The 115,343-nt window shown below is 55.0% G+C and carries 92 protein-coding genes and 1 riboswitch (2 of these 93 cut by a window edge); of the genes, 45 read left to right on the forward strand and 47 right to left on the reverse strand.

Annotated elements, in window-relative coordinates:
• Nucleotides 1–2,168: the 5' portion of a Fe(2+) transporter permease subunit FeoB gene (gene feoB, locus K0I31_RS13130; RefSeq protein WP_220078670.1), read on the reverse strand. 127 nt of this gene lie to the left of the window's left edge; 2,168 of the gene's 2,295 nt are visible here — the first part of the coding sequence; its start codon is at nt 2,166–2,168; its stop codon lies beyond the left edge, outside the window.
• Nucleotides 2,161–2,400, reverse strand: coding sequence for a FeoA family protein (locus K0I31_RS13135; RefSeq protein WP_011866315.1), 240 nt, complete (start codon nt 2,398–2,400; stop codon nt 2,161–2,163). Before K0I31_RS13135 ends, feoB begins: the two co-directional genes overlap by 8 nt.
• A 393-nt stretch (nt 2,401–2,793) precedes the next feature.
• Here K0I31_RS13135 and K0I31_RS13140 point away from each other — a divergent pair, with 393 nt between their 5' ends.
• From K0I31_RS13140 to K0I31_RS13185, 10 genes are all read left to right on the forward strand, one after another.
• Entirely contained in the window at nt 2,794–3,762 is a 969-nt protein-coding gene (locus tag K0I31_RS13140) for a DmsE family decaheme c-type cytochrome (RefSeq protein WP_220071829.1), read from the forward strand.
• Nucleotides 3,763–3,777: 15 nt separating this feature from the next.
• Complete coding sequence (locus K0I31_RS13145; RefSeq protein ID WP_220078671.1) at nt 3,778–5,889, forward strand: MtrB/PioB family decaheme-associated outer membrane protein; 2,112 nt, start codon at nt 3,778–3,780, stop codon at nt 5,887–5,889.
• Between the two features lie 37 nt (nt 5,890–5,926).
• Complete coding sequence (locus K0I31_RS13150; RefSeq protein ID WP_220078672.1) at nt 5,927–7,837, forward strand: OmcA/MtrC family decaheme c-type cytochrome; 1,911 nt, start codon at nt 5,927–5,929, stop codon at nt 7,835–7,837.
• Between the two features lie 75 nt (nt 7,838–7,912).
• Nucleotides 7,913–10,060 (forward strand): OmcA/MtrC family decaheme c-type cytochrome, encoded by a 2,148-nt coding sequence (locus K0I31_RS13155; protein WP_220080848.1) that lies wholly within the window; start codon nt 7,913–7,915, stop codon nt 10,058–10,060.
• Between the two features lie 539 nt (nt 10,061–10,599).
• On the forward strand, nt 10,600–12,873 hold the full coding sequence (locus K0I31_RS13160; protein ID WP_220078673.1) for a multiheme c-type cytochrome: 2,274 nt from the start codon (nt 10,600–10,602) through the stop codon (nt 12,871–12,873).
• A gap of 486 nt (nt 12,874–13,359) precedes the next feature.
• Entirely contained in the window at nt 13,360–15,537 is a 2,178-nt protein-coding gene (locus tag K0I31_RS13165; RefSeq protein WP_220078674.1) for an OmcA/MtrC family decaheme c-type cytochrome, read from the forward strand.
• Nucleotides 15,538–15,909: 372 nt separating this feature from the next.
• The gene (locus K0I31_RS13170) at nt 15,910–17,880 is read left to right on the forward strand and encodes an OmcA/MtrC family decaheme c-type cytochrome (protein ID WP_220078675.1); all 1,971 of its coding nucleotides are present in this window, start codon (nt 15,910–15,912) and stop codon (nt 17,878–17,880) included.
• Between the two features lie 81 nt (nt 17,881–17,961).
• Nucleotides 17,962–18,951, forward strand: a complete 990-nt coding sequence (locus tag K0I31_RS13175; protein ID WP_220078676.1) for a DmsE family decaheme c-type cytochrome — start codon at nt 17,962–17,964, stop codon at nt 18,949–18,951.
• 12 nt (nt 18,952–18,963) lie between these two features.
• Nucleotides 18,964–21,063, forward strand: a complete 2,100-nt coding sequence (locus tag K0I31_RS13180; RefSeq protein WP_220078677.1) for an MtrB/PioB family decaheme-associated outer membrane protein — start codon at nt 18,964–18,966, stop codon at nt 21,061–21,063.
• Between the two features lie 156 nt (nt 21,064–21,219).
• Entirely contained in the window at nt 21,220–22,383 is a 1,164-nt protein-coding gene (locus tag K0I31_RS13185) for a sugar diacid recognition domain-containing protein (protein ID WP_011866325.1), read from the forward strand.
• A 22-nt stretch (nt 22,384–22,405) separates the two neighbouring features.
• Here K0I31_RS13185 and K0I31_RS13190 read toward each other — a convergent pair whose 3' ends face one another.
• Both K0I31_RS13190 and K0I31_RS13195 read right to left on the reverse strand, forming a co-directional pair.
• A complete protein-coding gene (locus K0I31_RS13190) occupies nt 22,406–24,085 on the reverse strand; it encodes a pseudouridine synthase (protein ID WP_220080849.1) in 1,680 nt (559 codons plus the stop codon).
• Between the two features lie 285 nt (nt 24,086–24,370).
• Entirely contained in the window at nt 24,371–25,342 is a 972-nt protein-coding gene (locus tag K0I31_RS13195) for a TDT family transporter (RefSeq protein ID WP_220078678.1), read from the reverse strand.
• 110 nt (nt 25,343–25,452) lie between these two features.
• Between K0I31_RS13195 and K0I31_RS13200 the strand changes: the two genes are divergently transcribed.
• From K0I31_RS13200 to panP, 5 genes are all read left to right on the forward strand, one after another.
• On the forward strand, nt 25,453–26,355 hold the full coding sequence (locus K0I31_RS13200; RefSeq protein WP_220078679.1) for a LysR family transcriptional regulator: 903 nt from the start codon (nt 25,453–25,455) through the stop codon (nt 26,353–26,355).
• An 897-nt stretch (nt 26,356–27,252) separates the two neighbouring features.
• A complete protein-coding gene (locus K0I31_RS13205) occupies nt 27,253–28,056 on the forward strand; it encodes a gamma-glutamyl-gamma-aminobutyrate hydrolase family protein (RefSeq protein WP_220078680.1) in 804 nt (267 codons plus the stop codon).
• Nucleotides 28,057–28,318: 262 nt separating this feature from the next.
• Nucleotides 28,319–29,677: a GntP family permease gene (locus K0I31_RS13210; protein WP_220078681.1), complete on the forward strand. Its 1,359-nt coding sequence runs from the start codon at nt 28,319–28,321 to the stop codon at nt 29,675–29,677.
• Between the two features lie 97 nt (nt 29,678–29,774).
• Complete coding sequence (locus K0I31_RS13215; protein WP_220078682.1) at nt 29,775–30,920, forward strand: glycerate kinase; 1,146 nt, start codon at nt 29,775–29,777, stop codon at nt 30,918–30,920.
• A 225-nt stretch (nt 30,921–31,145) separates the two neighbouring features.
• The gene (gene panP / locus K0I31_RS13220) at nt 31,146–32,786 is read left to right on the forward strand and encodes a pyridoxal-dependent aspartate 1-decarboxylase PanP (RefSeq protein WP_220042874.1); all 1,641 of its coding nucleotides are present in this window, start codon (nt 31,146–31,148) and stop codon (nt 32,784–32,786) included.
• Nucleotides 32,787–32,904: 118 nt separating this feature from the next.
• Here panP and K0I31_RS13225 read toward each other — a convergent pair whose 3' ends face one another.
• The gene (locus K0I31_RS13225) at nt 32,905–33,291 is read right to left on the reverse strand and encodes a thiol-disulfide oxidoreductase DCC family protein (protein ID WP_220078683.1); all 387 of its coding nucleotides are present in this window, start codon (nt 33,289–33,291) and stop codon (nt 32,905–32,907) included.
• A gap of 385 nt (nt 33,292–33,676) precedes the next feature.
• On the opposite strand from K0I31_RS13225, the gene K0I31_RS13230 reads away from it, so the two are divergent.
• The 4 genes from K0I31_RS13230 (at nt 33,677) to K0I31_RS13245 (ending at nt 36,229) form a co-directional block, all read left to right on the forward strand.
• Nucleotides 33,677–34,618 carry a helix-turn-helix transcriptional regulator gene (locus tag K0I31_RS13230; RefSeq protein WP_258406496.1) on the forward strand — a complete coding sequence of 314 codons (942 nt, stop codon included), beginning with the start codon at nt 33,677–33,679 and terminating at the stop codon, nt 34,616–34,618.
• Nucleotides 34,619–34,916: 298 nt separating this feature from the next.
• Nucleotides 34,917–35,603 carry an AzlC family ABC transporter permease gene (locus tag K0I31_RS13235; protein ID WP_220080851.1) on the forward strand — a complete coding sequence of 229 codons (687 nt, stop codon included), beginning with the start codon at nt 34,917–34,919 and terminating at the stop codon, nt 35,601–35,603.
• A complete protein-coding gene (locus K0I31_RS13240; protein ID WP_220078684.1) occupies nt 35,603–35,905 on the forward strand; it encodes an AzlD domain-containing protein in 303 nt (100 codons plus the stop codon). Before K0I31_RS13235 ends, K0I31_RS13240 begins: the two co-directional genes overlap by 1 nt.
• A gap of 12 nt (nt 35,906–35,917) precedes the next feature.
• Nucleotides 35,918–36,229 (forward strand): NIPSNAP family protein, encoded by a 312-nt coding sequence (locus K0I31_RS13245; protein WP_220071844.1) that lies wholly within the window; start codon nt 35,918–35,920, stop codon nt 36,227–36,229.
• A 24-nt stretch (nt 36,230–36,253) separates the two neighbouring features.
• Here K0I31_RS13245 and K0I31_RS13250 read toward each other — a convergent pair whose 3' ends face one another.
• The 6 genes from K0I31_RS13250 to K0I31_RS13275 form a co-directional block, all read right to left on the reverse strand.
• Nucleotides 36,254–36,940 (reverse strand): helix-turn-helix transcriptional regulator, encoded by a 687-nt coding sequence (locus K0I31_RS13250; RefSeq protein ID WP_220078685.1) that lies wholly within the window; start codon nt 36,938–36,940, stop codon nt 36,254–36,256.
• A 100-nt stretch (nt 36,941–37,040) separates the two neighbouring features.
• Nucleotides 37,041–37,499, reverse strand: a complete 459-nt coding sequence (locus tag K0I31_RS13255) for a GyrI-like domain-containing protein (RefSeq protein WP_220078686.1) — start codon at nt 37,497–37,499, stop codon at nt 37,041–37,043.
• Nucleotides 37,500–37,628: 129 nt separating this feature from the next.
• Nucleotides 37,629–38,063: a VOC family protein gene (locus K0I31_RS13260; RefSeq protein ID WP_220078687.1), complete on the reverse strand. Its 435-nt coding sequence runs from the start codon at nt 38,061–38,063 to the stop codon at nt 37,629–37,631.
• A 287-nt stretch (nt 38,064–38,350) separates the two neighbouring features.
• Nucleotides 38,351–40,105 carry a phospho-sugar mutase gene (locus K0I31_RS13265; RefSeq protein WP_220078688.1) on the reverse strand — a complete coding sequence of 585 codons (1,755 nt, stop codon included), beginning with the start codon at nt 40,103–40,105 and terminating at the stop codon, nt 38,351–38,353.
• Between the two features lie 233 nt (nt 40,106–40,338).
• Nucleotides 40,339–41,244 (reverse strand): GGDEF domain-containing protein, encoded by a 906-nt coding sequence (locus K0I31_RS13270; protein ID WP_220042881.1) that lies wholly within the window; start codon nt 41,242–41,244, stop codon nt 40,339–40,341.
• Nucleotides 41,245–41,331: 87 nt separating this feature from the next.
• Nucleotides 41,332–42,123, reverse strand: a complete 792-nt coding sequence (locus tag K0I31_RS13275) for a substrate-binding periplasmic protein (protein ID WP_258406497.1) — start codon at nt 42,121–42,123, stop codon at nt 41,332–41,334.
• 378 nt (nt 42,124–42,501) lie between these two features.
• Here K0I31_RS13275 and K0I31_RS13280 point away from each other — a divergent pair, with 378 nt between their 5' ends.
• Nucleotides 42,502–43,365, forward strand: a complete 864-nt coding sequence (locus tag K0I31_RS13280) for an RluA family pseudouridine synthase (RefSeq protein WP_220078690.1) — start codon at nt 42,502–42,504, stop codon at nt 43,363–43,365.
• A 24-nt stretch (nt 43,366–43,389) separates the two neighbouring features.
• Here K0I31_RS13280 and K0I31_RS13285 read toward each other — a convergent pair whose 3' ends face one another.
• The 5 genes from K0I31_RS13285 to K0I31_RS13305 form a co-directional block, all read right to left on the reverse strand.
• A complete protein-coding gene (locus K0I31_RS13285; RefSeq protein ID WP_220078691.1) occupies nt 43,390–45,375 on the reverse strand; it encodes a monovalent cation:proton antiporter-2 (CPA2) family protein in 1,986 nt (661 codons plus the stop codon).
• Nucleotides 45,376–45,380: 5 nt separating this feature from the next.
• A complete protein-coding gene (locus tag K0I31_RS13290) occupies nt 45,381–45,998 on the reverse strand; it encodes an NAD(P)H-dependent oxidoreductase (protein ID WP_220078692.1) in 618 nt (205 codons plus the stop codon).
• A 200-nt stretch (nt 45,999–46,198) separates the two neighbouring features.
• Nucleotides 46,199–46,744 (reverse strand): GNAT family N-acetyltransferase, encoded by a 546-nt coding sequence (locus K0I31_RS13295; protein ID WP_220078693.1) that lies wholly within the window; start codon nt 46,742–46,744, stop codon nt 46,199–46,201.
• Complete coding sequence (metA, locus tag K0I31_RS13300; RefSeq protein ID WP_220078694.1) at nt 46,737–47,702, reverse strand: homoserine O-acetyltransferase MetA; 966 nt, start codon at nt 47,700–47,702, stop codon at nt 46,737–46,739. The genes K0I31_RS13295 and metA overlap by 8 nt, the downstream gene beginning before the upstream one ends.
• Nucleotides 47,703–47,775: 73 nt before the next feature.
• Nucleotides 47,776–48,177 (reverse strand): YbaY family lipoprotein, encoded by a 402-nt coding sequence (locus tag K0I31_RS13305; protein WP_220078695.1) that lies wholly within the window; start codon nt 48,175–48,177, stop codon nt 47,776–47,778.
• A gap of 118 nt (nt 48,178–48,295) precedes the next feature.
• Here K0I31_RS13305 and K0I31_RS13310 point away from each other — a divergent pair, with 118 nt between their 5' ends.
• A complete protein-coding gene (locus K0I31_RS13310) occupies nt 48,296–49,066 on the forward strand; it encodes an SDR family NAD(P)-dependent oxidoreductase (protein WP_220078696.1) in 771 nt (256 codons plus the stop codon).
• Between the two features lie 83 nt (nt 49,067–49,149).
• On the opposite strand, the gene ompW is transcribed toward K0I31_RS13310, so the two are convergent.
• From ompW to K0I31_RS13335, 5 genes are all read right to left on the reverse strand, one after another.
• Nucleotides 49,150–49,791 (reverse strand): outer membrane protein OmpW, encoded by a 642-nt coding sequence (gene ompW / locus K0I31_RS13315; protein ID WP_011866351.1) that lies wholly within the window; start codon nt 49,789–49,791, stop codon nt 49,150–49,152.
• A gap of 761 nt (nt 49,792–50,552) precedes the next feature.
• Nucleotides 50,553–50,762, reverse strand: coding sequence for a hypothetical protein (locus K0I31_RS13320; RefSeq protein WP_220078697.1), 210 nt, complete (start codon nt 50,760–50,762; stop codon nt 50,553–50,555).
• Nucleotides 50,763–51,052: 290 nt separating this feature from the next.
• Complete coding sequence (locus K0I31_RS13325) at nt 51,053–51,445, reverse strand: YbaY family lipoprotein (RefSeq protein ID WP_011866352.1); 393 nt, start codon at nt 51,443–51,445, stop codon at nt 51,053–51,055.
• A 28-nt stretch (nt 51,446–51,473) separates the two neighbouring features.
• Nucleotides 51,474–52,337, reverse strand: a complete 864-nt coding sequence (tesB, locus tag K0I31_RS13330) for an acyl-CoA thioesterase II (RefSeq protein ID WP_011866353.1) — start codon at nt 52,335–52,337, stop codon at nt 51,474–51,476.
• A 412-nt stretch (nt 52,338–52,749) separates the two neighbouring features.
• Complete coding sequence (locus K0I31_RS13335) at nt 52,750–53,667, reverse strand: SDR family NAD(P)-dependent oxidoreductase (protein WP_220080852.1); 918 nt, start codon at nt 53,665–53,667, stop codon at nt 52,750–52,752.
• Between the two features lie 407 nt (nt 53,668–54,074).
• Between K0I31_RS13335 and K0I31_RS13340 the strand changes: the two genes are divergently transcribed.
• Nucleotides 54,075–54,947 (forward strand): 1,4-dihydroxy-2-naphthoate polyprenyltransferase, encoded by an 873-nt coding sequence (locus tag K0I31_RS13340; RefSeq protein ID WP_220078698.1) that lies wholly within the window; start codon nt 54,075–54,077, stop codon nt 54,945–54,947.
• Between the two features lie 73 nt (nt 54,948–55,020).
• Here K0I31_RS13340 and K0I31_RS13345 read toward each other — a convergent pair whose 3' ends face one another.
• On the reverse strand, nt 55,021–55,557 hold the full coding sequence (locus tag K0I31_RS13345) for an aldolase/citrate lyase/malate synthase family protein (RefSeq protein ID WP_220071857.1): 537 nt from the start codon (nt 55,555–55,557) through the stop codon (nt 55,021–55,023).
• A gap of 181 nt (nt 55,558–55,738) precedes the next feature.
• On the opposite strand from K0I31_RS13345, the gene K0I31_RS13350 reads away from it, so the two are divergent.
• On the forward strand, nt 55,739–57,271 hold the full coding sequence (locus K0I31_RS13350; RefSeq protein ID WP_220078699.1) for a DUF3612 domain-containing protein: 1,533 nt from the start codon (nt 55,739–55,741) through the stop codon (nt 57,269–57,271).
• A 78-nt stretch (nt 57,272–57,349) separates the two neighbouring features.
• On the opposite strand, the gene gnd is transcribed toward K0I31_RS13350, so the two are convergent.
• Nucleotides 57,350–58,891, reverse strand: coding sequence for an NADP-dependent phosphogluconate dehydrogenase (gene gnd / locus K0I31_RS13355; protein ID WP_220078700.1), 1,542 nt, complete (start codon nt 58,889–58,891; stop codon nt 57,350–57,352).
• Nucleotides 58,892–59,156: 265 nt separating this feature from the next.
• The gene (locus tag K0I31_RS13360) at nt 59,157–59,627 is read right to left on the reverse strand and encodes a MarR family winged helix-turn-helix transcriptional regulator (protein WP_220078701.1); all 471 of its coding nucleotides are present in this window, start codon (nt 59,625–59,627) and stop codon (nt 59,157–59,159) included.
• A 294-nt stretch (nt 59,628–59,921) separates the two neighbouring features.
• Here K0I31_RS13360 and K0I31_RS13365 point away from each other — a divergent pair, with 294 nt between their 5' ends.
• Both K0I31_RS13365 and K0I31_RS13370 read left to right on the forward strand, forming a co-directional pair.
• The gene (locus K0I31_RS13365; protein WP_220078702.1) at nt 59,922–60,917 is read left to right on the forward strand and encodes an NADP-dependent oxidoreductase; all 996 of its coding nucleotides are present in this window, start codon (nt 59,922–59,924) and stop codon (nt 60,915–60,917) included.
• A 199-nt stretch (nt 60,918–61,116) separates the two neighbouring features.
• Nucleotides 61,117–61,929, forward strand: a complete 813-nt coding sequence (locus K0I31_RS13370; protein WP_220078703.1) for a MipA/OmpV family protein — start codon at nt 61,117–61,119, stop codon at nt 61,927–61,929.
• 221 nt (nt 61,930–62,150) lie between these two features.
• On the opposite strand, the gene K0I31_RS13375 is transcribed toward K0I31_RS13370, so the two are convergent.
• The 4 genes from K0I31_RS13375 to K0I31_RS13390 form a co-directional block, all read right to left on the reverse strand.
• Nucleotides 62,151–62,342 carry a DUF3185 family protein gene (locus tag K0I31_RS13375; protein ID WP_033537618.1) on the reverse strand — a complete coding sequence of 64 codons (192 nt, stop codon included), beginning with the start codon at nt 62,340–62,342 and terminating at the stop codon, nt 62,151–62,153.
• 226 nt (nt 62,343–62,568) lie between these two features.
• Nucleotides 62,569–63,042, reverse strand: a complete 474-nt coding sequence (locus K0I31_RS13380) for a cytoplasmic protein (RefSeq protein ID WP_220078704.1) — start codon at nt 63,040–63,042, stop codon at nt 62,569–62,571.
• A gap of 36 nt (nt 63,043–63,078) precedes the next feature.
• Complete coding sequence (locus K0I31_RS13385; protein ID WP_220078705.1) at nt 63,079–64,062, reverse strand: toxin-antitoxin system YwqK family antitoxin; 984 nt, start codon at nt 64,060–64,062, stop codon at nt 63,079–63,081.
• A gap of 362 nt (nt 64,063–64,424) precedes the next feature.
• On the reverse strand, nt 64,425–66,329 hold the full coding sequence (locus K0I31_RS13390) for a propionyl-CoA synthetase (RefSeq protein ID WP_220080853.1): 1,905 nt from the start codon (nt 66,327–66,329) through the stop codon (nt 64,425–64,427).
• 554 nt (nt 66,330–66,883) lie between these two features.
• Between K0I31_RS13390 and K0I31_RS13395 the strand changes: the two genes are divergently transcribed.
• From K0I31_RS13395 to K0I31_RS13430, 8 genes are all read left to right on the forward strand, one after another.
• Nucleotides 66,884–67,285: a MerR family transcriptional regulator gene (locus K0I31_RS13395; RefSeq protein WP_011866366.1), complete on the forward strand. Its 402-nt coding sequence runs from the start codon at nt 66,884–66,886 to the stop codon at nt 67,283–67,285.
• 111 nt (nt 67,286–67,396) lie between these two features.
• Entirely contained in the window at nt 67,397–68,566 is a 1,170-nt protein-coding gene (locus tag K0I31_RS13400; RefSeq protein ID WP_011866367.1) for an isovaleryl-CoA dehydrogenase, read from the forward strand.
• A gap of 89 nt (nt 68,567–68,655) precedes the next feature.
• The gene (locus K0I31_RS13405; RefSeq protein ID WP_220071864.1) at nt 68,656–70,263 is read left to right on the forward strand and encodes a carboxyl transferase domain-containing protein; all 1,608 of its coding nucleotides are present in this window, start codon (nt 68,656–68,658) and stop codon (nt 70,261–70,263) included.
• A gap of 48 nt (nt 70,264–70,311) precedes the next feature.
• A complete protein-coding gene (locus K0I31_RS13410) occupies nt 70,312–71,112 on the forward strand; it encodes an enoyl-CoA hydratase-related protein (protein ID WP_220078706.1) in 801 nt (266 codons plus the stop codon).
• Between the two features lie 57 nt (nt 71,113–71,169).
• Nucleotides 71,170–73,203 (forward strand): acetyl/propionyl/methylcrotonyl-CoA carboxylase subunit alpha, encoded by a 2,034-nt coding sequence (locus tag K0I31_RS13415; RefSeq protein WP_220078707.1) that lies wholly within the window; start codon nt 71,170–71,172, stop codon nt 73,201–73,203.
• 2 nt (nt 73,204–73,205) lie between these two features.
• Nucleotides 73,206–74,111 (forward strand): hydroxymethylglutaryl-CoA lyase, encoded by a 906-nt coding sequence (locus K0I31_RS13420; RefSeq protein ID WP_220078708.1) that lies wholly within the window; start codon nt 73,206–73,208, stop codon nt 74,109–74,111.
• Nucleotides 74,112–74,157: 46 nt separating this feature from the next.
• Nucleotides 74,158–74,859 carry a CoA transferase subunit A gene (locus K0I31_RS13425; protein ID WP_144200389.1) on the forward strand — a complete coding sequence of 234 codons (702 nt, stop codon included), beginning with the start codon at nt 74,158–74,160 and terminating at the stop codon, nt 74,857–74,859.
• A 12-nt stretch (nt 74,860–74,871) separates the two neighbouring features.
• Nucleotides 74,872–75,528: a 3-oxoacid CoA-transferase subunit B gene (locus K0I31_RS13430; protein ID WP_011866373.1), complete on the forward strand. Its 657-nt coding sequence runs from the start codon at nt 74,872–74,874 to the stop codon at nt 75,526–75,528.
• A gap of 108 nt (nt 75,529–75,636) precedes the next feature.
• On the opposite strand, the gene K0I31_RS13435 is transcribed toward K0I31_RS13430, so the two are convergent.
• A complete protein-coding gene (locus K0I31_RS13435; protein ID WP_220078709.1) occupies nt 75,637–77,211 on the reverse strand; it encodes a methyl-accepting chemotaxis protein in 1,575 nt (524 codons plus the stop codon).
• A 387-nt stretch (nt 77,212–77,598) separates the two neighbouring features.
• On the opposite strand from K0I31_RS13435, the gene K0I31_RS13440 reads away from it, so the two are divergent.
• Nucleotides 77,599–78,402, forward strand: coding sequence for a transporter substrate-binding domain-containing protein (locus K0I31_RS13440; protein ID WP_220078710.1), 804 nt, complete (start codon nt 77,599–77,601; stop codon nt 78,400–78,402).
• Nucleotides 78,403–78,583: 181 nt separating this feature from the next.
• Here K0I31_RS13440 and K0I31_RS13445 read toward each other — a convergent pair whose 3' ends face one another.
• Entirely contained in the window at nt 78,584–79,162 is a 579-nt protein-coding gene (locus tag K0I31_RS13445; protein ID WP_144200381.1) for a thymidine kinase, read from the reverse strand.
• A 900-nt stretch (nt 79,163–80,062) separates the two neighbouring features.
• Between K0I31_RS13445 and K0I31_RS13450 the strand changes: the two genes are divergently transcribed.
• A complete protein-coding gene (locus K0I31_RS13450) occupies nt 80,063–82,093 on the forward strand; it encodes a multiheme c-type cytochrome (protein WP_220080854.1) in 2,031 nt (676 codons plus the stop codon).
• A 185-nt stretch (nt 82,094–82,278) separates the two neighbouring features.
• Nucleotides 82,279–84,423, forward strand: coding sequence for a M3 family metallopeptidase (locus K0I31_RS13455; RefSeq protein WP_220078711.1), 2,145 nt, complete (start codon nt 82,279–82,281; stop codon nt 84,421–84,423).
• Between the two features lie 105 nt (nt 84,424–84,528).
• Here the strand turns inward: K0I31_RS13455 and K0I31_RS13460 are convergent, their stop codons facing one another.
• The 3 genes from K0I31_RS13460 to K0I31_RS13470 all read right to left on the reverse strand — a co-directional run bounded on the left by K0I31_RS13460 (nt 84,529) and on the right by K0I31_RS13470 (nt 88,211).
• Nucleotides 84,529–86,094, reverse strand: coding sequence for a Na+/H+ antiporter NhaC family protein (locus K0I31_RS13460; protein ID WP_220078712.1), 1,566 nt, complete (start codon nt 86,092–86,094; stop codon nt 84,529–84,531).
• Nucleotides 86,095–86,172: 78 nt separating this feature from the next.
• Nucleotides 86,173–86,389, reverse strand: a riboswitch (Lysine riboswitch).
• Between the two features lie 148 nt (nt 86,390–86,537).
• The gene (locus tag K0I31_RS13465) at nt 86,538–87,461 is read right to left on the reverse strand and encodes an electron transfer flavoprotein subunit alpha/FixB family protein (protein ID WP_220078713.1); all 924 of its coding nucleotides are present in this window, start codon (nt 87,459–87,461) and stop codon (nt 86,538–86,540) included.
• Nucleotides 87,462–88,211, reverse strand: a complete 750-nt coding sequence (locus K0I31_RS13470; RefSeq protein ID WP_011866381.1) for an electron transfer flavoprotein subunit beta/FixA family protein — start codon at nt 88,209–88,211, stop codon at nt 87,462–87,464.
• A gap of 312 nt (nt 88,212–88,523) precedes the next feature.
• Between K0I31_RS13470 and K0I31_RS13475 the strand changes: the two genes are divergently transcribed.
• The 6 genes from K0I31_RS13475 to K0I31_RS13500 all read left to right on the forward strand — a co-directional run bounded on the left by K0I31_RS13475 (nt 88,524) and on the right by K0I31_RS13500 (nt 95,537).
• Entirely contained in the window at nt 88,524–88,916 is a 393-nt protein-coding gene (locus K0I31_RS13475; protein WP_011866382.1) for an H-NS histone family protein, read from the forward strand.
• Nucleotides 88,917–89,268: 352 nt separating this feature from the next.
• Complete coding sequence (locus tag K0I31_RS13480) at nt 89,269–92,364, forward strand: amidohydrolase family protein (RefSeq protein ID WP_220078714.1); 3,096 nt, start codon at nt 89,269–89,271, stop codon at nt 92,362–92,364.
• Nucleotides 92,364–93,632 carry an amidohydrolase family protein gene (locus tag K0I31_RS13485; protein ID WP_220078715.1) on the forward strand — a complete coding sequence of 423 codons (1,269 nt, stop codon included), beginning with the start codon at nt 92,364–92,366 and terminating at the stop codon, nt 93,630–93,632. Before K0I31_RS13480 ends, K0I31_RS13485 begins: the two co-directional genes overlap by 1 nt.
• A 77-nt stretch (nt 93,633–93,709) precedes the next feature.
• Complete coding sequence (gene rcsF, locus K0I31_RS13490) at nt 93,710–94,126, forward strand: Rcs stress response system protein RcsF (protein ID WP_220078716.1); 417 nt, start codon at nt 93,710–93,712, stop codon at nt 94,124–94,126.
• A gap of 41 nt (nt 94,127–94,167) precedes the next feature.
• Entirely contained in the window at nt 94,168–94,905 is a 738-nt protein-coding gene (tsaA, locus tag K0I31_RS13495) for a tRNA (N6-threonylcarbamoyladenosine(37)-N6)-methyltransferase TrmO (RefSeq protein WP_220078717.1), read from the forward strand.
• Between the two features lie 2 nt (nt 94,906–94,907).
• Nucleotides 94,908–95,537 carry an acyltransferase gene (locus K0I31_RS13500; protein ID WP_220078718.1) on the forward strand — a complete coding sequence of 210 codons (630 nt, stop codon included), beginning with the start codon at nt 94,908–94,910 and terminating at the stop codon, nt 95,535–95,537.
• 9 nt (nt 95,538–95,546) lie between these two features.
• On the opposite strand, the gene K0I31_RS13505 is transcribed toward K0I31_RS13500, so the two are convergent.
• Nucleotides 95,547–95,780: a hypothetical protein gene (locus tag K0I31_RS13505; RefSeq protein ID WP_220078719.1), complete on the reverse strand. Its 234-nt coding sequence runs from the start codon at nt 95,778–95,780 to the stop codon at nt 95,547–95,549.
• Between the two features lie 466 nt (nt 95,781–96,246).
• On the opposite strand from K0I31_RS13505, the gene K0I31_RS13510 reads away from it, so the two are divergent.
• Both K0I31_RS13510 and K0I31_RS13515 read left to right on the forward strand, forming a co-directional pair.
• Nucleotides 96,247–97,800, forward strand: coding sequence for a M28 family metallopeptidase (locus tag K0I31_RS13510; RefSeq protein WP_258406651.1), 1,554 nt, complete (start codon nt 96,247–96,249; stop codon nt 97,798–97,800).
• Nucleotides 97,801–98,014: 214 nt separating this feature from the next.
• Nucleotides 98,015–99,739, forward strand: coding sequence for an AMP-binding protein (locus tag K0I31_RS13515; RefSeq protein ID WP_011866390.1), 1,725 nt, complete (start codon nt 98,015–98,017; stop codon nt 99,737–99,739).
• 121 nt (nt 99,740–99,860) lie between these two features.
• Here K0I31_RS13515 and K0I31_RS13520 read toward each other — a convergent pair whose 3' ends face one another.
• Together K0I31_RS13520 and K0I31_RS13525 are read right to left on the reverse strand one after the other, a co-directional pair.
• Entirely contained in the window at nt 99,861–100,133 is a 273-nt protein-coding gene (locus K0I31_RS13520) for a hypothetical protein (RefSeq protein ID WP_220078721.1), read from the reverse strand.
• A gap of 158 nt (nt 100,134–100,291) precedes the next feature.
• Nucleotides 100,292–100,597, reverse strand: coding sequence for a hypothetical protein (locus tag K0I31_RS13525; protein WP_220042920.1), 306 nt, complete (start codon nt 100,595–100,597; stop codon nt 100,292–100,294).
• Nucleotides 100,598–101,125: 528 nt separating this feature from the next.
• On the opposite strand from K0I31_RS13525, the gene K0I31_RS13530 reads away from it, so the two are divergent.
• A complete protein-coding gene (locus tag K0I31_RS13530; RefSeq protein ID WP_220078722.1) occupies nt 101,126–102,835 on the forward strand; it encodes a proline--tRNA ligase in 1,710 nt (569 codons plus the stop codon).
• Nucleotides 102,836–102,938: 103 nt separating this feature from the next.
• Here the strand turns inward: K0I31_RS13530 and K0I31_RS13535 are convergent, their stop codons facing one another.
• From K0I31_RS13535 to K0I31_RS13585, 11 genes are all read right to left on the reverse strand, one after another.
• Entirely contained in the window at nt 102,939–103,640 is a 702-nt protein-coding gene (locus K0I31_RS13535) for a hypothetical protein (protein ID WP_258406498.1), read from the reverse strand.
• Nucleotides 103,641–103,764: 124 nt separating this feature from the next.
• A complete protein-coding gene (locus tag K0I31_RS13540; RefSeq protein ID WP_220078724.1) occupies nt 103,765–104,763 on the reverse strand; it encodes a hypothetical protein in 999 nt (332 codons plus the stop codon).
• 81 nt (nt 104,764–104,844) lie between these two features.
• Nucleotides 104,845–105,258, reverse strand: a complete 414-nt coding sequence (locus K0I31_RS13545) for a hypothetical protein (RefSeq protein WP_220078725.1) — start codon at nt 105,256–105,258, stop codon at nt 104,845–104,847.
• Nucleotides 105,259–105,465: 207 nt separating this feature from the next.
• Nucleotides 105,466–106,467, reverse strand: coding sequence for a hypothetical protein (locus tag K0I31_RS13550; protein ID WP_220078726.1), 1,002 nt, complete (start codon nt 106,465–106,467; stop codon nt 105,466–105,468).
• Between the two features lie 720 nt (nt 106,468–107,187).
• Nucleotides 107,188–108,414 (reverse strand): phenylacetate--CoA ligase family protein, encoded by a 1,227-nt coding sequence (locus tag K0I31_RS13555; RefSeq protein ID WP_220078727.1) that lies wholly within the window; start codon nt 108,412–108,414, stop codon nt 107,188–107,190.
• Nucleotides 108,415–108,423: 9 nt separating this feature from the next.
• Complete coding sequence (locus tag K0I31_RS13560) at nt 108,424–109,242, reverse strand: ABC transporter ATP-binding protein (protein ID WP_011866403.1); 819 nt, start codon at nt 109,240–109,242, stop codon at nt 108,424–108,426.
• Nucleotides 109,243–109,305: 63 nt separating this feature from the next.
• A complete protein-coding gene (locus K0I31_RS13565; protein ID WP_011866404.1) occupies nt 109,306–110,550 on the reverse strand; it encodes an ABC transporter substrate-binding protein in 1,245 nt (414 codons plus the stop codon).
• Between the two features lie 123 nt (nt 110,551–110,673).
• Nucleotides 110,674–111,747, reverse strand: a complete 1,074-nt coding sequence (locus K0I31_RS13570) for a branched-chain amino acid ABC transporter permease (RefSeq protein ID WP_011866405.1) — start codon at nt 111,745–111,747, stop codon at nt 110,674–110,676.
• Nucleotides 111,748–111,807: 60 nt separating this feature from the next.
• On the reverse strand, nt 111,808–112,701 hold the full coding sequence (locus tag K0I31_RS13575; RefSeq protein WP_011866406.1) for a branched-chain amino acid ABC transporter permease: 894 nt from the start codon (nt 112,699–112,701) through the stop codon (nt 111,808–111,810).
• The gene (locus K0I31_RS13580) at nt 112,698–114,665 is read right to left on the reverse strand and encodes a long-chain fatty acid--CoA ligase (protein ID WP_220078728.1); all 1,968 of its coding nucleotides are present in this window, start codon (nt 114,663–114,665) and stop codon (nt 112,698–112,700) included. Before K0I31_RS13580 ends, K0I31_RS13575 begins: the two co-directional genes overlap by 4 nt.
• A protein-coding gene (locus K0I31_RS13585; protein ID WP_011866408.1) for an ABC transporter ATP-binding protein crosses the window boundary here: on the reverse strand, nt 114,665–115,343 show its 3' portion. Its footprint extends 119 nt past the window's final position; only the last 679 of its 798 coding nucleotides appear in the window; its start codon lies beyond the right edge, outside the window; its stop codon occupies nt 114,665–114,667. Before K0I31_RS13585 ends, K0I31_RS13580 begins: the two co-directional genes overlap by 1 nt.

A 115,343-nucleotide genomic window follows, 5' to 3' on the forward strand; every position in this document is an offset into this window, starting at 1 on the left:
TGCGCCGCAAAGGTCATCGCCTGATAGAAGACGGTCGCTGTGCCATAGGCCAGGCCCAGGGTCCAGGTTGCCGCAAAGGTTGCCCAACGTGAGCCAAACTCACCCACTAGAGCGCCCATAGCCGCCACACACGGGGTGTAGAGTAGGATAAACAGCAGGTAGGCAAAGGCTGCCGTCACACCGCTGAAACCGCTCTGCAGCGCACTGAAAGTCGAGGTATCTACATCCAGTTCACTCGAGGCCGTCTCAATGGTCTGAATGTCACCAACCGAGATAGATAGCGGATCTTCAGGTGCGATGCCAAACAGGTTTTCAGGAATGGTTGCCAAGGCTTCGCTGAAGCTCTCAGACAGTGGCGCCAAGGTTTCATCTTCACCGCTCGCGGTCGAGTAGAGGCTGTTCAGTGTGCCCACCACGGCTTCTTTGGCGAAAATACCTGTGATGATACCCACGGTTGCTGGCCAGTTATCCTGCTCTATGCCCATTGGCGAGAAGAGCGGGGTAACCTTCTGGCTCGCCACACTCAACACAGACTCAGAGCTGTCCTCGTGGCCGAAGCTGCCGTCGACACCTATGGCGTTGATGAAGTTAAGCAGGGTCACCACGATAACGATTGTCTTACCTGCGCCCAGAATAAAGCTCTTGGTACGCTTACCGGTTCTGGCCATCACCGCCTTAAGCTTCGGCTTCTCGTAGTTAGGCAGTTCCATCACCACGGCGCTGCTGCTGCCGGGAAGCAAGGTTGAACGTAGCAACAAGCCCGTGCCTACCGCGGCTAACACGCCTATGATATAGAGCAGGAATACCAGGTTCTGACCCGACTCGGGGAAGAAGGCCGCCGCAAACAGGGCATAAACCGGCAGACGCGCACCACAAGACATGAAGGGGGCCATCATACCTGTCACGATACGCTCACGCTCGCTGCCTAAGGTACGGGTCGCCATGATGGCAGGTACCGAGCAGCCAAAACCGACGATCATAGGCACAAACGCCTTACCCGGCAGACCGATGCGACGCATCAGGCCATCGACCACGAAGGCTGCGCGCGCCATGTAACCCGAGCCTTCCAGCACAGACAGTGCCAGGAATAGCGCGGCGATAACGGGAATAAAGGTGGCTACGGTTTGGATACCCTGGCCCATACCGCCGGCAACTATGGTCACCAACCAGGCTGGGGCACCGATATTGGTCATCAGGGCGCCGAGATGATCGACAAACAGAGCGCCGGCCGTGATGTCGAAGAAGTCGATAAAGGCGCTACCGACATTGATACTGAACATAAACATCAGGTACATCACAAACAGGAATACCGGGACACCTGCGATGGGATGTAACACTAGCTTATCGAGACGGTCGCTCAGGGTAAGCTGATCGCTGTCTTTCACCGATTGGTTAAAGACCTGCTGCACGAAATCGAAACGTGTGGTGGCCACCATGATCTCGATATCCTTGCCCTGGGCCGCTAAGCGCTCGGAGCATTGGGAAACCTCAGACAGCATCTGACCATTCTTACACTGGCCACAGCCAAGACCGTTACCCATCATCGCCAGGGCGCGGCCACGACTCAGCTGGCTATCACGCTCAAACAGCGCCTCGATACCCGCCTCGATCTCAACATCGTAGTCCAGCACCAGAGGTGCCTCGGACACCTTACCATCTAACAGGTCGACCACCTGGGCCTGTACCTGCTTGATATCATTCATATCGCGAGAGCAGACGGCGATCACTGGGCAGCCTAACTGCTGACTCATCTTGTCGACATCGACCTCTATCCCATGGGCCTTGGCCGCGTCAATCTTGTTGATCACTACCACCATAGGAATGCCAAGCTCGCGTAGCTGCACCGTCAGATACAGGTGACGCTCGATGTTAGTGGCATCGACCAGGTTGATGATACCATCCATCTGCGCCTCGGCCAGGTATTGCTGGGCAATCTGCTCGTCGAGAGAGCAATCGCAGCTGCTACCGGCTGGCAGTAAGTCGTATATACCAGGCAGATCCGTCAGCAGCACCTGGGTATCGTTCAGGGTAAAGGCCCCTGTCTTCTTCTCTACCGTTACCCCAGACCAGTTACCCACCTGCTGGTTAGCACCGGTTAGCGCATTAAAGAGTGTTGACTTGCCCGCGTTAGGGTTACCAACGGTCACACAATGAAATTGTTTAGCCATGAGCCAGCTCCACCTCAATTACTTCAGCCAGGTCCTTACGCATGCATAACTTACTGCCACGAATGGCCAACTCTAATCCCGAGCCCAATGGGGCGCGTCGTAATAGGGTCAGAGAGGTGTTGGGGGTGATCCCCATGGATAAAAGCTTGCGTTTCACCACCGCAGGCAGGCTAATCTGGCCAACCTCGGAGATCACTGCACTATCGCCAGGCTTTAATTCGCTTAATTTCATATTGCAACTCTACCTTTTCAGGTCTCGATAAATCTGAACTACACCAGATTCTAACGGAGCAAGGCTTCCAATAACTTTATCTAGATCAATATTTATGATTGGAAACGATAATAATTTTCAATTGTATTTTATATTATGTGACAGATATCTCAATCAGTAAACGAGATTATCAAATGAGAACCATTTTCATTAGCGAGCAATTCTACGTCCCAACCTACGGGTGCCACGTGATCTAGATCACATAAAGTGCTAATTCGCTCAAATACTTCATTTTTACCCATTATTTATCGCCACAAAATTTACACATTCGTCACAAATCTTGCCTATTATTTAGCTTTGGTAAATTAGTAATTCATAAAGATAACAACTAAACGCCACACTGTGCTTGGATGGATGATGATGAAAAAGGAATCGACTTGGCTGCGTGCCCTTAGGCTAACGGCCCTACTCGCGCTATACCCTCTCTTTAGTTTGCTCGCTCAGGCAACCCCCTGGGACGAGATGCCCGCCGAGGAGGTGGAGAAGATCCTCGATAGCAAATTCGCCGAAGGTCAATACTCCCCAAAAGGCGCCGATAGCTGCCTCATGTGCCATCGCAAGAACCAAACCGTCATGGCGCTATTTGACGGCGTGCATGGCAATCCCCAGGTAAAAGGCTCCCCCATGGCCGACCTGCAGTGCGAAGCCTGCCACGGCCCCATGGGCAAACATAATCGTGGCGGCAAGGAGCCTATGATCACCTTCGGCGCCAACTCACCCGTGCCAGCAGAGAAACAAAACAGCGTCTGCATGAGCTGCCATAACGACGACCAGCGCATGGGCTGGAGCGGCAATCATCACGACAATGCCGATGTCGCCTGTAGCGATTGTCACCAGGTACACACGGGTCACGACCCCATTAGCGATAAGAGCCAGGAGGTCGCCGTCTGCACCACATGTCATACCCAACAAAAGGCCGACCTGCACAAGCGCAGCAGCCACCCCCTCAAGTGGCAACAGATGGTCTGTAGCGACTGTCACAATCCCCACGGCGGTCTGGGCGAGGCCAGCCTAAAACAGATGAGCATCAACGACAACTGCTACGCCTGCCACGCCGAGAAACGTGGGCCTAAGCTGTGGGAACATGCGCCGGTCACCGATAACTGCGCCAACTGTCATAATCCCCACGGCACGGTCAACGAGGCCATGTTGATCGCCAAGCCCCCTCAGCTTTGCCAGCAGTGCCACGCCAGCGACGGTCACGCCGCCAATCCGGTATTTGCCAACAGCCCTAATGCCTTCAACGGCGGCCAAAGCTGCCTCAACTGCCACAACCAGGTGCATGGCTCTAACCATCCATCGGGCAAACTACTGCAACGTTAATGAGGGAGCATAGCGATGAACAGACTTAAAGGGACTCACACACGCGCTTGGTCACTTAGCCTGCTGACCCTCTCTATTCTCAGCAGCCTGGCATCGGCTCAGGGGTACGATCTCGCCTCCGCCAATCGCAGCTCGGTGAAGATGGATGCCTGGAAATGCCAGCGCTGTGAAGTCAAAAATGCGACTACAGGTGAGATAGGCGTCGGTGTCGCCTATAACGACGGCGGCGATAGCCGTTTCGGCAACACCACGGGCACAGACACAGATGGTGCCGTGGCGAGCCTGGAGGCAGACCTGACCCACAAGAAGGCCTCTGGCTACCAGACCCAATTTAAGGCAGACCGCCTAGGCTACGACGCCGGCTCGGCCAGCCTAACCACGGGGCGCAAGGGCCAGTACGAGATAGCCGCCAGTTATCGAGGCTTTGCCCGCTTCGACAACAACGCGGCGCTAACCCCCTATCGACTAACGGCCGCTAGTTGGCAGCTCCCCAGCCAATGGCAGAGCGCCGCCACAACCGATCAGATGAGCAGCCTAAACGATAGCCTGATGGCGAGTGAGCTTAAGATCACCCGTGACCGCTACCGTCTCGACGCCGCCTATACCGGCAGCTTCTACGAGGCTAGCCTTGGCTACCAACATGAGCAGCGTCAGGGCAATCGCCGTGCCAGCGCCAACCTGCTCACCAACAGCACCATGCTGGCCGAGCCCGTCGACGACAAGAACGATCGCATCGAAGGCAAACTCTACTTTCGCGGCGATCAGTGGCTGACCGGCATAGATGCCGAGCTCAGTCATTACAAAAACGATATCAATGCCCTGCACTGGCAATCGGCCTTCAGCCCCACCTTCGGCGCCGCCTATTATGGCCAGAGCGCAGTGGCGCCCGATAACAAGGCTTATCGGGTCGCGGCCCACAGTCAGTTCTCCGCCCCGGGGCAGCAGGTGCTGATGCATCTGGGCTTTAGCCGCATGACCCAAGATCAGCCCTATCTGCCGGCCACCATTAATGGCCCCTCGCCCATGCTGCCGGCAAGTAATCTCGACGGCCAGGTGGATCTGCTGGAGATGAAGCTTAAGTATCTCGGGCGTCTCACCCCAGAGCTCAGCCTCAGGGCCGGCTACGACTATCGCGATCGCGACAACAAGTCTGAGATCTTGAGTTACCCGCAGATCATTACCGACAGCTACTACAGCGGCGATAAGCTTAATCAGGCCTATGACCGAACCCGTCAACAGGCGAATCTGGGAGCCAAGTACCGCTTTACCCGCAGCCTCTATCTGGATCTGCAATACCAGTATGAGCACAACAACTACAACGCCCTCGACCGCGACAGCCTGCAGACATCAGATGTTACCGCCAAGCTCCACTATCGGCTCTCCTCCCAATGGCAGGCCTGGCTCAAGGCCGAGTTTGAGGATCGCGGCGGCAGCGAATATCTGGGCTCGAGCGTCAGCAATCGCCCCAACAACCCGCTGTTAAGGCGCAGCTATCTCGCCGATCGTGAGCGCCAGCGTTATGGCCTCTACACCAGCTATAACGGCGAGGCACTCAGCGCCACGCTCAACCTGCACCTGATGCAGGATGACTACACAGACACCCAGATAGGCCTGACCCAGGTCGATAGCCAAGGCTATGATCTCTCCGCCAACTATGCCCTGAGTGAGCAGATTAACCTCAGCGCCTTCGTCAATCAGGACTGGCGCGACAGCGATCAGGCGGGCAGCAACAACTTCAGTAGTGCCAACTGGTTTGCCACCACCAAGGATAAGGCGACCCTTATCGGTGCCGGGTTCGATTACGACGCCCTGATGGAGAACCGTCTGCGACTAGGCCTCAACTACAGCTATAGCGACGGCCAGAGCGACACAGAGGTCATCCAGGGGCTGCACAGCCCATACGGCAGCTATTACGCCACCCGGCACAATCTCAACGCCTTCGCCGACTTTAATCTCAGCGAGAGCCTGGGACTGCGGCTGGATTGGGTCTTCGAGCAGTACCAAGACGCCGACTGGGCCAACGACAAGCTGATGCCAGACAGCATCCCCAACGTCTTGACCTTCGGTGACCTCAGCCATGATTACAACGCCCACTACTTTGGAGTGACCCTGAGTTACCAGCTGTAACTCAGGCGCCCCCTATGCCAAGGAAGCGATGATGAAGATGAACAAAACTTTCCATTATGCCGCCCTGTTTGGGCTAGTTTCGCTACTCTCCGCCTGTGGCGGCGATGATGGTAAACCCGGTAATCCTGGCGAGCCCGGCGGCCCACCAGCCATGGTGATCGACACCTTAGTGGTCAGCTTCGATCCCGTGCAGATGCAATCAGGTGTTGCCACGGTAAACTACCGCGTCACCAATCAGGATGACGAACCTGTAGTGGGGATCCCAAGCGCCACCTTTATTGCCGCTCAGCTGCTGCCCCAGGGCTATACCAATGCGGGCAATGCCTCCCAGTGGCAATACTTCACCTCGGAGAGCTGTAACGACAGCTGCCCTGGGGAGTATGTGGATCATAAGAATGGCCGCTACAGCTACACCTTTAGCGCCGCCTTCGACGGCTTAAACGATGTCGGCTATCAGGTTGGCGCCACCCAGCGCATAGTGGTTAAGCTAGGGGGCGACAGCCTGGCCGACGGCACCAGCCTGCCCATCACCAACCAGCACTTCGACTGGCAGGGCGACAAAGACGGCACCAGCAGCGATCCGCTATACACCCGCAACCTGATCAAGATAGAAACCTGCAACAGCTGTCATAACGATCTGGCCTTTCACCGCGGCAACTATAACCAGATTGAGACCTGTGTGACCTGTCACAACGCCGATCGCGTCAGCAATCCAGATAACATCTTCCCGCAGATGATCCACGGCAAACATCTGACCGGCTTCCCCGGCTCGCTGGCAAACTGCCAGACCTGCCACGCCGAGGACGAGACATTGAGCGAGCAGATGAATTGGGCGCGGGTACCCACCATGGAGGCCTGCGGCGCCTGCCATACCTATATCGACTTCAAGAAGGGGGAAGGCCATCCGGCGCAGCTCAACAACGCCAACTGCGTCGCCTGTCACAACCCAGATTGGACCGCCAGCGTCCACAACGACGGTGGCAACGCCCAGGCATTGGCACAATTTAAGCCTGTGATCACCAAAGCGATGCGCAGTGGCGATACCCTCTCATTCACCCTGACACTGGAAAACCCCGCGACGGATCAGCCCTACACGGCCAGCGCCGACCAACTGGATTTCGTCTCCGACCTTCGCGTATACGCCAACTGGGGCACCAGCTTCGACTATGCCACCCGCTCGGCGCGCTCCATACGTGTGCATGAGACCGCGCCTATCTCCGGCAGCAACGGCAGCTTCGACTATCAGATAGCCGGGCTGACGGTCCCCGCAGGTAGCGAGATGGATAAAGGCACGCTAGCGATTCAAGGCAGAGTCTGCGCCGCCAACGGCGTGCTGGGCGCCTGTAGTGATGAGGCCAACAGCGAAGTGGTGATCAAATCCAGCCATCGCTTCTTCGCCACCGATGCCTTGAGCGATAGCGGCCGCCGCGTGGTGGTCAACAACGACACCTGCGGTAGCTGCCACGGGGATCAACAGCTGAACTTCCACGGTTCGCGCAACGATCTTGAGGGTCAGTGTCAGCTATGTCACAACCCCAACATGCAAGCCGAGGCTGCGGACAATCCGTCCCTCACCACAGCGGACTTCAAGCATCTCATCCACGGCATTCATAGCGGCCAGCGCGCCGGTTTCGAAGGGATCAACTACCCGGGCAACATAGGTAACTGCGCCCAGTGCCACGCCGACAGAGATGGCGTGCTCTCGGTCGCCCTGCCGCTGGATGCCGGTGTGAAACCGCTGGCCATAGACGATGGCAGCTACACCAGCCCGACGGCCGCCATCTGTAGCGACTGCCACAGCAGCGAGACCAACAAGAACCATATGATCCAGCAAGGCGCAGTATTCAGCGGCACCCTGTCCGATGCCACCGCAGGCACCGAGAGCTGCAGCACTTGTCACCGACAAGGCGCCGATGCCGATGTGCTGACCGTGCATCCCATCAAATAAACCGGACAAGGCGCCAGGCCACTGGCGCCGATTCGACAACGCATTGAGAGATTGACTGAAATGGAAGGCACTATGATGGATATGAAGAAGAAGGTGAATCAATGGAGCCTCATCGCCCTGAGTTGCAGCGCGCTGCTACTGGGCTGTGGTAGCGACGGCAAGGATGGTAAAGACGGCCCCGACGGTGTCATAGGCGTCAGCATCACAGATACCCCAAGCGTGATGGCCCAGTTTACCCAGGCATCGGTAGAAGATGGTCAGGTCAGCGTGACCTTTAAGCTTGAGAATGCCAACGGCGTGGCCGTTCTCGGCCTGACCAAAGACTATGACCTCAGATTCGGTATCGCCCAGCTGGCCCAGGTCACAGAGACGATTGACGGCCAAAGCTTCGATCGCGGCTACCAGTGGCAGGCCTACATCAATAGCCTCAGACAGCCGGGTTCATTGCCAGATGACACCTCTGGCCTTAACCCCTCGCCTCAATATCAAGCCAATGTCGAGGCCGCCAGTGCCTGCGAAGACTGCCTGACGGATAATCTCGATGGCAGCTACACCTATAAGTTTCAGCAAAACATCGCCAATGTCACCGAGCCTTTAGCCATCACCTACAATGGCGATAACACCCACAGGGTCACCCTGGAGCTGAAGCTGCCCCAGGCGACCGCCAACGCCCACCATGACTGGCAGCCCTCTTCGGGGTCGACCGACGGAATTCAAACCCGCAATGTTGTGAGTAAGGAGACCTGTCTTAACTGTCACCAGGAGGAGAGCCTAGCACTGCACGGTGGCCGCCGCATCAGCCTCGAAAACTGCGCCAGCTGTCATACCGCAACCTCAGGCGATCCCGAGAGCGGCAACAGCATCGAATTTACCTACCTGATCCATGCCATCCACAAGGGTCAGGACAGGGTCACCAGCACGCCAGAAGGGATTGTACCCGCCCCCTATAAGATAGTGGGCTTTGGCGGCAGCCTGCACGACTATGGCAAGGTGATGTTCCCGCAGAAACCGGCGGCTAACTGCGCCGCCTGTCACAAAGAGGGGGACGGCGCCCCAAGCGACGCCGCCCTGTTTAAGGCAGATAACTCCAGCGTTGCCTGTATCAGCTGTCACACCGAGAAACCATCGCAGAATCACTCTAGCACCAACTGCGTCGCCTGCCACAACGCCACGGATACCTATCCGGGCACAGGCAACGCCGAGAAGCGCCATGGCGATGTGCTAAAGGCCTACTCGCAGGCCCAAGCCATGGGCGTCAGCTTCAGCAACATAGGCCTGGATGGCGACGGCAAGCTGAAATTTGATCTCCAAGTAACCGACTCTGCCGGTAATCCGGTAGCCAGCGAATTTATCGAGCTTGGCACCCGCGTCGTGGTAGCCTGGGATGTGGACAAAGACTACCCGGCCTACACGGATGCCTCCTACAGCAATCGTCGCTTCAGGCTGTCCCAAGGCACCTATGACGATGCCAGCAAGACCTTCACCATAGTGGCCAGCAGCTTCGACATGCCAATGGATGCCACAGGTAAGACCTTCGAGCTCTGGTCTGCCATAGAGGTGTGCTTCAACCACGGCGGCTATGGCGTTACCGATGTGGTTATGACCGCCTGTAGCGATGATACCCGCTCGGTGGCCGTTAAAGAGGCGCCCTATCGCTTCGTCTGGTCCGGTACAGGCGTTGCCGAAGATGGCCAGGTGGCCATGCGCCGCGCCATCGTCGATACCAGCAAGTGTCAGACCTGCCACAACCAAGAGAATCACCATTACAACAATGGTTATAACTGTCAGACCTGTCATACCTCAGACAAGACCACCAGCGGTGATGACAGTTATCCGGGCGGACGTCGCCCCACCAGCTTCGCCTTTAAGGCCCACGAGGCAGAGGGTCACTACCTCAAGTATGCCGGCGTGCAGTCGGGTACTGTGCTCAAGACAGACTGCCTCACCTGTCATACCGATGATGGCATCACACTTGGCCGCGCCAGCGATCGCGTCTGGCGCTATGGCGATACCACCACAGGCGTCGATATCTGGGTCTCATCCGATGCCGGCGCCTGCCTGAGTTGCCACCAGAAATACCTTAAGGATTCTGGTGCGGCCCATATCCAGGCCAACGGCGGTATCTTAGACGGTATGGACGCAGACGATGTGCGCGCCCGGGCGGCAGAGACCTGCGCCACCTGCCATACGCCGGCTCAGCTGTTAGGCATTCACCAGGAGTAGCATCGCACTATAAAAGATGGTGAGCGAAACACTGGATAAAAGGAGGCTGCGGCCTCCTTTTTTATCGCCCTACACCGATGCATGCCATCAATGCATGACGCCATAAACCGCGCCGCTCAGCCGCACATCTCACAAATTAATAACATCAAGCCCACAAATGCGGGAGTTTCATCGGCAAAATGGATCGGTTTCCCAGCGCCTATGCTTGCGTTAGATCAAAACTGCGCTGAAAAAATCCCCTGCCGCTTAAGCTTTATTTAAGAAAAGGCTTATTTTTAGGCCACCCAAGAGAATACGCCCTCAAACAAAACTTATAACCACTTGTAAAATAATAGATTTAACAAGTTTATCAATTTCCACCAAGCTTAATGGATCCGCTTCACGTTTGCGCCAAGTGGGCCGTTGCACCTACCCCCTTTTAAGTAATATGGCCCCTAAGGTGCCGCCAAGTTGTTGAGGCAATAGCAATAACTCAGGCCACCTTGTTCATACCAAAAAAGAAAAAATTGAGATCACTCTCATTCTCATGCAGGGGAAAAATGATGAAACGGTATTCAATCAGTACCGCAGTCAAAGCAGCATTCGGTGTCGGAGCCTTGTCTCTGGCGCTGGTCGGCTGTGGCGGCAGCGATGGTAAAGATGGTGAAGATGGCAAGCCTGGTGAAATCGCGGTCGATATCAACAGCGCGACTGCGGTCCAAACCAAGATAGAAAGCGCCAGCTATGACGCGGCGGCCAAGACCCTAAGCTTCGAATTTAGCCTGACCAATCCTAATGGCGTCGCCGTCACAGGATTAGAGGCGCTCACCGACCCACTACGCATCGCCTTCGGTCGCATGGGCACCCGCAGCGAGGCCTTCACACCCTACAGCCTGGAAGATGGCACCCAGGTCACCGGCCGCGCCGATGGCGACGAGGAGATCTGGCTCTCTTACCGCAACGCCAGCAAGAACGGCGTACCTATGACGGGCACCAACAACTGGCGTCCAACTCGTGACTGCCCTGAAGGACTTAGCTGCCTGAGCTACCTAGGCGAAGGCCGTTATCGGGTTACGGCGCCAGAGATCATAGACACCAATGGCCTGGACTACGACTATGATGCCAACCAGATCAACGGTATCTACCTGATCACCTATGGCGTGGGCCAAAACAAGCTGAAGAATGTCGAAGCCTACTACTGGGATCCTTTAACCGAGCAGTCGGTCTCTTCGCCTAAGAAAGTGCTGGAGATGGATACCTGTACCAGCTGTCACGTAGGTCAGGATCATATCCGCCACGGCAACTATGGTAATACCGCCGACGGCTGTGGTTTCTGCCACACAGACTACACCCAATACAGCGGCTCAGGTATCGATGGTGAAGGCAACACAGTCGAATTTAACTTTGATGGCTCCATCAAGGGACTGGTTCACGCCGTGCACACAGGCATCACAGAGGGAGATCGCCGCGAGCTGGCCAAGTTCAACTCGGTTATCGCCAATGCCAACAACCCAGCCTTTGCCTATGAATTTGATGGTGCGGCGCTCGATAGTGAAGGCAATCCTAAGGCCGAGCTTAACTTCCCGGCCTCGACAGCCAACTGTCAAAGCTGTCACGTAAGCTACACCACCACTGAAGAGACGCTGCCCGAAGGCCTGACCGCTCACGCCCTCGCTTGGTTTGGCGATAAAGATGTGACCAGCTGTCAGAGCTGTCATGGCGAATACCACAAGGGCAGCAGCCTGGTGGCGCCGGGTGAAGATGGCGCAACAATGGTAGGTTGTGTCACCTGTCACAGCAGCCAAGATGGCAATACCCGCGGCGGCGCCTTCCGTCACTTTGCCGGTCACGAGCAGGCCAGCAGCCAGGCGGCCTCACAGGCCGGTATCTTAGTCGGTGCTAGCTACAGCCAGATCGCCTGGGATGAAACCAGCGCGACCTTAAGCTTTACCCTTAACCTGAATAAGGGTGAAGAGGCGGTTACCAGCCTACATGTACCGCGCGTTACCGTGTACGTTAATGCCGTCGATGCGGTTAAACCTGACGCCTACCTGGCGGCGCGTACCAGTGGTAGTGCAACCGCGAATCCTGATGGCAGCTATACGGTGACCGTCGATGCGTCTAAGCCTAACTATGGCCTACCTTCACTGGCCGAGGTTATTGCCAATGGGGCCGATCTGGCGATCACCTCAAGCTTTAGCACCTGCTTTAAGAACAAGTCTTCAACCTTGGTTGAACTTGACGGCGAAGGCAACTGCGTCGGCGTATTAAGTGCCAACGCGGCGAAGACTGAGTTTGTTAAGCTTGACGGAACGCCTGGTGCGGTGCGTGCCAGCGCCGTGGACTATGACAACTGCGCAAGCTGTCACAACAACGACATGGTGGCCCGTAAGGGTGCAGCGCACTACCGCAACGCCGACGTACACACCTGTGCCCAGTGTCACGAAGCCGGTGACTACAACAGCCTAGTGGTGCGCGTTCACGGCACCTTCGGTAAGGCCCATGGCCGAGCCGATGTGCATCAACTGGTCAGCAGCGCCAACTGCTCAGCCTGTCACAGCGATCTCAACTTCGGTCTAGAGAATGCACGTTCAACCCCGATGCGCTGGAACAAGGGCGATGCCAGCTACTCCAGCCCACAGGCCGGTGTGTGCGCCTCTTGTCACGTCTCATCGAGCTATGAGATCGGCGGTGGTAAAGATGCGGCCAAGTCTCACATCGAGAGTATGGGCGGCGTCGTTGCCGGCAGCTATGAAGCGGCCATGCTAAACAGCGAGTCATGCCTCACCTGCCACAGCGCAGAGAAGGTCGCCGAGCTGCACAAGCAAAACTAAAACAGACGCCACTGTTTTAAAGACCCATTCAAAATAGCCCAAGAGTGTCAGGCCATGCCTGGCACTCTTTTTTATCGCCGCTTTCTGTTCCACTTTCTCTCCCATCTGCCGCAAGACCACGGGTGCGCATGGAGCAAACTCAGAGAAACACAGGCTCTACATACCCCCAAAGGCGCCACATTTTCGGCTACAGCAAATTAACAGGATGTGATTTAACTGGCTGACTTTCTTGACTGAAAATAAAAATTTCACCAAAAATGCATTTTTTTACCTACCTCTAAAGAAATAGTCAGATCTCAATCACATAAGCAGACTGAAACACCTGCTAAAAAGTTGCCATTTCGATAGCCTTAGAGGTGGAAATTAATTCCACACACTAAGCGGGTGTTTTCAGTAGACAAAACAAATACTGTTCTCAATTTCAGTGCTTGTTTTTATTGAAGAACAATCAATTAGTGATGATTAAAACTATTGCAGGGAATAATCATGATGAAAAAGTTCAATGTTAATGCAGCGACAAAAGCTGTATTAGGTGCCGGACTTCTCTCTCTCGCCTTATCCGGTTGCGGCAGCGACGGTAAAGATGGCGAAGATGGTAAGGACGGCGTCATTGGTGTCAATATCGACACTACACCTACCCTTCAGGCAACCTTTACCAACGCGACAATCGACGCAGGTAAAGTCACGGTCGACTTCAAGCTTCAAGATGCAAATGGCGTTGCCGTACTTGGGCTCACCAAAGACCACGACCTGAGATTTGGTGTCGCGCAGCTGACCCATGTGGTTGAAACCAAAGCCGATGGCGAAACCGCCGATCGCGGCTTCCAATGGCAGGCCTACATCAACAGCGAGAAGGCGCCTAACCCAGACTGGGTACCAGAGGGCGATACCGACATCAATCCGTCTAACCAGTTCCAAGCCAACGTAGAGCAGGCCGCCAAGTGCGACGACTGCCTAGTCGACAACGAAGACGGTAGCTACACCTATACCTTCCAGACCAACATCGCCAACGTCACCTCACCTGTCACTGTGACCTATGACGCCGATGCGACTCAGCGTATTACGCTCGAGCTGGAACAACCTAGCGTTACGGCTAACGCCAACTATGATTTCCAACCTTCTAGTGGTGCGACCGAAGGTATTCAAACCCGCAACGTGGTTTCTATCGAGACCTGTTACACCTGTCACCAGCCAGAGAGTCTGGCGCTGCACGGTGGCCGTCGTATTAACATCGAAAACTGTGCCTCTTGCCACACCGCCACCTCAGGCGATCCAGAAACCGGCAACAGCGTCGACTTCACTTACATGATCCACGCCATTCACCGTGGTGAAGAACGTCACACCTATGATGCCGACGGCAACCAGGTGCCAGCACCTTACAAGGTGATCGGCTATGGCGGCGGCGTACATGACTACGGCAAGGTGATGTTCCCACAAAAACCAGCGGCCGATTGTAGCGCCTGTCACGTCGAGGGCAGCAATGCACCGGCAAATGCCGACCTTTACAAGGCAGACCTGAGCAACACAGCCTGTATCGCCTGTCACAGCGAGAAACCATCTTCTCACCACAGCAGCACAGACTGTATGGCCTGTCACAACAGCACCGAACCATACGGCGGCACAGGTAGCGCCTTCAAGCGTCATGGCGACGTATTGAAAGCGTACCAAGATGCCGAGGCGATGAGCGTTAAGTTCAGCAACATAGGTGTTGATGCTAATGGTAAGTTCGTCTTCGACGTACAGGTACTGGGTGCCGATGGCGCCGCCCTGGATGGCGAGCTATTAGATCCAAAATCACGTGTGGTTGTGGCCTGGGATATCGACAAAGACTTCCCTGCCTACAGCGATGCCTCTTATAGCAATCGTCGTATCGCCCTAGAAGAAGGGGTTTACAACGCCGAGACTAAGACTTACACCCTAACCGGTACTAAGTTTGATCTACCTGCCGATGCCAACGGCAAGACCTTCGAGCTCTGGTCAGCGCTGAAAGTCTGCTTCAACAACGGTGGCTATGGCGTTGCCGAGATTAAGCCTACCGCCTGTGCGACCGAAGGCGTACGTAAGGTAGAAGCTAAACAAGAAGCGATGCACTTCGTCTGGAAAGATGGCGCCATCGACGACAGCGCAACACCTGCTGAGCGTCGTGACATCATTGACCCTAGCAAGTGTCAGGGCTGCCACAACCAGGAAAACCATCACTACAACAATGGTTACAACTGTCAGACTTGCCACACTTCTGACAAGACCACTAAGGCTAACGCCAGCGAGCAGTATCCAAATGCGAAGAAACCAACCAGCTACGCCTACAAGGCACACGAAGCTGAGGGTCACTTCCTCAAGTATGCTGGCGTAGGTTCTAGCACTGTTGTGAAAACCGACTGTATGACCTGTCACACAGACGGCGGTATCGAACTGGGCCGCGCTCCTGAGCGTACATGGCGCTATGGCAACCTGCTAACAGGTGAAGACATCTGGGTATCTTCCGATGCAGGTGCTTGTATGAGCTGTCACCAGAAATACCTGAGCGATGCAGCCAAGTCTCACATCGAGACCAACGGCGGTATCTTAGACGGTGTTGATGCCGATGACGTACGTACTCGCGCAGCAGAAACCTGTAAGACCTGTCACACTCCTGAAAAGGTGATGGAACTGCACGGTCACTAGTAGGTTTGACCCACTAACTCTCAAGGTTAGTGGGTCGACATCTACCTCGAAGGGAGGCACTCGCCTCCCTTTGTTTTTACTGTAGAACAGTGAACGCTAAAATAAGAACAAAAATCGCAAAACTGTTTCATTTTGCAACATTTTTTCTCCCAATCCGCCCCATTCTTCGCCCGCCGAGCTACCCCTTTAGAAATAGAAAGATCTCGGTCACACATTAGACTCAGTCAGGCAGATTTTAGCCGCTTGTTACGTTAGCATTTCCTTGGGGATTTCTATTTCCAGCATTGACTTAGGTCGCACAACTTATAACTGAGAACTGGCGCAATCAATGGCCATGCACTTAAGACGATGCCAAACCTATGCAGGGAAAAAATGATGAACGTACAAAATAATAAATTTAAGCTGCTACTCGCAGCAGGTGCCGTCTCCATGGCTCTTACCGGTTGTGGTGGCAGCGACGGTAGTGATGGTAATCCGGGCAACCCAGGCGGCCCAGCAGCCGATGCCATTGAAGTACTTCACCTTGATGTCACCAAGGTTGAATACGACAACGGCACACCCACAATCACAGTCTTTGCGACCAACCAGGAAGATCTTCCTGTTATCGGTCTGAAAGATCTTGAAGTGAAAAAAGTGGTTCAGCTACTGCCACAAGGCGCGACCGGTGCAGGTAATGCCGCCGAATGGCAATATATCGGCTCACAAAAAGCCTTCACCGACCACAAGAATGGTAACTACAGCTTCACCATCGACGTGGAAGGCTACAACCCAGAGCTGACCCAAAGATACAATATCGTCGCCAAGGCCTCGACACTGCTCGACGGCGTCACCTTGGTGCCGCAAACCGAGATCGCCGAAGACTTCTCTGGCGAAGGTTATGAGCCACTCTACACCAAGAATGTGGTCTCAACCGCCAGCTGTAACAGCTGTCACGCCGAAGGACAGAAGATCTACCACAGCTACACCAGCGTAGAGACCTGTGTCTCTTGTCACACCCAAGAGATGGCTGATGAGAAAGGTAAGCCACAAGTTGCCTTTAACCATCTGATCCACAACGTCCACAACGACGCTAAGATGTATGGCCGCAACATGGACCAGAGCGCCGAAACTGCGCACCACATTGTCCAGGACAACTGCCAAGCCTGTCACGTTCAATCTGACGAGCTCACAGAGTGGGGCAACTGGTCACGTATTCCAACCATGGAAACCTGTACTAGCTGTCACGTCAACATCGACTTTAAGGCGGGTAAAGGCCACTCTCAGCAAAATGACAACAGCAACTGTGTTGCCTGTCATAACGCGAGCTGGACTGCCGAGCTGCACACCCAAGCAGGCAACGACAAGAAAGCCCTTATCGACCAATACGGCCTGAATGTTGAGTCAACCATCAACACCGAAGGCACTGCTGCCACTATCAGTGTTCAAGTAGTCGATGCCAGCGGCGCCGCCGTTGATATCAACACCATTCTGCCTATGGTACAGCGCTTTGAGATCGTGACTAACGTAGGTCCTAACAATGTGACCCTAGGTTATGGCGGTAAAGACTCTATCAACGCCGTGAAGAATGGCGTGGTCGATGCCAAGGCGCTAGTCGAAGATGGCAAACTGGTTTACACCACTAGCAAAGATCTTAAGCTAGGTGCCAACGGTATCGACAGCGAGACCGCCTTTACCTTCGTTGGCTGGGCGATGTGCTCAGACAAGGGTGAGTTCGTGACCTGTGACGATCCTGCCTTCGACGGTAGCGACACCGACAAGTACACCGGCATGAAAGCCGACCAGGCCTTCGCCGCACTAGCAGACAAGGCGCCAAGCATGCGTCACGTCGATTCAGTGAACTTCACCGCCTGTGCCTCTTGTCACACCACAGAGTTTGAAGTGCACAAGGGTAGCCACCATGCAGGTTTCGTCCTGTCTGAGCAGCTCTCTCACGCGAAAGACGCCAACGACATGCCTATCATAGGTGTCGATGCCTGTGTGGCCTGTCACACACCTGACGGCACATACGCTGGCGGCGCGAACAAGGGTGCCCTGGAGATGAAGCTGCACGTGGTACACGGCGAGCAAGGCATCATCAAAGATTGTGCCCAGTGTCACAACGACTTCAACCTGGACGCCTTCAAGGCTAAAGGTGCCCTGGCAACTGCTGCTGGCCAATACAGCACGCCTATCGCCGCGACTTGTACTTCTTGTCACACCAGCGATAGCGTCAAGGCCCACGCCGAAAGCCAAGGTGCCATCATCAATGGTGCTAAAGATGTCGCTAACGATGCGGCGCAGCTAGAAACCTGTTTCTTCTGCCACGCACCTGTTATCGAAGATCACACAGCGGTGAAGATGTAATTTGCGCATCTCAAATTGAAAACCGGGGGAGTCACCTCCCCCACTTTTCACGACTCATTTGTGCAAATTAGGATGCCTATTATGAAAATCACAAATCAATTCAAAAGCCTGTTTCCGGCGGTGATGGCGGCAGCGCTACTTACCCTTGGCATAAGCCAGGGCGCGGTAGCGTCCAAGTGGGATGCCAAGATGACCCCGGACGAGGTGGAAGCCACCCTGGACAAGAAGTTCGCCGAAGGCCAGTACTCGCCTAAGGGCGCCGACTCTTGTCTCATGTGTCACGGCAAGTCTGAAAAGGTCATGGACCTGTTCAAGGGCGTACACGGCGCTGCCGACTCGAGCAAGAGCCCGATGGCCGGCCTGCAATGTGAAGCCTGCCACGGCCCTATGGGTAAGCATAACCGCGGCGGTAACGAGCCGATGATCGCCTTCGGTCCCGACTCTACCCTATCTGCCGAGAAGCAAAACAGTGTCTGTATGAGCTGTCACAAAGATGACAAGCGCATGGCCTGGAACGGCGGTCACCATGACAACGCCGATGTTGCCTGTGCCTCTTGTCACTCGGTGCACACAGATAAAGATCCTGTGCTCTCTAAGAACACAGAGATGGAAGTCTGTACCAGCTGTCACACCAAGCAAAAAGCCGACATGAACAAGCGCTCTTCTCACCCGATGAAGTGGGCGCAGATGGTCTGTAGCGATTGCCACAATCCACACGGTACCCTGTCGGACTCGGACCTGGTCAAGCCCAGCGTTAACGAAACCTGCTATTCGTGCCACGCAGAAAAACGCGGCCCAAAGCTATGGGAACATGCGCCCGTAACTGAAAACTGCGTTACCTGTCACAACCCGCACGGCAGTGTTAACGAGGGCATGTTGAAGACCCGCGCCCCGCAACTTTGCCAGCAGTGCCACGCTAGCGATGGCCATGCCAGCAATGCTTACATGGGCAACACTGACCAAGGTTCTACCGTGGGTGGCAATGCCTTTACCGGTGGTCGCAGCTGTCTGAACTGTCACAACCAGATCCATGGTTCTAACCATCCATCTGGCAAACTGTTCCAGCGCTAAGGAGACGAGAAGATGAAATTCAAACTCAATGTAGTCACCCTCGCCCTTATCGCTAATGCCGGTATCGCCATTCCCGGCATGGCGCTGGCCGACGGCTATGGCATTCAAAACGCCAACACAGAAAAGGTGAAGTTCGATAACTGGGACTGTAAGCGCTGTAAGATTGAGACAGGCGTCACTGGCACTATCGGTGCCGGCGTCGGTTACAACGACAGCGACGACATCCGCTCGGCCAACGCCTTTGCCGCCGAAAATGAATTTGTCGGCAAGGTCGACGCCGATGTGAGCTACATCAGCGAATCTGGCTACCGTGCCAGCATAGAGGCGCAAAACCTCGGCATGGAAAACGGCCGCCTGGATCTCGAGTCTGGCAAGGTAGGTCAGCACAAGCTAAGCCTCAACTACCGTCAGATAGCCACCTACAAGACTGATAAGGCAATGAGCCCTTATCAAGGCGTAGGCGGCGACCACCTGACCCTGCCAGACAACTGGCAGACGGCGGGTTCGAGCCAGGATATGAGCGAGCTATACAGCAGCCTCAACCCACTGGAGCTGTCACTCAAGCGCAAGCGCGCCGGCATCGGCTTCGAGTATCAGGGTGAAGAGCTGTGGAGCACCTACGTCAACTACCAGCGTGAAGACAAGACCGGCCTCAAGCAGGCATCGGGCAGCTTCTTCAATCAGTCTATGATGCTGGCAGAGCCTGTGGACTACACCACAGACACAGTTGAGGCGGGTATCAAGCTTAAAGGCGACAACTGGTTTACCGCCCTGGCCTACTCAGGCTCGAGCTTTAAGAACCAATACAGCCAGCTCACCTTCGACAACGCCTTTAATCCGACCTTCGGCGCCCAGACTCAGGGCACCATGGCCTTAGACCCAGACAACGAGGCGCACACAGTCTCGCTAATGGGCCAATACACGGCGGGCAGCACCATCATGAGCGGCCGCGTGCATTACGGTCAGATGAGCCAGGATCAGGCGCTGGTTACCTCAGGTTATGGTTACCAGACACCTGTGGATGCGCTGGATGCCAAGGTCGACATGAAGGGCGCTAACCTCAAGGTGGTGTCTCGCATCAACCGCACGGTTCGTGTTAACGCCAGCTATGACTATAGCGACCGCGATAACAAGACCAATGTGGAAGAGTGGACCCAGATCAGCATCAACTCCACCACAGGCAAGGTGGCTTACAACACTCCTTATGACTTCACGACACAAAGGGCTAAGTTGGGCGCCGATTTCCGTCTAAGCCGTGGCATGAAGCTGGAAGCGGGTTATGATTTCCGCCGTGACGAGCGTAGCTACCAGGACCGCGAAACCACAGATGAGAACACGCTATGGACCAAGTTCCACCTCAGCGCGTTCGACAACTGGGATATGTGGATCAAGGGCAGCTATGGCGAGCGTGATGGCTCTGAATATCAGGCCTCTGAGTGGACCTCGAGCGAGTCTAACAGCCTGCTGCGCAAGTACAATCTAGCGGATCGTCAGCGCACCATGGTTGAAGCCCGCATCAGCCACACGCCAATCGATGCCCTGACCATAGACTTCGGTGGCCGTTATGCCCTGGACGACTACAACGACACCCAAATCGGTCTGACCGAGTCGAAAGATGTCAGCTACGACATCAACGCCAGCTACCTGATCAACGACGACATGATGGTGAATGCCTTCTACAATCGTCAAAACATAGACTCAGAGCAGGCAGGCAGCAGCAACTACAGCACGCCTAACTGGTTTGGTCTGGTGGAAGATCAGGTCGATGTGATCGGCGCCGGGTTCAGCTACAACAATCTGTTAGAGAAGAAACTACGCCTGGGCGTGGACTACACCTACTCAGATTCGAGCAGCAACACCCAGGTGAAACAGGGTCTCAGCGGCGACTATGGTGATTACTCTGCCAAGGTCCATAACGTCAATGTCTACGGTCAATACCAGGCCACAGACAATATGGCACTGCGTCTTGACTACAAGATGGAGAAGTACAAGGACAATGACCCAGGTAACAGCATAGCGCCAGACGGGATCTGGAACGTTGTCGGCTTTGGTTACAACAGCCATGACTACAACGCTCACCTGATCATGCTGAGCATGAGCTACAAGCTGTAATTACCGTGCATTTATAGCTAGCTAAAAACCCGCGCCCGTCGCGGGTTTTTTATGCTCCATCGTTGATTGCCATCTCGCAAAAACAGCCTCCCAGGCTTTTTCCCGTCAGGCTTTTACCGTAAGCTCAACACACCACCTCCAAGATGACGCAGCGCCTTGTACTTTCTCGATAATCAACTCGCCCAGCAGATAGTGGATCGCACCATGGCGATCATAGGACACAACATCAATGTGATGAACAGCCAAGGGGTGATCCTAGGCTCGGGCGAGCCCCACCGCATCGGCTCCACCCACGAGGGTGCCCTGCTGGCCATCAGTCAGAACCGCACCGTCGAGCTAAACAGCGCCAGTGCCGCCAGCCTGCAGGGGGTCAAGCCCGGCATCAACCTGCCGCTGCACTATCAGGGGGAGATCATCGGCGTCATCGGCATCACGGGAGAACCCGAACACCTCAAGGCATTCGGTGAGCTATTGAAGATGACCGCCGAGATGATCGTCGAGCAGGCCAACTCGCTCGATGTGGCCCAGTGGCGCGCCCGTCAGCAGGAGGAGTTTATTCTGCAGCTGATAAAACCCGAGGGGCGGGACCTCAATCACCTGAAGATCTGGGCCCAGCGTCTGGATATCGATCTCGAGATGCCAAGGGTCGCAGCCGTGCTGCGTATCAGCGACGACGCCGGCGACGAGCTGGCCAACTCCCAGCTCAAGACGGTGCTGCACCTGTTAGAGACGCCGTCCCGCGGCAACCTGATCGCCATGACCTCTATGACTGAGCTGGTGATCCTCAAACCCGCCTTCCTCGACGGCAAGGCCTGGAGCGCCGAGGCCGAGAGCCTGCGTATCGACCGTCTGCTCAAGCGTCTGCCCAGCGAGCTAAACGCCAGATTGAAGATTTCCCTGGGCCACTACTTTCCCGCCACCATGGATATCAACCGCTCCTATCAGACGGCGCTGGAAACCCTTAATTTTGGCCAGCAGCTACACCCAGAACAGAGTAAGTACCTGTATGAAGATCATGCCCTGCTGGTGATGCTCTCTGGGCTTAAACATGACTGGCGCGGCGAGCAGCTGCTGAGGCCGTTTCAGCGCCTCATCGACAGGGACAAAAACGCTCTGCTGCGCAAGACACTGGCCAGCTATCTGGGCCATTTCGGCGACCAGCAGGCCTGCGCCAAGGCGCTGTTTATCCACCGCAACACCCTGAGGTATCGCCTGGATAAAATAGCCCAGATCACTAAGGTGGATATTCAAAAACTCGACGGCCTGCTACAGCTCTACCTGGGTCAGGTGTTACTAAGCCGCGGTCAGGACCAAGGTTAAGTGATGACAGTGGCAAACAGGCCTAGAAATCTGGATCACAGCTTAAGCTGATTCGCTCGCCGCTGATGGGATGGTTAAAGGCCAGATACTGGGCGTGCAGATGCAGGCGGTTGGCCTTAGCCCCGTAGAGATCATCGCCTATGATGGGCATGCCCAGGCCATCCTGGTGTGCACAGTGCACCCTGAGCTGATGGGTACGTCCCGTCTTAGGAAACAGTGACAGCAAGGTCGTCCCCTCGGCTCTGGATTTTACCTGCCAATAGGTATGGGCATGTTTTCCGTGCTCGAAACACACCAGCTGACGCGGCCTGTCGTCGAGATCTACCCGCAGCGGCAGCTTGATCTCGCCCTCTTCCCCCTGCACCTCACCCGCTACCCTGGCAAGATAACGCTTCTCCACTGTGCGGCCGATAAACTGCTGCACCAATGCGGTATTGGCCTCGCTGCTCAGGGCGATCACCATAAGCCCTGAGGTGGACATATCGAGGCGGTGAACAATCAGCGGACCTGTCGCCTTGGGAAAGGCCTGACGCATGCGGCTATAGACGCTGTCGGTTACGTGCTTGCCCGGCACAGAGAGAAACTCCGCCGGCTTATGGACCACGGCGATCGCCTCATCCTGATAGATAATGGAGAGATCTTTGCCCTCGGCGGGATTGTTCAGCAGTGGGTTGTCATCCAGCACTATGCCGCTCAGCATATGGGCCAAAATCGGCTCACACTTGCCATGACAGGCGCCATAGAACTGCTTGTGCTGCTTCACCTCCGACTTGGGCGATGCCCCCCACCAGAACTCCGCCATGGCGATGGGCTTGAGGCCGTTGGCGAAGGCAAACTGCAGCAGCTTAGGCGCGGCGCATTCTCCCGCACCCGCAGGAGGTAATCCTTTTGGCGACAGGCTAAATAGGGTGTTAAGATCTTTGACCTCCCCCGCCTGATTCAAGAAGCGATACTGGGCGAACAGCTTGCGCTGCAGCGCATTGGACTGACTAGCCCGCTGCTGCTTAAGCGCCTCAATCTCATCTTGCAGTGCGCTAAGGCGATGCTCGCGCTCGGCGATCTGGCTATCCCACTGCTCATTTAACTGTCTGAGTCTGTGCTTCTCGGCCACGCTCTCGCGGCCAAGTTGTTGCTGCAACGCCTCGAATGCCTGGGCATCTAGCCGCTCACCGGCCACACGTCTGGCCTTCCGCGCCTTACGGTTCTCGATGATTTCCGCCCGCAGCTCGGCCACCGCTGCGGCTTTACCAGCGTTTAATGTGTTTAGCTCATCACTAAGCGATGCAAGTTCTGGCGCCTGCTGCAGCGATTCAAGCTCAGCAGTTAACTGATTGATGGCCAGCTGCTCGCCATGAAAGAAGCTGTCCTGAGTCAGCATGTCAAATACCGGCGGCACGAAGCCCGGCAGCAGATTCTGCTCGGCTAACTTGCCGGAAAACGCCTTGAGATAGCCAAGCTCGCCATCAACCTTTTGCACCACCAGCACGCCAAACATCTTACCTATGGCCCCTTCGCGCTGCCCCGTTAGGCCGAAGTTATGTTGCCAGCTCTGTTGCTGCTCTAAATGCGCTTGCAGCTCGCTGGCCGCTAGCTCACACAGCCTGTGGGGCTCATAATAGAAGGGAAAGGTAAACCGCTCAGGCAGCGCTATGCCCTCAATTGAGGCACTAAAGGGGGTAAAACATTGCTGGGCACAGTACATGGCGTCTGACATCTTGAGTAAATAGGCGATAAGTGGGCCCATTTGGCATTAGGGCCCTTACTGAAAGCGGGGATTTTACGCGCTCACGCCGGTGAAGTCATGGGACTGACGTAATAATTTGCGCCATGAGGAGAAAGGCAGCCAGGTTTGTATTCTTGCTATACAGGTTAACGAAAGGCAATTGAGAGCTGAAACCAAGGCATCCTTGCCAATAATGCATATCGCCATTGCCCTATAGACAGGACGCGATACTAGGCTATTCGTAAAACTTGGCTGTCCGTGACACTAAACCGTCCGTGACACTAGGCGCGGCTGTATCAGGAGGCTGTTGATGTAACGCAGCGCAACATAGACCACCACAATTGTCGCCACCACCAACTCCAGCGCCGCGAGGTCTCGCACCTGCTGCACATACTCGGCTTCTATCCCCTCTACTACCATCCAGTTGGCCATCTTAAACAGCGCCGTGCTGCCTATCACCATGGGGAAGGTAAACGCCGCATAGCCGGGGCTAAAGGGCAGCCTGAGGAGCTTATAAAAAGCCAAGTAGATGATGGCCGTCATCAACACGGCGATACCAAATAACAGGGCGATGATCACCGGCGATGGCGTCGCTGTCACCGTTAGATAGCCTGCCAGAGACAGGCTGGCCGGCGCCGCCAGAATCGCCAATGTAGGCTTGGCCGCATCGGGCACCTCATGGGTGAACATGAGGCGATAGATCATCATGGGCAGCATCACGGCATAGGCCAACATGCCGAAGACCAGAGTGCCCTGGGCAATAGTCGCAAGCACAGGATTGCCGGAGAAGGACACATCCGCAACCACTATGCCCACAGGAGGCACAAACCAGCTGGGCACCATGTGGTGCAGCTCAAAATCCTTCGCCCTGTGATAGATAAAGCTCACCAGGAAGACGATATGCAGCACTACAGCCGCCAGCCACAGGGCATCGCCAACGCCTGGATAGAATTGCCCCAATGAGTTAGACACGACCATAGTCGCCATCGCGAAGGTAGGCACCACGCTGCCGACGACCGGGTGGGCGAGATCTTGCCTTAGAAGATGGTTATGAAAGAAAAATTTAACGCTCAAGACGACTAACAACACACTAGCGATCGCGGCGCCGGCCCACTGGCCATAGCCATTAAGCTCAGTGAAGTTTTCCCAACACCAACCTAAGCTTGCAATACCTAGCGCCAAGCCCGCCATAGGTGTAGGAACGCCCATTACTGCCTTTTTCGTTTTATGAATCATCACAATCTCAATCAAGTTTCTTGCTGTGAAGCGATAATACGCTTGCCTTTCGTTTCGTTATATCTAATTATTTATAACCAACGTTCAGAATTACTAAACACACATCATCTATGGCCAGCCACATCTCGCTCAAGCAACTCAAGGTCTTTAGCACCCTCACCCAACACAAGACCCTAACGGCCGCGGCCGACAGCCTGTTTCTCTCCAAGGCGGCGGTGAGTATGGCGCTGTCGGAGCTGGAAAAGCAGATCGGCCACCACCTGTTTGACCGAGTGAACAACCGTCTCATCCTCAATCAGGAGGGACACAAGTTGCAGCCTCTGGCCGATGAGCTCCTACACAGAGCCGACGATATCGAGCAGCTGTTTAACGATGAACAGTCACTCTCGGGTCAGCTGCGTATCGGTGCCAGCGATACCCTAGGCAATCAGGTGGCCCCCTATCTGCTGAGTGACTTTCGCCGCCATACCCAGCACGAGTTGCAGAGCCTGTTTATCTCTAACTCGACGCAGATCTGCGACATGCTGATCGCCTACGAGCTGGATATTGCGCTGATCGAGGGTAAGATCCAGCACCCAGAACTCGATGCAACCCCCTTCAGCTCAGATGAGATGTGCGTGATCTGCCCGCCAGATCATCCCCTGCAAGCAGATGCCGACATCCCCTTGCATCATCTCGAGGCCAGTCACTGGATCCTGCGAGAGGCTGGCTCAGGCTCCCGGGAATTTTTCCTGCGGGTCGTCGCCCCGAGGCTAGAGCAATGGCATGAAGCCTTTCAGCTCAACAACACTGAGGCCCTGATCAACTCGGTCTCGGCCGGCCTTGGCCTCGCCTGCCTGTCACGCCTGTCCGCCGAACCGGCGATCCGCGATGGACGAGTAAAGGTGCTCAGCCTGCCGCTAAACATGAAGCGCCGCTTCTGGTTACTGGTCCACAAGGAGAAGTATCTCAGCCCACTGCTGAAAACCTTTATCGCCTTCTGTCATGACTGGGAGCGGGAACATCAGCTATAGGGTAATATTTAACGCCAATCTTAAGGGGTATTTCGCGAGCTTGTTTTGATCTAAATCGGTTTGTTGTCAGGCTATGATCAGCCGACTGGGGATTATGATGGTGGCGTCTACCAGAGTTATTTGTTGTAGTTTCTAACGACATGGTTCTTTGAAAGGTCCTTGAAGGCCGCTACCTTCATGGCAAACTAACGCCTGTCCGGCGGGTATTTTTTTCCATTTGTTGCATCTACTATAAATCTTCTTTGAAAAGTATTTGAAGGTCTCACCTTAATAGCCACCTAACGCCTGTCCGGCGGGGATCGTGCAAACACTATTTTGGCACGCTGTGGATATATCCCTATACGCTCCACGGCGACGTCCTGTCGCCGAGGGCCAAAATCGTGCTTACACAATAGCTCCAACGCCTCTTCGATTTAACGAAATTTATTGTGACTAGAGATTAAGTCTTGAGGTATGAGCAAAGATCCAACCCTACTCACGATTTAGGAAACAAAGCCCGTCGCTATACCAATCTTTAAGTACAGTCAGAGCAGGAGTAATGAACATGTCTATCAAGGTCGTTGGTATTGATCTTAAATCCCCCTCCAAAGAACAATCCAGGTAGACGCAAACATTTAAAATTCCCCGAAGCAAGCAAACAAGATCAACTCAAACAAACACGACCAGAGAATGAAATCAGGGATTTCGCCTCTCCTCCTACCAGCACCAAAATGTAATTAATTACACCCACCACGTTTGACATAATGAACACTAATGGGCAGACTGGTGGTCAACAAATGTGCTTATTCACATTTTGCTATCCTTAAGAAAGGCGATAGCTAAGGCCTGTAGCGGCCTCACCAGGCTACACAGACGTCACGGATCGGGTGACATACAAATCGACCAAACGGGTGATCTATGCCAATAACACAGACTACAAGTGCTAAGAAATCCAAACCAATCATCTTGATGACCATGGGTCAGCAAGACAGGAACCAGCATCCCTACCAGGTGATGACCCACAAATATATGCAGCCGATTGTGGAGATCGCCGGGGCCATCCCGCTGCTGATGCCCACCTGTTTCGGCACAGAGGATGTAGACCGCTACCTGGATATGGTCGATGGCGTCTATCTTTCGGGCGCGGGCTCCAATATCGACCCCAGCCTCTATGGTCAGGAAAACCTCACCCCGGAAAAAAGCCAAGATGTAAATCGCGACACCGTCGATCTGGCCATCATAGCCGGCGCCCTCAAGCGCAAGTTGCCTATCTTAGGGATCTGCCGCGGCATGCAGGAGCTCAATATCGCACTGGGTGGCACCCTGTATCAGAAGGTCTATAGTGAGCCAGGTTTCGATGATCACCGTGAAGATCCACAGACCCCAAACCATGTGCAATATGGCCCAAGACACGCCATCAAGATGGTGCCCGGCAGTTGGCTGGCCAAGCTGATTGGCGATAAGACCATGGTCAACTCTCTCCACGGCCAGGGGATCTGTACCCTGGGTAAGGGGCTAGAGGCCTTGGCCTATGGCGAAGATGGCCTGATCGAGGCGATCCACGGCCCGGAATATGGTCAGTTTATCCTAGGCGTCCAGTGGCACCCCGAGTGGCAGGCCAATGACAATCCGGATTCAATCAAGCTGTTCCAGGCCTTCGGCAGCGCCTGTCGCGGCGAGGCCAGCTGGCAATCGGCCAACGACGCTAAATTAACCGCCTAATCGAACACGCCCTGTCGGTCATTTTGTGATCTAGACCGACTTTATTCCTCTCCCCCAACCGATATTTGGGCAAAAGCACAAATATCGGTTGCACATAAGTTAAATATTAGGAAGCTGGCACGAAGCCAGATTGTCCGATTCTCCGGATAATAGTGCCAGCCTGAAAACCCTTTGCTCCCGCGCTTGGAGCGAGTTAACGGGTCATCGCTAGATCAAACCAACAACTATAGCCAACAAATATAACCCAATACAGGGACACCCTATGAGCCTAGTACTGATCTTGATCGCCGTGATAGCCTTCATCGTTATCGCGACATCCAAATTTAAGCTTCACCCCTTCCTAACCCTCATTCTCGCCTCTTTCATCGCCGCCTTTGCCTACGGGCTACCCAGCGCCGATGTGGCAAAAACCATCACCTCCGGCTTCGGCGGTATCCTGGGCTATATCGGCCTGGTTATCGTGCTGGGTACTATCATAGGTACCATATTGGAGAAGAGCGGTGCGGCCATCACCATGGCCGACGTGGTGATTAAGGTACTCGGAAAACGCTTCCCGACCCTGACAATGTCGATCATAGGTTACCTGGTCTCCATCCCGGTATTTTGTGACTCGGGCTTCGTGATCCTCAACTCGCTCAAGCAGTCGATGGCCAACCGCATGAAGGTATCAAGCGTCTCCATGAGCGTCGCCCTGGCTACCGGCCTGTACGCTACCCACACCTTCGTGCCGCCAACGCCCGGCCCGATTGCCGCCGCCGGTAACCTGGGGCTGGAGTCAAACCTGGGTCTGGTCATAGGCGTGGGCATCTTCGTCGCCGCCGTCGCCGCCCTGGCAGGCATGTTATGGGCCAACCGCTTCGCTCATGTCGAGCCCGACGGTGAAGGCGCCGAGGAGCTAAAGAGCAATGTGGAAGATTTCGAGCAGCTCAAGGCCGCCTACGGCGAGCTACCTAGTCCGGTCAAGGCGTTTGCCCCTATCTTCGTGCCAATCTTGCTGATCTGCCTGGGCTCAATTGCCAAGTTCCCCTCACAACCACTGGGTGATGGCGCCCTGTTCGATACCCTGGCCTTCCTGGGTCAACCGGTAAACGCCCTGATGATAGGCCTGTTCCTATCACTGAGCCTGCTCAAGAGTCAGGATAAGATCAAAGAGTTTAGCGATCGCATCAGCCACGGCTTAGTGGTGGCAGCTCCTATCCTGTTGATCACGGGGGCGGGCGGAGCCTTCGGCGCCGTGCTCAAGGCCACCGAGATAGGTAACTTCCTCGGCAGCTCACTCTCCGCCCTAGGCATAGGCATCTTCATGCCGTTTATCGTCGCCGCGGCGCTGAAATCGGCCCAAGGCTCATCGACCGTAGCCCTGGTGGCCACCTCGGCCCTGGTAGCCCCTATGCTTGGCGATATCGGCCTTGCCAGCGACATGGGCCGGGTGCTGACAGTAATGGCCATAGGTGCTGGCGCCATGACAGTCTCCCACGCCAACGACAGCTTCTTCTGGGTGGTGACTCAGTTTAGCCGCATGAGCGTGAAGCAGGCCTACAAGGCGCAAACCATGGCGACCCTTATCCAGGGTGTCACCGCCATGATCCTTGTCTACCTGCTGAGTCTCGTCCTACTCTAAGCTAAGCAAGCCGGCGCCATTGGCCTAGGCCTGGGCGCCGGACAACCCAACTCGTTTATTTCAGAAATGTCCTTCTCTCTTCACACAGGAAGCCTGCATGAAAATAGTCATCGCGCCCGATTCATATAAAGAAAGTTTGAGCGCCATGGAAGTCGCCACCGAGATAGCCCGGGGGTTTTGTGAGGTGCTTCCCGACGCCGAATATATCAAATTGCCGGTCGCCGACGGCGGCGAAGGCACGGTGCAATCTATGGTGGATGCCACCGGCGGCAAATTAGTCGAACTTAAAGTCACCGGCCCCCTGGGCAGTCAGGTGGATGCCCACTATGGCTTGCTCGGCCAGGAGGCGCCCGGGCAGCGCACCGCGGTGATCGAGATGGCCTCGGCCTCTGGGCTGCACCATGTGCCGACCCTCTTGCGCGACCCTTTAGTCACCACCAGCTATGGCACAGGCGAGCTTATCTGTCATGCCCTCAACAGTGGCGTGACCCATCTGATCCTCGGCCTTGGTGGCAGCGCCACCAACGACGGCGGCGCCGGCATGCTACAAGCCCTGGGCGCGCACCTGCTGGACAATGACGGCAAGCCCCTAAGGCCCGGCGGCGCGGCGCTTGAGCACCTCGCCAGTGTCGATATCGGCGAGCTGCATCCACGGCTTGCCCAGGTAGCAATTGAGGTCGCCTGCGACGTAGATAATCCACTGTGCGGCGACAAGGGCGCCTCGGCCATCTTCGGGCCGCAAAAAGGCGCCGATGAGATCATGGTCGCCAGATTAGACAAGGCCCTTAGCCACTTCGCCGATATCACCCATGCGGCTGGCCTCAAGGAGTGCCGCGACATGCCGGGGGCGGGCGCCGCGGGCGGTATGGGCTTTGCCATGCTCGCTTATCTAGGCGCCAAGTTAAGACCCGGCATAGATATCGTCATGGAAACGGTCAGGCTGAGCGAACATCTCAAGGGCGCGGATCTTGTCATCACGGGCGAAGGCCGCCTCGACAGCCAGACCCTGCATGGTAAGACCCCCATGGGCGTCACCCGCGAGGCCAATAAACAGGGGATCCCGGTTATCGCCATCGCCGGCTGCGTCAGCGAGGATGCCAATGTGCTGCTGGACCACGGTATAGACGCCCTGTTTTCCGTGACCCCAAGGGCCTTACCGCTGGAAGAGGTGCTGGCCGGCGCCCGTCATAACCTCTATAGCTGCGCAGTCAATATCGCCCGCCTCTATCGTCTGGGGCGTTAGCCGCCACTCTGATTTAACCTAAATGCCCTGGCGCCACCTTGGCTCAGGGCTTTTTACTATCAGTACGTATAATAAGCTCAAGAACGGTCTCTAATAAGCTGTCGCCCGCCAGCCATTTCACTTTTCCCCTTGATGCGGTATAAAGCTTACAGTAAAGTTAGCTCCCTTTTTCGATCGCCTGTTTTTTCTATTTCAAAACAGACACAAGTTAAGCGACGCGCCTCGATGACATCAAAACAGACACGACAAGCGACCGCCTCTGAAGAGGCCTTGATGCGTATTTTCACTCTGCCCGAGGCACCGAATTCGACCCTGGGTAAGATAGAGAAAAACCTGTCGGAAAACCTGATGGGCTTCCTCAAAGAGAGTATCGTCGCGGTCGAGAAGCCGCTGACCGAAATAGAAAAAGATTTCCAGGCCTACCAGATCCCCACAGCCCCCAGCTTCGTCTCCGACTATGCCGAGCAGATGATGCAGACCCTGATCGCCCACAGCGTGCACACCTCGGCTCCTAGCTTCATAGGTCATATGACCTCAGCCCTGCCCTACTTCGTGCTGCCGCTGTCGAAGATGATGGTGGGACTCAACCAGAACCTGGTGAAGATAGAGACCTCCAAGGCCTTCACGCCGCTGGAGCGCCAGGTACTGGGGATGATGCACCACATGGTCTATGGCCAGACAGAAGAGTTCTACCAGAGCTGGATGCACAGCGCCAGTCACTCATTAGGCGCCTTCTGCTCCGGCGGCACGGTCGCCAATATCACGGCGCTGTGGATCGCCCGTAACCGTCTGTTAAAGCCGGACGGCGACTTCAAGGGCGTGGCCCAATCTGGCCTGATGCGAGCACTGCGCCACTACGGCTATGACGATCTGGCCATTCTGGTATCAACTCGAGGTCACTACTCTCTCGGCAAGGCCGCGGATCTGTTAGGCATAGGCCGCGACAACATCATCAGCGTGCCCTGCGCCAGCGACAACAAGGTAGATGTGGCCAAGATGCGCGAGGCGGCCGAGCAGTTAGCCGAGCAGAACATCAAGGTGATGGCGATTGTCGGCGTGGCCGGCACCACGGAGACAGGTAATATCGACCCGCTCGATGAACTTGCGGATCTCGCCGAGCAGCTGGGTTGCCACTTCCATGTGGATGCCGCCTGGGGTGGTGCCAGCCTGCTGTCGAGCAAGTATCGCCATCTGTTAACCGGCATAGAACGCGCCGACTCGGTCACGATCGATGCCCACAAGCAGATGTACGTGCCCATGGGCGCAGGTATGGTGCTGTTTAAAGACCCGGAATTTGCCAACGCCATCAAACACCACGCCGAATATATTCTGCGTAAGGGCTCGAAAGATCTGGGTAGCCAGACGCTGGAGGGCTCGCGCCCCGGCATGGCCATGCTGGTTCATGCCTGCTTACAGATCATCGGCCGCGACGGCTATGAGATCTTAATCAACAACAGCCTGGAGAAGGCGCGTTACTTCGGCGAGCTGATCGCCGCTCAGGACGATTTTCAGCTGGTTTCCAGGCCTGAGCTCTGCCTGCTGACCTACCGCTATGTGCCAGCCAAGGTGCAGGCGCTGCTCAATGAGGCGGTCGCAGCCGGTGACGCGGCCCGGGTGAGCGAGATTAATGCATTGCTTGACGGCCTGACAAAGTTTATCCAGAAGCGCCAACGTGAGCAGGGAAAATCCTTCGTCTCCCGTACCCGCATAATTCCGGCCAATAACCTGGAGCAGACCTCTGTGGTGTTCCGCGTGGTACTGGCCAACCCATTGACCAGCAATGAGATCTTACAGCAGGTATTGGATGAGCAGCGCGACATCGCCAAGCTAGACGACCGCTTCCTGCCGAAATTGCTGGCGCTTTAATCTCTGCTCTTTAGGCTCTGGTTTCTGCGCTTTGATTTCTGGTTTGCGCTTTCTGGTCTCTGGGCTCTAGTTTCTGAGCACTAGTTTCTGAGCATTAGTCAGCCAAAACAGACCTGATTCATTCAATAAATCTGCCCCTGTCTACCTCGGATGGCAGGGCGCAGACTCTGCGGCCGAAGAGGCGATAACGCCGATTGGCTATCTGGCGATAGCCCCAGTCTCGCAGGCCCCTGGGCAGCACTTTCAATACCCTTAACAGGGGCCAGAGGCCATCGAGCTTGCTTGCCACCGCCAGCGCCGCCTCGCTCTGGGCCAACACGCCCTGCTCATCGAGCAGATAGAAGCTGCTGAGATCCTCAAGGTCCACGTTTATACCGCGATTGGCCAACAGCCGCTGGGCCGTCTCGCTCTGAATCGAGGCGAATTTAAAATGCTGACGCCTGTCGCGCCTGACGATGAAGCGCACCGCGCCGTGGCACAGGTTACAGCTGCCATCGAAGATCACTAAAGGATAGCGATCCCCCTGCTGGGCGCTGTCCTCAATGTCAGAGGGTTGATTGTTAATTTGCTGACTCCTCGTTTTTGCCGTTTTATCGACTTTCGACTCACAACGTTCTCGGCTCTCGACTCGCTTCCCAAGCTATCAGCTATCAGCTATCAGTTCTCAGGGCTTGGAAAGCGCTCGCCTCTCTCCTGAGTGTACCACCCAAGTCGCCATAATCCGCTTTAGTCGATTTCAAACAGAGGCCAATTTTGTACAAAAACAGTCAACCCATTTAGGCTATGATGGCTAATAGCCGATACAAACGAGTGACAAACCAGAACTATTGAGTACTAACCACTGAGCATCGGCCTCTCGACGCGAGTATAAAGAGATTGCCCAAACACCCATGAAGTCACCAGCAACTGAGTCAACAACCAAGCATGCCGCTGCGGATCCCCAAAGTCTCTGCCGTAAATCGGCAAAGGCCCAAGCAATAGCCCGGGAAAAGCAGCAGACAAAAGAGCAGGCCAACTTCAGCCTGGCAAAGGAGCTGGGCGGCATAGAGCTACTGGATGCCAGTTACCACCAGCAAAACTTCTCGCGCCACAGTCACGAGGGCTATACGGTGGGCGTTATCGAAACCGGCGCCCAGCGTTTCTATCGCACCGGCGGCGATCACACGGCGCCTCAGCATAGCATCATATTGGTGAATGCCGATGAGGTGCATAACGGCCGTTCGGCCACAGACTTTGGCTGGTCCTATCGCGCCATGTATCCCCTGCCGCAGCAGTTTGCCAGGGTCCACGATGAGCTAGGCGGTAAGGCTGGCGACGCGCCCTATTTTCCTGAGCCTGTGGTGCACGACAAGCCGCTGGCTGAGCTGTTACGCCTCACCTTCGACACATTAAGCTCCTCAGACAATGCCCTGCTGCGTGAGAGCCTCATCTACACCAGCCTGGCACGCCTGATGTCCCGCCATGGCGCCAGCCGCCCGGTCGATAAGTCGCTGCGGCCAACTGCTCAGCTGGCACTGGTAAAGCAATTTCTGGATGATATGCCCACCGCCGATGTCTCCCTCGATGCCCTGGCCAAGCTCGCGGGGCTCAGCCCCTTCTATCTGATCAAGCAGTTCCAGCGCCAGTATGGTTTGCCCCCCCACGCCTACCAGATCCAGGGGCGAATTCGATTGGCTAAACAGATGATCCGCCAGGGATGCAAGCTGCTGGAGGTAGCGCTGGCCTGTGGCTTTCATGATCAGAGTCACCTCAATCGTCACTTCAAACGTGCCCTGGGCGTCACCCCGGGCCAGTATGCCAGAGAGGTCGAAGCCAGTAGGCCAAGAGGCTAATAGCTCAATCTGTAAGGCAAGGCAGGACAAAAAACAGCGCAACAATGTACAAGCAAGGTGCGCCCTTTTCTAGTAAGGTCGAATAATCCCTCAATCAAAACCAGCTAAGATGACACCCCAATCTCAACCAGACTCGAAAAAGCCTTTGCCTGACTCGGCCGCCGAAAGCCCTGATACCGAAAGCCCAGATGCAAACAGCGCTAATACCGAAAACGCTATGCGCGAACGCGCAAGGGGCAAAAACGAAAGCCTAGGTAACGAAAGCCTAGTTAACGAAAGAATAGGCAAAGCATCACCAATGCGTGCGGCGCTCAAGGGAGCGCTGGCCATCTCGCCCCTGACACTGGCAGTCGTTCCCTGGGGCATACTCGCCGGTTCTTTTGCCATAGACGCCGGGCTCACGCCATTGCAAAGTCAGGCCATGTCGGCGCTGGTCTTCGCCGGTGCGGCGCAGCTTGTGGCGCTTGGGATGATCAAGGCAGGGATTGGCCTTGCCAGCATATTAATCACCACCTTGCTGATCACCTCGCGCCACCTGCTCTATGGCATGGCGATGCGCCCGCAGATCAGCCCACTGCCACTTAAGTGGCGACTCACCCTGGGCTTTCTGCTCACCGATGAGCTGTTTGCCATCGCCAACCTGGGCAAACAGCGCAGCTTGGATCCCTGGTTCGCCTTCGGCGGCGGCTTTAGCTTCTATCTGGGGTGGAACCTGGCCACGGCAATGGGGATAACCCTGGGCCATAAGATAGAGAATCTGGACGCCTTGGGGCTGGATTTCGCCATCGCCGCCACCTTCATCGCCATTGTGGTGCCAGCGGTGAAACGCCCCTCAATCCTGGTGTGTGTTCTGGTCACCATGGTGACCAGTGTGGTGTGCGCCCTGATGGAGCTGCAGGCGGGACTGCTTATCGCCTCCTTGACCGGCATGGCTTGCGGCCAGCTCTATGCCAAACTCAGCGGTGAATCCTGGAGGCAGGCATAATGATCTGGCTTACCATGATCGCCATGACGGCGGTGATATTCCTCAGTCGTTACCTGTTTCTCGAGCCGAAACTGCCCCTGCGCCTGAGTAAAAATACCCTGCAGTTTCTTGGATATTCCGCGCCTGCGGTGCTAACCGCCATCGCCGCTCCCATACTCTTCGTGCGCAACCAGCAGCTGGCGATCACATTCGATAACAGCTACCTGATCTGCGGCTTGGTAGCCGTGTTACTGGCCTACTTTACCCGCAACACACTGCTGACCGTGCTAGTGAGCATGGCGCTGTTTTTCATCATACATTAGGGAGAAATTAAGATGGCGGTAACCTGTCACGTGAAATACATCATCGACCCGGATAAGCTGGATATGTTTGAGCACTATGCCAGACTCTGGCTGCCTTTGGTGGCCAAGTTTGGCGGGCAACATCACGGCTACTTCCTGCCCAGCGAGGGGGCCAACGATGTCGCCTTGGCGCTATTCAGCTTTCCGTCACTAGCCAGCTACGAGCAATACCGCGAGGCCTCAGTGCATGACAAAGAATGTATCGCCGCCTTCGAGTACGCCAAGCAGCACAAGTTTATCCGCCGCTATGAGCGCAGCTTCATGCGCCCGCTGCTGCCGGAATAATTTAAGATACCGATGGTAAGACAGCTAACACTCGCCATGCTGCGCCTGCATCATGGCGATATAATCTGGCATCTCCTGGCCCGGCGTGTGCTGAAAATGGCTGCCAAGGGGCAAGACGCCCACTATGCGATCGACACGAAAGTTACGAAAATCACTGCGCAGCTCGCACCAGGCAAGTAGTGTCCAGACCCCTTGCCAGTAATAGAGCGCGAGGGGGCGAACCTGGCGCTCGCTAGCACTCCGTTTCACGTCTTGATAGCTCAGCAGAATATATTCCCGCTCTCGTGCCGTCCTGCGCAGCAGGTCGAGAAAGGAAAACAGCTGCCCATCACTGTAAAAATCGGGGGCAAACATCAAGGATTGATAGGCCTTGAGTCGCTCGGGCAACACGGCTTCGACCTTGATCATCGCCTGCTTGGCGGCGCTGGCCAGCTCGTGCCCCCCCTGCGCCTGCACCATACGCATGCCCACCTGTATCGCCTCCAACTCCTGTTCGTTAAACATCAGTGGCGGTACATTCACCTCCTGGCGCAGCAGATAGCCAACGCCGGCCTCCCCTTCGATGGGGATCCCCGACAGGCAGAGATCCTGAATATCCCGGTAGATGGTACGGCTAGAGACCTCGAGTCGCTCCGCCAGCTGTTTGGCCGTGGTGAGGCGTCTGTGTCTGAGAATTTGTACGATTTGAAATAGGCGATCGGCGCGGCGCATGACTTACCTGAATTGGCCGCCCCTTGGACGGCCCGTGGTGATTATGACTGGACCTTGCTAAATCTAGGCTTAACTAGACGTTGGCTAGACCTCTACCTATCTAAACTTCGACGTGGACGCCGATATAGATATCGACGCTGTCAGGCTCGGCGTAACACTCAAAATCGGTCAGATACTGGCGACGATAGGGGCAATCGGGGCGCTGAAAATAGGCCCAGATCTGCTGCCAGAGTGAAATCACCGCCAGGGGCATCTCTCCTGTGGCGCTGAAACAGAGGTAGTTACCGCCCTCTAAGGTGAGCGGCGTTAACTTGTCGTCATGCTCTATGGTGCCCGCCTCGACCGCCGTCATCAGGCTATAGTCGCCATCCATGTCGCTGGCATAGTCGTAATAGACCCCATACACAGGCAACTTACCGAAGATCTGCTCGCCATACTGCCCCATGAAGGCCTGCCACAGGGGAGCGATTTGTTGCGTCGCCGCTTCAGACTCGGCTCGATTGTTGGTACGAACACTCATGCCGACCAGTGACTTGGGGGCGAGGTTTATCGTCTTCATCTCAATTCCTTCTGTTATATCCTTTACATAGCTTGCTTTAATAGCTTGAATTACATAGCTTGCAAGCGCCGCGGCGCTTGCGTTTACCCTATCGTGCCAGAACTTTAAATGCGCTGGGACATGAGTCCACTAGCCTTTCAGACTCGGTGCCCAGAGGCCGACGCGATTGCCTTCGCTATCGACGATGACGCAGCTATAGCCGCACTCCCCTTCCTTGATAGCCATGGCAGGCAAAGCGATTTCGACATCATTTTGCTCCAACCTTTCAACCAGGGGGGCCAGGTGATCGCTAAGGTGTAGATAGAGAATGCTTCCGGCTCCACTTAGGCGCATCATATCATGTTTTACCAGGGCGATGCTGGCCGCCTGGGGTGCCTCAGTCTCTAGTATGGCCATCTCCATGCCAAACATCTGCTCATCGCGAAAACGCACCCCGAACTGAGTCTGATAGAAGGCCTTGGCCCGCGCCATATCCTCGACGGCGATCTCGCCCCAGACTAAAGGTGCCTGTTGTAAAGGCGCCTGGTGTAAAGGTGCCTGGTTTAACACTTGTTGCTCTTGCATCTTGCTCTCCTTAATCGGCCGAATGCGACGCTCAACCCTGAGCGTCTCCCTCACTCGGTCAGCAAGAAGAGCTTAACGCCCCCCTACTGACAGCCTAGTGTCAGTAGGCTGTCAATCGGTTAGCAAACCATGACTCGCCTCCTAGCTTTAGACTTTAGACTTTAGGCTTTAGGCTTTAGGCTTTAGGCTTTAGACTTTAGGCTTTAGGCTTTAGGCTTTAGGCTTTAGGCTTTAGGCTTTAGGCTTTAGGCTTTAGGCTTTAGGCGTTGGGCATTAGGCATTAGGCATTAGGCATTAGGCAAGCCCGCCTGATGCCGGGTGACAAATTCCGCCATGGCGGCCTCGGCGCGGCGCTGCACATCCGCAAGCCCCTCCTGCTCGCCGAAGGGCTCGACCACCTCGTAGTAGCACTTCACCTTAGGCTCTGTGCCCGAGGGGCGCACTATCACCCTGGCGTTGCCTTGCAGACGATAGATGAGCACGTCGCTGCGAGGCAGGTCTATTGTCTCTTCGCGGCCATCGGCAAAACGGCGCACGCCCAGGCTGATGTCATCCACAGACACCAGGGCCCTACCGGCAATCTTACTGGGGTTGAGCGCCCTTAGCTGCTCGCCTATGGTGGGCGCACCTGGCTCACCGCTGAGGGCGATACTCACCTGACGGTTGAGATAATAGCCATATTGACGATAGATGGTCTCTAGCCTGTCCCACAGAGTCTCCCCCTTGGCAGCCAGCTCAGCAGTGAGCTGCACGAAGGCGACCAAGGCTGAGAGACCATCCTTATCCCACACCATGCTGCCGACGGTGTAGCCGAGCGCCTCTTCGTAGGCGAACAGGAAGCGATTCTCCTGAGTCTGTTTGCTCATGCCAACATTGGTCAGCCACTTAAAGCCTGTGAGTGTGGTCTCGCAGCGGGCGCCGCATGCCTCACTGATGCGGGTCAGCAGGCTGGAGGAGACTATGGTGCAGCAAAGCAGTCGCTGATCATCACTGGCGTGGGAGAGCAGGTAGTGGCCCAGCAAGACCCCCACCTGATCCCCGGTCAGCATCTGATAGGCCTCAGAGGCCAGCATCTCTGACGTGGCAGCGGGTTTACGCACCGCCACCGCGAAACGGTCGGCGTCTGGATCGTTGGCACAGGCCAGCATGGCACCATGCTTGTGAGCCTCGGCCATCACCAGATCCATGGCGCCTGCCTCTTCAGGGTTGGGGAAGTTCACCGTGGGGAAGTCACCGTCTGGCTCACGCTGGGCCGCGACCGAATAGACCTGTGTAACCCCGATATCCTTAAGCAGCGTCTCGGCCATCTCGGCGCCGACCCCATGCATGGCGGTGTAGGCCAGGCTCACCAGCTCGGGACGGGAGGGGCTTTGCAGCACCTCTGCGTTTAACACGCCCTGACGATAGGCCTGATAGTAATCCTCCTCGAGCATCACCAGCTTACCAGTCTCCAGTGCCGTTTCCAGCGGCAACATATCCACCGGCGAGTTGGCCGCCAGCTCGATACGCGCCGCGATGCCGGTATCATGGGGCGGAATGATCTGCGCGCCATTACCCCAGTAAACCTTATAGCCATTGTACTGCGGCGGGTTATGACTGGCGGTCACCACTATGCCGGCAGCCGCCCCCAGATGCAGAACGCCGAATGCCACCAGAGGGGTCGGCGCCACCTTGCTGGTGAGGAACACCTTGAAACCCGCAGCGGTGAGCACGCTGGCGGCGTCCTCGGCAAACTGCTTGGAGTCGTGACGGCCATCGTAGCCGATGACAACGCCGCGACTCACTGCATTTTCTACCTGAGCCTTGAGGTATTCGGCGACCCCCTTGGAGGTCTGCTGTACCACCAGACGGTTCATCCGCATGGGACCTGCGCCCACCACGCCGCGAATGCCCGCAGTACCGAAGGTGAGACGGCCGGCAAATCTTGCGGCCAGCTCCTCCTGCGCCCCCTGATCGACCAGGGCCTGGATCTCGGCGCGACTCTTGGCGTCGCTATCGAGACTCAACCAATGTTTTATCCTTGCCTGTATCTGTGTTTGCATAATGCCTCCGCTGCACCAGTTTCCCTTAACAGTATGTCTGCCTGAAGGGGTTAACAAGTGAATTTGCATTAAAGATTCATTATATAAACTATAGAAGAAACACCCGGATGCCCCAATTGAGGTGACCTGTTTCTAGTGCCGATTTAGCTATCAAAGAGGCGGCCTGCCCCTAGATGGTCGCCAGCGCCAGAATGAGCGCGTCGATAGCGGAGGTAAAACGGCTTAGCGAAAGCCTAAGGAATATAGCTCAGCTGATTCTTACCCTGATCTTTCGCCTGATACAGGGCCATATCGGCGCGCCTTAGGGTATCCTGGTAGGAGGTATCGCCCACCTTGATCCCCGTCATCCCCAAGCTGATGGTGGCCAGCAGCTCATCCTCGGCCAGGGCAGATAAGGCGCGATTGAAGCTCTGATGCAGCGCCTCGACCATGGCCATCGCCTGAGTCGGCAGCAGACCCGGCAAGACCACCACAAACTCATCACCACCGAAGCGGTAGGCATAGTCTGTCTTACGGAACTCGCGGCGGCAGATCTCGGCCACGGCCAGGATGTTCTCATCCCCCTTGTGGTGGCCCTTGGCGTCGTTGATCTGTTTCAGGTTATCGATATCCAGCATCAATATAGTGGTTGGCATCCCCTGCTCGCTGAAGTTGTCGAAATGCAGGGCAAAGTCACGCTCGAGACGGCGACGATTATAAAGGCCGGTCAGCTGATCCGTATCGCTCAGTTCCCTGAGCCTTAACTCCAGCTCGTGGCGTTTAGAGATATTACTGGCGACCCAGAGCACCACCTCTTCGCCGTCGACGCGAAAATCCAGCGCCTGAATTCGTCCCTCGAACCAGATAGGCTCCACCGGCCCCTCGTCGGGCAACCCCTTCACATCCTTGTTGCTCAGCTCATACTCTTCGATCAGCAGGCGGCGGGTCGAGAGTGCCCTGTCAATGGTTTGCAGAAACCAGGCGGCCTTGGCGGGCTTGATCACCTCATGGAGGTAGGCACCTATGAGGCCACGACCATCGTGATAGTAGCGCGCATCGCTGCCGCCGAAGACGGCCACATATTTGCCGCTACTGGACAAAATAAACGCGGGATCCGGCAGTGCCTCAAGCACGGCGACCATCTGCTCATTTGCGATCATAACCACCCCATCAATGCAGCCTGACTCACTCTCATTACACCCTATTTGACGCCAAATAGACAAGAATAGCCAGACAAATCAATATACTTAATCGAACCACAATTCAGGTTCGCTGAGCAGGTTCTTACTGGTCTGCGACAAGAATGGGTTATCCAGGCGAAACACACGTCGCTCGGTCAGCCTAGCCCGCCCCAACATACCTTCTGTAATAGCATGATGATAAAAAAGTTCATCGAAGCTGCCATCGCTCAACGCCGCGCGCAGGCCATATTCGATCCGCTCTGCCAGCGCCAGATTATCAGGGCTAACAAAGAAATAGAGGGGCGCGGGATAGACGATGACGAACTGAGTATCCACCATCAGGTTTGGTCTGTCGGCAATCTCGTCCCAAGGCTCATGGAGTGCCCGCAGGAAATAGTCGAAGCGGCCCTTCTCCAGCATGGTCAACAGGCTGTGGGCCGCGCCCCTGACCAAGGTAAAGCCTTGGCGCTGCAAGATATCGCTGTCTGGCCAGTCGCTGCCCTGGCCAACGGGGATCCTCTGGAGCGCTTCAATCTGGGTGATGTTGGCGAAACGGGTCTCATCTTCGGTGCGTATGATGGCGATACGATGGCCCATCAGCCCCTTGAGCAGGGGAAAGTAAACCGCGCGCAGCTGACGCTCCCGGCTGATGCTGGTCATGGTCCACACCACATCCAGCTTGCCCTGCTCCACCAGCTTGATGGTGCGCCCCTGGGGCATATCCATCTCCACCGGCAACAGGCGATAGTCGCCATATTGATCTTGACTCTTCTCCAGGGACAGGCGTAGCAGGTCAATATAGTAACTCTGTTTGGGATCGACGAAATGGGTCGACAGGTTGTAGCGCACCTCGGTCACCTCGGCCCGCGCTACAGTTGCCGTTATGAGACAGGTAGTTATGAGACAAGCAGTAAACAAGCAAGCTTTTCTCAGACAAACGAATGTCTTGCACACCTTCGCACTTTGCACCATGTCGCTCCTCCCTGATCCCCACAGCCTTGAGTATAGCAGTCGATGCAGAGGTAGAGAGCAGAGGGAGAGAACAGAGGGAAAGAGCCGAGAGCAGAACTTAACCAATGACAACATGGCCAAGCGTCGGGCGCCGCAAAAGGGGAAAAATAGTGTAAACTGACGGGGTTTTTCGCCCAAGAGCTCTCTAGCACGTAAAGATAAGCCGTAAAGATAAGCCGTAAAAGATAAACCGCAAAAGATAAGCACCTAGAAGATAAGCCTGCCATGCAACCAGACTCCAAGCTAAACCCTATCGAACATCATCTCAAGGTCAGCCAGACAGAGACGGACGCCTGCACCCTGCTGGCCGGGGCGAGCCAGCTTTCCAAGCAGGAGATTAAACAGGCGATGGCCAAGGGCGCCGTGTGGCTCACAAGGGGCAAATATACCCAGCGTCTGCGCCGAGCCAAGAAACCGCTTAAGCTTGGGGATCAGCTGCACCTCTACTACAACCCTAAGGTGCTGGCTCAGCAGGTAGAGGATGCCCAGCTGATTCTGGATAAGGGCGAATACAGTATCTGGTACAAGCCCTACGCCATGTTGTGTCAGGGCTCAAAATGGAGCGATCACACCACCATCAACCGCTTCGTCGAGACTCATCTCACACCGCAGCGCCCCGCCTTTATCATCCACCGTCTGGACAGGGCGGCCACGGGATTGGTGATCATCGGCCACAGCAAGACAACCACGGCGGCGCTCGCGGCTCAGTTCGAGCATCGCGAGCTGGATAAACAGTACAGGGTGATCGTCAAGGGGGAGTTTCCCAAGGCCACGCGCACCATCACCACTGAGGTGGACGGAAAGCCGGCGTGCTCCCACGCCAGCCTGGTGGAATACGACAGCGAGCTGGATATGTCCCTGGTGCAGGTAAAGATAGAGACGGGCCGCAAGCATCAGATCCGCATCCACATGGCCAGCATAGGCTTTCCCGTGGTGGGTGACAGACAACATGGCGGCGCCGAAACGGGCGATGTGAATCTGCAGCTCACCGCCTGCTTTTTGGATTTCACCTGCCCCCTAAGCAAGCAGCCGCTGCATGTGGCACTCCCCGAGGCGCTGCAGCCCAGCCTGGCAGCGCTTAAGGCTTAATGACTCTTAAGGCTCGAGTGTTGATTAAGGCTTGAGCTGCTCATCACCAGGCGATGGCAAAGGTTCTTCGACACGCTTGACGGTCAGGGGCTCATCGCCGTCCAGTAGCTCGTCATAGCCCTTGGGCGGCGGCGTCCAACCCCGCTCGCTCATGGCATACTTGTCGTTTCTATCCCTGGCCATGGCGGCCTTAATGGTCTCTTCCAGCTCGATAAACAGCTTGCGATAGTTGTTATCGAATCGCTCACCGCTGCTGTCATCTTTCCAGGCGCCATAGAGCATATCGGAGCTGCGCTTCTCGATGCGCTTGAAGGTGTTCTTCTGCTGCTCCACATGGAAGGGATGAAAGCCGAGACACTTCATGGCGTCGGCTCCCAGCTCAAGGGCCGAAAGCAGGGTCTCCTTCTGGATGAAGTCGGCGCCGGCATCCCGCAGCAGATAGGCATGACCGCGGTCGAACGCCCGGGCAAGCACCTTAACCTTGGGATAGGTATGCTTAACATACTTCACCAGCTCCACCGCGCTGTCGCGATTATCCATGGCCACCACCAACAGGGAGGCTTCCTCTATCCCCGCCGTATGCAGCAGGTCCGGGCGGGTCGCATCGCCAAAATAACTCTTCACATTGATGCGCCGCAGCATATCCACCTGGCTAATCTGATGATCCAGCACCACAGTCTTGATGCCATTGGCGCTCAGCAGGCGATTGATCACCTGCCCGAAGCGGCCGACGCCCGCGATGATCACGCTGCCGTGCTCATCTATGGTGTCTGCCTCGCGATCTGCCTTGGCGCTACGATACCTGGGCTCAATAAAACGCTCAAACAGAATAAACAGCCCTGGGGTGAGCATCATGCTTAGGGCCACCACCAATGAGAGCTTCTGCGCCAGCTCACTTGGCAGCACATGATTTTGCACGGTAAAACTGAGCAGCACGAAACCAAACTCCCCCGCCTGGGCCAGACTGAGGGCGAACAGCCAGCGATCACTTTTGCCTATCTTGAACACTGGGGTGATCAGCAAGAGCACCAAGGCCTTAAGCACTATGATCCCCAGGGTCAGTCCCAGGATGAGGCCGAGATCCTGCCACAGTATGCCAAAATCGATACCGGCACCGACTGTGATGAAGAAGAGCCCCAACAGCAGCCCCTTGAAGGGGTCGATATTGGACTCAAGTTCATGGCGAAACTCACTGTTGGCCAACACCACGCCCGCCAAAAAGGTGCCCAGGGCCGGCGAAAGCCCCACCAGGCTCATCAGGGCCGCGATGCCAATCACCAACATCAAGGCGGTGGCGGTAAAAATTTCCCTCACCCCGGATGAGGCCACGAAACGAAACAGGGGACGGCTCAGGTAGTGACCGCCCACCACTAAGATGGCGATAGCCGCGACGATCACTATGGCGTAGGCCCAGGGCGGCAAGCCGGCCACCAGACTTATCTCTTCATGCTGGGTCGCCACCTGAGTCGCCGCCTGCTGCACCTGCTCCACCAGCTCGGGCAGTGCCAACAATGGGATAAAGGCCAGCATGGGGATCACGGCGATATCTTGAAACAGCAACACAGAGAAGGCGTTGCGGCCACCATCGGTGCGATTGAGTCCCTTCTCGTTGAAGGTCTGCAACACGATCGCCGTCGATGAGAGCGCGAAGATAAGGCCTATGGTAAAGGCGATGCTCCACTGCACCTCGAAATAGAGCGCAATGGCCGCCACGGCGGCCGTGGTCAGCGTAAGCTGCAACCCACCCAGGCCCATCAGGCTGGTCCGCATGGCCCACAGCATCTTAGGTTCGAGCTCCAGTCCCACCACAAACAGCATCATCACCACGCCGAACTCGGCAAAGTGCTGAATGACTGAGGTCTCCTCCCCCACCAGACCGATCACAGGCCCTATCACCACCCCGGCGATCAGGTAGCCAAGCACCGACCCCAGGCCAAAACGTCTGGCCAGGGGCACGGCGATCACGGCGGCGACCAGATAGATAAAGGCTTGCAGGAAATAGTTGGTCATGGCGCTTACCCGGTGATGATCTGATCAAGATGACCGTTTAACTTCTCAAGCTTGGCAGCCAGACGACGATTGAGCTTACCCGCTACCAGTGCGGTGAGCAGCTCGCGCCACTCCTCGAGGTGCTGCGCCATCAGGCCATCTTCGACGGCGGTGCGGGCACCAAACAGGGCAAACGGCGGCAGATAACGCATACCAGTAAGGCTGGCGGTTTGCTCCAGCGGCGCCAGCAGTTGTTTCAGGGTGAAATGATTGTAACCCTCGGCCTGATAGGCCTCCTCCTTGCCCCCGGCCGTGATGGCGCAGAAGAAGCGTTTACCCTTGAGTGCATTGCCATCCGTGCCATAGGCAAAGCCATATTCCAGCACCAGGTCTTGCCACTCCTTCAGGATGGCGGGCGTGGAATACCAATAGAGGGGAAACTGAAAGATCACCACATCATGGGCCAGCAGGCGCTGCTGCTCGCGCTCGATGTCGATATCAAATTCGGGATACTCGCCATAGAGATCCACAGTGGTGACACCGGGTATCGTCTTGGCCAGTTCAAACAGGGGCAGATTAACTTCAGATCTATGTTGGGAAGGATGCGCCAATAACAGGAGTACGGCTTGTTGTGGCTCTGACATGAGGATCCATTCTCGAGGGTGACGCGTCGGGTGAATACCGGGCGCTAGGTCTAGATAAAATAGCGCCTAACACCTTGTTCTTCAAGCGCAGCCAGCGCGACTCTGGGCAATTTTTCCCGTTTAGCCTGTTATGTGCCAGGTCTGTTATTTACAAGGGCGGTTATGTGCCAGAGCTGCTACGCCCCGAGAGCCTAGCAAGGTTATTCGGGGGTGCGGTAGAGATACAGACTAACCCCGTCATCCTCGTAGCAGTCTATCCGCTCCATGCCCGCCTTCTCCAGCACCCGGCTGGAGGCGACGTTCTCCACTACCACCTCGGCGTATACACAGGCTATGCCTAATGTCTCTCTGGCGTAATGCAGGCAGGCAATCACGCCCTCGGTGGCCAGCCCCTTGCCCCAATACTCGGGCAACATGCGATAGCCGATATCCACCCCGCCCTGTCCGCGGTTGAGCAGCGGCTCATGCTTGACGCCGCAGAAGCCGATCAGCTCATTGCTCTGCTTATGGATCAGCGCGTAACGGGCATAGCCTGGGTCGCGATAACCTGCGAGCCAATACTTCTCTATGACATGCCTGGCATCATCTAGGCTCTTGACCGCATCCTCATCGCCGGTATAACGCACCACCTCAGGATGAGAGGAGAAACGATACACCGCCTCGGCATCTTGCAGCACAAACTGGCGCATGATGAGCCTGGGCGTCTCTATCAGAGTTGGCGCTGCGCCCGTATCCGCTTTAGTCATTATCCTCAGTATCCTTGTACTCATGCTCCCAGGGGGTGATGGCGCTCATGTCATGGAGATCATAGGGTGTCAGCTGGTAGACATAGTAGTTTAGCCAGTTGCTGACCAGCAGGCTGCCATGACCATGCCAGCGGGCGACTGGCGCTTGGCTGGGATCATCGCCGCGAAAATAGTTTTTCGGCACACTCGGGTTAAGGCCTTCGGCGAGATCCCGCAGATACTCATCCTTCAGGGTGGATTTCTGATATTCGGGATGACCCATCACAAACAGGTTGCGATTGTTGCGGCTCAGTACCAGATAGGCGCCCGCCTCGTCGGACTCGGCCAGCACCTGCAGCTCCTTGTGAGCCTTGAGATCGGCCACCTCCATCTCGGCAAAGCGAGAATGAGGCGCGAAGAACTCATCGTCAAACCCCCGCAGCAGCGGAAAATGTTTATGGGTGCGCTGATGATTAAACACCCCGGAGCGCTTGGTCGAGAGCAGCTTACGCTGCAGGCCATAGAGGTGATACAGGGCAGCATGGGCCGCCCAGCAGAGAAACAACACAGAGGTCACATGGTGCTGGGACCAGTCGATGATCTCGCGAATATGATCCCAGTAGGTTACCTCTTCAAACTCTATCTGCCCCAGCGGCGCGCCCGTAATGATCAGGCCATCGTAATTCTTATGGCGCACCGCCTCGAAATCACGATAGAAGTTGTTCATATGATCGATTGAGGTGTGCTTGGAGACCTTGTCGTGGATGCGCAGCAGATCCACATCCACCTGCAAGGGGGTATTACCCAGGAGGCGAAGCAGCTGAGTCTCAGTCTCTATCTTGTTTGGCATCAGATTGAGGATCAGCACCTTCATGGGTCTGATATCCTGATTGGCCGCCCGGGTCTCGGACATGACAAAGATATTTTCTGATTCGAGAATTTCCGCCGCTGGCAGATTATCGGGAATTTTTACCGGCATACCGCGCCTCTTTCGACCTGGTTAACAGAGCCCCACAACTGGCTAGGTGTCGCAAGCGGCGCGGTGTCTCACCTTAACCGCCGACGCGCTGCACTAGCACAGAGATAGGCGCACTATCGCCTAAATCTATGGGGTAGGATTGAGTATTGATGAACATCAGCTTGCCATCCAGGGTGATCTTGGCGCCCACACTATAGGTGTGTCCCGCCTCGAACTGATCCCTTGGGATGACAAAACCAAAAGGTGCCGGTGTGGTCACGTCGTCGCGCTCGAAGGCCGCTAACACCACGGCAGGCACATCCATCTTAGACACGTCCTGGATCTGCACCGACAACACAGCCTGGGGTGGTAAGGCGATTCGCTCCTTAAACCAAACCTCCCCCTGGATCTCCACGCTGGCATTAGGGGTTGCACAAGCTGTCAACAGGCCCGCACTCATCGCCACTGCCGCTAGGGGTTTTAACCATCTGTTCATACTCTTGCTCCTAATCATACATCAAGACTTCTGGATGTCCATATGTCTATACTATAAATCTTGTTCTCTATCAGAGATCTTCATATCATAGGCGAACCATTTATTGAGAAATAGCCTCATGTCTCAAGCTACTGCAATAATTGTGGGCGCCAGCTCACTCGTTAGTCGTGAAATTGCCAAACAACTTGCCGAGCAAGGCGTCGAACTGGCCCTGCTGGCACAAGATACCGAATCCCTTAAGGAATTTTCCCATTCTCTGTCCACCCAGGTCAGCCTGCATGAGCTGGCGATAGAGAGACCAAAGGATATTATCGCCACTCTGAAAAGCGTCTGGCAGCAACTGGGCGGCGCCCATCTGGTGATCGTTAATACCGGCCTCAATGGCTACGACGCCTCGCTTCCCTGGCAACTGGAACAGGATATCATTACCGTCAATGTGCAGGGCTATAGCGCCATATGCAATACGGCATTCAGACTATTTGTCGATCAGGGTTATGGCCAGCTCGCGGCCATCAACTCCATCGCCGGACTGAGGGGCGGCCCCAGCGTGGCCTATCATGCCTCCAAGGCCTATGCCAGCAGCTATCTCGAAGGACTGAGCATGCATGCCCAGCGCCTCAAGCTACCGATCACCATTAGCGATCTTCAACTTGGTCTGCTTGACAAGGCGGCCATGCAGCAGAGCCGTCTCTGGCTATCACCACCCCATGAGGTGGCGCGCCAGGCACTCAAGGCGATGCAGAAAGGCAAACGCCGCGCCTATATCACCAAGCGTTGGCGTCTGGTGGCCTGGTTAACCAAGCTGCTGCCTGAATTTATCTACAACACCCGTCACTGGCGCACCAAGGAAGAGCGCAAGGCGGCCAGAGCGGCCAAGAAGGCGCAATAGGCCAAAGAAAGCAGAAAGTTAAAAAGCAGATATGAAAAAAGGAGCCGATTGGCTCCTTTTTTTATTTTCGATATTTAGCGAGATTAGAAGGTGTAACCTACGCTCACCATGTAAACCCAAGGGTCGATATCGGTTTCGATGCTAACCGCTTGGCCGGCAAGCTTGAAGTTCACATCGGTATTGATCTTGGCGTACCACACTGAGGCGTTAACCAACCAGTTCTTGTTCACTTGGTAGTCGATACCCGCTTGCGCCGCTAAGCCCCAAGAGTTGCTTAGGCTAAGGTCGGTCAATGCACCATCGAGGTCATTGGTAAATTCACTGTCGAAGAAGTTAGTGAAGTTCACACCGGCACCGATATAAGGACGCAGCTTAGAATCGGCCGAACCAAAGTAATACTGAGCCACTAAGGTAGGTGGCAGGTGCTTGGTCTCGGCAATCTTACCAACGCCTTTTAGCGATACGTCATGGCTAAAAGGGGTAGCGGCCAACAACTCGATACCAATGTTATCGGTCAGCATGTAACCGAAGTTCAGACCCAGCTGCGTATTGCTGCTGATGTTGAATTCGCCAAAACCAGCAACGTCTTCGCTCGACTCATTAGGGGCAACAACAACACCACCGGCACGAACGATGATGTCACCAGCTTGGTGAGCAGAAGCGGCAAATCCAGTAGACAGTAGGGCGGCAGCGATCAGACCTGAAACGATAGTTTTTTTCATCATACTACTCCATTAATACAACAGTTAACGTTGTTTTTATTATCAAAATCCTTACATTTGCGCGTATCCTGCCAGATAGGCACCAAGAAGTTCTTGATCCAAATCAATAAGCTAGAGTAATACCCCTTTTTGTATAGCCTGGCGCGATCCAGATCACAGCAAATAAACAAATATTGACAATACCCCTTTAATTTTCGTGACCCATATCCGCATCGATCACTAGTTGATCAACCAAACCGATCTCGGCCAAATTAGATTGCTAACAAGCTGATAACACGATGTGAAATGGCGCTACATTTAAGCATACGCCTCTTAAAAAAGCGCAGAGGGAAACTCAGCAAACGGGAGAAGTGAGCAAGCGATACCGGCCTATAGAAGAACCGCGCACTTGGCAGATATGAGTGCAGGGGCTAGCGCATCAAGCTGACTGGGCAACTCTGATAAGCCGGGGCAACTTTGATAAGCCTGGGGCGGCGCAAGGAATATGACGTTAGGAATACGGCGCTAGAAATAAGAAACTAATAACAAGAGGCGCCTGCTTTCGCAGCTCCGAGATGGCAAAGCTAAGGTGACACTTATTAGATGACACACTCTAGATGCCAAGCTCAAGAAGCCACGCTCGAAATGCCAAGCTCGAGATAACACGCTTGAGATGCCACTATCTAGATGACACGCAAAAGATAACTAACCCCAGATAACAATCCCTAGCTGAGCCCCCTGAGAGAACAGGCTTGAGACGGCAAACTTGAACTGACTAGACTCGGCTAACTCGCCGAAGAGATGGCGAGTGTGAGACACAGCATCGCCAGGCTGAGCAGTACCAGGCTGGCAAACAGGGGCTCCTGAGCATCAGGATGTTGCCAACTAGCATGTTGCGAACTATTACGCTGCTCACGCTTGTCTTGAGATCCAGCGCCCTGCTCTTCGGCGCCGGGCAAGCTACCTATGAGATGATGACTGCCGATAAACTGCATCTACTCTTCCTTGATTTGTTATTGTTATCACTTCACCATATTGGATAAAATATATTTAATCAAGGTTCATCTGAGGGCACCTGGCTGAAATTTACTCAAGTTAATAGATATAAGAGCAAAGACGACGCCCGACATGAGGAGATAACTTGAAGCAAAAATCGGGTGATAAATTAGAGGCAAAATAAGGGCATAAAAAAGGAGCCCTGAGGCTCCCTTATCTATTCGTTAACTGCTTGGCTTATTTGACCAGCTTATTTGACCAGCTTATTTGACCAGCTTATTTGACCAGCTTATTTGACCAGCTTCATCACCACTTCCGTGGTGTATTTGCCGTTGTTGATCACCGGGAACCTGTCGTAGGTCTGGAAGATCACCTTGCCCTGATACTGGATCATGGCGACCACGCCATAGTTGACGTTCTTGTCTATGGTCTCGCGGGCGAAGGCAAACTTGAAGGGCACTGGCGCCCTGGCGATATCGAAGCTCTTCTGGGCGATGATGGCACCCGGGGTGTCGAGATCGATCACCGCTATGGTAATGCTACTGCCTTGCGGCAGGTTAATCTTCTCCAGATAACCGGCGGCGCCGTTGACGAAAATCGGAGGTTCAGGCTCTACCGTCACACAACCCGCCAACATAATAAGCAGCAAAGACGCCAATATGGCTTTCATTTTCATCTTCATCACATTCAACCTTTCACTCACTGTTCGTTTATCCCTGTGTTAATCGAATCAAGCCTTCCTGGGTCGCCGAGGCCACCAGCTCACCACTCTGGGTGTAAAACTCGCCACGCACAAAGCCGCGGCCGCCACCGGCATTAGGGCTATCTATGCTATAGAGCAGCCACTGACTGAGATCCAGCGGACGGTGGAACCACATGGCATGATCTATGGTGGCCATGCGCATGCCAGGGGTTAAGAAGGAGACGCCGTGGGGCTGCGCCGCCGTCACCAGGAAATTAAAGTCTGAGGCGTAGGCCAGCAGATACTCATGCACCGAGAGATCCTTGGGCACCTTGCCATTGGCGCGGATCCACACATGCCTGATGGGCTCGCTCTGGTTGGGTTCCATGGGATTGCATGGGTTAACCAGGCGCATCTCAAGCGGCGAGTCCGCCATAAACTTCTCCAGCACCTTGCGAGGCACCTTGTCCCTCAGGGTCGAGGCCAGCTCCTGCTGATTCAGCAGGCCCTCAGGGCCCGGCACATCCGGCATCTTGCTCTGGTGATTTAACCCTTGCTCCGGCTTCTGGAAGGAGCAGGTCATGTAGAAGATGGGTCTACCCTTCTGAATCGCCTTCACCCGGCGGGCACTAAAGCTGCCGCCGTCACGCATATTTTCCACGTCATAGACTATGGGTTGTTTCTCATCACCGGCGCGCAAGAAATAGGAGTGGAAGGAGTGTACCTGACGTTCGCTGTCGACGGTTTGCGCCGCGGCGCTAAGGGCCTGGCCCATGACCTGTCCGCCAAACACATGGCCAAAGCCCAGATCTTGGCTCTGACCCCGATAGAGACCTACCTCTATCTGTTCCAGCGATAAAAGGGATAACAGATCATCTAACACCTGACTCATGCAACCTCACCGATAACTCATCAATATTGGTCGTCAAGCTTACCTTAGATTCCCCTTATCTTGCTAGGGCCTGTTGATCTTTGCCGTTTGTTTTTGCAGCAGTTTGAAGGTGATTTATACAAGGCAGAGCCTGTGTCGTGTAGTATCCTACACCAACGGGCGATAACACCGTAGAAATGGCCTACAAACGCTGCCCAACGGGTTCATCTAAACGCGCGCTGCACTTTGTTGTTCGCCATTCACATAGAGTAACTATGCTTCATGGCTCTCGCCTCGCGCAAAACGCGTTTAGATTGAACAAAAATTAAACTTGAAAGATCAACAGTCCCTAGGGCTGTTGACCTTTCCTGGTGGTTCCTGCAGCAATTTATCACCTATTCGCCATCTCTTCTTTATCTCTTGTTATCAGGTCCTACTCTATGTCGACATGGTGCTCGGCGGCGCTGCGCCTCGCCCAGGCGGTCACCTGCTCTTCGCCAGACTCATGAAAATGACAGGGCTGCGCCCGGTACAGCTCATCCCAGCGCTGGGCAATCACCTCGGGCTTGCAGCCATCTTCCACAATACGCAGCGGCTGAAACTCGACAAACATCCCGTGGCTCACGCTGCCGGCCGCGGCCAGCAGATGCTGACCACTGCAGGCCGTCGATGAGCAGAGATACAATAGGGTGGCATTGACCGAAGAGGTACTAAACAGCGGCTTCACCAGAGGGCTGAGATGATGCGCCGTCATGGCGGTTAAGGCCTGTGGCACTAGGGTATTGACCGAGATGTTGTAGTCGCGTCCCTCCTTGGCCAGGCTGTTGACCAGGCCGACAAGCGCCATCTTGCTGGCACTGTAGGGGGTCTCATGCATGTCGCCATACAGGCCACTGGCCCCCGCCGTCATGACGATACGGCCATAATTTTGCCGTTTCATCTGCGGCCACACCAACTTGGTCAGATGGAAACTGCCGTTGAGATCCACATCCAGCTGCCGCTGCCATTGCTCGAAGCTCAGGTTATCGAAGGAGACTGGCGTGTGGATGCCGGCGTTATTGATGGCGATATCTATGCGACCCCAACGCTTGAGGACAGTCTCTATCGCCCTCTTTAGGGCCTGACTGTCGGTGACATCCAACTGAAAGCTCAGGCAGTCGGCGCCCAGTTCGGCGAGGGTACGGGCGGTCTTGTTGAGGCCAGCGCCAGCATAAGTCTGGCAGCGACTATCGCCGCAGCCCGAATCGATAATGGCCAAGCGCGCCCCGCGCTCGGCTAAGGCGATCGCGTAGGCTCGTCCTAAGCCAACCCCCGCTCCTGTGACGACAGCAACCTGTTCATCAAAACGCATCATCCTGATCCTTGTCTCTCGCCGCCGAAACGCCCTAGTTAAGCCAAGTGCTAAATTTATAAAATCTATATAAATTAATTAGATAAGCTTAAAACATTCCCAGCAGAATCTCACAGTCAGACAGCTATAACAGCACATGTATGGCAAGAGTTCTTTGAGGCTGGCAACAGATTTGAAGGAAAGGGGTGACAAAGATGTGCGCCGCGTCAAAATTACACAAATTTTTAACAAGGCGTTTAAGCTTTATTAAAGGCTCTGGGTATTAGGCTATAGCTCCCTGAAAAATAAAACGAGGCTGTTCACATAATGCTAATGCAAGCGCTTCATCGACTTGGGCTTTTTTGCTATGCTTGGGCTATATTTTCGAGCCTAGCTCAGTCCCTACCTAATAATTACGAACGCAGATAATGAATCCCTGGATCCTGGCGACACGCCCACGTACTCTTCCCGCAGCCATTGGCCCTATCTTAGTCGGTAATGCCCTTGCCCTGTCATTGACACAATTTAGCTGGCTCATTGCCGCAACCTCCATGTTGTGCGCCCTGCTGCTGCAGATCGCCGTTAACCTGGCGAACGACTACTTCGATTTTAAGAGCGGTATCGACACCGAAGAGCGACTCGGCCCGGTGCGCGTCACCCAGAGTGGCCTGCTCGACCCAAGCAAGGTACGTAACGCCATGATCGCCTGCCTGCTGCTGGCGCTACTGGTGGGCTCGCTGCTCATCTATCATGGTGGCTGGCCCATCGCCATCCTGGCCGCGGCTTCCATCCTGGGCGCCCTGGGTTACAGTGGCGGCCCCTACCCGCTGGCCTCCCATGGTCTGGGTGAAGTCGCAGCCTTTATCTTCTTCGGCCTGGTGGCCGTGGTCGGCAGCTACTACCTTCAGGCCCATGACACCAGTGTCGCCGCCTGGATCTTAGGCAGCGCCATTGGCCTGTTTAACGCCGCCGTGATGCTGGTAAACAACACCCGAGACATCCCCACGGATGCCAAGGCAGGCAAGCGCACCCTGGCGGTTAAGATAGGTGAAAGTCAGGCCAGAGTCCTGTATCAGGCGCTTGTCTATCTGCCTTTTGCCCTCGTCATCGGCGGTTTTCTGCTTGGGACTTTGCCCGGCCTGCCTGTGCTGCTCGGTGGCCTGTCGCTGATCCTGGCGCGCAAACTTAACAGCGAATTTAGCCAGACCTCGGGGGCGGCGTTAAACCCGCTGCTGGGACGCACGGCGAAACTCACGGTGATCTTCAGCGCCCTGTTCAGCCTGGGGCTCGCCTTGGCCTAAAGCGGCAAACTGACATAGCCATAAAAAATGCCAGCAATTGCTGGCATTTTTTTATGGCGAGTCATCACACAATTTAGAGGCAGTATTCGGTCCCGTCTTTCGAGGTGAACTCTTTACAGTGTTGATCTGCCTGACCCGTGACCAGACTGGTCCAGGTACGCTGACAAGGGCTCTGCTCGCTATTGACGATAGTCATCAGCGCCGCCTCGACCTGCACATCGTTAATGCCGGCCAAGTCGTGACGTCCCTGCTCGCCACGGCGATCCAGCGCGATCTCGATATGGAAACCGTTGTTCTTCAGCACCAGAGAGCTTGGCTCGCACTTATGACCAGAGAGGGCCACAAATTGCTTGGGCTGTGCCAGACCGCTCTGGCTACCATCGGCGAAGAAGGCCAGTAGCTGCTTGTAGTAGATCACATAGCTGCAGACATCCTGGTGAGAGCCCTGACTCAGTGGAAAGTACTGATCCAAGATCTGCTTGGCATAGGTCAGGCCATCTTGCTGCATCTGAGGTGCCAGCGCATTGTTTCCATTAATCTGTGTCATAGGCATTACCTGCTTGATGAAGTTGTAAATACTCTGGTCTAGTTGTTCTGTCTGTATATTCATCGCCTCATCCCTCTCACTTATGCTATCTATCGCTATGTTTGACTCGCTGATGACATCTTTGCCCTACAGCTTTAAGTGGCGCTCTAAGGGATTTGTCGCTTCCCCGATTGCTTAATTTGTAGTCTAGCGGCTTTTTCATTACAATTTCACAATAGAAATTTCACAGTGTGAATTTTACAAAATGAAGACCAATGGCAGCTTGATGAGAAAATCGCATTTCCTGGGCACTAAGATACGCAATCTCAGGAAACGTAATAATCTAACCATGGAAGACCTATCGGCCCGCTGTGTCAGGGTGGATGCGGATTCCGCACCCTCTGTCTCCTACCTCTCCATGATAGAGCGCGGCAAGCGCGTGCCCAGTGCCGGCATGTTGGCGGTGATCGCCGCCGTGTTTCAAAAGGAGGTGGATTGGTTTCTCGACGACGCTCCCGAGGAGCAGGCGATCACCCCGGTCAAGGGGTCTCGCGGCGGGATCAGTGGCATGGCGCTGGAGCCGAGCTTCCTGTTTTCCAACGAGATATTGCAGATCGCCATCCCAGAGATGCTCTCACAGACAGGGATCAGCGGCCGGCAATTTGCGCACCTACTGATCCGCGCCCATCAGGAACATCATCAGAATCATTTTCCCGATCTCGAGCGCGCCGCCGAAGAGGTGGGGCTCAAACGCATGCCGCTGAGCCTCGAGGATCTGTTGGCCATAGTCCAGCGTCTCGGCCTGGTGGTGAAATGGTTTACCCGGGCGCCCAAGGCGATCCGCGAAGAGGCGGGCGCCGGCAAGCAGCACATCATCACCTCCTATTTCGAGCAGCCCAACAAGATCTGCCTCAACCAGCTGCTCAACCAGCATACCCGCCGCCTCAAATATGACCTTGCGGTCCATATCGGCCACAGCGTGCTGCACAATAAAGACGGTTTAAAAAGTATCATGGTGGCCGGACGCAGCCATGGCACCAGCCTGGTGGATGAGGCGGACAATCGTGGGCAATCCTCGACAGTGGACGCCCAGGATATCCTGCATGCCTGGCGGGATTTCGAGTCCAGCTTCTTCGCCGGCGCCCTGCTCTGCCCTAAGGTGCCCTTCAGGCAGCTGCTCGACCGTCACGGCTATGAGATAGATGTGGCCAAGTTGGTAGATGTCTCCCCCTCGGTGGCCATGCGCCGCATGACGGCGGTCTCCCCCTACAGCCACTGGCACTATTTCGATGCCTACTCGCCAGGTAAGCTCAAGGCCGTGTATCGCGGCAACGGTATTCCTCTGCCCTGGGGCAACATGCGCAAGGTGGAAGATCCCTGCCAACACTGGGCGGTGTTTAGGATGATCAACGCCTCGACTAAGGGCTCTTCGGCGCAGATCTCCATCCTGGATGTGGCCAACGAGCCCAAGATTTACTGCTGCGAATCGATTCGGGTGAAAGACCTGGCGGGCAATCCCCATGTGCTCTGCGCCGGTATCGATCTTAACCCGGCCATCGAGGCTCAGGGCGGCGATGCCAACCAGGTGGCGCAGCAACTCAAAGAAGTCTGTGTGGACAGTGGCGGCTCGGCGCCCCTGCCCAGCAACATCAAGACGGATATCAAGCGTGTGGCCAAGATCCTCAACATCAATTGGGTCGAGCGCGGCATCGACAGCGAGGCTAGGCTCATCTGTTCCCGCGGCGCTAGCTGCCCCCGCAAGCCAAGCTGCTACGAGAGCGGTGGCTGTCAGGGCTAGGCGACCACAGCGCCGAGATAAAAAAACCGCTAGTCAATCGCTAGCGGTTTTTCTTTTCTATTGAAGCTTAATGAAGCACTAGAGCTTCTCTAGCGTGCGTTCACTATGGCTCCAGTTGAGGTGATACTTCTCGCCGGCGGGCTTGTCTATACGCTCAAAGGTATGGGCGCCGAAGAAGTCCCGCTGACCTTGAAGCAGGTTGGCCGGCAAAGTTTCGCTGCGGTAGCTGTCGTAGTAGGCCAGCGCCGAGCCGATACAAGGCACGGGCACGCCGCTCATGATGGCCCTTGCCACCGCACGTCGCCAGTCTTGCTGCTTGGCCGACAAGGCCAGGCTAAAGGTCTCGGCCATCAACAGATTGTCGAGAGGCTCTCCCATCTTCTGCGCCTCTTGATAGGCCTGAGTGATCGATTGCAGGAAGGTGGCGCGAATGATACACCCGGCGCGCCAGATCTTGGCGATTTCGGCAAAATCCAACCGCCAGCCGCGCTCCTGGGCATTCATGGCCATCAACTGGAATCCCTGGGCATAACAGGCGATCTTGGCACAGTAGAGGGCGTTCTCCAGCTCATCGATAAAGGCGGCGCGCTCATCACCGCTCAATGTCAGCGGCTCGGGGCCTGCCAGCAACAGGCTCAGCTGCTGACGCTGTTGCTTCTGTGTGCTCACCGCCCTGGCGTATACGGCCTCGGCGATAGTCGGCGCCGGGCAGCCAATCTGCAAGCTGCTGACCGCAGTCCACAGGCCGGTGCCCTTCTGACCCGCCTTATCCAGAATCATCTCCACCAGCGGCTTGCCGGTTAGGGGATCGGCCTGCGACAGCACATCTGCGCTGATCTCCATTAGGTAGCTGTTGAGGCTGCCCTGGTTCCAACGAGCGAAGATCTCACCCACCTCGGCGGCGCTCAGCCCAAGACCATCGCTCAGCAGTTGATAGGCCTCGCAGATCAACTGCATGTCGGCATATTCAATGCCGTTATGCACCATCTTCACATAGTGACCGGCGCCTGCCGGGCCTATGTAGGTGGTGCATGGCTCGCCCTCGGTCACAGGGTTACCCGGCTCCTGGCGCTCGATAGGCAGGCCGGTTTTAGGGTCTACCTTGGCGGCAATCGCCTCCCAGATGGGCTTGATTCTATCCCAGGCCTTGATGTCGCCGCTCGGCATCAGAGAGGGCCCGAAGCGGGCACCCATCTCGCCGCCTGAGATGGCGCAGCTAAAGAAGATAAACTTGTCTTGATATTGGGCTTCGCGGGCCACTGTATCTGTCCACAAGCTGTTGCCCGTATCCACCACGATATCGTCCTGCTCTATCCCGGCCTCAAGCAGGGCATTACAGACGCCATCCACTGGCGCACCGGCAGGAACCGACAGGACCAACACCCGAGGTTTTGCGAGACTGGATAACATTTCTGAAAGATTGCTACACCCTAGGATGCGCTGGACTTGATCGGCAGGGCGCTCTTTTTGCTCCTGCTCAAGCAGGGCATCTCGCTTGGCTGAGTCGAGATCGAAGGCGGCGACGCGGTAGCGATTGTCGGCAATGTTAAGCGCCAGGTTTTTGCCCATAACGCCTAGGCCTATCACGCCTATGTCGAGGAGGTCTGAGTGATTTTGCATGAGATTTTTCCCCATGGGAAACTGAGATTGTCTACACCTATCCTTTATTATAGTCTGGACTATCTGAGTCAAATCATAAGCTTAAATCGCTCAATTGCTTCAACTGCGAGCCACATAGTCGATAGGCACGAAATTGGTCGCGATTATACAAAAGTTGGTAAGTTAATTACTAGGAAAAGTCCAGGCTTACTGGCCGCTGTGCAGAACAGTGTTTTCTCATTTAAAAGGTAGCGCCATCAAGCACCTGAATAGCTTGCTGAATCGACTATTTCTGATTGAGCTCATGGGTCAGGGTCAGACAAACTTGCCTTAGCTGTTCCAGCTCAATGTCCGACACGCTCACCTTCTCCAGCAGCTGCTGCTTCAGCGCCAGCGCCTCTTGCTTTAGGGCCTCGCCGGCCTGAGTCACCTGAATCACCTTCTTACGCTCATCCCGGCTGTCCACATGACGCACCACCAGCCCCTTGGCCTCCAGGCGCTTGACGATTGGGGTTAAGGTGCCGAGATCCAGCCGTGTCGCCTGGGAGAGATCCGTCAGGCTGGCATTGTCTTTTAGCCAGAGCGCCTGCATCGCCAGGTATTGCGGATAGGTCAGATCGCACTCCTGCAGCAAGGGACGATAGGCGCGTACCAGGGCATTGGCGGCGGTATAGAGGGCGAAGCAGACATTCTCCGACAGGCATTGCGCCCCTTCAGTTACTACTGCTGTCTCTGCTTCACTCATCTGCTTACTCATAGTCTTACCCATCTATCTGACTTAACTGTTACTCAACTTTTGCTCAATGCGCTAACGCTTAATGTGCTACTTAATGACTTATGACTTAACGTCTTATGACTTAAAAGTTTCAGCGCCTTGCTCGCTTGTGCTAGCTGCCTCAAGCTTTAGGTCGGCTATCTTAACAGAATTCAGGGGCAAGGAGCGGACATTAAAAATACATTACTTTGCGCACAAAGTATTTGCATTGTGCTCAATTTGTTTGTAGAGTCTACCACAATTAGTTAGCGCGCAAAGCAAAATGAGGTTAATTCCATGCAAGCACAAGAGATAACACTGGCCAGCCGCCCTGAAGGCATGCCAACCCAAGCCAACTTTGGCCTTAAGCAGGTGGAACTTCCGGCCCTTAAGCCGGGCGAATTCTTGGTCAAGAACCTCTGGATGTCGGTCGACCCTTACATGCGCGGCCGCATGATAGACAGAGAAAGCTATATCGCCCCCTTCGCCCTAGGTGAAGTGCTAGAAGGCGGCGCCATTGGTGAGGTAATCGAGTCAAACCATGACGGCTTCCCTGTGGGCAGCAAGGTCAGCAGCATGAAGGGCTGGCGCAGCCACTATGTCACCGACGGTGCAGATCATACCCTGCTACCGGACACTCCTTTGTCTGAATCTCATTTCCTCGGCGTCATGGGCATGCCTGGCATGACCGCCTGGACCGGCCTTAACCGCATCGCCCAGCTGAAGGAAGGTGAGACCCTGTTTGTCTCGGCCGCCTCGGGTGCGGTCGGCAGCGTTGCCTGTCAGCTAGGTCTCTTGATGGGCGCCAAGGTAGTTGCCTCGGTCGGCTCGGATGAAAAAGCCGAGGCCCTCAAGGCGATGGGAATCGAGCAGGTGATCAACTACAAGACCACACCCAACCTGAGTCAGGCGTTGAAGGACGCCGCACCTCAAGGTGTTGATGTCTACTTTGAAAACGTCGGCGGCGAGCATCTGGCCGCGGCGCTGGACAACATGAACGACCATGGCCGTATCGCCGTATGTGGTATGATCGCCCAGTACAACGACACTAAGCCGACCCCGGGCCCAAGCAACCTGGCCTATATCATCATGAAGAAGCTCAGAGTCGAAGGCTTTATCGTGTTCGAGCACTGGCAGCATTATGGCGAGTTCGCCAAGCAGATGGGACAATGGCTGGCCAGCGGTAAGGTTAAGGCCGAGCAGACCATCTACGAGGGACTCGACAACGCCCCGGCCGCCTTTATCGGCCTGTTTGAAGGCAAAAACCGCGGTAAGATGGTGGTTAAGCTGTAAGCATTCACCTCACAAGATAACGCCACAAAGACCGGCTCCATAGGGCCGGTCTTTTTTTACCTTTATACAACAAAGTCTTGGGCATTCACTGCCCGCCATACACAAAGGCGACACAGGCTTACAAACTCATGATACTTATCTAAGTGCCCAGCGAGTACATTGCCCTCAACCAATGAAAACCTTCAAAGTGGAGTGAGCAATGAATTACCTTCCCTTAGCCCTAGTTGCCCTTGGCAGCATCAATCTGGCCCAGGCCGCCGAGTCGGACACCTATATCAGCAATGGTCAGGTCTATCACAGCAGAGGCTGGGTGGTCGAGTTTGGCGCCGGCTATAACTCAGACATCATCAAAGAACAGAAGAACGACTACAAATTTGCCTTCGGCGACCACAACCGCTTCGGCCCCCGCGTGAATGTGGGCTATCACGGCGATCGCTTCAACGCGGATCTGGACAAGGGCATCAACTACCGCCTCTATGGCAAAGACAGAGATGCCATTACCTTCAGCACCTACCTGACAGGTAACGGCCTCTGGCTGGACAAGGATGTGTCTAAGGTGCTGGCCGGCATGGAAGAGCGTCGTATCAGCGCGGATCTGGGCCTGAACATGGATATCAAGGTGGGGCCGCGCGGCGTACTCTCCACCAACTTCCAGCACGATATCAGTGGCGAATATAAAGGCTATGTGGCGGGTGTGCGCTATCAGCAGATCCTCAACCTTGGCCGCCTGGATCTGGTGCCGTTTGTGGCGGTGAGTTACAACAGCGCCAAGTTTAACGATCACTACTTTGGCGTCAGCAAGAAGGAGGCTCTGCCTAAGCGTGCGCAGTACGAGGCCAAGGCCGGCGTTAACTACGACGTTGGCTACCAGCTGATACTGCCGCTCTCGAGCAACTGGCGCATTACCCAGCAGACCAGCTACACCCGCCTAAGCAAGGAGATTGCCGACTCGCCCATTACCGATTCACGCAATCAGTGGTCGGCCAACCTGATGGCGAGCTACCGTTTCTAAAAAATTGGAAAAATTAGGCCTAAACCCCGCTCGGCCTAAGGGCAAAGGATCTGCCCAGCTTATTTGGACTAAGAGAAACTCCCTGGAAAGAGACTCCCTGCAAAGAAACTTTTTCTGCAAAAATAAGCGCCCTGCAAAAGAAAAAAGCCTGCATCATGCAGGCTTTTCATCTAATACACGCTTTATCCCTGTTTGGTTTAGCGATGTCTGGAACCTAAGGGCTATTTCAATTTCAGCAAGCCAATCAGCACGCAGATGGCGCCGCCGACCATGCCGGCCCAGGCCTCTATTGGGGTGTCGCCGTTAACCGCGCGGGTGATCTGCGAACTGGTAGAATCGTAGATGTTGTAGCCCCACCATGCCAAGGCCACGCCGATAACCAACAGGACAATCCCTAAATACTTACTCTTCATTTCCCCAACCTCTTGAAAAACAATCTTGGTCCCAGCATACGACAGCTTAAAGCCATATTTCAATGACAGGATTTGCGCCTCAAGATTTATCCCGCAACATTTACGGCTGAAACCCTGAGCAGGCTTTGCTCCCTCGGCGACCGCCTAAGATAATCCCCAGCTAATACAAGCGGCTAATACAAGGGGCTAATGTAAGGGGCTAGCAGCCTTCATCTAAAAGAACCAACTAGAAGACTAACGTCATGCTCTGCCCCTGTGTTAGGGCCTGCCAATGGCGGGTAAGCTCGGTGATCTCGTCGATTATCTGCCTGAACTCATGCTCACTCACTGCGGGCACGGTTAGCCCTCGCTGCTCACAGCCCTGCGCGAGCAGATAACAGAAGCCATCAAAGTTGAGATCCTGCGACCAATAGAGCGACTGCAGCGCCTCCACCATAGATTCTGTCTGCCACACCTGGGTCTTATCGGCTATCTGCCGCGACAGCTGATTGTGCTCCAGGGTAAAGCTGATGTTGGCGCCGGCCTTTAGCTGACCATAAAAGGCGCCGCCTATGCCCAGGGTCTTTTCCACCACGTAATGGATCATGTCGTGGGGCGCGATCCCCTGCTCCGGCATCTGAGTCTCGGTGCGACTGGCGTCCTCTCGCACGCAGCAGAGCCTGCCGTAGCGGCCATCTCCCTTGATAAAAATCACTTCCATATTTAATGCCTCACTCATTCCTTACAAAATAGCGCCTTACTCGTCGCTCACAGCTATGTCCGCTTCCAGCCTGACCCTTTGCTCCTCATGCTCGGAGAGTAGCTCACCATTCGGGCTGAATCGTCGCCATGTACCGACCTTCTCGCCATCTCGGTATTGCCCCTCTTCGGCGAGCAGACCACCGCGGAAATATTCGCGATAGCTGCCCTCTAGCTTGTCATTACGGTAGTTTTTTACCTGCTCCAGGCTGCTATCATCATAAAAACGTGTCCAGGTGCCGACCTTGCTGCCTGCCGCATAATATTCGATGCACTCCTTGGCACCATTCTCATAAAACTCGGTCACCTCACCGTTAAGCTGGCCCGCCTTGAAATGGGCGATCCCCTGCAAGATGTCGGTATCCTGAAAATAGGTGCGCCACTCGCCCTCTTCTTTGTCTTCGACCATGGTGCCTTCTACCACCACCTTGCCGAAGCTGTATTGCTGCCACAGGCCGTCGCGCAGGTCATCCACATAATGGATGCGATTCCTTAATCTGCCCGGATCCCAGTAACTCGTGCTCCAGCCGTTACGCTTGCCCAGCCGATATTCGATGGACTCAGACAGCAGGCCTCCCTCGAAGCCATAGTGTTTTTCTGTGCCCTGTTTCAGCCCATCTTGATAGGGGATCTCCTTATTCAGGGTGCCATCTTCCAGATAAACACGGGTAACCCCCGTTATCTGACCATCGACATAATGCGTGACCGCCTGGACGGCACCGCTCTCATAGAAGTCCTGCAGCTCGCCGTTAAGCTTGCCCTGACTGAGCATGGCTTGCTGCTTCAGCCAGCCGTCATCGCCGAAAAACTTCGCTTTACCGCTATAGGGCTCGGCCTCACCGCGCAGATGAAAGCGGCCATCGATCCTTTCAAGCTTATCGAAGTCGACATAGTCTTTGGTGAATGCACCCATTTTCACGCTAAGCCCCACTGCGCTCAGCGCTATCAGCATTAAACCCACCAGTAATCCTTTCGCCTTCATCCCTTACTCTCCACTTCCCTTACTCTCAACTTCCCTTATTCTCAACTTCCCTTGCCAAGATCCTTTTCCTCACTCCTTGACCAACTTGCGCTTCGCCAGGTTTTCCCCAGACCTTTCTAAAACCAGGAGGCCGCGACTCATAGGCTGCGCCGAATACCCCGCTATGTTCGATAGATGAATCTATTTTGGCAAGTATTTTAATGGATAAATCTATGAAAATTAGCGGTTTGGCTATTTCGTTTGTGATCTTATTTAATCTATTACTTTAAGCCATAAGCACAGACCAAACGCCCGCAAGTAGCGAGAAGCATGCAACAAAAAAGGGCCCTAGGGCCCCTTTTTAATATCGAGTCGACGACACGCTAAACGTGGGCGTCGGCGTAACCCATGCGAGTCAGGGCGTTGCGCACCAACTCGAGCGTGTAGGGATCTTCTATGGTTGCCGGCATCTTGAACTCTTGATTGTCGGCAATCTTACGCATGGTGCCGCGCAGTATCTTGCCCGAGCGCGTCTTAGGCAGCTTAGGCACGGCGCTCACCAGCTTAAAGGCGGCCACAGGGCCAATCTGCTCACGCACCAGGGCGATCAGCTCCTTGTAAAGCTGCTCATCGCTGAGATCGCAGCCCTTCTTGAGCACCACCAGCCCCAGAGGCACCTGCCCCTTGAGCTTATCGTCCACCCCGATCACCGCCGCCTCGGCCACCGCCTCATGCTGACACAGTACCTCTTCGAAGCGTCCGGTCGACAAACGGTGACCGGCCACATTAATGATGTCATCGATGCGGCTCATGATATAGAGATAGCCCTCTTCATCCATGTAACCGGCATCCCCTGTGAGGTAGTAACCCGGATACATGGAGAGGTAGCTCTCCTTGTAGCGTCCCTCGTTTTGCCACAGGGTCGCCAGCGTGCCCGGCGGCAGCGGCAGCTTGATCACCACGTTACCCGACTGATCCGGCGCCACGATATCGCCCATCTCATCGAGCACCTGCACATCATAGCCAGGCACTGCCTTGGCAGGAGAGCCCGCCTTAACAGGTACCGGCGCCGTGCCCATCAGGTTGGCGGCTACCGGCCAGCCGGTTTCCGTCTGCCACCAGTGGTCGATCACCGGCTTGTCGAGCTGCTGCTCGGCCCAGTGCAGGGTATCGGGATCGCAGCGCTCGCCGGCGAGGAACAAAGTGCCGAGACAGCTAAGGTCCACATCCTTAAGGTAATCGCCCTCGGGATCGTCGCGTTTGATGGCGCGGATCGCAGTCGGCGCGGTAAAGAAACTCTTCACATTATATTTGGCTATGGTGCGCCAGAAGATACCGGGATCCGGCGTGCCCACAGGCTTACCCTCGAACAGCACCGTAGTGGCGCCAACGAGTAAGGGGCCATAGACGATGTAGGAGTGACCAACCACCCAGCCCACATCCGAGGCCGCCCAGAAGACATCGCCCGGGTCGATATCATAGATATGCTTCATCGACCAGGCGAGCGCCACCGCGTGGCCGCCATTGTCCCGCACCACCCCTTTAGGCTGCCCCGTGGTGCCCGAGGTATAGAGGATATAAAGGGGATCGGTCGCCTCTACCGTCTGACAGTCGATGTTTGGCGCATCGGCCATGGCCCCCTGCCAGTCGACATCACGGCCGTCGACTAAGTCAGCTTGCAGCTGAGGACGGTTGAGGATCACACACTGCTCCACCTTGTGAGCGGCCTGCGAGAGCGCATCATCCAGCAGCGGCTTATAGGCCACCACGCCCGAGGGCTCGACGCCGCAGGAGGCGGAGAGGATCATCTTTGGCTTGGCATCATCGATTCGGGTCGCCAGCTCGTTGGCGGCGAAACCGCCGAACACTACAGAGTGAATCGCGCCGAGTCGCGCACAGGCCAGCATGGCATAGGCGGTCTCTGGCACCATGGGCATATAGATGATCACCCTGTCGCCTTTGACCACGCCCTGGCTGGCCATGTAGCCCGCCAGTCGGCTCACCTGGGCCTGCAGCTCGTTGTAGGTGATCCCATATTCTGTGCCCGTAATCGGGCTCACATATTGAATCGCCACCTGCTCGCCGCGCCCGGCCTCCACGTGTCTGTCGACCGCGTTATAACAGGTATTGAGCTGTCCGCCGCTAAACCAGCGATACATAGGTGCCTGACTGTCATCGAGTACCCGCTCGAACGTCTTGTCCCAGGCTAAGGCCCCGGCGGCCTCGCCCCAGAAGGCGTTAGGATTATCGATAGATTCCTGGTGTAACTGATTATGCAAATCCTTCATGTGATCTTCTCCGAATGACATGCGCCCGCCACTCACGGTCGACATATCGGCTTCCCCTTCCATACGATTTGGCTTATGCGCCATAGATCACATTATGGAGCCAAGTTGCACTTTTCCCATTAGACCTTTGCATAAGGAAGGTGCGAACAAGTCCCCTGTGTGCTCTGCGTCGGCTTACAGGCCTGAATGCAAGGCGTGGTTCGCGGCAAATGGCCTAAGTCCTTTGCAAGAAGCACAACACAGCAGTCTGACCTGTAAACTACGCCCTTCGGGGCTTTCACAGCAACCGGCTCTCTGCGTTATCTGACTTTGCCAGGCCCCGGCATGCCTTCAGTCAGACGCCTTGAACGCCAATCGATGTGTAAGCCAGAGTGCCACGAGGACTTATGCGCAACTTCCCTTACCTCACCCCAAACCCGCGGCTGGCGGTTATTTCACCAGTTTGCCGTGTGATTTTTACAGCCAAATGGACCAATAGCGCCACCTAAAATCTTTACCTTTACGTAAACTTCATATATCGTGCTAGGAAAGTTAATCAATATGGTATTTTTTCGATGAGTGACAAACACAGTCCACAGACCACCTACTCTATCAGCGACCTGTCGAAGGAGTTCGATATTACTACCCGTAGTATCCGTTTCTACGAAGATCAGGGGCTGCTGAAACCCAAGCGCCGCGGACAAACCCGCATCTATGGCCTGAAAGATCGCGTTCGTCTCAAGCTGATCTTAAGGGGTAAACGTCTGGGCTTTTCGCTCGCCGAAACCCGCCGTTTGTTCGAGCTCTACGACGCCGACAAGAACAGCAGTACCCAGCTTCACACCATGCTGGAATTGGTGGAAGAGAAGAAATCGGCCCTGCAACAGCAGATGGACGACATCAAGGTGGTCTTGATGGAGCTCAACTCCGCCGAGCAGCAGTGCCGCGCCGCCCTGGAACAGCAAGAACGCGCCTAGGCCAAGCACAGACCATATCGAGTTAACGCAGCAACAAATTGAACACAAGCAAGGCTGGGTAAACCGGCCTGATAAAAAATTATAAAAGCATCTGACCTGTAGGATAAAACAATGACTCAACTCTACTCCTCTCTCAACTTCGGCCTCGGCGAAGATATCGACATGCTGCGTGACGCAGTACGCAGCTTCGCCGCCAACGAAATCGCTCCTATCGCCGCCAAGGTGGATCAGGAAAACGCCTTCCCTAACGAGCTTTGGCCCGTGCTGGGCGAGATGGGCCTGCTTGGGGTGACAGTGCCCGAAGAGTACGGCGGAGCAGACATGGGTTACCTGGCCCACGTGGTCGCCATGGAGGAGATCTCCCGCGCCTCGGCCTCTATCGGCCTAAGCTATGGCGCCCACTCTAACCTGTGTGTTAACCAGATCAACCGTAACGGTAACGCCGAACAGAAGGCCAAGTATCTGCCTAAGCTGGTGAGCGGCGAGCATATCGGCGCCCTGGCGATGAGCGAGCCTAACGCAGGTTCAGACGTGGTCTCGATGAAGCTGAGCGCCCGCAAAGAGGGTGACCGTTATATCCTCAACGGCAACAAGATGTGGATCACCAACGGCCCAGATGCCGACACCTATGTGATCTACGCCAAGACAGACATGGACAAGGGCCCACACGGCATTACCGCCTTCATCGTCGAGCGTGGTTTCAAGGGCTTCAGCCAGGCGCAAAAACTCGACAAACTGGGCATGCGCGGCTCTAACACCTGTGAACTGGTGTTCGAAGACTGCGAAGTGCCAGAAGAGAACATTCTAGGCGGCCTCAACAACGGCGTTAAGGTGCTGATGAGCGGTCTGGACTATGAGCGCGTGGTGCTCTCTGGCGGCCCTCTGGGGATCATGACCGCCTGTATGGATATTGTGGTGCCTTACATTCACGAGCGTGAGCAGTTCGGCAAGTCTATCGGTCAGTTCCAGCTGGTACAGGGCAAGCTTGCCGATATGTATACCGGCATGAACGCCGCCAAGTCTTATGTCTATAACGTGGCCAAATCATGCGATCGCGGCGAGACCACGCGTAAAGATGCCGCCGGCGCCATCCTTTATAGCGCGGAGCTAGCCACCAAGATGGCCCTGGATGCCATCCAGCTGCTGGGCGGCAACGGTTATGTCAACGAATACGCCACGGGTCGCCTGCTGCGTGATGCCAAGCTCTATGAGATTGGCGCCGGCACCTCAGAGATCCGTCGCATGCTGATCGGCCGCGAGCTGTTCAACGAGTCGAAATAGTCGAATGCGTAGAGTAGGCCGGACCCAGTCCGGCCTCGGGCGGGCAATCGCCACTTCCCGTTCACCACAGTCTTAAAAGGAACCAAGCCGTGACGCAACTGAGCAGTCAAATCAATCCCCGCAGCGACGAGTTTAAGGCCAAGCATCAACAGATGAGCCAGGTGGTCGCCGATCTCAAGTTAAAACTGTCTGAAATCGAACAAGGCGGTGGCGCCGTCGCCATGGAGCGCCATCTCTCCCGTGGCAAGCTGTCGCCACGTCAGCGTGTCGAGAAGCTACTGGATCCCGGCTCGCCGTTTCTGGAGATCTCCCAGTTTGCCGCCTACCAGGTCTATGACGACGTGGTACCGGCCGCGGGCATCATCGCCGGTATCGGCCGCGTCAGCGGTGTCGAGTGCATGATCATCGCCAACGACGCCACGGTGAAGGGCGGAACCTATTATCCGCTAACGGTGAAGAAACACCTTCGCGCTCAGGAGATCGCCGAGCGCTGTCACCTGCCCTGCATCTATCTGGTGGACTCGGGCGGGGCTAACCTGCCGCGCCAGGACGAAGTATTCCCCGACAGAGACCACTTTGGTCGCATCTTCTATAACCAGGCCAAGATGTCCTCCAAGGGCATCCCACAGATCGCCGTGGTGATGGGTCTGTGTACCGCGGGCGGCGCCTATGTGCCCGCCATGGCCGATGAGTCGATCATCGTCAAGGAACAAGGCACCATCTTCCTCGCGGGCCCACCATTGGTGAAGGCCGCCACCGGCGAAGAAGTCTCAGCCGAAGAGCTGGGCGGCGCCGAGGTGCATACTAAGATCTCGGGCGTGGCCGATCATATGGCGCAAAACGATGAGCACGCCCTGGAGCTGGCGCGCAAGTCAGTGACTCGCCTCAATCACAACAAGCAGATCGCCAGCCAACTCAGCCAAGTCAAGCCGCCTAAGTTCGATATCAACGAGCTCTACGGCATAGTGGGTACCGATCTGAAAAAGCCGTTCGATGTCAAAGAGGTGATCGCCCGTATTGTCGATGACTCGGATTTCGACGAGTTCAAGGCCAACTATGGCGCCACCTTGGTGTGCGGTTTCGCCCGTATCCACGGCTACCCAGTTGGTATCGTCGCCAACAACGGCATCCTCTTCTCCGAGTCGGCGCAAAAAGGCGCTCACTTCATCGAGCTCTGCTGTCAGCGCAAGATCCCGCTGCTGTTTTTGCAAAACATCACAGGCTTCATGGTGGGTAAGAAGTATGAGCACGAAGGGATCGCCAAGCATGGCGCCAAGATGGTGACCGCAGTTTCCTGTGCGACCGTGCCTAAGTTCACCGTGATCATCGGCGGTTCTTATGGCGCCGGTAACTACGGCATGTGTGGCCGCGCCTTCGAACCGACCATGATGTGGATGTGGCCTAACGCCCGCATCTCTGTGATGGGCGGCGAGCAGGCAGCCGGCGTACTGGCGACCGTGCGCCGCGATGGTCTGGCCCGCAAAGGAGTGGACTGGCCGGCCGAAGATGAGGCCGCCTTCCGCGCCCCTATCGTGGCTCAGTATGACAAGGAGGGACATCCTTATCATGCCAGCGCACGCCTGTGGGACGATGGCATTATCGATCCGGCCCAGACCCGTGACGTGGTCGGCCTTGCCCTCTCTGCGGCGCTCAATGCGCCGATTGAAGACACCAAGTTTGGCGTGTTCCGCATGTAATGCGCCGCTAAGTCAACAATCGATAACGCAGAGGCAAGGAAGTAGACCATGACAAGCCAAACGATTACGCAAGAATTTGAATACTTAAGCTGCGCCCTAAGCGACGGGGTCGGCGAGATGGTGCTTGACCGCGCCGACAAACACAACGCCTTCGATGAGGTGATGATCGCTGAGATGATCGCCGCCCTAGATCTGTTCGCGGCCGACGACAGCTGTCAACTGCTGGTGCTTAAGGCCAACGGCCGTAACTTCAGCGCCGGCGCCGACCTCAACTGGATGCGCAAGCAGGCCAAGATGGATTTCGAGCAGAACCTGAGTGACGCCAACGAACTGGCGACCCTGATGCACAAGCTCGACAAGTTCCCCAAGCCGACCCTGGTCTTGGTACAAGGGGCAGCCTTCGGCGGCGCCCTGGGGCTTATCTGCGCCAGCGATATCGCCATCGCCGATAGCCGCGCCAGCTTCTGTCTGAGCGAGGTCAAACTCGGGCTTATCCCGGCAGTGATCAGCCCCTATGTGGTTCGCGCCATGGGCCAGCGTGCCTCGCGCCGCTACATGCTGACCGCCGAGCGTTTCGGCGCCGAAACCGCGCTCAAGCTCAATGTGATCCATGAGATTAACGATGATCTCGAGGGTGCCAGCGCGCCCATCATCAAAGCGCTCAAGGGCAACAGCCCTCAGGGCATGGCCTGGGTCAAGACCCTGCTGTCACGCTTGGAAGATGGTGTGATCGATCAGGAGACCCTGGCCTACACCAGCGAGCGTATCGCCCGCATTCGCGTCTCAGACGAGGGCCAGGAGGGGCTAAACGCCTTCTTCGAGAAGAGAAGCCCGAGGTGGAACGCCTAATGAAGCCAGAGATCATCTTAGACCCTATTGCCCTACCAGTTCGGGGAGCACGCTAACATGTTTACCAAATTATTGATCGCCAACCGCGGCGAAATCGCCTGCAGAATCATCAAGACCGCACAGGTCATGGGCATCAAGACCGTCGCCCTCTACTCGGACGCCGACAAGGACGCCCGCCATGTGGCCATGGCCGATGAGTCCTTTTACCTGGGCGGCAGCGCCCCGAGCGAGTCTTACCTCAAGGGCGAGTTAATCCTGGAGATCGCCAAGCGCAGCGGCGCCCAGGCTATTCACCCTGGCTACGGCTTCCTGTCGGAAAACGCCGATTTTGCCCGCCAGTGTGAGCAGGCCGGTATCGCCTTCGTCGGCCCGAGCGCCGATGCAATCGATGCCATGGGCAGCAAGAGCGCCGCCAAGATCATCATGGAGCAGGCCAATGTGCCTCTTGTACCGGGTTATCACGGCGACGACCAGAGCGACGAGGTGCTGCTCAAGGCCTCTAAAGAGATAGGCTTCCCTCAGCTGATCAAGGCCGCCTACGGCGGTGGTGGTAAAGGGATGCGTATCGTCGAGTCCGAGTCTGAGGCCCTGGAGGCGATCAACTCGGCCCGCCGCGAAGCCGCCTCCTCCTTTGGCAACGACAAGCTGCTGATCGAGCGCTACCTGAGACAGCCTCGCCACGTGGAGGTGCAGGTGTTTGCCGATACCCAGGGCAACTGCATCTATCTGTCGGATCGCGACTGCTCCATCCAGCGTCGTCACCAGAAGGTGGTCGAAGAAGCTCCGGCCCCAGGCCTGTCTGACAGCCTGCGCCGCGCCATGGGCGAGGCCGCCGTGGCCGCCGCCAAGGCGATCGACTATGTAGGCGCCGGCACGGTGGAATTTCTGCTGGACACCCATGCGACCAATGAGAACAACAGCTTCTACTTCATGGAGATGAACACCCGTCTGCAGGTGGAACATCCGGTAACTGAGATGGTCACAGGCCAAGACTTAGTCAAGTGGCAGCTCATGGTTGCCAGCGGCAGCGAGCTGCCCCTGAGCCAGGAGGATGTGCGCATCCACGGCCACTCCTTCGAGGTACGTATCTACGCCGAAGATCCGCAGAACGAGTTCCTGCCCGCCAGCGGCAAGCTCAACTTCCTGCGTGAGCCGGAGCAGAACCGCTATGTGCGCATCGATTCCGGCATCCGCGAGAACGATGTGATCAGTAACTTCTACGACCCTATGATCGCCAAGCTGATTGTCTGGGACGAGTCGCGCCCCCGCGCCCTACAGCGCCTGGTGCACGCCCTGGAGTCGTACCAGATCAGCGGCCTCAAGCACAACATTGAGTTTCTGGCCAACATCGCCGAGCACAAAGCCTTCAGCCAGGCGGATTTCAGCACAGACTTTATCGAGCGTTATGGCGACACCCTGATAGGTGCCAACCTGGATGGCGACAACAGCCATGAGCAGAATGGCGCCCTGGCCTTCGCCGCCCTCTATCACCTGTGCGCCCAGAAGGAACAGGCCAAGCTTACCGCCATCAACAGCCAGGATCCTTACTCACCCTGGGGACAGGTGAGCGGCTTCAGGCTCAACCGCAGCGGCATGCATCAGCTGTCTCTGCTGGACGACGAGCATGAGGTGCAGCACCTGACCCTGAGCCAGATTGGCGATTGCTACTACCTGAACCTTAACGATCAACAACTGACCCTGAGCGGCGAGCTGAAGCAAGATCTGCTGCACGCCGAGATCAACGGCCACAAGAGCAAGATCCCGGTCAGCCGCGAAGGCGACGACTTCACCCTCTTCCTGCCAAGCGGCAGCTATCACTTCCGCGCCCTGCAGACAGAGGTCGTAGAAGAGCAAGCCAACAGCGAAGACAAGCTCAAGGCGCCGATGAACGGCACTATCGTCACTCACCTGGTCGAGGTGGGCGATGAGGTCGAGGCGGGTCAAGGCCTAATGGTGATGGAAGCGATGAAGATGGAATACACCATAGAGGCGCCGTTTGATGGCAAAGTCGCTGCCTTCTTCTTCCAGCCAGGCGAATTGGTGAGCGATGGTGCCCTGCTGCTCGAAGTCACTGCGAAAGAGGACGCTTAACCATGTCCGTGACGAACAGCTATCCAAGCAAGGTCAGCATCTTCGAGGTCGGCGCCCGCGACGGCCTGCAGAACGAGAAGGCGGTCACCACCGCCGACAAGCTAGCTCTAATTGACCAACTGGGCGCGGCGGGCCTGACCCGCATCGAGGCCGGCAGTTTCGTCTCCCCCAAGTGGGTGCCGCAGATGGCCGACTCGGGCGATATCTTCCGCCAGCTTTCTAAACGCCCGGGCGTGGTATACAGCGCCCTGACTCCTAACCTCAAGGGGCTGGAACTTGCGCTTGACGCCGGGGCCGACGAGGTTGCCATCTTCGGCGCCGCCTCGCAGAGCTTTAGCCAGCGTAACATCAACTGCTCTATCGAGGAGTCGATCGAGCGCTTCATCCCTGTGATGGAGGCGGCTCAGGCGAAACAGATCCCCGTGCGCGGCTATGTGTCCTGCGTGCTGGGCTGTCCCTACGAGGGCGAGATCCAGGTCGAGGAAGTGGCTCGCGTGGCAGAGATCCTTTACAAAATGGGCTGCTACGAGATCTCTCTGGGTGACACCATAGGCGTTGGCACCCCCTTAAATGCCCGTAGAATGGTGGAAGCGGTCGCGCGAAGGGTGCCGGTGGAGAAACTGGCGCTACACTTTCATGACACCTATGGTCAGGCATTAGCCAATATTCTTGCCTGCCTGGAGACTGGCGTCAGCGTCATCGACAGCTCGGTGGCCGGCCTGGGTGGCTGCCCTTATGCCAAAGGCGCATCGGGTAACCTGGCCACGGAAGATCTGGTCTATATGCTCCACGGCATGGGAATAGAGACAGGTGTGGATCTTAACGCCCTGATCACCGCGGGCAACAACATCAGCCAGGCGCTTGGCAGAGTCAGCGGTGCCAAGGTCGCACGCGCGCTAACAGAATAATAGGGTTGGGCTCAGGCCCGACTCACGCTCAAAGGAGATAATGATAATGGCAGGACTCAATAAGCTGGTCGCCAGCTATGAAGAAGCATTGGAAGGTCTGACAGACAACATGACCGTCATGGTCGGTGGTTTCGGCCTCTGCGGTATTCCCGAAGGCTTGATCGCCCAGATGGTCAAGAGTGGTGCCAAGGGGCTCACCGCCATCTCGAATAACGCCGGGGTAGACGATTTTGGCCTGGGGCTGCTGCTCAAGAGCCGCCAGATCAGCACCATGATCGCCTCCTATGTGGGCGAAAACGCCACCTTCGAGCAGCAGATGCTCTCGGGTGAACTCAACGTGATCCTCACGCCGCAAGGCACGCTAGCCGAGAAGATCCGCGCCGGCGGCGCCGGTATCCCCGCCTTCTTCACCGCGACGGGTTACGGCACCCCAGTGGCCGAAGGCAAGGAAACCCGTGAGATCGATGGTCGTCACTATGTGCTGGAACCTGCGCTGACCGCAGACTTCGCCCTGGTGCGCGCCTGGAAGGCCGATACCATGGGTAACCTGGTGTTTCGCAAGACGGCGGCTAACTTCAACCCTATGATGGCCACGGCCGGTAAGATCACTGTGGTCGAAGCCGAGCATATCGTCGAGCCGGGCGAGCTGGATCCCGACCATATCCATACACCAGGCATCTATGTGGATCGCCTGATCCAAGGTACGTTCGAGAAGCGTATCGAGCAGCGCACAGTGAAGAGCAAATAGGGAGGAGACACCATGGCTTTATCGAGAGAACAACTGGCACAGCGTGTTTCCCAGGAGCTACAGGATGGTTTTTATGTCAACCTGGGCATTGGCATCCCGACGCTGGTCGCCAACTATATTCCCGAAGGCATGCAGGTGATGCTGCAGTCGGAAAACGGCCTGCTCGGCATGGGTGAATTCCCCACCGAAGAGACCATAGACGCCGATTTGATCAACGCGGGTAAGCAGACGGTCACCGCCGTCCCCGGCGCCTCCTTCTTCTCCTCGGCCGAGAGCTTCGCCATGATCCGCGGTGGTCATGTGGATCTCACCGTGCTGGGCGCCTTCGAGGTGGACGTAGAGGGCTCAATCGCCTCCTGGATGATCCCCGGCAAGCTGATCAAAGGCATGGGCGGCGCCATGGATCTGGTGGCCGGTGCCGACAATATTATCGTCACCATGATGCACGCCGATAAGCACGGCAACTCTAAGCTACTGCCTAAGTGTGAGCTGCCGCTGACCGGCTATGGCTGCATCAAGCGCGTGCTGACTGACCTTGCCTTCCTGGAGATCAAAGATGGCGCCTTCCACCTGCTGGAACGTGCCCCAGGCGTGAGCGTCGAGGAGATCGTAGAGAAGACCGCCGGCAAGCTTATCGTGCCTGAGCATGTACCTGAGATGCAGCTCTAATCCCTAGGCTTTAAGCCTCAAAAGAGAATCCTCAAAAGAAAAGCCCAGAGTGAACTCTGGGCTTTTTTATTACCGAAAACTAACGCTTAGGCATTCCCTAGGCATTGGTTAGGCATTGGCGCGGTGCACCGCCTGACGCCAGAACTGACGCGCTAGCTGGCGTGACTCCATCGACTTGAGTGAGCTGCGCTCGCCAAGCTGCCTATCGGCCTGGGACTGGGCAAAGCCTTCGCTGGCCAGCTCGCTGATCGCCTGCAGCGAATCACTGATATCTACCGCTGCCAATCCCTGCTCCTGCATGGCATCGGCGCTCAGCTCCGTCATCTGATTGATCTTATCGATACGGGTCACCAGCTCGGCAAACACGGCCTCGGCCTGCTTCACCAGCTGCACCGCCTGGGTCGCCTGACGCTGACCCGCGGTCAGTGTGTTCGCCGCATTAGCCGTGCTCTGCTGGAACTTGGCGATGATGGCATCGATCTGACTGGTGGAATCTGCAGTGCGCGCCGATAGCTGGCGCACCTCGTCCGCTACCACGGCGAAGCCCCGACCCGACTCACCGGCCCGCGCCGCCTCGATGGCGGCGTTAAGCGCCAGTAGGTTGGTCTGCTCGGCAATCTTAGTGATCACCTCAAGCACCTGATTGATGGCCACGCTGTCATGCTCTATCTCGCTGACCACCTGGGCAAAGTTGCCCACCTCTTTGTGTAGCTCATCTATGCTGGCCACCACAGCATCGAGCTGCTCATAGCCCTGCAGCACAGCCGCCTGGCTGGCCTCCACATCCGCCGAGACCTGCTTAAGCTGTTGACCCAGCTCGTTAAAGCTGGCGGTCAGCTCCTCCACCGCCGCCGCGGCCTGGGCCGTCTGTTGATTCTGACCATCAGCGCGATCCGCCGTGGCCGTAATAGAGCCGAGCAGGGCATCGCTGTCCCTGGCGATGACGCTTGAGGCATCTGTCATCCGCCCTACCACCCCGGCGATCTCCGCCGTGGTGAACTCCATGGCAAATTGAATGTTGCCCAGCTCATCCCGCCGCCCGGCATAGATGTGTCTGGCCACTGGGTCTGACACGATAGCGAGCGCATGGTCATTCAGCGCCCGCAGCGGTGTTAGGAGGAGCCTCATGCCGATCGCCAACAGAGGCGCGCAGATCAGTGCCAACCAGGGGGAGATGTTACTCAGGCCAATGGCCAATATAAGGCAAAGAAGAGCAAACAGGGTCAGCTTGCCGCCATAACTGAGCTTGGCATCCTTGATCTCGCTGCGCTGCTCTGACTTATTCAGGCTCTGATAGATATCGCTGGCACGCTCCACCTGGGCCTGACTCGCCCGGCGGCGCACCGATTGATACTCCTTGACCTGACCATTCTCCATCACGGGCGCCACATAGGCATTGACCCAGTAGTAGGAGCCATCTTTACAGCGATTCTTCACCACCCCCAGCCAGGATTGCTTCTGCGCCAGGCGCTGCCACAAGATGGCAAAGGCGGCCTTGGGCATGTCGGGATGGCGCACTATGTTGTGGGGCTGCCTGACCAGCTCCTCCTCGGAAAACCCACAGATACGGCAAAAATCCTCATTGGCATAGCCGATATTGCCCTTGAGATCCGTCGTGGACAGCAGAATATCATCGTCGGTCAGCACGACCTCGTTGTCTATCACGGGTTGATTGTTTCGCATTGCATTTTAGTTAGTTATCCAAGCGGTGACTGAATTTTGACGCCTGACAATTCATTGGCAATTGATCTAAAGCAATGTTTCTGTATCAAGAAAGGTTACAACTGTTGATTTTTTGAGCCAGATCTCATAGGAGCTATCTTTCAACAGCTACTAATTAAGGCGTTAATAATAAAGATTATTTCCACCTAATTCGTTGAATTTATGACCACAAAATACCTTGTAACAGCTTTTGTTTGCTATTTACGTCTAATCCACACTATTATCATGGCCTTTAGCGACGACGCGCCTGCCAGGGTGGCCCATAGCGCGTTCGCCATCAAGATGACAAAACCAACTAAACTAAAGCCGTATGAGTGAAATGATGAAATTTGCAGGCCACCTCAACTGATGCGCTATTTTGCCTACAAGACGCAGCTCCTTGTCGCCCTCCTCCTCTTTTTGAGCCTGCCGGCGCCGGCGCAGAATACCCCAGCGGCGCGCTGCGGCGTGGCCACAGGATTTCCCCCCTATCAGTTTTCCTCAGGCGGTGAGACCACAGGCTTCGATGCCGACGTGGCCAGGCTGATCTTCAAGCGTCTTGGCATGCCGTTTCAGTTTCGGCAGCAGGCCTGGGATCTGGTGTTCAACGAACTCAGGTTTGGTGATATTGAGCTGATCGCCGGTATGGAGATCAACGCCCTCAGGACCAAGTTTTTCGACTTCACCCGGCCTTACTACTATCGATATGACGTGATCTTCATTCTCGAAGACAATCAGCAGATCACTAAGCTGGAAGATCTTCATAACCAGTTTGTCAGCGGCGATCGCCACTCTTACATAGAGACCCACTGGAAGGAGCTGGGCACACTGTACGATTTTCGCATCATTGCCACTCCGAGCAAGGAGAGGTCGATGCAGCTGTTAAAAGAGGGCAAGATCCAGGCGGCCATAATGCCCAAGGCAGTCGGCCTCTACCTGGCGCAGCAGATGGGGATACAAGTTAAGATACTGGACAACCCGGACCCGGGCTCGCCGGTGGCTTTCGCCGTCAAACGCGGTAATCATCAACTGCTGACACAGATCGATGAGGCGCTGGAGGCGCTGATCAGCGAAGGCGAGATACAACGCCTCTATGAGAAATGGTTTCCCGAACATCCCCAGCGCCATGACGAGAAAGCCGACGAGGTGAAGGGCTCGCCACTCACCTCATAAATCTATTCACCTCATAAACCTTTTCACCTCTTAAACCTATTCACCTAATGCTCTGACACACCCCATAATCCCATTCGGCGGTTAGCGTCGCTGACAACCAGAGCATATTTAAAACACTAGGCCATTAAAAAAGCCACCCCAAGTGGTGGCTTCTTTAGCGGTGCGATCACCATGGCGGGCATTAATCCCACAGGAATTCGCGGAAATGCTTACGGCAGACTGACTCGTAACTCTCGTTGCCGCCGATGGCCACCTGTTCACCCTCTTTCATCGGACGGCCTTCGCCGTCGAGTCTCACCACCATGTTGGCCTTGCGACCACAGTGACATATGGTCTTGAGTTCCACCAGCTTATCGGCCCAGGCTAACAGGTACTGGCTGCCACTAAACAGCTCACCCTGGAAATCTGTCTTCAGGCCATAACAGAGCACGGGAATATCCATCACATCGACCACATAGGTCAGCTGTCTCACCTGCTCCTTGCTGAGAAACTGCGACTCATCGATCAAGATGCAGTGCAGGGTCTGTGCCTGACAGGCAGTTTTGACCATCTCGATCAGGTTATCGTCGCTGGCAAACACCTGAGCATCTGTCTCGATACCGATACGAGACGCCACCTTCCCCACGCCGTAGCGGTCATCGATCGACGCCGTCATGACCAAGGTATTCATGCCACGCTCGCGATAGTTATAGGAAGATTGAAGCAGTGAGGTAGATTTGCCGGCGTTCATTGCCGAATAGTAAAAATAGAGCTGTGCCAAAGCGAGTAGTCCCCTGATTATTGTTATCGAGCGATTCTATCACCATCTTGCGCCAATTAGCAGCGCCAAAGGCCTTAGCATTGGGCGATGCCGCACATTATCATGCTTTCCCCTCGCTTTATCCTTGACGGTTAACAAGCTCGAAGCAAAGCCATAGACAAAAGAGTGGAAGGGCAAAGGATAGTTGGAAGGTGAAAGCTTAGAAGACAGACACTCGCCAATAGCCAGCCACTAAGCCTAAAAGGCGAAAAGGCGAAAAGGCGAAAGTGATTAGAGAGTAACAGGAAAACAAGACAGAGGAATAGGCAAGCTAGAGGCCTATTCCCTCGCTTGCTCGGCAATAGACTCGCTTGCCGCCCCTCTTGACCCTCAGCTCCTAGCCCTTAGCTAGTGGCTTTTGGCGCTTCGTCCTTCCCTATGGTTTTTCGACATTCCCTTTGCCCACTCAGTTGTTCCCTCAAATGTTCCTCCTAATGTCCCAACTAATGTCCCTTCAGGTGTCCCTTCAAATATCCCCAAAGGGCCTTTAACTATGCCCCAGGCCAAGATGTTACAAAAATGCAAACCCAAGCTTAATTTAACCTTAATTTAAACTTAACAAACCTTAATCAAGTTATTGATTTTAAATAAATTTAACAAAAATGAGATCTACCTCCAAAGAGATACACCTTCCTGTGAATTGGGTCAAATAACCAACAGGGATTTAACAATACACTCATTTTCGAATCGATAGCTTTCGCATCCATTTTCTTTATCGATAGATGCATTAGCGTCGGTTTAAATAATAAATATAACCAGTATCCAAAAGGCTCGGGGTATGTGTTGAGACGAATGCCCTCCCCTGCAAGCAGTCGCCCTAAGGCATCACATCTGGCACTTTGGATCGAACGGAGATGAATGATGAAATTATTCACATCGAAAAGACTCGCCTACCTGGTCGCCGCCGTGCTGACCGGTGCGCTAGTAGGATGCAGTGGAGATGACGGTAAAGATGGTAAAGATGGGGTTGATGGTCAACCCGGCGCACCAGGCGAATCTTGGAAACCGCCGGTAGCTACCAGCTCTCTGGAGAGCTTCGTTAAGGTGATCGACTACACCTTGGGCGAAGGCACCATCAGCTTCGAATTCGAACTTACCAATGAAAACGAAGAGCTGGTCAACGGCCTGATGAACGCCGAAGGTAAAGTCGCCGCACTGACCGACAAAGGCTTTATCAACAACCGTAACGAAAGCCCAATCAACGAAGTGGAAGACAATGTCCACATCGGTGGCGCGGTAACCATGAGCACAGAGGGCGCGACACTGACCGCTCTGGGTGACGGCCACTACCGCTTCGATGCCCCTATGCCTGGGGTCAACGCCGGTACCGAAGGGATCGTCTGGCTACGTGTTGGCGGTAACAGCGAGTCGGGTATCGCCCGCTCAAATGAGATAGTGGTCAACAAGCCAGAAGGCGCCTTCTCGACCACCACGGAAGCCTGTTTCTCCTGTCACGTCGACTACTCGACCAGCCCTAATCGCCACTCAAGCTATGTGTCTCAAGGCATGGACGGCGAAGTCACCTTCGTCGAGGGCTGTATGGCCTGTCACGGTTCGGTGAGCCGTAATGTGGTGAATGAACAAGGCTTCTCAGTTGGCGGCTACGCCAGAAACACCCTCTCTAAGATAGGTCACATCAACCACCAGGAATTTGAGACCGGCTTTAGCGCCTTGAACTGTAGTTCTTGTCACAGCGAGCCAACCGTCAACGTCAACGTCGCCGGCCCAGGCTGTATCGACTGTCATGACACTGGCGGCATCCCAGGCGATATCGTTCTCGGCAATGGCTCAGATCTGCGTAAGCTACACGAAGCCAAGAGCGCCATCACCTCTAACCAAGCGCTCAAAGATAGCTACAAGGTGACGGGCACGGCGCCAGCCTGGTTCCCAGACTCAGGTGCTGCGGGTCAATGGTGTACCACACTGTCGCTGTTTAAGGTCGATGCCGAAGGCAAGGAAACCTTAGTCGACCTACATGAACTGTTTGATGATACCCAGACAATTCATAACCCTGACAAGCCAATTAACTATGTGGGCTCATACCTGCACGGTGTGTATAACGACAGCGTGATTGGCCGTGTTACAGGTGCCTATGATTACAGCTATGACGCAGAGGGTCGCAAGACCATGTGTTTTGCGCAAGATGCTGGCCACGGAAATCCACATGTCGTCGGCTCAACGCCGGATCTAACGGCTTGGGCTGATGCAGGCTTGATGGCCTCACTACGTGTCAGCTTCACCGCCAAAGACTACATGGGCGCCGAATCTGACGTGGTGACTATCCACGGCTACACTGATGTGGCATCACAAGCCGATGGCGCTGTGACAGCCTACGAGCGTCGTCACAACGTCGGCAGCGAGTCTTGCACCACCTGTCACAACAGCGAAGCCAACTTCCACAAGAATGGTAACTTCGCCGAAGGTGGTCTGGGCTGTGTGGCCTGTCACAACAATGGTCAGGATCGCCGCGCCGGCAACTCTTCACCAGGATTCGGTCCTATGGTGCACAGCATGCACTGGGGTGTGGGCAGCAAGAGCCTGGATGAGAATGGCAAGGAAGTGTCTAACTCTGCCAGCGTGATCGCACCGCAGACCGGCTGTGTGGCCTGTCACGACAGCGGTGTGGTTGACCTGAAAGCCGTACCAAATCAGTTCATCAAAGCACGTGCCTATGGTGTAAGCAACAAGATGGCCAGCCCAATCACGGCCAACTGTTACGCCTGCCATAACGATGACAGCGCGCTGAACCACATGATGCAAAACGGCGGTACCACCACGGAAGATGTACCTGCTACCGAGTGGTACAAGCTCAGCACCACCGAGTCCTGTGCAACCTGTCACGCCGAAGGCAGCAGTTTTGGTATCGAAAATTACCATAACTTTACCCGCTAACGCCTGAGGTGACAGCAAGGTAATTAAACACTATCCCTAGTTCCAACCAAAGGAGCCCTTCGCCAGGCTCCTTTTTTCTTGGCCCCAGTGGCCATTTTCAGCCTGAGTTAATTTACAAAAGCTACATTAACGCCAAACTCGCCCACATAAAAATAACAATCGCAAATCTAAGGAAGTTGTACTAGATGAAATTGAATCTTATCGCCTTTGCCGTCGTCGGCGCCTTATCGACCACACTGCTCCTCAGTGGTTGTCAATCAAGCAGCTCTACCACACAGGCCACCGCCAGCATCGAGACGCAAAACCCGCTGATGCAACCAAGCCCCCTGCAATATCAGGCCCCAGATTTTAGCCAGATCAAGGATGAGCATTTTAAGAGCGCCCTAGAGCAAGGCATCAATGAGCATTATGCCCAGGTGCTGACCATTGCCGACAACAGCGAACCCGCCACCTTTGCCAACACTATCGTGGCACTGGAGACCAGCGGCGAGCTGCTGACCCGCGCCTCCAAGGTGTTCTATAACCTAACAGGGTCAAACAGCAACCCAGCGCTGCGTAAGCTTCAGGGCGAGATGGCGCCTAAGATGGCCGCCCACTCGGACAACATCCACCTCAACGGCAAGCTATTTGCCCGCATCGATAGCCTGTATCAGAGCCGAAACACCTTAGGGCTGACCGCCGAAGAGGTGCGCCTCATCGAGATCTACCACCAACGCTTCGTCATGGCCGGTGCCAAGCTAACCGAGGCGCAAAAAGCGCAGATACGTCTGCTTAACGAAGAGCAATCTAAGCTTACCAATGAGTTTGGTCAGCGTCTGCTGAGACTCACCAAGGAGATCGCCGTCGTGATCGACAGAGTCGATGAGCTAAAGGGACTGTCAGACAGCGAGATCCGCGCCGCCAAGGCCGATGCCAGTGCCGCTGGCCATGAAGGCAAGTATCTCATCAATATCACCAATACCACCCGCCAACCTATCCTGGCCAAGCTTGAAAACCGTGAGCTGCGCCAGAAGGTGTGGCAGGCCTCATCGACTCGCGGCATGAGCGGTGAGAATGAGACTGCCTCACTGGTTGCCCGCCTAGCACAGCTTCGCGCCGAACGCGCCCAATTACTGGGTTACAAGAGCTGGGCCGACTACCGCCTGACGCCGCAGATGGCCAAGACCCCAGATGCCGTCTACCAGATGTTCGGCTCTATGGTGCCCGCCGTGGTGGCCAACACCCAGAAGGAAGCCGATGATATCCAGGCGATGATCGACAAGACTGGTGGCAACTTCACCCTGGCGCCATGGGACTGGGCGTTTTATGCCGAGAAGGTACGTAAAGACAAGTTCGACCTGGACGGCGCCGCCATCAAGCCCTATTTCGAGTTCAACCGCGTGCTGCAAGATGGCGTCTTTTTCACCCTGGAGCGTCTCTATGGTGTGACCCTCAAGCCGCGCCCCGACTTGCCTGTCTACCATGAAGATGTGAAGGCCTACGAGATGTTTGACGCCGACGGCAGCTCGATGGCGATCTTCTACGCCGACTACTTTGCCCGCGAAGGCAAGCGCGGCGGCGCCTGGATGAGCTCCTTCGTGACTCAGTCTAAGCTGCTAAACCAGAAGCCTGTGGTGGTCAACGTGATGAACATCAAGAAGGCGCCAGAGGGTGAGCCGACCTTCGTCAGCTACGACGAAGTGACCACCATGTTCCACGAGATGGGCCATGGCACCCACGGCATGTTCTCTAAGGTGACCTACCCTAGCCTGTCGGGCACGGCCGTGTCCCGCGACTTTGTGGAGTTCCCCTCGACCTTCGAAGAAGATTGGGCGGCCCACCCCGAGGTGCTGGCCAACTACGCCAAGCACTATGAGACAGGCGAGGTGATCCCCGCTGAGCTGCTACAGAAACTGCTGAAATCACGCAGCTTTAACCAAGGCTTCGACACCTTGGAATATATGGCGGCGGCCCTGGTGGATCTCGAGTGGCACTCACTGAGCGCCGACACTCCGATGCAGGATGTGGCCGAGTTCGAAGCCAAGGCACTTAAGAAACACGGCATCAATATCGCCGCCGTGCCGCCACGCTACAAGTCGACCTACTTCGCCCACGCCTTCCCGGGTGGCTATTCGGCCAGCTACTACGCCTACATGTGGAGTGAGATCCTGGCGGCCGACGCCTTCGCCTATGTGCAGACCCAGGGCGGCCTCAACCGCGAAATAGGTATGAAGTATCGCAAGACCATCCGCGAGGTGGGTAACAGCGTGCCGCCGATGGAAGCCTACAAGGCCTTCCGTGGTCAGGCACCGACCACTGATGCCCTGCTTCAGCGCCGTGGCCTCAACTAATTCCCGCCTCAACTCACTCCCCAGTAATGGGGAGTCACCCATAAAAAATGCCACTCGATGAGCGGCATTTTTATATCAATTGAACCTTGATTTGGCGTAGCTGAATTAAGCCGGGCGATTGGCCTTATGGCGCAGCACCAAAACGCTCACGACAAACAGCGTACTACAGGCCGCCAGACCGGCCCCCACAGATTCGGTAAAGCCCAGCACGGTATAACCCACCAAACTGATCCCCGCCACGATAAGGGCATAGGGCAGCTGAGTCAGCACATGGTCTATGTGGTGACAGTTGGCACCGGTAGAGGACAAGATGGTGGTATCCGAGATAGGCGAGCAGTGATCGCCAAACACGGCGCCCGCCAGCACAGAGGCCAGCATAGGCAACATCATGTTGGTATGGGTGCCCATGGCCATGTCGGCGGCGATTGGCAGCATGATGCCGAAGGTGCCCCAGCTGGTGCCAGTGGAGAAGGCGGTCAGGCCCGCCAGCACGAACAGTACGGCTGGCAGCAGCGCGAAGGGAATATTACCCGTCGCCAGGCTGGCCATATATTTACCCGTCTCCATCTGGCCTATCACACCTGCGATGGTCCAGGCGAACAGCAGAATATAGATGGCGGGCAGCATAGAGCGGGCACCGGCAATTACGCCTTTAAGAATAAGCGCCTTATCCAGTCCCTGACTGACCACCAATACCAAGGTCGCAGCCAGGCCAACCACGGCGCCGAAGAAGAGCGATGAGGCAACGTCTGTCTTCTCGAAGGCACCAATGACACTAAAGGGCAGGTTCTCCGCCGCAAGGGCATCGGCACCGCTAGCTATCATGAAGTAGATGGTGGCAAACACCAGCACAGTAATAGGCAGGAACAGGCCTAAGATCTTGCCTGAATCGGCCTCGGGCAGGTCGCTGTTAGCTCCTGGCGGCAGGCCCTTGGCCTCGTCATACAGATTGCCCTTCTGGGCATTGAGCTCATGCTGGCGCATGGGTCCCACATCCAGCCCCATGAAGGCTACGCAAAGCAGCAACACCAGGGCGAAGATGGCATAGAAGTTCATCGGGATCATCTGGATAAACACGCTCAGATGACCGCTGTCGGTGAAACCGTGGGCGGTGAGTATGCCGCCGATCAGCGCGATGATGTAGGCGCCCCAGCTAGAGACGGGCGAGATCACACAGATAGGCGCGGCAGTTGAGTCCAGCAGGTAAGCCAGTTTGCTGCGCGAAATATAGTATCTGTCGGTGAGGGGTCTGGCGACACTGCCCACCACCAGACTATTGAAGTAATCATCGATAAAGACCACGCAGCCCAGGAACATGGTAAGCAGCTTGGCATCACGCTTGTTGCGAATATGCTGGCGCGCCCAATCGGCAAAGGCCTTGGCGGCGCCGCTGACGGTGATCAGGGCGGTGATCATCCCAAGTAGAATCAAGAAGCCCAGCAGATAAACGTTCCAGCTGTTTAGGGCGCCATCATCCCAAAACAGGCCCACCACCTGCTGTCCCAAGTATTGACCCATATCCAACGGTGAAAAGTCGGCAATTAACAGTGCCCCCAGGAGGATCCCCACACCGAGTGAGAGCAGGACGCGGCGGGTAAAGATCGCCAGCAGAATCGCTACCACGGGCGGCAGCAAAGAAAGTGCCGAATCGGCATAACTCAAAGTTGTCATTGTAAAATTTTGTCTTCGTTAAAATACGAATGGAGGGCAACTGAACTGGTGGGATATAGCATGAGATATTACACCTGTCCTATCAGTAGCGCTCCATAGTGATACCCATTCTCGGTATACCTTCCACTTATCAATCCAGATAAGAAGCACTATGGCAGTGCTGCCTCTATTCGATGACAGCCCCAGCGGCAAGCCTTGATCAACTCCACCACTTCGGCACCAAATCCTTTCATATTCGCTTAACGGCATCACCCTAACGAATACTACTGATATTTAATGCACCTCTACGTCTCAGGACGCCTGCCAATGTCACTATCGGCAAACGTGAGGCACATAAAAACACAAGCGGCTTTAAGGACGCTACCTCAAAGCCGCTCCATGTGATCTATATCACACTAAATTTTAGATGAACACCAAAGTGCTCACCAAGCATTTACATTTTATTAAAGAAGTTCGAGTAGCTTAGGCACTGCCTCGAACAGATCCGCTTCCAGACCATAGTCGGCTACCTGGAAGATAGGCGCCTCTGGATCTTTGTTGATCGCCACGATCACCTTAGAATCTTTCATCCCCGCAAGGTGCTGGATGGCACCCGAGATACCCACGGCGATATAGAGATCCGGCGCGACAATCTTACCCGTCTGACCAACCTGTAGATCGTTCGGCACGTAACCGGCATCGACCGCGGCGCGCGATGCACCCAGTGCCCCGCCCAGCTTATCGGCTAACTGCTCGAGAATCGCGAAATTCTCGGCGCTGCCCATGGCGCGGCCACCTGAAACCACCACAGAGGCGGCGCCTAGATCTGGACGCTCTGACACTGACAGTGTCTGAGTTACAAACTCAACATCGCCGCTGTATTCGTTGTCCAGGGTCTGCACCGAGGCGCTACCGTCCTGGGCTACCGCATCGAAGGCGCTGGCACGAACCGTCATCACCTTGATGTTGTCAAGGCTCTGAACCGTCGCCATGGCGCTACCGGCATAGATAGGACGCACGAAGGTGTCTTCGCTCACCACTTCGACCACTTCAGAAAGCTGCGCCACATCCAGAAGCGCCGCCACACGAGGCAGCACATCTTTACCTACGCTTGAAGCCGCAGCCAGGATGTGTTGATACTCGCTGGCCACTGAGACGATCAGCTGTGACAGGTTTTCGGCGATGGCGTTGGCATAAACGCCGCTATCGGCAACCAGTACCTGACGTACACCGGCAAGCTGCTTGGCGCTTTCGGCCGCGGCGCCACAGTTATGACCGGCTACCAGCACATCGACTTCGCTGCCGATAGCCTGGGCACAAGCCACAACCTTGGCGGTATCGAGTTTTAAAGTCGCATTATCATGTTCTGCTATTACTAGAATCGCCATTTAGATCACCTTCGCTTCATTCTTTAGCTTTTCCACCAGCTCCTCAACAGAAGCCACCATAATACCCGCTTGACGCTCGGCAGGCGGTGTCACCTTGAGCACCTTCTGGTGCTGTTTCAGGGTCACGCCCAGGCTGTCTACCGTCACGGTATCGAGCGGCTTACGTTTCGCCTTCATGATGTTAGGTAATTTGGCATAGCGAGGCTCATTCAGACGCAGGTCTGTGGTGACAATCGCAGGCAGTGGCATCTTAAGGGTCTGCAGGCCGCCGTCGATTTCACGGGTCACCACAAGTTGTTCGCCCTCAACCTTCACCTCAGAGGCAAAGGTAGCCTGAGGCAGTCCAGCCAACGCCGCCAGCATCTGGCCAGTCTGGTTATTGTCGCCATCGATTGATTGCTTACCCAGCATGATCAGCTGAGCCTGTTCATTGGCTTGAATCGCATTAAGGATCTTTGCAATAGAAAGCGGCGCAAGCTCTTCGTCGGTTTCAACATGAATACCGCGGTCGGCGCCCAGCGCCATCGCCGTACGTAGCTGCTCTTGCGACGCCTTAGGCCCTATGGTTGCTACCACAATCTCGGTCGCAATACCTGCTTCTTTCAAACGTACCGCTTCTTCTACAGCAATCTCACAAAATGGGTTAATGGCCATCTTCAGATTTGCGGTATCGACATTTGTATTGTCAGCGTTAACCCTGACCTTCACATTAGCATCGACGACGCGTTTAACTGGCACCAATACTTTCATAAGGCTTCCTTCTTACGTCTTTATTCTGGATAACAAATAGTGCATAGCGAAACTATCACCAACTTATGCCACTTTACGTGCTGTTGACGTTAACGTCAACAGGAAGTCATCAGCATCTTTGTATCAGATCAAAAACAGCGTGTTTAGTGGGAAGTGAAGGGTCAAAAAGGGGCGAAAATAGAAAAGCTGAAATAAAATTTACATTAAAGCGTCAAATATTCATTTAATTCGTTTGATAAAACCTTTTTTAGTTTCTATTATTAGCCCTGTAATCCTATTTACTATTTTATTTTTAAGCAGGACATAATTAATATGAGCGAATTTCTAGATATATTGACGCATGGTCGTCGCTTTAAAGCTGCTGTTAAAGATTTGTCGGTAGAAGATTTAAAAGATGTAGCGGTTAAGCTTGAAAAAATCATCACCGAGAAAGAGAAGCAAGCAGAAGAAGAAAGCGCGGTTATGGCCGAGCGCAATGCAAAGATAGAAGAGATTCGCCAACAAATGGAAGCTGTTGGTTTATCAATTGACGATTTAGGTACAGTGGCTGCTAAGCCAGCTCCTAAAAAACGTGCTCCACGCCCACCAAAATATAAAATTGAAGTGAATGGCGAAACGATCACTTGGACGGGTCAGGGTCGCACACCAACCGTATTTAAGAATGAATTAGATAAGGGTCGTTCACTCGAAGACTTCCTTATCTAAGCCTAAGCGCCCCACTTAGGGCGTCGCACGCAAAAGCCAACCTCAAGGTTGGCTTTTTTATTTCTACTCTTTATTTGATTAAGCGCGTTTTGCCCTTTATGTCGCTCATATGCCTTGGCCATGTCTAGAGTATTTTATCTATCCTTATTTAGGTCATTCATTTAGGTCACTCTTCCGGGCATTATTCCTTGCTACTATTCCCGTTAAAGTTAGTCAATCAATAGCCTATCCTTTCGGATAACACCTGCCCTATGGTTTGACATAAACCGATACAGTTCCGCCCTTGGAAATTGTTCATGATATGGGATAATCTTGGGCTACTTTTGATCCCAGCCAATAATAATTAAACTCTATGCGAATCCATTTTCTCTCTGTGAGCGCGAGTCTGGCGGCCTGTCTCTTGGCGAGTCCGTCCGCGATAGCGAATTCTCAATTAACTGATAACACGCCAAAATTAACGGCGCTGTCCCACGCCACCCTGATGATCGCCCCCGGCGAAACCAAGCAGGATGCCACACTGTTAATTGAAGATAATAAAATTAAAGCCATTATCCCCAACGACAAAATACCCGAGGATGCCTATGTCATCGACATGACGGGTAAGTTGATATATCCCGGCTTTATCGATCCCTACACCAATTACGGTATCGACTTTAAATATGACCAGCAGAAAGTGGCTCGCCCGGTATATGAAATTAAGCGTATCGGTGGCAACGCCGATAATGGTGCCGTGCACGCAGAGAAAGAGTGGTTTAACTATATTTATCCCGACCAGGAAGCGGCGAAGCAATGGATAGATAATGGATTTACCAGCGTACAAACCGGCATGTTGGATGGGATATTCAGAGGCCGGGCGGCGACTGTCTCGCTGGCGCCGTTAAAAGCCAATGACATTATTTATCGCGCAAAATCCAGCCACCTGCTCGCCTTCGATAAAGGCAGTTCGATTCAGGATTATCCCAACTCCTTGATGGGTAGCATCGCCCTTATTCGGCAAACTCTGGCCGATGCCAACTGGTATCAGGCCAATATCGATAAAGCCGACTCGGCCACCCAAGAGAAGAACATAGAGTTTAATATCGCGCTCGAACGCCTGGGTGATATAAGCAAGGGCCCTACGGTATTTGAAACCAAGAATTTAAATAACTTACTGCGCGCCGCTCACTTATTAAACGAGTTTAAATTGCCGGCGACTCTGGTCGGCAGTGGCCGAGAATATGCGCGAATCGATGAGGTGAAAGCCAGTGGCTTTAGCATAATTGCGCCGCTCAATTTTCCTGCGGCGCCCAATATTAAAGATGGCGATAAAGAGCGAGAGATAAGCCTGGCTCATCTGCGACACTGGGAGCGCGCGCCGAGTAATCCTCACGCACTGGAAACCGCCGGTATTCCCTTTGCCTTTACCCAACATGGCATCAAGGCCGACGCCTTCTGGCCTAGACTCAGACAGGCGGTCAAGCAGGGGCTTAGCCAAGAAACCGCACTGGCGGCGCTCACCACAGAGGCGGCAGAAATTGCCGGCATCTCGGCCTTCAGCGGTAAGCTGAAACCCGGCTTCATGGCAGATCTTGTGGTCACAGACGGTGACATCTTTACCCAAGGCAAGATAGTCAGCGTCTGGCTGCAGGGCAGCGAGACCCAAAAGGTACCCCGCGACAGACACTGGCTAAGCCAGGGCTATCAGTTGACCCTGGGCGAACTCACCCTAGATCTGGACTTAGTCGATGACGACAAGCTGAGCGGCACCCTGGCCAGCGGCGAGCAGGAGATCAAACTTAGCGATCTTAGATATGCCAAGGAGCGTCTCACCTTTAATGCCGATCTCGGCGAGGCGGGTTACCCTGGCATCAGCCGTTTCACCCTCTGGTTCGACGCCCAGGGTATTCACGGCCGCATGCTGGACAAGGGCAATCGCCAACACCCCATAGCTGGTGTGGTGATAGCAAAAGAAACAGCCCCAGAAGATAAAGAGAGCGAGTCACCAGCCCCAGAACTTATCTCTAAGCTGACCAAACCCAACACCGCCTATGGCATCGCTAAGCAGCCCAATGCTGAGCGCCTGCATATCAAGAATGCCACCCTGTGGACCTCGAGCGAGCAAGGGGTACTGGAAGGCTATGATCTGCTTATCCGCGACGGCCGTATCGAAAAGATAGGCCAATCCCTCAAGACGCCATCTGGCTACCAAACCCTGGATGCCAGGGGTAAACACCTAAGCGCGGGTATTATCGACGAGCATTCTCACATCGCCCTTAACGGCGGCACCAACGAAGATACCGACGCCGTCACCGCCGAGGTACGTATCGGCGATGTGATCAACCCAGACGATATCGCCATCTACCGCGCTCTGGCGGGCGGGGTGACCACGGCGCAGATCCTCCACGGCAGCGCCAACCCCATAGGTGGTCAAGCCCAGGTGATCCAGATGCGCTGGGGCGAGAGCGCCGAGGCGATGAAACTCAAACAGGCCCCCGCCAGCATCAAGTTTGCCCTGGGGGAAAACGTCAAGCAGGCCAACTGGGGCGACAACTACAACCGCCGTTTCCCCCAGAGCCGCATCGGGGTAAAGTCGCTGTTTGAGGAGGCCTTCAACGAGGCACTCGCCTACGAGAAAGCCCTGGCAGACTATGATCGCCTACGCAGCAGTCAGCAACGCAAGCAGGTAGCGCCCAAGCCAAACTATCGACTCGAGGCGGTAGCCGAGGTGCTACGTGGCGATCGTCAGGTACACATTCACTCCTATGTGCAATCTGAGATCTTGATGTTCCTGCGCCTCGCCGAGGCGTACAAGTTTAAGGTCGGCACCTTCACCCATATCCTAGAGGGCTACAAGGTGGCCGAGGAGATGGCTAAGCATGGCACCTACGCCTCCACCTTCTCCGACTGGTGGGCCTACAAGTTCGAGGTCTATGATGCTATTCCGCAAAACACCTGTCTGATGCACAACAAGGGGGTGCTCACCAGCATCAACTCGGACGACTATGAGATGCAGAGACGCCTCAACCAGGAGGCCGCGAAATCCATGATGTATTGCGACATGTCGCCAACAGACGCCTGGAACATGGTCACCATCAACCCGGCCAAACAGCTGGGGATCGACCAGCTGACTGGCTCATTGGAGGAAGGCAAGCAGGCCGACCTGGTGCTCTGGAGCGACTCTCCCCTCTCCGTCTATGCCAAGGTGGAGAACACCTGGGTGGGAGGTCGTCGCTACTTCGACCGCCAGCAGGATAAACAGGCGCAACATGAGGTGGAGCAGGAGCGCGCCGCGCTGATCCAGGCGGTGTTGACCCGGGATAAACCCGAGGTCCCCGGCGAGACGCCAGAAGAGAAGAGCGAGCCCCAGTGGCACTGCGATACCCACTACAATGCCTGGGGCAATACAGCCCTAAGCGAAACAAAAACCAAAAACAGCGCCCACAACCACGCATTCATGGAGGCATTCTAATGAAGCAGACACTCTTTGCCCTTAGCCTAGGCCTCTTCTCCTGTGCTGCCCTTGCCCACGACATGGTACCGGCCAGCGCCCAGAGCCAGCCGATACTGATCCACAACGCCCGGGTGCACACCGCCCTTAACGGCGTGCTGGATGCTACCGACGTACTGTTCGACAAGGGCAAGATAGTCGCCATAGGTCAACAGCTCTCACAAGAGGGTGCCAAGGTGATCGATGCCAGCGGGCAAGATCTCTACCCAGGGCTTATCGCGCTGGACACCTCTATCGGCATCGTCGAGGTGGAGATGATGCGCGCCAGCAACGACGCCTTCGAGGTGGGTGACAGTAACCCGCAGCTGCTGGCCGTCAGTGCCTTCAATCCCGACTCAGAGCTGATCCCAACCATCAGGGTCAACGGTATCACCCATGCCCAGGTGGTGCCCCAGGGCGATGCCCTGGCCGGTCAATCCTCTCTGGTCTCCCTCGACAGCTGGACCATAGAAGATGCTCTGGTAAGTACCGCGCCCCAGTTCCATCTCTACTGGCCCGCCATTCGTTATCTCTCCAAAGATAAAGAGGTCGCCGCCAAGCAGCTCAAGGCGCGGGATGAACAGATGACCCGATTAGCCGAGCAGCTCGAAGATGGCTACCGCTACTATCTGGCGGACAAGGCAGGAACTGTGCAGAAGCTGGATAACCGCTGGCAGGCGGCGCTTCCCCTGTATCAAGGCAAGGCGAGCCTGTTTATCCACGCCAATCGCAGCGAAGAGATAGAGCGCGCCATCGCCATGACCCGCCCCTACGGCTTCAAGCTGGTGTTTGTCGGCGGCTATGACGCCTGGCGCCTGGCGGAGCAACTGGGTGAGATCGGCGCTTCGGTGATCTACAACCGCACCCTCAGCCTGCCGCTGCGCAAGGATGAGCCGGTAGAGATGAGCTTTAAGATCCCAGCCCTGCTGAAACAGGCGGGCGTGCCCTTCGCCATCGGCTTTAGCGGCGACTGGAACGCCCGTAACCTGCCCTTTGCGGCCGGTCAGGCGGCGGCCTATGGCCTGAGTAAGGAAGAGGCGCTTAAGAGCATCACCCTAGATGCGGCCAAGATCTTAGGCGTGGATGACATGGGCGCCATCGCCGTGGGCTACCGCGCCAACCTGGTGCTCTCCAAGGGCGACATTCTCGATCCCGCCACGAGCAAGATAGATGCTGTGTTTATCGACGGTCGCCAAATAGATCTCAATAATCGCCAACAACAACTTTATCAAAAGTACCTAAAGCGTTAGACTTTTGCTTCTAAACGACTCAAAACTGGCCGGTTATTGGCCAGTTTTGAGCTCTCTTCCTAATACAGGCCCAAATCATGACTAATTCCGACCTGACCACTGCTCTGAAAATGGCTCCTAAGTCTGTCCTGCTGATCTCTGCCCTGCTGCTCGGTGGCTGTGCAGGCGAATACACCTTCAACAGCAATTTAGATGGTCAGGCCATCGACGACTACTTCAAGGCCGGTGAGGTCCAGCTGTTTCAAGAGACTCAACCCAAGGGGCCTTATGAGCTCAAGGGAATGGTCGAGGGTGAATCTTGTCAGGAGCGCGCCCAGGATGTGCCGGCATCGGTAAGCGAGGCCCGCACCATGGCCCGCCGCGCCGCCGCCGATAAAGGCGCCAACGGGCTGATCATCAAGCGCTGCGCCCTCATCGAAGAGCCGAGCAAGGCCTGTGTTAGCCAAGCCCTGTGTGTCGGTCAGGCCATATTGTTGCCCACCACAGAAAACTAGTTATAGCGCCCTGCGTAATAGCGTGAACATAAGTCTTTACCATGACACTCAAGCGTGAAATTGAGGCGGTGGCCATCTGCCGCACTCCCTATAAGCAGAAATTTGGTATTCCCAGACAGCCGGGGCTGGTCACCGCCGCCCGCGGCTTTGTCGAGCTGCAGCCTCCCTATAACCATATCGATACCGTGCGTGGCCTGTCCCAGTACTCTCACATCTGGCTGCTGTTTACCTTCCATGAAAACCTGAGCCAAGGCTGGAAGACCACGGTCAGGCCGCCGCGCCTGGGCGGCAACGAGAAGCTGGGGGTATTTGCCACCCGCTCTACCTTCCGCCCCAACGGCATAGGCCAGTCTGTGGTTAAGCTGCACGCCATCCACCAGCGTAAGGGCAAGGTGGAGCTCGAGATCTCCGCCATGGATCTGCTAGACGGCACGCCAATTCTGGATATCAAGCCTTACATCCCCTTCTCCGACGCCATCGAGGGAGCCATCGGCGGCATCGCCCACGAGGCGCCGGTGCTGATCGATGTGCGCTTTAGCGATGCGGTACTGGGTCAGCTAGACAAGCTTTCCAAGGACAAGTACCCCAACCTCAAGGCCATCATCGAAGGGGTGCTGGCACAGGATCCCCGCCCAGCCTACAAGAAGGCCAAGGAAGATCCTAAGCATTATCAGGTCGCCCTCTATGATCTGGACATCCTCTGGCATGTGGATGAGACTGGCATCTTGGTCGATGCCGTGCGCCCGGTGCAGCCCGACGCGCTTAGGGAAACAGATTAATCATGCAGGCCCCATTAGATAGCCAGGTGGACTACCGTGAGCAACATAAGCAGCGCCTGGCCTACATGCCCTGGCTCTACTTCTCCTTAAAGCCCAAACATCTGGTCTGGGCCAAGCCCTGGCAGGATGAGGTGCAGCAAGCACTGATGAGCGTTGAAACCGTGAGCATAGGCAAGGAGTGCTTTATCGCTCCCCAGGCGAAACTGTTTGCCGAGCCGGGCCGGGATATCCTAATCGGTGATCGCTGCATGATCGCCGCCGACAGCTTTCTGCACGGCCCCATCGTCATGGGTAACGAGGTGGCTATCAACCATGGCTGCTCCCTGGACGGCGGGCGCGGCAGGATAGTGATTGGCGATCAGACCCGCATCGCCAACAATGTCACCATCTACGCCTTCAACCACGGCATGCACCCGGACACGCCTATCTATCAGCAGAGCAGTCAGTCGAAGGGGATCGTCATAGGCAGAGATGTGTGGATCGGCGCCCAGGCGGGGATAGTCGATGGGGTGACCATAGGTGACTGCGCCGTGATCGGCATGGGCTGTATCGTCACCAAAGATGTGCCCGACTACGCCATCGTCGCCGGTAATCCAGCCCGCATCATAGGCGACAGGCGCGATAAGAAATAAACGGCCGCACTATTTAGTCGTACCATCTCCATGGATCAGCTTACCGGTACCATGGAAAATCACGTTAACGACTCCGCCGCCTAAGTCCTTATCTTCCACGCGATTATCCGGGTTATTGGGCCGCGACTCGGCGCTTTTCTTAACCCCATCGTAGAAGGCCTGATCGAGAGATTTATTACTGGCGCAGCCGCTCATAATTCCTAAGCTGACACTTGCCATCAGCACGATTATTGTAGCCTTCATCGTCTTTTCCTTACCCCAAGTGACTTTCATCGTCATTACCTGAATCCACTAACATGAATAGCACCAAACAATGGCAAACCTACATTTACCAATAGCTTAAAGCTAAAGCAGATTTTTTTAACAAGCAAACAAACTTAACAGATCTTTGCCCCGCCATCGCTCCCCTCTTGCATCAACCTTTCTGATGCACATATGATGACTATACCAATCGTAGTAAATAACTGAACATGCTAGCTTGTTAAAACGTCCGATAACGGCGTTATTATTTTTGATTGTAGAATAACTACTTATCGAAAAATCATGCCTTGTTCTCGACCGTTTTTCCTACGCTACTTCTGATCACTTACTTACCCTGATTGGTATTAATCGTTTGCCATTACCCATGGCGGCGAGCACCAGATAATAAAACAAACATCACAAAAGGAAGTCGTCTGTGAATACCCCACGCCTCTTGGGCTTACTCGGCCTGTTGCTCCTACCGGCCGCCAGTGCCGCCCCCTTCGTCTTTGACCAACAAAGCTACCGCCAGGATGTTAAAACCCTCGCCAGCGATGAGTTTGAGGGCCGCGGCCCCCTCTCACAGGGCGAGACCCTCACGGTGGAATATCTGGAGAATGCCTTCAAGAAGATGGGGTTGGCACCAGGTTTTGGCGACAGCTATCGCCAGAGCGTGCCCATGGCCAAGATCACCGCCGATCAGAATATGCAGCTAAAAGTAGGCAAGCTGGTGTTTAACAACGGCAGCGACTTTACCGCCCGCACCGAGCAGATCCAGCCGAGCATCAAGCTGGATAACAGCGAAATCGTCTTCGTCGGCTATGGCATCAACGCCCCCGAATACGGCTGGAACGACTACGCGGGTATCGATGTGAAAGGCAAGACGGTGATCCTCATGGTCAATGACCCAGGCTTTGCCACTCAAGACCCAGAGGTATTTAAGGGCAACGCCATGACCTACTATGGCCGCTGGACCTATAAATATGAAGAGGCCGCCAGACAAGGGGCCAAGGCGGTATTTATCATCCATGAAACCGCTCCCGCCGCCTATGGCTGGAACGTGGTGCAAAACAGCAACACCAACACCAAGTACACCCTGGTGGACAAGGAAAAGAACCGCTCACACATAGGCGTCATGGGCTGGATCCAACACGAGGTGGCGCAGAAGATCTTCACCGCCGCGGGCCTGGATTACGACAAGCTCAAACTCACCGCCGCCAAGCTAGGCTTTAAGTCGCGATCGCTGAAACTCAAGGCCAATCTGGAGGTGAAAAACGATATCGAGCTGGCCACCTCCTATAACGTTGCAGGTCTGCTGCCTGGCAAGACGCGCCCAGACGAGTGGCTGGTGATGCACGCCCACTGGGATCACCTGGGTAAGACTGTCCATGAAGATCAGACCCGCATCTACAACGGCGCGGTAGACAACGCCTCGGGCGTGGCCGGGGTACTGCAGCTGGCACGTCACTTCAAGGAGCTTAGCGCTACTCAGCCGCCTGCGCGCTCCATGCTGTTCAGCGCCTTCACCGCCGAGGAAACCGGCCTCATCGGCGCCCAGTATTTCGCCGAAAACCCGCCTGTGCCCACCAAGCAGCTGGTCGCCTTCCTCAACATAGACGGCATGAATGTCGGCAAGGGAGTGGATTACATACTGCGTTATGGTGAAGGGGTCTCAGAGCTGGAAAACTACCTGGACAACGCCGCCAAGGCCCAAGGGCGTTGGGTCAAGGCCGATCCGCGGCCGCAAAATGGCCTGATGTTCCGCTCGGATCATTTCGCCCTGGCCAAACAGGGGGTGCCCGGTCTGATGTTTATGAGTCTGGGAGATACCGACCCTGATTATATCGCCCACAAGTATCATCAGGGCGCCGATGATTATGACCCAAGTTGGACACTCGGTGGCGTCGAGCAAGATTTGGCGCTCATCAGCGACATTCTGGAGAAGCTGGCCAACAATAACGACTGGCCAAAGTGGCTCGAGGCGTCAGATTTTAAGACCCGTCGCGCCCAGGATGGCCGCTAGCCATAGCCGTGATACTTACCGACAAAAGGAGGCTGCAGCCTCCTTTTTCATATTGTTTTTATTCAATAAAAACCTAATTTCACCTTTCTATCTATCCCCCACTGTCAACTTAGTTCTTTAGTCTATAAACGCCATTCTTTGCTTGTGAGAAACCTCACACTTTGAGTAGTGTGTCCTCAGACCGCTATCGACACACCCTATGCACGGAGGCTCTATGTCTGCTGTAACGACATTTGCAACTGAGAACCAATTTCCCCTACAACTGAGCCAATTTGACGGCGACACCAGCACGCCGCTCATCGAACAAACCATAGGCGACTACCTGGATCAGATGGCCGCCAGCCACCCCGACCAACTCGCCATCGTCATGCATCATCAAGGGATCCGCTGGAGCTATCAGGAATATCAGTCCCACATCGACGAACTGGCCGCCGGCCTGCTGGCCATAGGCATCAAGCCCGGCGATCGCGTCGGTATCTGGTCGCCCAATAACATCGAGTGGTGTCTGACCCAGTTTGCCACCGCCAAGATAGGCGCCATCATGGTGTGCATCAACCCGGCCTATCGCCCCGAGGAGCTGCAATATGCCCTCAACAACGTGGGCTGCCGCGCCATCATCTGCGCCGAGAAATTTAAGTCCAGCCACTACCTCTCTATGCTCTACGAGCTGGCCCCGGAGCTAAAGCAGTGCCTGCCGGGACAGCTTGAATCAGCCAACCTGCCGAGCCTGGAGTTTGTGATCCGCATGGGCGATGAAGCTTCGCCCGGCATGCTCAACTTCAACCATCTCAAGCGTCCGCTCACCGAGAGCGATCGCAAGGCGCTCAAAGATACGGCCGCGCAGCTCTCCCCCTTCGATGCCATCAATATCCAGTTTACTTCGGGCACTACCGGCAGCCCCAAGGGCGCGACCCTGAGCCATCACAACATCTTGAACAACGGCCTGCTGGTCGCCAAGGCGATGCGCCTTGGGCTGGAAGATAGACTCTGTATTCCCGTGCCCCTGTATCACTGCTTCGGCATGGTGCTGGGTAACCTCTCCTGCATCTCTGTGGGCGCCTCGGCCATCTACCCAAGCGACTCATTCGATCCCCTCACCACCCTAGAAGTCGTCGAGGCCGAGCGCTGCACCGCGCTGCATGGGGTTCCCACCATGTTTATCGCCCAGCTGGAGCATCCAGAATTTAAGCGCTTCGATCTCAGCTCGCTGCGCACCGGCGTGATGGCTGGCGCCACCTGCCCCGAAGAGGTGATGCGCAGGGTGCAAGATCTCATGTACATGAAAGAGGTGCTGATAGGCTATGGCCAGACGGAATGTAGCCCCATCAACAACATGACGGAGATCGGCTCATCACTGGAGAAACGCGTCACCACGGTCGGCCGCGCCCTGGCCCACACCCAGGTGAAGATAGTCGATGAGTTTGGCGAAGTGCTCCCCGTCGGCCAACCCGGTGAGGTGTGCAGCCGCGGGTACTGCGTGATGCAGTTCTACTGGAACGACGCCGAGAAGACCGCCGCCACCATAGACAGCGAAGGCTGGCTCCACTCAGGCGATCTGGGTGAGATGGACAGCGAAGGCTATGTAAAAATTGTCGGCCGCATCAAGGATATGATCATCCGCGGCGGCGAAAACATCTACCCAAGAGAGATCGAAGAGAAGCTCTACACCCACCCAGACGTGCAGGATGCCGCCATCTTCGGTGTGAAGAGCGAGAAATATGGTGAAGAGGTGTGCGCCTGGATCAAGGTGCAACCAGGCGCCAGCGTTACCGAGGAGGAGATACGTCACTTCCTCACCGAGAAATTTGCCTACTTTAAGGTCCCGAGATACATCAAGTTCGTCGAGCAGTATCCCATGACGGTGACCGGTAAGATCCAGAAGTTCAAGATGCGCGAGATGATGTATCAGGAGCTGTATGAGGCGATCAACTGCAACTAGCGATCCCAGCTAGCCCTTCGCCAGCCTGTTCCCTAAATAGGCTGGCATTTTTTTGCCCGGCATCAGGTGCCTAGCATCAATTTAAAAGGCTGATTTAAAAGGCTGATTTTAGAGGCTGATATCAGAGGCTCAGCAGCTGGGCGCCCACCTTCTCTACCCGCTTCTCGTTGCGGCTGATCACATAGCCCTGGTCGATATAGTCGTCGATACAGGCTTGATACTTGCTGTCTGACAGGCTGTCGCCAAAGCCAAGCCCGGTCCAATTCACCTCGCACTGCACCGTCTCCCCCTTGTCGTTACTCAGGGTCGCCTTCTGATAGGTGGTCTCGAGCTTAGGCATCACAAACAAGGCCCCAAGGGTCAGTCCGATGACGATAATAAATTTTGCTTTCATGGCTATCCTTAAATAACTGTCCTTAAATAAACGCGCTTAATACAACGGCCTAAATAACTGTCCTTAAATAACTGCCCTAAAATAACGGCCTAAAATAGCTGGCCTTAATGACAGGTAACTAGCGCCTGCTCTTTCCGGCGCCATAGGCCGGACGAGGCTCACGCTAGCTGTATCCTGACATCACGGGCACCGGCGCTCAGGCCAAGCTCCATCAGGCAGCGCTCCTCGACCTCAGACAGGCCGCCCTCACACATGGCCATAGGTTGGATGATGAGTGTTGGCCGCTTAAACAGACCAATGCAGCCCAGCTCTTTCAGGCCTTGCTTGAGGCACTGCTCGGCAGGGGAAAAATTGCCCACCAGCAAACGCCGGGTGGTAAAAGGCGTACTCGGCGACAGGGCCGTTTGCCGCTCGCCATGACTCACCACGATACGGTCGGGATAGATCTGTGCGATCACTTCCATGTAACTGTTTACCTTTAAGCTGACAGTAGCTTATTACGAAAAACCCAATACTTTACGCGATTTATCCCTGTTGATCACTAGGGGTTGTTTATGTTTAAGGTTAAATTCTGTTTAATCTCAGCGCGATTTGCTCACGAGCCGAGCAATGAAGTGGCCAGTGAAGAAAGTAGTGAGGTGGCTAATGTTGTGAATAGTGCGATAGCCAACAGGATGCAATGAGTGAGGTCAATTGCGCACGAACTGCACGCGATAACGCACAATAATCCTGAGCGCGTTACCTGCCCCTTGCCCCCCCTTTTATCGGCTCTTTCTAAAGGCTTATCACTCGTTTGGGCAGAAGAACTGCACCACGCTAGCCCTACCCTGTATGAATCGTCAACACATTGCCACAAAAGCAAACAGCAGAGGTCTGAAGCCGCCTGCTTACCGACATAAATCTCCCGCGGCTACTGGCCAACAAACTAGGTGACATCAAACGTCAGGGTGCTAAAATGTCGACCTATTTCATCACACAACTGGATATTGGGAATGCGAGTTAGCAAGTACCTGCTTTCAACACAAAAAGAGACCCCAGCAAACGCTGAGGTGGTCAGTCATCAATTAATGCTGCGCGCCGGCATGATACGTCGTAACGCTTCTGGCCTATACAGCTGGTTGCCGTCGGGCTTACGTGTGCTGCGCAAGGTCGAAGCGATCGTTCGCGAAGAGATGAACAATGCAGGTGCTGTTGAGATCTTGATGCCCATGGTGCAACCGGCAGACCTTTGGGTTGAAACCGGCCGTTGGGAGAAATTTGGCCCAGAGCTGCTACGTTTCCAAGACAGACACAACCGCGACTTCGTACTGGGCCCAACCCACGAAGAGGTGATCACCGACATCATTCGTAAAGAGGTTAGCTCTTACAAGCAGCTGCCGCTGAACCTGTATCAAATCCAGACCAAGTTCCGCGACGAGGTACGTCCCCGTTTCGGCGTGATGCGTTCACGCGAGTTCCTGATGAAAGATGCCTACTCTTTCCATCTTGATCAGGAAACCATGGATGATACCTATCAGGCCATGTACACCGCCTACAGCAACATCTTAGGCCGTATGGGTCTGGCCTTCCGTCCGGTATTGGCCGACACAGGTTCTATCGGTGGCAGCATGTCACACGAATTCCACGTGCTGGCCAACAGCGGTGAAGACCTGATCGCCTACTCGACCGAGAGCGACTACGCCGCCAACATCGAGAAGGCCGAGGCGCCAATGCCTACCGAGCCTCGTGGCGCCGCCACCATGGAAATGAGCGTTATCGACACGCCAAACGCCAAGACCATCGAAGAGTTGGTTGAGCAGCACGGTATCGCCATCGAGAAGACCATCAAGACCATTATCGTTAAGGGCGCCAGCGAAGAGGCACCTCTGGTAGCCGTGATCGTTCGTGGCGACCACGAGTTGAACGAAGTCAAAGTCGAGAAGCTCGATGCCGTACTGGCACCATTTGAGATGGCTGGTGAAGCCGAGATCCGCGACGCACTGGGTGCAGGCCCAGGCTCACTCGGCCCTGTTGGCATGACCATCCCTGTGTATGTGGATCACAGCGTCAACGTCATGAGCGACTTTGCCGCCGGTGCCAACAAAGACGGTAAGCACTATGTGGGCATCAACTGGGAACGCGACCTGCCACAGGCAGAGGTTGCCGACCTGCGTAACGTTATCGAAGGTGAGCCTAGCCCATGTGGCAAGGGCACCATCGGCCTGCTACGCGGCATCGAAGTGGGTCACATCTTCCAGCTGGGCACCAACTACTCGAAAGCCATGGGCGCCAGCGTACTGGACGAGAACGGCAAGGCACAGACACTGCTGATGGGTTGTTACGGTGTTGGCGTAAGCCGTATCGTGGCCGCAGCCATCGAGCAGAACCACGACGATCGTGGCATCATCTGGCCAGCCGCCATTGCACCGTTCAAGGTAGGTATCCTGCCGATGAACATGCACAAGTCACATCGCATCAAAGATATGGCCGAGAAGCTCTACAGCGATCTTTGTGATGCCGGCATCGAAGTCCTGTTCGACGACCGTAAAGAGCGTCCAGGCGTGATGTTTGCCGACATGGAACTGATAGGTCTGCCGCACGTTATCGTGATTGGCGAGCGCAACATAGACAACGGCGTGTTCGAGTACAAGAACCGTCGTACCGGCGAGAAACAAGAGATCCCATTCGAGGAGATCGTCGACTTCATCAAGTCTGCCAAGTAATAAGCGCAAGCTAACTTTTCAAATTAGCTGCTTACAAGAAAACGCCCGGTAACTGCCGGGCGTTTTTATTATCTATGAAAAAAATAACCAAGAGTTTTAGATATTAACGACTGACCTCGGGCACGTCTTCTCGCACCTTAAAGGTGCCTGGCGCCATGGCATTGACCAGAGATTTAAACAGCCCGCTCCAAAAGATAAGCAAGCCAAACCAGAAGTAGATTAGATAACTGGTTTGAAACTGACGTACCTTAGGCTTCATATATTTATAGGGAAGCAGAGTCTTATTCGCGGCTTTCAGCTGAAGTATCAGTCCAGCTTCATGCCAGATGGCGATCTTCTCCCCCACTTTAAGGCTTTGAGCTAGGCGATGACACTTGCTCGCACCGATATTGACGGCATAGAAGTTATCCTGAAAAGAGGTAATTTCCAGGTCATAAAAAGTCCCCCCCGTCTCCTCATCGATAACCTCGCTACTACGGCACTGGATAGCATCGATAGTGGTCGAATACTCATGCACGTCTGCCAAATCGGCCACATGATATTTAGGCAACACATAGGCGAAAACGACGAGGTTAACCATGAAAAATAAAAAGATAAACAAGTATCTGGAGCCCTTGGGACCATCCGATGGGAACTCAATAAAAACATCGTCCTCATCATCATAAAGCCAATCTGGCGGCCTTTGCCTGCTAGTGGCAACCTCGCCGGCGGCCCTTCTACGCTTTATCTCATCTGTGAGTTGTTGATACCTTTCTGGGTACTGCGCTTTATCTATGTTGTCGTTAACATCAAGCAGCTCATCCAAGGTACACTTCGAATAATCGACTGACACACTATCTCCCTTTACCAATTCCCTTTTCTATTTCCCTTGTCTAATTCCCTTTTCTATTTCCCTTTCTCCTGCCTATTGCCATGCTCTTTTGGCTTTTTCAGCAGCCTTTATCGAGCTTGGACCGAATAGCCCGAATAAACGCTCCTGGGTCATCCACGCCGAGATACACCTTTTCTAGCTGACCGATTGGCTCACTTAAGCTGATTTCAACATTGGGAATGCCAGCAAAGTTATAACGTTTAATCTGGGAGGATCGCTTAACGAAGGCCTGGTTTGGCACCACTCGCGATATATTACCAAGGGGGATCACCAAGGGCGAATAGAGACCGTAGCGGACCACGAGATCATTTTGGCTAAGTGAAATAGGCCGTCTGGACAGGGCGCGATATTCGGCAACAAAGAAGACTAAACTCAACAGCGTCAGTAGGCTAATAACATTGGCCGCCATGGGCGACCAGAGGTAATGCAGCAGGAGGTGCATCAGTGGCGCCTCAAAGGCAATCACTAAGATAAAACCCAGCAGGTTGCTCTGAGCACCATCCTTTTGATGATAACTAAAGTGCTTCGCGCCGTTAAACTGCTGCGTGTCGATGCGAGAGGCAAACAGGGCGTAGGTCCAGATACGGGTCTCGAAACGTAATAAAGAGGCAATAGCGCCGCCTCCGAGCAATTTTGTTATTGGCTCATCGATCGCCAGATCAGGATCTCTGCCCTGCGCGAGCGCCGAACGGATGGCTAAGATAACACTGGCTATCGCCACCACCTCAAAAAGCACCATCACGGCGACGATCAGATAACGCCCCTGCTCCAGGTGGTGCCAGATAAACTTGTTCTGCTCAGGCACAATAAAACTGCCAAACAAGACCCCGAGACAGATAAGCGCCAGCGCCTTAATGAGCGCATCCTTCTTCTCCTTAATACAGAAGAAACACAACAGCGGCGCGACCACTAAGGCATCAAGCAGATAAAGCCATTCAAAGTTAGCCCTGCCATAATCATTGAACGGGCCATTACTCTGGTAATAAAACGCCCACCAGACAGAGACACAAACAAGAAACAGCAGAGGTATTTTTGATTTTACTGACGCGCTTAACATTATTAGGTTCCCTCCATCATCAGCCCTGACAATTGTCCATTTCCATTATCTATTTATATTGTTGAGCCACTCAGCGAGACTCTAGGAAATGGCCGCATATTCAAACACGGCGATATACATAGGCAAAAAGAGCAGCATCCCTACCAAGCAAAGTATCTTAGTGACTTTAGGGCCTATTTGACTCACGGCATAATCGACCTTTGCCGATTTAAATAGCGCGATGACAGACCAGAGAATGGCAATGACTAACCAGGCATACCAAAGCATAGGATTCGCCACACGATTGTCAGCATAAACATATCCCCAAAATGCGATAAGCCCTAAAAAATGAAATATCGCATTGGCTTGCTCTTCGATGACTGCAGCCACGGGGCGTTTATCCTTTCCCATCACCAGCGCGCCAACCTTAAAGGGAAAAGGAATTAACAGATAAGCTGCTGTGATCCAAAACATGACCACCCAAAACGTACTCTCTGCAACCCTTTCTTCAAACATAGATATCACTCCTTGATAATCCGCTGATTTTTAACACTAGTCCTCATCACACCGTAGACATTGACATGATGCAAAAATCTCAATAGTAACGCCGCGCTCTGCGGCAAATTTGAAGCGCAGCGTAAAATTTGTCCGACAGCAGCGCCTTGTTATGTCTAGTACATATCCACACTATCAATTTCACAGTCTGCACCACTAATTTTGGCGCTAACAGTCTGCACCACTAATTTTGGCGCTAATTATTTCTTGATACGAGCTAAAAGAAAAATTGAAGTTTAATGTTTCACTATCACTGCCGTGTGCATATAAGCTATGAGATTCATCGTCGCTACTTGAATCAGATTGTGTTGAATAGGTATTCCGGCCTTTATATTCAATTTCTACTGTACATTCAACTTTGACATCTAAATAGGCACCTCCGCTATAGTCTGTATTAACGTCATAGCTTAGTGAAACGTCACAATCGTTATAATAATTACCACTATAATTTTCATTGCAATCAATGTCGCCACCAGTGATTTCTACGCAGACTTCAGCATTTGTTTTGTATTCGGTTTCGCAATCATCACCGCTAACCCCTTGAGCTCGTCTCTTTTGTAATTCTAAGGCAATTGCTGCCACCCTTTCTTTCTGCCTTTGTATTTCTGATGCTGTCATAGCAATACAAGAGGAGGAGGACTTTTTATACCCTGGCAGGCACTCCCAGCCATTGCCCATGTAATTTAACTTTGCATTCTGAGGAATTTTAACTGCATGGCATTGCGCACCAGACTTGTAAAAGCCTTTTTTGCACTCCCAGCCATTACCCAAGTAATTTAGCTTTGCATTCTGAGGAATTTTAACTGCATGGCATTGCCCGCCAGACTTGTAAAAGCCTTTTTGGCACTCCCAGCCATTGCCCAAGTAATTTAGCTTTGCATTCTGAGGAATTTTAACTGCATGGCATTGCCCGCCAGACTTGTAAAAGCCTTTTTGGCACTCCCAGCCATTGCCCAAGTAATTTAGCTTTGCATTCTGAGGAATTTTAACTGCATGGCATTGCCCGCCAGACTTGTAAAAGCCTTTTTTGCACTCCCAACCATTGCCTAAATAGTTTAACTTTCCATTTTTCGGTATTTCCACTGCATAAACAGCAGAAGAAACTAAAAGCATAACTAATATAATAAATTTCACGATATCCTCATGACATAACATTTTATTAGTGCGCATGCGCGTTTACCTCGTTGCACCAGTGAAAACGCGCACAGTTAACTATCTGTATACAATGAACTTATCAGCATTTTGCTAAATATACCATCTGGAAAAACGCGCATGCGCGTTTTCCAAACCTATTATCTACTTAACGAATAGTTTAAGTGATTAATTTTAATGGCATTTGATTAAGTAGGAGTGAGAAAATGCGCACGAATACAGGATGAAAATCGTTCAAAATCCTTGTGATTTAAATATGACTGTGTATTTATCCAGTTTTTTTGGTTGGGCAGTAGTGAATTACATTACGCTGGTGTAGCGATGAAAATTACCAGACCAGAAAGTCCATTCGTTACAACTCCGTCGACCCCTTGCCTAACAAGCTTTGGGGCAAAAATCAGTCAGCTTTCACGCCCTAAACACACCAATACCGCCAAATCGAAGAAACGTTGAATACCGAGTGTAGATACGCCGGTGAGCTTCCGAAACAGGGATGTTTCGGTAGAGCCTAAAGGGATTTATTCACGGCGTCTCACAGGCGTATCTGCACATAAGCTCACCGCAGGTGATAGGCAGCCATGAAGGTGCGACCTTCAAATATCTTTCCAACAAAAACTCCGGTAGAAGATTAATAGTTAAACAACAGAAACCATTAAAAACAACAATGCCCAACCTCATCCAAGGCCGGGCATTACCCTCAAAGTCAGGCTAGACAATGCCTAGACCATGCCTAGACCATTATCTCTGATCCTCAATCACCACTCCATCATCCGCCAAGGCCCCAGGCGCCACCAAGGCCACCTCCCCCGACAATTGGGTCTCGGCGCGGATCGACGCCTGCACCGCGGCGATATCCAGCTGTGACCGCATCGCCTCATCCACCTCGCACAGCAGACGCATCAGATCGTTTTCCTGTTGGCGGGTGACCACCAAGCGCACCTTAGCGATACCGGGATGGCGGCAGCGAATCCGCTCCACCTGCTCGGGATGGACAAACAGCCCCTTCACCTTAGTGGTCTGATCGGCGCGGCCCAGCCAGCCCTTGATACGCACATTGGTGCGACCGCAAGAACTCGTGCCCCGCATGATGGCCGACAGGTCGCCGGTGGCGAAGCGCACCAGGGGATAATCACGGTTAAAGCTGGTGACAACCACCTCCCCCACCTCGCCTTCGGGCACTGGGGTTAAGGTGCCGGGCCGCACTATCTCGACAATGATGTCTTCGGCGACCACCAGGCCTTCACCCGAAACGCTCTCGAAGGCGATAAGGCCGATATCGGCGGTAACATAGGCCTGCTTGACGTCGATATCCGCCGCCTCGAAGCTGGCCTTGAGGGAGGGGGTTAACGCCTCGCCCGACACCAGCGCCTTGGTGATCGAGCTTGTGTCCTTACTCAGGGCCTTGCCCTTCTCCAGCAAGATATTGAGAAACGAGGGGGTGCCGCTGTAGCCATTTGGTTTAAGCGAGGCAATAAGGTCCAGCTGCATCTCGCTCTGCCCAGGCCCTGCCGGGATAACGGTGCAGTCACAGGCCCTGGCGCCCGAGTCCATGATGAAGCCGCCGGGCGTCAGATGATAAGCCAGGCAGTTCTGCACCAGGTCGCCTGCTCGAAATCCGGCGGCGAAGAAGGCCTGGCCCATGCGCCACCAGTCATGACCGTCACACTCGGGATCATAGATGGGCCCGGGTGACTGAAAGATGCGCCCGCTGGGCTTGCTTGGCGTCATGCCGGCAAAGGGCGGCTGCTTGGCCTGCAGGGCGATAAGGTCTGCCTTGTGGGTGATGGGCAGGGTCGCCAGCGCCTCACGGCTATCGATGCTGCTCACCTCGATATCGGTCAATAGCTCGGCGTAATAGCGGCAGTTTGCCTTGGCATAGCTGAGCTGCTCGGGCAGCGCCGCCATCAGCTGCTGCTCGCGCTGCTCGGGCGCAAGCGCCTCTTCGGGTTTGAAATAATCGGCCATATTGCCTCCCTACAGCCAACGCTTACGGCGTTTGTACGACTTTAAGTTTTTGAAGCTCTTACGGGTTTCGTTGCCGCCCCCCAGATAGAACTCCTTCACATCTTCGTTGTTGAGCAGCTGCGCCTTGGTGCCGTCGAGTACGATTTTGCCCGACTCCATGATGTAACCATAGTTGGCAGCCTTGAGGGCGTAGTTGGCATTCTGCTCCACCAGCAGCATGGTAATACCCTGCTCGCGGTTGATCTTCTCTATGATGCCAAACACCTCTTTTACCAGCAGAGGCGATAGCCCCATTGAGGGTTCATCCAGGCAGATCATCTTAGGTCTGGCCATCAGGGCGCGGCCGATGGCCAACATCTGCTGCTCACCGCCCGACAGATAGCCCGCCAGCCCGGTACGCTCCTTGAGGCGCGGGAAGTAGTTGAATACCATCTCGATATCCTGATTCACCTGACCGTCTCGGCGGGTGTAGGCCCCTAATTTCAGGTTTTCGATCACCGTCATATCCTCGACGATGCGGCGCCCTTCCATCACCTGAAACAGGCCGGAGCGCACCACGTCGTCGGCGTTCTTCACATCGATACGCTCGCCCATGAAGTGGATGTCACCGCGGGACACCTCGCCATTTTCTGTCTTTAGCAAGCCAGAGATCGCTTTGAGGGTGGTGGACTTACCGGCGCCGTTGGGCCCCAGCAGGGTCACTATCTCGCCCTGTGGCACCTCTATGCTCACGCCGCGTAGCACCTGGATCACATCGTCATAGACCACTTCGATATTGTTGATAGCGAGAAGTGGTGTCTCGGGCTTTAACTGCACTGCTTGTGTCATAACAACTCCAAGGTCAAGAAGCGGGCCGGGCAAGACGGGCTTACCCGGCGCAGGGAAAAGAGATTAGTAGCCTAACCAGTCGACGCGGCGCTCGAGGGTCACCTGACTGACCTTCTCGACCTTGATGTCACCATGGTTAAAGTTACCCTTGTAGATGTTGACCTGGTTGATACCGCGGTGATCTTCCGGCGTCCAGGTGGCGGCCAGGCAGACGCCCTCTAGCCCCTTAGGCACCCAGTCTTTGTGCACATACATGCCCTTCTTGACGTTCTCGCCTGTGATGCCGCCGTGCGCCTTGGCCCACTCCATCGACTCCTTCATGAAGTAGGTCGAGCAGACGCCGCGAATATAGTGGTGCAGACGTTCCTCTTTACCCGTGCTGTCAGACATCTTAGAGATCTCGCGCACCAGTTTCATGCCCGGCACATCGTCGGTCCAGAACGGCGTCATGGTCGGGAAGATGTAGTTCTTCACCCCTTCACCGGCGGCCTTGAACACCAACTTATCGCCGCCCCAGATGTTAGACATGAACTGGATATCGGTACCGACAGTATCGCAAGACTTGATCAGCGACTGCACCGAGCCCCCCAGGTTGCCGATATAACCATAGTTGGTGCCAGAGCTCTTGAGGCTCAAACACTGGGCCTTAAAGTCACCCGGCTTCATGGAGATCACCACGGATGGCTGCACATCGAAACCCAGCTCGGTGGCGTACTCGGCGCAGGCCTCTTTAGGCGCGTTAGGGAAAGGATGGTTGGCGCCGATATGGGTAAACTTAGGCTTGCCCTGTCCGCCCTTGGCCTTCCAATCTTCCGCCGCCCACTGCACCAGGCCGCGACAGGCGTCAGAGTAAGACGCGCCGTAGAAGAAGTTATAAGGCGCCGGCTTGGTGGTATTCGGGTTCTTGCCCTGAGGGTCGGTCAAATGGCCAGAGTAAGAGGCCGAGAAGATAGGCGTCTTATCCTTGGCGGCAAAAGAGATCAGCGCCTCGGTATCGGCCGTGCCCCAACCCTGCATGGCCACCATGTTCTTGCGCGACAGCCACTTCTTGTATGAGGCGATCGCCTGAGGCACCTTGTAGGCATAGTCTATGGTCTCATATTCCAGCTTAGTGCCGTCGATGCCGCCATGGGCATTGATATAGGCCAGGGCATCACGCACACCGTCGGCGTATGGCTTACCCACGAAGGCCGTGGGACCAGACATGTCGGCCAGATGGCCAACAAAAACCGTGTCTTCGGCCTGGGCAGCGCCCGAGGCGAAAGCGAAACAAGCAAGCGTGGTGCTAAGTAATATTTTTTTAGTCATCGTTATCTTCCTTCAACATGATCCAGATAGATTGAATGCGGTTAACGCAGCGCTACAGCCAGGATCAACGCTCATTGCTATTCAAACTGTGTCGGTTTTACATCAATTTCATTAGCCCTCGACTTAATAGGCGAAGGGGTAACACTTCCAATAGTTCTTAATCTGTCCCCAGCGATGGGCCAGTCCCTCGGGTTCGAAGATGAGGAACAGGATAATCACCAGGCCGATAGCCATCTCCTTGATGTAGGCCAGGCCGTCGGTGACCATAGGCAGGTTGCCGTAGTCGGTATACTTCATCAGCCCCACCATGCCCTCTAACACCTCGGGCAGCAGCACCATGAAGACCACGCCCATCAGGGTGCCCTTGATAGAGCCCAGACCGCCGATGATCACCATGGCCAGGAACTGAATCGACATTAAGATGGTGAAGCCCTCGGAGGAGACATACCCCAGGTAGTGGGCATACAGGGCGCCACCTATGCCGGCGTAGAAAGAGGAGATGCCGAAGGACAACAAACGATACTTGTTGAGCTTGACCCCCATGATCTCGGCCGACAGATAATGGTCACGCACCGCCACGAAGGCACGGCCGTCACGGCTACGCATCAGGTTGCAACCCCAGATATACATGAACACCAGGGCAAACAGGGCGATGAAGTAGAAGCTCATGTCGGTGTCGAAGTCGAAACCGAACAGGCTCACGGGCGCCGCCATGGCCCCAGACGAACCACCCGAAAACCACTCGGCGCGGCCGAAGAAATCTTGAATGATGAACTGGGCCGCCAGGGTAGCGATGGCCAAATAGAGCCCCTTGATCCTTGCCGCCGGCATGCCGAACATCATGCCCACGCCCATGGTGAGAAAGCCCGCCAGCGGAATACAAAACACCACAGGGATGTTAAAGCTGGTGTTGAGCCAGGCCGAGGCGAAGGCGCCGAAGCCGAAGAAGGCGCCGTGGCCAAGGGATATCTGCCCGGTAAAGCCCACCAGGATATTCAGCCCCAGGGCGGCGATGCCTAAGTATGAGATCTGAATAAACAGGGTCAGAAAATAGCCATCGAGTACCAGGGGCGCGGCGCAGGCCAGCGCGATCACCAGACAGGTCACCAGGCGTATGGTCTTGGTTTCAAAAATCGTGTTGTCAGCCTTATAGCTGGTGCGAAAATCCCCGCACGGGCGCATCGCTAAACTAGACATAGAAAACTCCTTGAACTGCAATAGGGTCGAACGCAATTAGCTGTGTCATGGCAATGCTCCTTAAATTCGCTCGATATCACGGGTGCCGAACAGGCCGTAGGGCTTGAACCAGAGGATCACCAGCAAGACATAGAAAGGCGCGATGTCGTACATGTTGCCGATATGCAGCCACTGGCTGTCGAAGAACTCGGCGATGTTTTCCAGCACGCCTATCACCACGCCGCCGACGATGGCGCCGACGATGGAGTCCAGCCCGCCCAGGATCACCGCGGGGAACACCTTGATGCCTATAGTGGAGAGCGAATCAGACACACCGTTGACCATGCCGATCACCACGCCTGCGGTGGCCGATACTGTGGCGGCGATGCCCCAGCTCATGGCAAACACCTGCTTGACCGAGATCCCCAGGCTCTGGGCCACCTGCTGGTCAAACGCCGTGGCGCGCATCGCCAGACCGTGCTTGGAGTACTTAAAGAAGAGGAAGAAGGCCGCCATGATGAGTATCGCGATCACAGTACTCATCAAATAAGCCAGCTCTATGTTCAGGCCGAAGATGGCGATGGACTGAGTGTCGAACACCTGAGGATAGCTCTGGGGCGACACGCCGAAGATCCACTTGGTCAGCGACTGGAAGAAGATAGACAGGCCAATAGTTACCATGATCACCGAGATGATCGGCTCGCCTATCATGGGGCGCAGCACTATCATCTGTAAGAGCACGCCAAACACCGCCATGAAACAGAGGGTGAAAAGGAAGCCGACGAAAAACGGCAGCTGGAAATAAGTCAAAAACGCCCAGCAGACCCAAGCCCCCACCAGCAGAAACTCCCCCTGAGCAAAGTTAACGATCTGGGTCGACTTGTACACCAGCACGAAACACATGCCCACCACGCCATACAGCAGGCCGACGATCAGGCCGTTGATAATTAATTGAATTAAGAGTTCAAAATTCATGATGCTCTCCTTTGACTCGCCTCGCCCTCAATGGACTGACGCGGGGCGATCACGGTCGCCACCTTGACTTGAGTTTGGATGCGCGACTTAGTGCCATCCTGGAAGGTGATCACTGTGTCGATATCCACATGGGACTGGTCGCCATAGATGGCCTCGATGATCTCGCCATACTTGTCGGCTATCACCCCACGTCTCACCTTACGGGTACGGGTCAGCTCGCCGTCATCGGCGTCCAGCTCCTTGTAAAGTAAGATAAACTTGTTGATCTTCTGCGCATCTGGCAGTGTCTCGTTCACCCGCTCCACCTCGACCTGTAGCTGCTGATACACCTCGGGCAGGCTAGACAGGTTGGTGTAGTTGGTGAAGGCCAGTCCCTGCTGCTCGGCCCACTTGGAGACGATACTGAAACGGATACAGAGGATGGCCGACAGATAGGGCTTGTCCTTACCTAAGATCACCGCCTCACCGATGAAGGAGGAGAACTTAAGCTTGTTCTCGATATATTGCGGCGAGTACTGAATGCCCTGGCTGGTTTTGGCCAGATCTTTGATGCGGTCGATCACCACCAGGTGACCCGAGGGCTTGAAGTAACCGGCATCCCCCGTGTGCATCCAGCCATCTTTGACATCTTCATCATAGGCCGCCTGATCGCCCAGATAGCCGTTGAACATGCCCACGGTTCTGGCGATCACCTCGCCCACCCCTTCGCTGTCTGTGTTGATCACCTTAAGCTCGGCGGTATCGAAGGCCACACCGACAGTGTCGTAGTCCACGTCATGTTCGTCATGTATGGTGTAGGCGCCGCACATCTCGGTCTGGCCATAGAGCTGACGCAGCGGCACGCCTATCGCTTGGAAGAACTTGAAGGTATCCGGCCCCATGGCCGCGCCGCCGGTGGCCGCCGACTTGAGGAAGGAAAACCCTAGGCGGTCGCGCAGCGCCTTCATCAAGATGATGTCGGCCAGCTTAGAGCGTCTGCCCTCGGCTAGGCGCTGCTCGGCGCGCTTCATGGCAAAGTCGAACAGCTTCTGCTTGAGCGGGGTCGAGTCCATCATGCGCGCCTTCACATCGGCGAGGATCCCTTCCCATACTCTCGGGGCCAGCAACACGAAGCTTGGGCCTATCTCGCGCAGATCCGCCATCATGGTTTCCTGCTCTTCGACGAAGTTGACGATCTGACGGGCGATGAGCGCCTGGCCCACGGCGTAGACCTGCTCCATGATCCAAGGCAGCGGCAACACGGAGACATAGTTGTCCCCCGGCGCGCGGGGATCGGCTCTGAGATAAGAGCAGCAATGGTCGATAAACTTGCTGCCCTGCAGCAAGACAATCTTAGGCTTAGAGGTGGTACCCGAGGTGGTACAGTAGATGGCGATGTTCTCGGCCTTGCCCGCATCCACCAGGTTGTCGTAGTGGCGCGGCTGGGTGTTATCCACCTCCTGGCCGAGACGATAGATCTCCTCGACGCTGATAAGACGTGGGTCGTCATACTTGCGCATGCCGCGAGGGTCACAATAGACGATATATTTCACCGAAGGGATGCTGTCGCCTAGCTCCAGCAGCTTGTCGCACTGCTCTTCATCTTCAGCGACGATCACCAGGGCCTCGCTGCGATTGAGCAGATAGGCCACCTCTTCGTGCAGCGAGTCTTGATAGATCCCCAAGGAAAAACAGGCCAGCGCATGGGCTGCCACTTCGCCCCAGACCCACTCGGGACGGTTCTCGCCCAGCAGGGCTATGGTGCTGTGTGATTTGATGCCCAGGTGGTCGAAGGCCAGCGCCATCCACTTCACCCGGTTGTGATAATCTTGCCAGCTGAATTCGGTCCAGATGCCGAACTCCTTCTCGCGCATGGCAATCTCTTTACCCCAGTTGGCCGCATTGTGGCGCAGGATCTTGGGAAAGGTATCGAGTGAGCCCATGTCGAAGGCCCGCGCCATCGACGCATTATTTACCTGAGTCATTAGCCAACCTCTTGTAATTGCTCGTCATCTTCTAGGCCAAGATAGGCCTGTCTCACGTGCTCGTCGGCCATCACCGCTTCGGGCAGGCCTGAGATCAATTTCTTACCGAAATCGAGCACCATCACCTCATGGGAGATATCCATCACCACCCCCATGTCGTGTTCAATCATCACCACGGTAATGCCGAACTCTTCGTTGAGATCCAGGATATAGCGGGCCATATCCTCCTTCTCCTCCAGGTTCATCCCCGCCATCGGCTCGTCGAGCAGAATAAGCTTAGGGTTGAGCGCCATGGCGCGGGCCAACTCGACCCGCTTGCGCAGGCCGTAAGAGAGGGTGCCGGCGATGGATTTACGCACATGGGAGATGTCGAGAAAGTCGATGATCTCCTCCACCTGACGGCGATGGGCCAGCTCCTCTTTCTGCGCCGGAGAGGCCCAGTACAGGGGGCCGGTGAGCCAGTTGTTTTTCATCAGGTGATGACGACCCACCATGATGTTGTCCAGCACCGACATGTGGCCAAACAGGGCCAGGTTTTGAAAGGTACGGCCTATGCCGAGATCGGCACGGGCATTGGGTCTGAGATGGGTGACATCCTGATTATCGAAATGAATTGTCCCCTTCTGCGGACGGTAGCGACCCGAGATGCTGTTGAGCATCGAGGTCTTGCCCGCCCCG

The sequence above is a fragment of the Shewanella spartinae genome (assembly GCF_019457555.1).
Lineage (GTDB): Bacteria > Pseudomonadota > Gammaproteobacteria > Enterobacterales > Shewanellaceae > Shewanella > Shewanella loihica.

Excerpts from the sequence above, each read along its gene's own strand:
- K0I31_RS13485 (WP_220078715.1), top strand. The coding sequence starts at position 92,364 with ATGAAGCAGACACTCTTTGCCCTTAGCCTAGGCCTCTTCTCCTGTGCT.
- ompW (WP_011866351.1), bottom strand. The coding sequence starts at position 49,791 with ATGATGAAAAAAACTATCGTTTCAGGTCTGATCGCTGCCGCCCTACTG.
- K0I31_RS13395 (WP_011866366.1), top strand. The coding sequence starts at position 66,884 with ATGAGTGACAAACACAGTCCACAGACCACCTACTCTATCAGCGACCTG.
- K0I31_RS13565 (WP_011866404.1), bottom strand. The coding sequence starts at position 110,550 with ATGACTAAAAAAATATTACTTAGCACCACGCTTGCTTGTTTCGCTTTC.
- K0I31_RS13245 (WP_220071844.1), top strand. The coding sequence starts at position 35,918 with ATGGCGGTAACCTGTCACGTGAAATACATCATCGACCCGGATAAGCTG.
- K0I31_RS13460 (WP_220078712.1), bottom strand. The coding sequence starts at position 86,094 with ATGACAACTTTGAGTTATGCCGATTCGGCACTTTCTTTGCTGCCGCCC.
- K0I31_RS13560 (WP_011866403.1), bottom strand. The coding sequence starts at position 109,242 with ATGACACAAGCAGTGCAGTTAAAGCCCGAGACACCACTTCTCGCTATC.
- K0I31_RS13310 (WP_220078696.1), top strand. The coding sequence starts at position 48,296 with ATGTCTCAAGCTACTGCAATAATTGTGGGCGCCAGCTCACTCGTTAGT.
- K0I31_RS13250 (WP_220078685.1), bottom strand. The coding sequence starts at position 36,940 with ATGCGCCGCGCCGATCGCCTATTTCAAATCGTACAAATTCTCAGACAC.
- K0I31_RS13200 (WP_220078679.1), top strand. The coding sequence starts at position 25,453 with ATGGCCAGCCACATCTCGCTCAAGCAACTCAAGGTCTTTAGCACCCTC.
- K0I31_RS13360 (WP_220078701.1), bottom strand. The coding sequence starts at position 59,627 with ATGAGTAAGCAGATGAGTGAAGCAGAGACAGCAGTAGTAACTGAAGGG.
- K0I31_RS13580 (WP_220078728.1), bottom strand. The coding sequence starts at position 114,665 with ATGACTCAGGTAAATAATGCGTCGATGGCGCGGGCCTTCGACATGGGC.
- K0I31_RS13145 (WP_220078671.1), top strand. The coding sequence starts at position 3,778 with ATGAACAGACTTAAAGGGACTCACACACGCGCTTGGTCACTTAGCCTG.
- gnd (WP_220078700.1), bottom strand. The coding sequence starts at position 58,891 with ATGCAAAATCACTCAGACCTCCTCGACATAGGCGTGATAGGCCTAGGC.
- K0I31_RS13470 (WP_011866381.1), bottom strand. The coding sequence starts at position 88,211 with ATGAAAGTATTGGTGCCAGTTAAACGCGTCGTCGATGCTAATGTGAAG.
- K0I31_RS13255 (WP_220078686.1), bottom strand. The coding sequence starts at position 37,499 with ATGAAGACGATAAACCTCGCCCCCAAGTCACTGGTCGGCATGAGTGTT.
- K0I31_RS13230 (WP_258406496.1), top strand. The coding sequence starts at position 33,677 with ATGAAGTCACCAGCAACTGAGTCAACAACCAAGCATGCCGCTGCGGAT.
- K0I31_RS13500 (WP_220078718.1), top strand. The coding sequence starts at position 94,908 with ATGCAGGCCCCATTAGATAGCCAGGTGGACTACCGTGAGCAACATAAG.
- K0I31_RS13550 (WP_220078726.1), bottom strand. The coding sequence starts at position 106,467 with ATGCGCACTAATAAAATGTTATGTCATGAGGATATCGTGAAATTTATT.
- K0I31_RS13205 (WP_220078680.1), top strand. The coding sequence starts at position 27,253 with ATGCCAATAACACAGACTACAAGTGCTAAGAAATCCAAACCAATCATC.
- K0I31_RS13325 (WP_011866352.1), bottom strand. The coding sequence starts at position 51,445 with ATGAAGATGAAAATGAAAGCCATATTGGCGTCTTTGCTGCTTATTATG.
- K0I31_RS13385 (WP_220078705.1), bottom strand. The coding sequence starts at position 64,062 with ATGAAGGCGAAAGGATTACTGGTGGGTTTAATGCTGATAGCGCTGAGC.
- tesB (WP_011866353.1), bottom strand. The coding sequence starts at position 52,337 with ATGAGTCAGGTGTTAGATGATCTGTTATCCCTTTTATCGCTGGAACAG.
- K0I31_RS13280 (WP_220078690.1), top strand. The coding sequence starts at position 42,502 with ATGCAACCAGACTCCAAGCTAAACCCTATCGAACATCATCTCAAGGTC.
- K0I31_RS13320 (WP_220078697.1), bottom strand. The coding sequence starts at position 50,762 with ATGCAGTTTATCGGCAGTCATCATCTCATAGGTAGCTTGCCCGGCGCC.
- K0I31_RS13525 (WP_220042920.1), bottom strand. The coding sequence starts at position 100,597 with ATGGAAGTGATCGCACAGATCTATCCCGACCGTATCGTGGTGAGTCAT.
- K0I31_RS13455 (WP_220078711.1), top strand. The coding sequence starts at position 82,279 with ATGAAATTGAATCTTATCGCCTTTGCCGTCGTCGGCGCCTTATCGACC.
- K0I31_RS13270 (WP_220042881.1), bottom strand. The coding sequence starts at position 41,244 with ATGATCGCAAATGAGCAGATGGTCGCCGTGCTTGAGGCACTGCCGGAT.
- K0I31_RS13135 (WP_011866315.1), bottom strand. The coding sequence starts at position 2,400 with ATGAAATTAAGCGAATTAAAGCCTGGCGATAGTGCAGTGATCTCCGAG.
- K0I31_RS13350 (WP_220078699.1), top strand. The coding sequence starts at position 55,739 with ATGAAGACCAATGGCAGCTTGATGAGAAAATCGCATTTCCTGGGCACT.
- K0I31_RS13425 (WP_144200389.1), top strand. The coding sequence starts at position 74,158 with ATGGCAGGACTCAATAAGCTGGTCGCCAGCTATGAAGAAGCATTGGAA.
- K0I31_RS13265 (WP_220078688.1), bottom strand. The coding sequence starts at position 40,105 with ATGCAAACACAGATACAGGCAAGGATAAAACATTGGTTGAGTCTCGAT.
- panP (WP_220042874.1), top strand. The coding sequence starts at position 31,146 with ATGACATCAAAACAGACACGACAAGCGACCGCCTCTGAAGAGGCCTTG.
- K0I31_RS13415 (WP_220078707.1), top strand. The coding sequence starts at position 71,170 with ATGTTTACCAAATTATTGATCGCCAACCGCGGCGAAATCGCCTGCAGA.
- K0I31_RS13450 (WP_220080854.1), top strand. The coding sequence starts at position 80,063 with ATGAAATTATTCACATCGAAAAGACTCGCCTACCTGGTCGCCGCCGTG.
- K0I31_RS13465 (WP_220078713.1), bottom strand. The coding sequence starts at position 87,461 with ATGGCGATTCTAGTAATAGCAGAACATGATAATGCGACTTTAAAACTC.
- K0I31_RS13170 (WP_220078675.1), top strand. The coding sequence starts at position 15,910 with ATGATGAACGTACAAAATAATAAATTTAAGCTGCTACTCGCAGCAGGT.
- K0I31_RS13260 (WP_220078687.1), bottom strand. The coding sequence starts at position 38,063 with ATGCAAGAGCAACAAGTGTTAAACCAGGCACCTTTACACCAGGCGCCT.
- K0I31_RS13180 (WP_220078677.1), top strand. The coding sequence starts at position 18,964 with ATGAAATTCAAACTCAATGTAGTCACCCTCGCCCTTATCGCTAATGCC.
- K0I31_RS13290 (WP_220078692.1), bottom strand. The coding sequence starts at position 45,998 with ATGTCAGAGCCACAACAAGCCGTACTCCTGTTATTGGCGCATCCTTCC.
- K0I31_RS13380 (WP_220078704.1), bottom strand. The coding sequence starts at position 63,042 with ATGGAAGTGATTTTTATCAAGGGAGATGGCCGCTACGGCAGGCTCTGC.
- K0I31_RS13400 (WP_011866367.1), top strand. The coding sequence starts at position 67,397 with ATGACTCAACTCTACTCCTCTCTCAACTTCGGCCTCGGCGAAGATATC.
- K0I31_RS13160 (WP_220078673.1), top strand. The coding sequence starts at position 10,600 with ATGATGAAACGGTATTCAATCAGTACCGCAGTCAAAGCAGCATTCGGT.
- K0I31_RS13505 (WP_220078719.1), bottom strand. The coding sequence starts at position 95,780 with ATGAAGGCTACAATAATCGTGCTGATGGCAAGTGTCAGCTTAGGAATT.
- tsaA (WP_220078717.1), top strand. The coding sequence starts at position 94,168 with ATGACACTCAAGCGTGAAATTGAGGCGGTGGCCATCTGCCGCACTCCC.
- K0I31_RS13165 (WP_220078674.1), top strand. The coding sequence starts at position 13,360 with ATGATGAAAAAGTTCAATGTTAATGCAGCGACAAAAGCTGTATTAGGT.
- K0I31_RS13305 (WP_220078695.1), bottom strand. The coding sequence starts at position 48,177 with ATGAACAGATGGTTAAAACCCCTAGCGGCAGTGGCGATGAGTGCGGGC.
- K0I31_RS13420 (WP_220078708.1), top strand. The coding sequence starts at position 73,206 with ATGTCCGTGACGAACAGCTATCCAAGCAAGGTCAGCATCTTCGAGGTC.
- K0I31_RS13210 (WP_220078681.1), top strand. The coding sequence starts at position 28,319 with ATGAGCCTAGTACTGATCTTGATCGCCGTGATAGCCTTCATCGTTATC.
- K0I31_RS13240 (WP_220078684.1), top strand. The coding sequence starts at position 35,603 with ATGATCTGGCTTACCATGATCGCCATGACGGCGGTGATATTCCTCAGT.
- K0I31_RS13545 (WP_220078725.1), bottom strand. The coding sequence starts at position 105,258 with ATGTTTGAAGAAAGGGTTGCAGAGAGTACGTTTTGGGTGGTCATGTTT.
- K0I31_RS13440 (WP_220078710.1), top strand. The coding sequence starts at position 77,599 with ATGCGCTATTTTGCCTACAAGACGCAGCTCCTTGTCGCCCTCCTCCTC.
- K0I31_RS13335 (WP_220080852.1), bottom strand. The coding sequence starts at position 53,667 with ATGCGTTTTGATGAACAGGTTGCTGTCGTCACAGGAGCGGGGGTTGGC.
- K0I31_RS13375 (WP_033537618.1), bottom strand. The coding sequence starts at position 62,342 with ATGAAGAGTAAGTATTTAGGGATTGTCCTGTTGGTTATCGGCGTGGCC.
- K0I31_RS13175 (WP_220078676.1), top strand. The coding sequence starts at position 17,962 with ATGAAAATCACAAATCAATTCAAAAGCCTGTTTCCGGCGGTGATGGCG.
- K0I31_RS13570 (WP_011866405.1), bottom strand. The coding sequence starts at position 111,747 with ATGTCTAGTTTAGCGATGCGCCCGTGCGGGGATTTTCGCACCAGCTAT.
- K0I31_RS13235 (WP_220080851.1), top strand. The coding sequence starts at position 34,917 with ATGCGTGCGGCGCTCAAGGGAGCGCTGGCCATCTCGCCCCTGACACTG.
- rcsF (WP_220078716.1), top strand. The coding sequence starts at position 93,710 with ATGACTAATTCCGACCTGACCACTGCTCTGAAAATGGCTCCTAAGTCT.
- K0I31_RS13520 (WP_220078721.1), bottom strand. The coding sequence starts at position 100,133 with ATGAAAGCAAAATTTATTATCGTCATCGGACTGACCCTTGGGGCCTTG.
- K0I31_RS13365 (WP_220078702.1), top strand. The coding sequence starts at position 59,922 with ATGCAAGCACAAGAGATAACACTGGCCAGCCGCCCTGAAGGCATGCCA.
- K0I31_RS13430 (WP_011866373.1), top strand. The coding sequence starts at position 74,872 with ATGGCTTTATCGAGAGAACAACTGGCACAGCGTGTTTCCCAGGAGCTA.
- K0I31_RS13390 (WP_220080853.1), bottom strand. The coding sequence starts at position 66,329 with ATGAAGGATTTGCATAATCAGTTACACCAGGAATCTATCGATAATCCT.
- K0I31_RS13150 (WP_220078672.1), top strand. The coding sequence starts at position 5,927 with ATGAACAAAACTTTCCATTATGCCGCCCTGTTTGGGCTAGTTTCGCTA.
- K0I31_RS13555 (WP_220078727.1), bottom strand. The coding sequence starts at position 108,414 with ATGGCCGATTATTTCAAACCCGAAGAGGCGCTTGCGCCCGAGCAGCGC.
- K0I31_RS13530 (WP_220078722.1), top strand. The coding sequence starts at position 101,126 with ATGCGAGTTAGCAAGTACCTGCTTTCAACACAAAAAGAGACCCCAGCA.
- K0I31_RS13575 (WP_011866406.1), bottom strand. The coding sequence starts at position 112,701 with ATGAATTTTGAACTCTTAATTCAATTAATTATCAACGGCCTGATCGTC.
- K0I31_RS13370 (WP_220078703.1), top strand. The coding sequence starts at position 61,117 with ATGAATTACCTTCCCTTAGCCCTAGTTGCCCTTGGCAGCATCAATCTG.
- K0I31_RS13190 (WP_220080849.1), bottom strand. The coding sequence starts at position 24,085 with ATGTACTGTGCCCAGCAATGTTTTACCCCCTTTAGTGCCTCAATTGAG.
- K0I31_RS13140 (WP_220071829.1), top strand. The coding sequence starts at position 2,794 with ATGATGATGAAAAAGGAATCGACTTGGCTGCGTGCCCTTAGGCTAACG.
- K0I31_RS13345 (WP_220071857.1), bottom strand. The coding sequence starts at position 55,557 with ATGAATATACAGACAGAACAACTAGACCAGAGTATTTACAACTTCATC.
- K0I31_RS13435 (WP_220078709.1), bottom strand. The coding sequence starts at position 77,211 with ATGCGAAACAATCAACCCGTGATAGACAACGAGGTCGTGCTGACCGAC.
- K0I31_RS13475 (WP_011866382.1), top strand. The coding sequence starts at position 88,524 with ATGAGCGAATTTCTAGATATATTGACGCATGGTCGTCGCTTTAAAGCT.
- K0I31_RS13295 (WP_220078693.1), bottom strand. The coding sequence starts at position 46,744 with ATGACTAAAGCGGATACGGGCGCAGCGCCAACTCTGATAGAGACGCCC.
- metA (WP_220078694.1), bottom strand. The coding sequence starts at position 47,702 with ATGCCGGTAAAAATTCCCGATAATCTGCCAGCGGCGGAAATTCTCGAA.
- K0I31_RS13540 (WP_220078724.1), bottom strand. The coding sequence starts at position 104,763 with ATGTTAAGCGCGTCAGTAAAATCAAAAATACCTCTGCTGTTTCTTGTT.
- K0I31_RS13340 (WP_220078698.1), top strand. The coding sequence starts at position 54,075 with ATGAATCCCTGGATCCTGGCGACACGCCCACGTACTCTTCCCGCAGCC.
- K0I31_RS13285 (WP_220078691.1), bottom strand. The coding sequence starts at position 45,375 with ATGACCAACTATTTCCTGCAAGCCTTTATCTATCTGGTCGCCGCCGTG.
- K0I31_RS13515 (WP_011866390.1), top strand. The coding sequence starts at position 98,015 with ATGTCTGCTGTAACGACATTTGCAACTGAGAACCAATTTCCCCTACAA.
- K0I31_RS13480 (WP_220078714.1), top strand. The coding sequence starts at position 89,269 with ATGCGAATCCATTTTCTCTCTGTGAGCGCGAGTCTGGCGGCCTGTCTC.
- K0I31_RS13215 (WP_220078682.1), top strand. The coding sequence starts at position 29,775 with ATGAAAATAGTCATCGCGCCCGATTCATATAAAGAAAGTTTGAGCGCC.
- K0I31_RS13155 (WP_220080848.1), top strand. The coding sequence starts at position 7,913 with ATGGATATGAAGAAGAAGGTGAATCAATGGAGCCTCATCGCCCTGAGT.
- K0I31_RS13195 (WP_220078678.1), bottom strand. The coding sequence starts at position 25,342 with ATGATTCATAAAACGAAAAAGGCAGTAATGGGCGTTCCTACACCTATG.
- K0I31_RS13410 (WP_220078706.1), top strand. The coding sequence starts at position 70,312 with ATGACAAGCCAAACGATTACGCAAGAATTTGAATACTTAAGCTGCGCC.